93 protein-coding genes and 1 pseudogene (2 of these 94 cut by a window edge) are annotated in these 115,343 nt (G+C 57.5%); 67 read left to right on the top strand and 27 right to left on the bottom strand.

The window, feature by feature from the left end; genetic code table 11:
• The 9 genes from HOP44_RS18725 to HOP44_RS23055 form a co-directional block, all read left to right on the top strand.
• Positions 1–229, top strand: the end of a protein-coding gene (locus tag HOP44_RS18725; RefSeq protein ID WP_172256188.1) for a carbohydrate ABC transporter permease. Its footprint begins 599 nt before the window's first position; only the last 229 of its 828 coding nucleotides appear in the window; the start codon falls outside the window, past its left edge; it ends in the stop codon at positions 227–229.
• Between the two features lie 224 nt (positions 230–453).
• Positions 454–1,620, top strand: a complete 1,167-nt coding sequence (locus HOP44_RS18720; protein ID WP_172256186.1) for a winged helix-turn-helix domain-containing protein — start codon at positions 454–456, stop codon at positions 1,618–1,620.
• A gap of 156 nt (positions 1,621–1,776) precedes the next feature.
• Positions 1,777–3,147 (top strand): MFS transporter, encoded by a 1,371-nt coding sequence (locus tag HOP44_RS18715; RefSeq protein ID WP_172256184.1) that lies wholly within the window; start codon positions 1,777–1,779, stop codon positions 3,145–3,147.
• 347 nt (positions 3,148–3,494) lie between these two features.
• Complete coding sequence (locus HOP44_RS18710) at positions 3,495–4,340, top strand: hypothetical protein (protein ID WP_172256182.1); 846 nt, start codon at positions 3,495–3,497, stop codon at positions 4,338–4,340.
• A gap of 107 nt (positions 4,341–4,447) precedes the next feature.
• Positions 4,448–5,263 carry an ABC transporter ATP-binding protein gene (locus HOP44_RS18705; protein ID WP_172256180.1) on the top strand — a complete coding sequence of 272 codons (816 nt, stop codon included), beginning with the start codon at positions 4,448–4,450 and terminating at the stop codon, positions 5,261–5,263.
• 3 nt (positions 5,264–5,266) lie between these two features.
• Positions 5,267–6,970 (top strand): hypothetical protein, encoded by a 1,704-nt coding sequence (locus tag HOP44_RS18700; protein ID WP_172256178.1) that lies wholly within the window; start codon positions 5,267–5,269, stop codon positions 6,968–6,970.
• Positions 6,971–7,120: 150 nt separating this feature from the next.
• On the top strand, positions 7,121–8,566 hold the full coding sequence (locus HOP44_RS18695; RefSeq protein WP_172256176.1) for an ATPase domain-containing protein: 1,446 nt from the start codon (positions 7,121–7,123) through the stop codon (positions 8,564–8,566).
• A gap of 16 nt (positions 8,567–8,582) precedes the next feature.
• Entirely contained in the window at positions 8,583–8,828 is a 246-nt protein-coding gene (locus HOP44_RS18690; protein ID WP_172194679.1) for a hypothetical protein, read from the top strand.
• A 1-nt stretch (position 8,829) separates the two neighbouring features.
• Positions 8,830–11,016, top strand: a complete 2,187-nt coding sequence (locus HOP44_RS23055; RefSeq protein ID WP_281367814.1) for a LuxR C-terminal-related transcriptional regulator — start codon at positions 8,830–8,832, stop codon at positions 11,014–11,016.
• Positions 11,017–11,120: 104 nt separating this feature from the next.
• Here the strand turns inward: HOP44_RS23055 and HOP44_RS18680 are convergent, their stop codons facing one another.
• Positions 11,121–11,804 (bottom strand): CidB/LrgB family autolysis modulator, encoded by a 684-nt coding sequence (locus tag HOP44_RS18680; protein ID WP_172256174.1) that lies wholly within the window; start codon positions 11,802–11,804, stop codon positions 11,121–11,123.
• Positions 11,801–12,172, bottom strand: coding sequence for a CidA/LrgA family protein (locus tag HOP44_RS18675; protein ID WP_172256172.1), 372 nt, complete (start codon positions 12,170–12,172; stop codon positions 11,801–11,803). Before HOP44_RS18675 ends, HOP44_RS18680 begins: the two co-directional genes overlap by 4 nt.
• A 126-nt stretch (positions 12,173–12,298) precedes the next feature.
• Between HOP44_RS18675 and cidR the strand changes: the two genes are divergently transcribed.
• The gene (gene cidR / locus HOP44_RS18670; RefSeq protein WP_172256170.1) at positions 12,299–13,207 is read left to right on the top strand and encodes a cidABC operon transcriptional activator CidR; all 909 of its coding nucleotides are present in this window, start codon (positions 12,299–12,301) and stop codon (positions 13,205–13,207) included.
• 127 nt (positions 13,208–13,334) lie between these two features.
• On the opposite strand, the gene HOP44_RS18665 is transcribed toward cidR, so the two are convergent.
• Complete coding sequence (locus HOP44_RS18665) at positions 13,335–14,234, bottom strand: helix-turn-helix domain-containing protein (RefSeq protein ID WP_172256168.1); 900 nt, start codon at positions 14,232–14,234, stop codon at positions 13,335–13,337.
• Positions 14,235–14,369: 135 nt separating this feature from the next.
• On the opposite strand from HOP44_RS18665, the gene HOP44_RS18660 reads away from it, so the two are divergent.
• From HOP44_RS18660 to HOP44_RS18640, 5 genes are all read left to right on the top strand, one after another.
• On the top strand, positions 14,370–15,149 hold the full coding sequence (locus HOP44_RS18660) for an ABC transporter ATP-binding protein (RefSeq protein ID WP_172256166.1): 780 nt from the start codon (positions 14,370–14,372) through the stop codon (positions 15,147–15,149).
• Positions 15,146–16,018, top strand: coding sequence for an ABC transporter permease (locus HOP44_RS18655; RefSeq protein WP_172256164.1), 873 nt, complete (start codon positions 15,146–15,148; stop codon positions 16,016–16,018). The genes HOP44_RS18660 and HOP44_RS18655 overlap by 4 nt, the downstream gene beginning before the upstream one ends.
• Positions 16,011–16,808: an ABC transporter permease gene (locus HOP44_RS18650; RefSeq protein ID WP_172256162.1), complete on the top strand. Its 798-nt coding sequence runs from the start codon at positions 16,011–16,013 to the stop codon at positions 16,806–16,808. The genes HOP44_RS18655 and HOP44_RS18650 overlap by 8 nt, the downstream gene beginning before the upstream one ends.
• A 54-nt stretch (positions 16,809–16,862) precedes the next feature.
• Positions 16,863–17,543 carry a response regulator transcription factor gene (locus HOP44_RS18645; RefSeq protein WP_172256160.1) on the top strand — a complete coding sequence of 227 codons (681 nt, stop codon included), beginning with the start codon at positions 16,863–16,865 and terminating at the stop codon, positions 17,541–17,543.
• Between the two features lie 83 nt (positions 17,544–17,626).
• Entirely contained in the window at positions 17,627–19,072 is a 1,446-nt protein-coding gene (locus tag HOP44_RS18640) for a sensor histidine kinase (RefSeq protein ID WP_172256158.1), read from the top strand.
• Positions 19,073–19,429: 357 nt separating this feature from the next.
• Here the strand turns inward: HOP44_RS18640 and HOP44_RS18635 are convergent, their stop codons facing one another.
• Positions 19,430–21,307: a sulfatase-like hydrolase/transferase gene (locus HOP44_RS18635; protein ID WP_172256156.1), complete on the bottom strand. Its 1,878-nt coding sequence runs from the start codon at positions 21,305–21,307 to the stop codon at positions 19,430–19,432.
• A 365-nt stretch (positions 21,308–21,672) separates the two neighbouring features.
• On the opposite strand from HOP44_RS18635, the gene HOP44_RS18630 reads away from it, so the two are divergent.
• The 13 genes from HOP44_RS18630 to HOP44_RS18570 all read left to right on the top strand — a co-directional run bounded on the left by HOP44_RS18630 (position 21,673) and on the right by HOP44_RS18570 (position 40,802).
• A complete protein-coding gene (locus HOP44_RS18630) occupies positions 21,673–22,833 on the top strand; it encodes an SH3 domain-containing C40 family peptidase (protein WP_172256154.1) in 1,161 nt (386 codons plus the stop codon).
• Between the two features lie 244 nt (positions 22,834–23,077).
• Positions 23,078–25,372 (top strand): helicase C-terminal domain-containing protein, encoded by a 2,295-nt coding sequence (locus HOP44_RS18625; RefSeq protein ID WP_172256152.1) that lies wholly within the window; start codon positions 23,078–23,080, stop codon positions 25,370–25,372.
• Between the two features lie 124 nt (positions 25,373–25,496).
• Complete coding sequence (locus HOP44_RS18620; protein WP_172256150.1) at positions 25,497–26,255, top strand: Hsp33 family molecular chaperone HslO; 759 nt, start codon at positions 25,497–25,499, stop codon at positions 26,253–26,255.
• A 44-nt stretch (positions 26,256–26,299) separates the two neighbouring features.
• On the top strand, positions 26,300–27,019 hold the full coding sequence (locus HOP44_RS18615) for a MerR family transcriptional regulator (RefSeq protein WP_172256148.1): 720 nt from the start codon (positions 26,300–26,302) through the stop codon (positions 27,017–27,019).
• Positions 27,020–27,171: 152 nt separating this feature from the next.
• On the top strand, positions 27,172–27,687 hold the full coding sequence (locus tag HOP44_RS18610) for a MarR family winged helix-turn-helix transcriptional regulator (RefSeq protein WP_246369923.1): 516 nt from the start codon (positions 27,172–27,174) through the stop codon (positions 27,685–27,687).
• Entirely contained in the window at positions 27,684–29,411 is a 1,728-nt protein-coding gene (locus HOP44_RS18605) for an ABC transporter ATP-binding protein (RefSeq protein WP_172256146.1), read from the top strand. Before HOP44_RS18610 ends, HOP44_RS18605 begins: the two co-directional genes overlap by 4 nt.
• A gap of 63 nt (positions 29,412–29,474) precedes the next feature.
• Positions 29,475–31,340: an ABC transporter ATP-binding protein gene (locus HOP44_RS18600; protein WP_172256144.1), complete on the top strand. Its 1,866-nt coding sequence runs from the start codon at positions 29,475–29,477 to the stop codon at positions 31,338–31,340.
• A gap of 316 nt (positions 31,341–31,656) precedes the next feature.
• Positions 31,657–33,660: an EAL domain-containing protein gene (locus HOP44_RS18595; protein WP_172256142.1), complete on the top strand. Its 2,004-nt coding sequence runs from the start codon at positions 31,657–31,659 to the stop codon at positions 33,658–33,660.
• 129 nt (positions 33,661–33,789) lie between these two features.
• Complete coding sequence (locus tag HOP44_RS18590; protein ID WP_172256140.1) at positions 33,790–34,746, top strand: diacylglycerol/lipid kinase family protein; 957 nt, start codon at positions 33,790–33,792, stop codon at positions 34,744–34,746.
• A gap of 289 nt (positions 34,747–35,035) precedes the next feature.
• Positions 35,036–37,270 carry an MMPL family transporter gene (locus HOP44_RS18585; protein ID WP_172256138.1) on the top strand — a complete coding sequence of 745 codons (2,235 nt, stop codon included), beginning with the start codon at positions 35,036–35,038 and terminating at the stop codon, positions 37,268–37,270.
• Positions 37,271–37,395: 125 nt separating this feature from the next.
• Positions 37,396–38,370 (top strand): nucleoside hydrolase, encoded by a 975-nt coding sequence (locus HOP44_RS18580; RefSeq protein ID WP_172256136.1) that lies wholly within the window; start codon positions 37,396–37,398, stop codon positions 38,368–38,370.
• Positions 38,371–38,800: 430 nt separating this feature from the next.
• Positions 38,801–39,274, top strand: a complete 474-nt coding sequence (locus HOP44_RS18575; protein WP_172256134.1) for a Dps family protein — start codon at positions 38,801–38,803, stop codon at positions 39,272–39,274.
• Between the two features lie 259 nt (positions 39,275–39,533).
• Entirely contained in the window at positions 39,534–40,802 is a 1,269-nt protein-coding gene (locus tag HOP44_RS18570; protein WP_172256132.1) for a nitric oxide synthase oxygenase, read from the top strand.
• A 120-nt stretch (positions 40,803–40,922) separates the two neighbouring features.
• On the opposite strand, the gene HOP44_RS18565 is transcribed toward HOP44_RS18570, so the two are convergent.
• Entirely contained in the window at positions 40,923–41,642 is a 720-nt protein-coding gene (locus HOP44_RS18565; protein ID WP_172256304.1) for a 3-ketoacyl-ACP reductase, read from the bottom strand.
• 288 nt (positions 41,643–41,930) lie between these two features.
• Between HOP44_RS18565 and HOP44_RS18560 the strand changes: the two genes are divergently transcribed.
• The 3 genes from HOP44_RS18560 to HOP44_RS23190 all read left to right on the top strand — a co-directional run bounded on the left by HOP44_RS18560 (position 41,931) and on the right by HOP44_RS23190 (position 44,355).
• Positions 41,931–42,407, top strand: coding sequence for a hypothetical protein (locus HOP44_RS18560; protein WP_172256130.1), 477 nt, complete (start codon positions 41,931–41,933; stop codon positions 42,405–42,407).
• Between the two features lie 153 nt (positions 42,408–42,560).
• The gene (locus tag HOP44_RS18555) at positions 42,561–43,043 is read left to right on the top strand and encodes a sigma-70 family RNA polymerase sigma factor (RefSeq protein ID WP_281367817.1); all 483 of its coding nucleotides are present in this window, start codon (positions 42,561–42,563) and stop codon (positions 43,041–43,043) included.
• Complete coding sequence (locus HOP44_RS23190) at positions 43,036–44,355, top strand: anti sigma factor C-terminal domain-containing protein (RefSeq protein WP_172256126.1); 1,320 nt, start codon at positions 43,036–43,038, stop codon at positions 44,353–44,355. Before HOP44_RS18555 ends, HOP44_RS23190 begins: the two co-directional genes overlap by 8 nt.
• A 119-nt stretch (positions 44,356–44,474) precedes the next feature.
• Here HOP44_RS23190 and HOP44_RS22900 read toward each other — a convergent pair whose 3' ends face one another.
• Positions 44,475–44,660, bottom strand: coding sequence for a hypothetical protein (locus HOP44_RS22900; RefSeq protein WP_246369922.1), 186 nt, complete (start codon positions 44,658–44,660; stop codon positions 44,475–44,477).
• Between the two features lie 142 nt (positions 44,661–44,802).
• Positions 44,803–45,009: pseudogene (locus tag HOP44_RS23305) on the bottom strand (hypothetical protein); the annotation flags it as partial.
• Between HOP44_RS23305 and HOP44_RS23300 the strand changes: the two are divergent.
• Entirely contained in the window at positions 45,004–45,456 is a 453-nt protein-coding gene (locus tag HOP44_RS23300; protein ID WP_172256122.1) for an FCD domain-containing protein, read from the top strand. The pseudogene HOP44_RS23305 and the gene HOP44_RS23300 sit on opposite strands and share 6 nt — an antisense overlap.
• 33 nt (positions 45,457–45,489) lie before the next feature.
• Here HOP44_RS23300 and HOP44_RS18535 read toward each other — a convergent pair whose 3' ends face one another.
• Positions 45,490–47,790 carry a hypothetical protein gene (locus HOP44_RS18535; RefSeq protein ID WP_172256120.1) on the bottom strand — a complete coding sequence of 767 codons (2,301 nt, stop codon included), beginning with the start codon at positions 47,788–47,790 and terminating at the stop codon, positions 45,490–45,492.
• A gap of 165 nt (positions 47,791–47,955) precedes the next feature.
• Positions 47,956–49,494, bottom strand: coding sequence for an FAD-dependent oxidoreductase (locus HOP44_RS18530; protein ID WP_172256119.1), 1,539 nt, complete (start codon positions 49,492–49,494; stop codon positions 47,956–47,958).
• A gap of 227 nt (positions 49,495–49,721) precedes the next feature.
• Here HOP44_RS18530 and HOP44_RS18525 point away from each other — a divergent pair, with 227 nt between their 5' ends.
• Positions 49,722–49,973, top strand: a complete 252-nt coding sequence (locus HOP44_RS18525; RefSeq protein WP_172256117.1) for a hypothetical protein — start codon at positions 49,722–49,724, stop codon at positions 49,971–49,973.
• A gap of 302 nt (positions 49,974–50,275) precedes the next feature.
• Positions 50,276–52,342 (top strand): ribosomal protection-like ABC-F family protein, encoded by a 2,067-nt coding sequence (abc-f, locus tag HOP44_RS18520; protein WP_216667651.1) that lies wholly within the window; start codon positions 50,276–50,278, stop codon positions 52,340–52,342.
• 396 nt (positions 52,343–52,738) lie between these two features.
• Here abc-f and HOP44_RS18515 read toward each other — a convergent pair whose 3' ends face one another.
• Positions 52,739–53,605 carry a manganese catalase gene (locus tag HOP44_RS18515; protein ID WP_172256113.1) on the bottom strand — a complete coding sequence of 289 codons (867 nt, stop codon included), beginning with the start codon at positions 53,603–53,605 and terminating at the stop codon, positions 52,739–52,741.
• Between the two features lie 268 nt (positions 53,606–53,873).
• On the opposite strand from HOP44_RS18515, the gene HOP44_RS18510 reads away from it, so the two are divergent.
• From HOP44_RS18510 to HOP44_RS18500, 3 genes are all read left to right on the top strand, one after another.
• Entirely contained in the window at positions 53,874–54,869 is a 996-nt protein-coding gene (locus tag HOP44_RS18510) for a phosphotransferase family protein (protein ID WP_172256111.1), read from the top strand.
• Between the two features lie 197 nt (positions 54,870–55,066).
• The gene (locus tag HOP44_RS18505) at positions 55,067–56,461 is read left to right on the top strand and encodes an MBOAT family O-acyltransferase (RefSeq protein WP_172194718.1); all 1,395 of its coding nucleotides are present in this window, start codon (positions 55,067–55,069) and stop codon (positions 56,459–56,461) included.
• A 31-nt stretch (positions 56,462–56,492) separates the two neighbouring features.
• Complete coding sequence (locus HOP44_RS18500) at positions 56,493–57,944, top strand: stalk domain-containing protein (RefSeq protein ID WP_172256109.1); 1,452 nt, start codon at positions 56,493–56,495, stop codon at positions 57,942–57,944.
• 62 nt (positions 57,945–58,006) lie between these two features.
• Here HOP44_RS18500 and HOP44_RS18495 read toward each other — a convergent pair whose 3' ends face one another.
• The 3 genes from HOP44_RS18495 to HOP44_RS18485 form a co-directional block, all read right to left on the bottom strand.
• Positions 58,007–59,365: a helix-turn-helix domain-containing protein gene (locus HOP44_RS18495; RefSeq protein ID WP_172256107.1), complete on the bottom strand. Its 1,359-nt coding sequence runs from the start codon at positions 59,363–59,365 to the stop codon at positions 58,007–58,009.
• A 10-nt stretch (positions 59,366–59,375) separates the two neighbouring features.
• Positions 59,376–60,713: a hypothetical protein gene (locus tag HOP44_RS18490; RefSeq protein ID WP_172256105.1), complete on the bottom strand. Its 1,338-nt coding sequence runs from the start codon at positions 60,711–60,713 to the stop codon at positions 59,376–59,378.
• Between the two features lie 378 nt (positions 60,714–61,091).
• On the bottom strand, positions 61,092–62,474 hold the full coding sequence (locus HOP44_RS18485) for a DNA-binding protein (RefSeq protein WP_172256103.1): 1,383 nt from the start codon (positions 62,472–62,474) through the stop codon (positions 61,092–61,094).
• Positions 62,475–62,918: 444 nt separating this feature from the next.
• On the opposite strand from HOP44_RS18485, the gene HOP44_RS18480 reads away from it, so the two are divergent.
• The 5 genes from HOP44_RS18480 to HOP44_RS18460 all read left to right on the top strand — a co-directional run bounded on the left by HOP44_RS18480 (position 62,919) and on the right by HOP44_RS18460 (position 69,492).
• The gene (locus HOP44_RS18480; RefSeq protein WP_172256101.1) at positions 62,919–63,776 is read left to right on the top strand and encodes a uroporphyrinogen-III synthase; all 858 of its coding nucleotides are present in this window, start codon (positions 62,919–62,921) and stop codon (positions 63,774–63,776) included.
• A 72-nt stretch (positions 63,777–63,848) separates the two neighbouring features.
• A complete protein-coding gene (locus HOP44_RS18475) occupies positions 63,849–64,235 on the top strand; it encodes a phasin family protein (protein WP_172256099.1) in 387 nt (128 codons plus the stop codon).
• On the top strand, positions 64,236–65,909 hold the full coding sequence (locus tag HOP44_RS18470) for an ABC1 kinase family protein (RefSeq protein WP_172256097.1): 1,674 nt from the start codon (positions 64,236–64,238) through the stop codon (positions 65,907–65,909).
• 403 nt (positions 65,910–66,312) lie between these two features.
• Positions 66,313–67,755 (top strand): SulP family inorganic anion transporter, encoded by a 1,443-nt coding sequence (locus tag HOP44_RS18465; protein WP_172256095.1) that lies wholly within the window; start codon positions 66,313–66,315, stop codon positions 67,753–67,755.
• Between the two features lie 105 nt (positions 67,756–67,860).
• On the top strand, positions 67,861–69,492 hold the full coding sequence (locus HOP44_RS18460) for a DEAD/DEAH box helicase (protein ID WP_172256093.1): 1,632 nt from the start codon (positions 67,861–67,863) through the stop codon (positions 69,490–69,492).
• A 39-nt stretch (positions 69,493–69,531) separates the two neighbouring features.
• Here HOP44_RS18460 and HOP44_RS18455 read toward each other — a convergent pair whose 3' ends face one another.
• Positions 69,532–69,987, bottom strand: coding sequence for a MarR family transcriptional regulator (locus HOP44_RS18455; protein ID WP_172256091.1), 456 nt, complete (start codon positions 69,985–69,987; stop codon positions 69,532–69,534).
• A 240-nt stretch (positions 69,988–70,227) separates the two neighbouring features.
• Here HOP44_RS18455 and HOP44_RS18450 point away from each other — a divergent pair, with 240 nt between their 5' ends.
• From HOP44_RS18450 to HOP44_RS18435, 4 genes are all read left to right on the top strand, one after another.
• A complete protein-coding gene (locus tag HOP44_RS18450) occupies positions 70,228–70,431 on the top strand; it encodes an aspartyl-phosphate phosphatase Spo0E family protein (RefSeq protein ID WP_246369919.1) in 204 nt (67 codons plus the stop codon).
• A gap of 506 nt (positions 70,432–70,937) precedes the next feature.
• Positions 70,938–71,384: an AbrB/MazE/SpoVT family DNA-binding domain-containing protein gene (locus HOP44_RS18445; RefSeq protein ID WP_172196309.1), complete on the top strand. Its 447-nt coding sequence runs from the start codon at positions 70,938–70,940 to the stop codon at positions 71,382–71,384.
• A gap of 303 nt (positions 71,385–71,687) precedes the next feature.
• Entirely contained in the window at positions 71,688–72,557 is an 870-nt protein-coding gene (locus HOP44_RS18440; RefSeq protein WP_172256089.1) for an ABC transporter ATP-binding protein, read from the top strand.
• 399 nt (positions 72,558–72,956) lie between these two features.
• Positions 72,957–74,351 carry an FAD-dependent oxidoreductase gene (locus tag HOP44_RS18435; protein WP_172256087.1) on the top strand — a complete coding sequence of 465 codons (1,395 nt, stop codon included), beginning with the start codon at positions 72,957–72,959 and terminating at the stop codon, positions 74,349–74,351.
• Between the two features lie 113 nt (positions 74,352–74,464).
• Here HOP44_RS18435 and HOP44_RS18430 read toward each other — a convergent pair whose 3' ends face one another.
• The gene (locus HOP44_RS18430; RefSeq protein ID WP_172256085.1) at positions 74,465–75,436 is read right to left on the bottom strand and encodes a phosphotransferase; all 972 of its coding nucleotides are present in this window, start codon (positions 75,434–75,436) and stop codon (positions 74,465–74,467) included.
• A 205-nt stretch (positions 75,437–75,641) separates the two neighbouring features.
• Here HOP44_RS18430 and HOP44_RS18425 point away from each other — a divergent pair, with 205 nt between their 5' ends.
• Positions 75,642–76,478, top strand: a complete 837-nt coding sequence (locus tag HOP44_RS18425; RefSeq protein WP_172256083.1) for a formate/nitrite transporter family protein — start codon at positions 75,642–75,644, stop codon at positions 76,476–76,478.
• Between the two features lie 158 nt (positions 76,479–76,636).
• Here the strand turns inward: HOP44_RS18425 and HOP44_RS18420 are convergent, their stop codons facing one another.
• Both HOP44_RS18420 and HOP44_RS18415 read right to left on the bottom strand, forming a co-directional pair.
• Positions 76,637–77,221, bottom strand: a complete 585-nt coding sequence (locus HOP44_RS18420; RefSeq protein ID WP_172256081.1) for an LOG family protein — start codon at positions 77,219–77,221, stop codon at positions 76,637–76,639.
• Between the two features lie 171 nt (positions 77,222–77,392).
• Positions 77,393–78,205, bottom strand: coding sequence for a hypothetical protein (locus HOP44_RS18415; protein ID WP_172256079.1), 813 nt, complete (start codon positions 78,203–78,205; stop codon positions 77,393–77,395).
• Between the two features lie 278 nt (positions 78,206–78,483).
• Between HOP44_RS18415 and HOP44_RS18410 the strand changes: the two genes are divergently transcribed.
• The 3 genes from HOP44_RS18410 (at position 78,484) to HOP44_RS18400 (ending at position 82,491) form a co-directional block, all read left to right on the top strand.
• Positions 78,484–80,673, top strand: a complete 2,190-nt coding sequence (locus HOP44_RS18410) for a molybdopterin-dependent oxidoreductase (RefSeq protein WP_172256300.1) — start codon at positions 78,484–78,486, stop codon at positions 80,671–80,673.
• An 85-nt stretch (positions 80,674–80,758) separates the two neighbouring features.
• Positions 80,759–81,973 (top strand): MFS transporter, encoded by a 1,215-nt coding sequence (locus HOP44_RS18405; RefSeq protein ID WP_172256077.1) that lies wholly within the window; start codon positions 80,759–80,761, stop codon positions 81,971–81,973.
• A 17-nt stretch (positions 81,974–81,990) separates the two neighbouring features.
• Positions 81,991–82,491, top strand: a complete 501-nt coding sequence (locus HOP44_RS18400) for a GNAT family N-acetyltransferase (RefSeq protein ID WP_172256075.1) — start codon at positions 81,991–81,993, stop codon at positions 82,489–82,491.
• Between the two features lie 13 nt (positions 82,492–82,504).
• Here HOP44_RS18400 and HOP44_RS18395 read toward each other — a convergent pair whose 3' ends face one another.
• Positions 82,505–83,062, bottom strand: a complete 558-nt coding sequence (locus tag HOP44_RS18395) for a GNAT family N-acetyltransferase (protein WP_172256073.1) — start codon at positions 83,060–83,062, stop codon at positions 82,505–82,507.
• A 218-nt stretch (positions 83,063–83,280) separates the two neighbouring features.
• Between HOP44_RS18395 and HOP44_RS18390 the strand changes: the two genes are divergently transcribed.
• A complete protein-coding gene (locus HOP44_RS18390) occupies positions 83,281–84,984 on the top strand; it encodes a glutamine--tRNA ligase/YqeY domain fusion protein (RefSeq protein ID WP_172256071.1) in 1,704 nt (567 codons plus the stop codon).
• A 411-nt stretch (positions 84,985–85,395) separates the two neighbouring features.
• Complete coding sequence (locus tag HOP44_RS18385) at positions 85,396–85,617, top strand: KGG domain-containing protein (protein ID WP_172256069.1); 222 nt, start codon at positions 85,396–85,398, stop codon at positions 85,615–85,617.
• Positions 85,618–85,726: 109 nt separating this feature from the next.
• Here the strand turns inward: HOP44_RS18385 and HOP44_RS18380 are convergent, their stop codons facing one another.
• Positions 85,727–86,968 (bottom strand): MFS transporter, encoded by a 1,242-nt coding sequence (locus HOP44_RS18380; protein WP_172256067.1) that lies wholly within the window; start codon positions 86,966–86,968, stop codon positions 85,727–85,729.
• Positions 86,969–87,355: 387 nt separating this feature from the next.
• Between HOP44_RS18380 and HOP44_RS18375 the strand changes: the two genes are divergently transcribed.
• Positions 87,356–88,024 carry a TorD/DmsD family molecular chaperone gene (locus tag HOP44_RS18375; RefSeq protein WP_172256065.1) on the top strand — a complete coding sequence of 223 codons (669 nt, stop codon included), beginning with the start codon at positions 87,356–87,358 and terminating at the stop codon, positions 88,022–88,024.
• Between the two features lie 260 nt (positions 88,025–88,284).
• Positions 88,285–89,874, top strand: a complete 1,590-nt coding sequence (locus tag HOP44_RS18370; protein ID WP_172256063.1) for a gluconokinase — start codon at positions 88,285–88,287, stop codon at positions 89,872–89,874.
• A 153-nt stretch (positions 89,875–90,027) separates the two neighbouring features.
• On the opposite strand, the gene HOP44_RS18365 is transcribed toward HOP44_RS18370, so the two are convergent.
• The 5 genes from HOP44_RS18365 to HOP44_RS18345 all read right to left on the bottom strand — a co-directional run bounded on the left by HOP44_RS18365 (position 90,028) and on the right by HOP44_RS18345 (position 95,816).
• Entirely contained in the window at positions 90,028–93,315 is a 3,288-nt protein-coding gene (locus HOP44_RS18365) for an efflux RND transporter permease subunit (RefSeq protein WP_172256061.1), read from the bottom strand.
• 103 nt (positions 93,316–93,418) lie between these two features.
• Positions 93,419–94,366, bottom strand: coding sequence for a TetR/AcrR family transcriptional regulator (locus HOP44_RS18360; protein WP_172256059.1), 948 nt, complete (start codon positions 94,364–94,366; stop codon positions 93,419–93,421).
• A gap of 133 nt (positions 94,367–94,499) precedes the next feature.
• On the bottom strand, positions 94,500–94,814 hold the full coding sequence (locus HOP44_RS18355; RefSeq protein WP_172256057.1) for a DMT family transporter: 315 nt from the start codon (positions 94,812–94,814) through the stop codon (positions 94,500–94,502).
• Between the two features lies 1 nt (position 94,815).
• The gene (locus tag HOP44_RS18350) at positions 94,816–95,187 is read right to left on the bottom strand and encodes a DMT family transporter (RefSeq protein ID WP_172256055.1); all 372 of its coding nucleotides are present in this window, start codon (positions 95,185–95,187) and stop codon (positions 94,816–94,818) included.
• 47 nt (positions 95,188–95,234) lie between these two features.
• Positions 95,235–95,816: a TetR/AcrR family transcriptional regulator gene (locus tag HOP44_RS18345; protein WP_172256053.1), complete on the bottom strand. Its 582-nt coding sequence runs from the start codon at positions 95,814–95,816 to the stop codon at positions 95,235–95,237.
• 240 nt (positions 95,817–96,056) lie between these two features.
• On the opposite strand from HOP44_RS18345, the gene cls reads away from it, so the two are divergent.
• From cls to ychF, 8 genes are all read left to right on the top strand, one after another.
• Complete coding sequence (cls, locus tag HOP44_RS18340) at positions 96,057–97,568, top strand: cardiolipin synthase (protein WP_172256051.1); 1,512 nt, start codon at positions 96,057–96,059, stop codon at positions 97,566–97,568.
• Positions 97,569–97,877: 309 nt separating this feature from the next.
• The gene (locus HOP44_RS18335; RefSeq protein ID WP_172256049.1) at positions 97,878–99,431 is read left to right on the top strand and encodes a phytoene desaturase family protein; all 1,554 of its coding nucleotides are present in this window, start codon (positions 97,878–97,880) and stop codon (positions 99,429–99,431) included.
• Positions 99,428–100,903, top strand: coding sequence for a phytoene desaturase family protein (locus tag HOP44_RS18330; protein ID WP_172256047.1), 1,476 nt, complete (start codon positions 99,428–99,430; stop codon positions 100,901–100,903). Before HOP44_RS18335 ends, HOP44_RS18330 begins: the two co-directional genes overlap by 4 nt.
• Positions 100,900–101,772: a phytoene/squalene synthase family protein gene (locus HOP44_RS18325; RefSeq protein ID WP_172256045.1), complete on the top strand. Its 873-nt coding sequence runs from the start codon at positions 100,900–100,902 to the stop codon at positions 101,770–101,772. Before HOP44_RS18330 ends, HOP44_RS18325 begins: the two co-directional genes overlap by 4 nt.
• A 129-nt stretch (positions 101,773–101,901) precedes the next feature.
• Entirely contained in the window at positions 101,902–103,041 is a 1,140-nt protein-coding gene (locus tag HOP44_RS18320) for a glycosyltransferase family 2 protein (protein ID WP_172256043.1), read from the top strand.
• A 133-nt stretch (positions 103,042–103,174) separates the two neighbouring features.
• On the top strand, positions 103,175–103,429 hold the full coding sequence (locus tag HOP44_RS18315) for a hypothetical protein (protein WP_172256041.1): 255 nt from the start codon (positions 103,175–103,177) through the stop codon (positions 103,427–103,429).
• A 200-nt stretch (positions 103,430–103,629) separates the two neighbouring features.
• Positions 103,630–104,679, top strand: a complete 1,050-nt coding sequence (gene fni, locus HOP44_RS18310; protein ID WP_172256039.1) for a type 2 isopentenyl-diphosphate Delta-isomerase — start codon at positions 103,630–103,632, stop codon at positions 104,677–104,679.
• 247 nt (positions 104,680–104,926) lie between these two features.
• Positions 104,927–106,027 carry a redox-regulated ATPase YchF gene (gene ychF, locus HOP44_RS18305; RefSeq protein WP_172196335.1) on the top strand — a complete coding sequence of 367 codons (1,101 nt, stop codon included), beginning with the start codon at positions 104,927–104,929 and terminating at the stop codon, positions 106,025–106,027.
• A gap of 199 nt (positions 106,028–106,226) precedes the next feature.
• Here the strand turns inward: ychF and HOP44_RS18300 are convergent, their stop codons facing one another.
• The 3 genes from HOP44_RS18300 to HOP44_RS18290 form a co-directional block, all read right to left on the bottom strand.
• The gene (locus tag HOP44_RS18300) at positions 106,227–107,390 is read right to left on the bottom strand and encodes a DUF2087 domain-containing protein (RefSeq protein ID WP_172256037.1); all 1,164 of its coding nucleotides are present in this window, start codon (positions 107,388–107,390) and stop codon (positions 106,227–106,229) included.
• Between the two features lie 182 nt (positions 107,391–107,572).
• Positions 107,573–108,034, bottom strand: coding sequence for a chemotaxis protein CheX (locus HOP44_RS18295; protein WP_172256035.1), 462 nt, complete (start codon positions 108,032–108,034; stop codon positions 107,573–107,575).
• The gene (locus HOP44_RS18290) at positions 108,025–108,888 is read right to left on the bottom strand and encodes a response regulator (protein ID WP_172256033.1); all 864 of its coding nucleotides are present in this window, start codon (positions 108,886–108,888) and stop codon (positions 108,025–108,027) included. Before HOP44_RS18290 ends, HOP44_RS18295 begins: the two co-directional genes overlap by 10 nt.
• Before the next feature lie 389 nt (positions 108,889–109,277).
• Between HOP44_RS18290 and prfA the strand changes: the two genes are divergently transcribed.
• The 5 genes from prfA to HOP44_RS18265 form a co-directional block, all read left to right on the top strand.
• Complete coding sequence (gene prfA, locus HOP44_RS18285) at positions 109,278–110,348, top strand: peptide chain release factor 1 (protein WP_172256031.1); 1,071 nt, start codon at positions 109,278–109,280, stop codon at positions 110,346–110,348.
• A 5-nt stretch (positions 110,349–110,353) separates the two neighbouring features.
• Positions 110,354–111,250: a peptide chain release factor N(5)-glutamine methyltransferase gene (gene prmC, locus HOP44_RS18280; RefSeq protein ID WP_172256029.1), complete on the top strand. Its 897-nt coding sequence runs from the start codon at positions 110,354–110,356 to the stop codon at positions 111,248–111,250.
• Positions 111,251–111,618: 368 nt separating this feature from the next.
• A complete protein-coding gene (locus HOP44_RS18275; protein ID WP_172256027.1) occupies positions 111,619–112,860 on the top strand; it encodes an FtsW/RodA/SpoVE family cell cycle protein in 1,242 nt (413 codons plus the stop codon).
• A gap of 102 nt (positions 112,861–112,962) precedes the next feature.
• Complete coding sequence (locus HOP44_RS18270; protein WP_172256025.1) at positions 112,963–114,219, top strand: FtsW/RodA/SpoVE family cell cycle protein; 1,257 nt, start codon at positions 112,963–112,965, stop codon at positions 114,217–114,219.
• Between the two features lie 353 nt (positions 114,220–114,572).
• A protein-coding gene (locus HOP44_RS18265; RefSeq protein ID WP_172256298.1) for an L-threonylcarbamoyladenylate synthase crosses the window boundary here: on the top strand, positions 114,573–115,343 show its 5' portion. The gene runs 426 nt beyond the window's last position; 771 of the gene's 1,197 nt are visible here — the first part of the coding sequence; it begins with the start codon at positions 114,573–114,575; its stop codon lies off the right edge, out of view.

The raw sequence follows: 115,343 nt of genomic DNA, 5'->3' as shown, positions 1-115,343 counted from the left end.
CCTGATCTGCCTGTCGACGTACAACGACTTCCTGCTGCCGCTCGTCATCTTGAGCGATCAGAACCAATACACGCTGCCGCTCGTGCAGTACGTGTTCCAGGGACAGTTCAATACGGAATTCAATCTGGCGTTCGCGTCGTACCTGCTGGCGATGCTGCCGATGATCGTGATTTACCTGTTCGCGCAGAAGTGGATCATCAACGGCGTTACGCAGGGCGCGGTGAAGTAACGCTTGGCTTGAGGCCCGGCGGTTCGGTTGAAAAGCGTCCGGAAACGGCCTTCGGGCGTTCCGGACGCTTTTTGCGCTGCGCAGGCCAAGGATCTTCACGATCCCGCGCGCATGGAGCCAAGAGCGGACTGTGCGGTATAATGGCGAAACGAGAAAGCTATCCGAATCCGGCCGGCCTCACAACGGAGGCAAACCGGCGGATTCGGGTCGAAGGAGGAGTAGCCATGCCTTCGCTCCGATTTGACGATGGGCGGATGGAAGCCGAATACGGCGAAGCAAAGATCACGCTGCTGGCCAAAGAGTACGCGCTGCTGCGTTTTCTGCATGCCAATGCCAACCGGGTATTCAGCCGCGAGCAGCTGCTCGACCGGCTGTGGCCCGGCGAATACCCGACCGACCGTACGGTAGACGATCATATTTACCGGCTGCGCAAGAAGCTCAAAGCCGTGGGCGGACCGCCGATCGAGACGATTCGCGGCGTCGGATACTGCCTGGCACCGCGTCCGTCGGCGGAAGAAGACGAGGTGCCTTCCCTGCACGATCCGGCGGTCCAGGAAGCCGTAAACGGCATATTTTCGCGGTATCACCGGCTGGGCCAGGGGCGCGCCATGCTGGCTTTGGCGGCGCAGCACCGCGCGCTGGGATTTCGGTTGGATTCCTTTTACGGACTGTACCTGCATTTTGTGGAAGGCGATCTGCGCTGGTTTCTGGAAAATGAACAGACGCCGATGAGCGAACGCATCTACTGGCTGCTGCTGTTCGAACTGTTCGTGGATACGCCGGGCCGCAAGTCGGAGATCTGCGAGCGGGCGCTCCGCCTCGGAGCGCTGCCGCCGGACGGACACCGCGAGATGGAGATTCTCAATATCGCCGATCTGTATGCGGCCGAAGATCGGATCGACGAAGCGCTGGCCGTGCTGGACCGTGCACGGCGGGTCGCCGAAGAGCAGCGGCTGGACGGCTTTGTCGTGCCGATCGAGATCAGTGCCTTGTACGTCCGGCTGATGCAGGGCGGCACCGAACTTGCGGCCGAACAATCCGCCCTTGCTGCCGGGCTGCTCGAACGTGAACCGTATCTGCGGGAGCTCGCGGGCTACCGGATACTGGAAGGCGCGAGATTGGAGCTGATCGGTCGGAGCGAAGAAGGCGAAGCGCTGATCCGCGAAGGACTGGACACATTCGAGCGTTCGGGATTCGTGCCGCATCGTCTTGTGGCGCTGCATCGGCTCTGCGGCGTGCTGCGCCGGCATGCGCCGGGCGGAGCCGCCGAACGTCTCTATTCCGCCCGGCTGCAGGCGGAATACGGACGATTCGGGCTGAACGGGCTCCAGCGGGAACTGGGCGAACGCATCCGGGACTATCTCGACCGATTGGAGAAGTCCGGCCGGTAGGCGGCAGTCTTCGGGTTGTACACGGCGTTGAACAGCGACAACCATGCCGCCGGATTTCTTCCCCTCTGATAAACCTCTGACATTTCCCGGATAAGCTGAATCCGTGCTTGATTACGGAAGCGGTTCGATCGGATCGCCGGGGGAGGAAGAACACAGATGATCGAGAAACAAGCCGGGAACGGCAGTCGGAAGCGTCCGGGCTTTACAAGCAAAAAAAGTAAGAGAGGAGCGGAAGCAGCAGGCGGCAGGCCTTCGCTGCTCCGGCACCCGGTCTTCGGCCGTACCTTCGCCGCGTACGGAATCGCCGTGTTCGGCGATTGGTTCGACGCCATTGCGATTCAGGTGCTGATCGGCTACCGATGGCAGGCCAGTCCGCTGGAGATGGCGATGGTGCCCGTATGTATGGCCCTGCCGGGCATTTTGCTCGGTTCGGCCGCGGGCGCGGCAGCCGATCGATTGAACCGGCTCAAGCTGATGCGGCTGTGCGATCTGCTGACCGTATTCGCCACGATCGGTATCCTGCTGGTGCCGAACATTTACAGCCTGCTGCCTCTGATTGCGCTGCGCGCCGCGCTCGGGGTCTTCAATGTGCCTGCCCAGCAGGCGCTCACGCGGCGCGTAGTCGACGAGGAACAGTTGGTCGATGCTTCTTCGCTCAACGGCCTGGCCGGCCAGCTGTCGCGGATAGCGGGGCCGCTGGCCGGAGCGGGCGTGCTTGCGCTGCTGTCGCCCCAGGCGTGCATTCTGGTCAATGCGGGGGCCCGTCTGCTGTCCTACGGGATTCTGAAGACGGTTCCTCCGGAAGCCGATCCGCAAACGGACCCCGCGGCGAAATCGTACTCGGGTGCCGATTCCGCCGAGCAGTCCGGCAGCGCACCGGGTAAACGGAGAACCTTGTGGGGCGAACTGCTCGAAGGCTGGTCGTTCGTGCGCCGGACGCGTATCCTGCTTCATCTGCTGGCGTTCGCGCTGTGCGGCATGCTGGTGATCCAGATGATCGATTTCCAATTCATCAGCCTGTTTCGGACGATCGCCCCGAGCAGCGAGACGGCGATCGGCTGGCTGCTCGCCGCTTCGGGAGCTTCGGCCGCGCTGACCGCCGCCGCCAATCTTCGCTTCGCCCCGCTGCGCCGGCAGGGATACGCGGTCAAGCTGGGAGGAAGCTACATCCTGATCGGACTGTCGGTGCTGCTGCTGGGCCTGCTTGCGCCGGGCGCATCGATCGCCGCCATTCTCGGGATCGGTCTGCTGCTCGGAGCGGGCAACGGATTGTTCATGATTACGTTCAACTACGCCCTGCAAAAAGAAACCCCGGCTGCCATGACCGGGCGCGTCTTCGGCATTCAACATACCCTGCTCAGCCTTGTCATGATCGCCGCTCCGCCGCTGGGCGGCTTGTCGGTCCAGCACTTCGGCGCAGGTTCGGTGTTCGAAGCCGCGGGCTGGACAATTCTGCTGCTTGGAACGGCCGGATTTGTGTTCGGCCGCTCGATCTGGAAGCCCGCGGCCGGGATTTCGAGAAATTAACCTTCTTTTTGCCCCTTTCCGGAAGGATTGGGGCTTTTGTCATGGAACTGTAATATAGGGTTACAACTTTTTTTCTGGAAAAATCGCCAGGATGTCTTAAGCTAGAAGAAGAGGGTTTTCCCGATGGACAAGCCCTTTTTTCCCTAGAATGGGAAACCGACACCGAATGAACTCCGTATCGCCGGACGAAAATCCCGGCCGAAAAGCCCAACCTATCTTCGGACCGCCCGGTTTTGTACCGCCCGGATCCGAACTGCCGTATGAATTCCCCTGAACCTTTTCGGCGCTTCGAGACAAGCGCCTTCCATTTCATATATCCTTCGGGAACGAAAAGAGGACATCCAAACATGAAAAACACACGCCGCCTTGCCGTCTCCGTCCTGGTCTGTCTTTCGGTTGCCGCCGCCGCGCTGACGGCTTCCGCCGCAGCTCCGATCAAAGTCTACCGGGAAGGTACCGAGGTCGTGACCGAAGCTTCGCCGCGCTTTGTCGACGGACAAGTGATGCTTCCCCTCGGCCTTGCCGGAGAGCTGTTCGATCAACATATGAGCTACGACACCAAAAACCGCATTCTGAAAGTCGAGAACCGGACCGGCCAAATCGCCGCATCGGCGGACGGAACGCTGTCCATCACCGGCATGGAAAGCCTGAACGGCATGTGGGACGATCTTCGTCTGCACAGCGGCAGCCGCACGGCGGCTCTGCCCGGTAAAACGCTGGGTCCAAACAGCCCCTATCCGCCCGAGTTCGTATCGGCCAATCTGACGGCGGGAGCCGCTCCCGATACGGTCGTTCTGCTGACCCAGGGTTACGGGACGGGCGTCTATGCCAATGAAGCGGTCGTCTATACGGCGGATCTGGAGCAGATTCCTCTCGAAGACGGAGCCATCGCCATGCTCAAGCAGTTCCGCGCCGGATTCGCCGCGGACGGAAGCGTCGGGATCGAAGCGGGCGGCGTGACCACGCAAATCGCCGCGGACCGGATCTTGACGGAGCGGGCGCAGCGCGGAGAGCGTCCGTCTTTCGGCCAGGTCATCCGCTACGGAATCGAAGACGGCCGTTTGACCGCGACGGCGGGCGTACAGGTCGGCATGTCCGAATTTATCGGAGACCTTACGCTTGGCTATACGTATAAGAACGGTGTGCTGCAGGTCGGGACGGCCGTGTTTACCCCTTATGACGAGTACCGCTGATCGGGCATCTTTGCCCAAGCGGGCGTCCCTTTCTGACGATAACGACAAGCCGGATTCCGCCAAGGGAGGTGGATTCGGCCTCTCGAATGCGAGGAGACGAGAACCACATGGAGCAAGCCATTCCCCCGAAAGGCCGCGAAACGCAGGCGGAAGCGGTGCTGTCCATCCGCGAACTGCGTATGAAGTACGGAGACCGTTACGTGCTGAACGGAATCGATCTGGAGGCACGTCAGGGACAAATTATCGGTTACATAGGGCCCAACGGAGCGGGCAAGAGTACAACGATCAAAATCATGCTGGGACTGGTCAAAGGTTATTCGGGCGAAGTCAAGCTGTTCGGCCGCGACCTTGCGGAAGCCGGCAGCGAGTACAAACGCCGAATCGGCTATGTGCCGGAGACGGCGGAACTATACGATAACCTGACGGCTCGCGAATATCTGACTTTTACGGGAGAGCTGTACGGCTTGGCGCCGGAGCTTGCCGAACGCAAAGCGCGGATGCTGATGGAGGCCTTCGGCTTGTCCGAAGCGATCGATTCGAGAATCGCCGCGTATTCCAAAGGGATGAAGCAGAAGGTCCTGCTGTCTTCGTGCCTGCTGCACGATCCCGACCTGATCTTCCTCGACGAGCCGCTGAGCGGTCTTGACGCGAACAGCGTCATGGTGGTCAAGGAACTGCTGGAATTGTTGGCTGCCCGGGGCAAGACCGTGTTCTACTCTTCCCACATCATGGATGTGGTCGAGAAAATCAGCAGCCGGATCGTGCTGCTGAGCGGAGGACGGGTAGCCGCCGACGGCAGCTTCGAAGAGCTGCGTGCGCGGGGCGGGGAGAAATCGCTGGAAGAGCTGTTCAACCAGCTCACGGATTTTCACGAACACCGTCAAATTGCGGAGCGGCTGGTCGGCGTATTGGAGGAGCGATAGGCGATGGAGGATTATCGGATGCTGCGGGTGCTCGACCGGATCCGGTTCCTGTTTGAACGGATAGGAATCGATTATCCGGCCATGCGCCTTATTCTGGGGCTCAAGCTTACGCTCGACCGGAGGCGGACTACGGGAGCCGCGGCTTTGTTTGGCGGAGCCAAAGCCCGTTCGGGAGGGTTCAGGGCGGGATTTGGCCGCGGGAGCTTCCTGAAGCCCAAAGAGCAGCCGGACGCAGCGGGCGGAATGGGGAAAACGCTGTTCTTCTACGGCCTGTACGGCGCCGTGTCTTCGTTCTTTCTGGTAGCCGGCGGCAGCTACATGCTGCAGGCGGGGATTGTGATCGCGGTGCTGCTGTTCGTCATGATGACAGCCATGCTGTCGGACTTCTCGTCCGTAATGCTCGATGTGCGGGACAAAGCGATTCTGCATACGAAGCCGGTGGACGGCCGGACACTGGGGATGGCGAAGGCGCTGCATATCCTGATTTATTTCACGCAGTTCGCTCTGGCGCTCGGCGCGGTCCCGATTGTCGTCGGCGTTGTACGCTACGGGGCACCTTTCGGACTTCTGCTGTTGGCTTCGCTGGCATTCGGCGGGCTGCTGGTCGCCGTTTTCACCGCTTTTGTATATCTGCTCGTCCTGAAGCTGTTCGACGGGGAAACGCTGAAGGACATGGTCAACTACGTACAGATTGCGATGACGATCTTTATGCTGGTGGGCTATCAGGTCGCGATCCGCGCGTTGGACTTCACCCGGCTGTCGGCCGACTTCGTACCGGGTTGGTGGGAACTTGCGCTGCCTCCGCTGTGGTATGCCGCCGGCTTCGAGTGGCTGCTGAACGGACGAAGCGAATGGCTGTATATGCTGCCGGCGCTGTTGGGAGCGGGGGTTCCCCTGCTGGGGGCGGCGGTATTCTTCCGCCTGATGCCCGTGTTCGAACGCAGCCTGGAGAAACTGGGAGGAGCCGATCCGCGCGGACGCACCGCGCCGGCGCGCCGCTGGAACCGGATGCTGTCGAAGCTGCTCTGCCGGAGCGGTCAGGAACAGGCTTTCTATGTATTCGCCGCTTCGATGCTTGCCGGAGAACGGGAATTCAAGCTTAAGGTCTATCCTTCGCTCGGGTTCTCCCTCGCGATTCCGTTTATCTTCCTGTTTACGTTCGCCACCAGCGGCGGCGGAGTGTCCGCGATCGATTACGAAGGCGGAGCCGGGTATTTGAACCTGTACGCGTGTTCCATTATGATCCCGACCCTGGTGCTCATGGTCAAGTATTCGGGAAGTTTCAAAGGCAGCTGGATTTACGGCAGCGCGCCGATCGCCCGGCTGGACGACGCGGTCCGGGGAACGCTCAAAGCGCTGTTCGTCCGGTTGTTCCTGCCGCTGTTCCTGGTCGAATCGGCGGTGTTCGCGTTCTTGTTCGGCATCCGCATCGTGCCCGATCTGCTCGTGATGCTTGCCGTCTCGGCACTGCTGCTTCCCCTTACGCTGCGTATGACCGGAATGGAGCTGCCCTTCTCGCTGCCTTTTCCGTCGTCCGATCCGAACGGACTCAAGACCATCGGGGTCATGCTGCTGCTGGGAGCGATTGCCGGTGCGCATTACGCGGTAAAGGCCTATACGCCGGACTGGGGAATCTGGGTGCTGCTCGCCGCCGTACTTGCCGCCAACCTGTGGGGATGGAGAGGTACCCTTTTCAATACCGGGTGAAACGCTTTTTACAGCACTATGTAAAAAATGGAAAAGCTATTTCAAACTTTAATGTAATCGGGTAAGATCAACATAAGAGGAATTTCCTATTCCCATAGATAGAGGGTCACGGTCAACAATCACTTCGATTTAAGGGGGGCGGCGGAACTTATGCAAGAGACGGGGCTGGGTCAGGATATCGTACACACGGGGGTTCCGGGGCTTGATGTGCTGCTGGGCGGAGGAGTCCCTCGCGGGACGACGATCATACTCGAGGGGAATCCGGGTACGGGCAAAACGACGCTGGGCATCCAGTATTTGCTCGAAGGCGCCCGGCAGTATGACGAAGCGGGCATCTATATTACCTTTGAAGAACTGCCGGAGCAGATTTATCGGGACATGGCGGGGTTCGGGTGGGACCTGCGCGAGCTCGAACGGCAGAATAAACTCCGGATCATCTGTCTGGAGCCGGACGTTCTGCTCGATCAGATGATGCGTACCGACGGATTGTTCGAACAGTTGATCCGCGAGATCGACTGCAAGCGCGTCGTGATCGACAGCATCAGCTTGTTCCGCAAGCTGGGAGGTCTGGAGACGGACGGCCGCGAGCAGATTTATTCGATTCGCAACATTATGCGCAAGTTCGACCTGACCGCTTTTTTTCTTAGAGAATACGGGGAAACGGAAGGGCGTTCGACGCCGTTCGAGAACTATGTCTGTGACGGAATTATCCGACTGTCGCTGCGCGAGCATCTGGAGAAATACCGCAAGCGCACGATCGAAATTCTCAAAATGCGCGGTACGTGCATTGTCGAAGGCGAGCATCACTACCGGTTTATGAGCGACGGGATCTGCATCCTTCCCGCCTTGTCGATGGTCGAGGACAAAATCCTGAACGACGGCGTCGACCGGTTGAGTACGGGGATCAAATCGCTGGACGAGCTTCTTGTCGGCGGGCTTCCGCAGGGGAGCGCGTTCATGTTGGACAGCAACAGCAAAGCCAATTACAATTATCTGATGAATTCGATCCATGCCGAACGGCTCAGACAGGGAGACTGCGTGCTGTTCATGCTGTCGGGCTTGAGTTCCATCGATACGCTGGAGCAGACGCTCGCTCTGTTCGACGTATCGTTAAAAGAAGCGGCAGCCGAGGAAAGAGTCTTTTTCATCGACCACTATCACCGCAAAGTTGCACCCGAGTACGAGAAGCTGGTTATCTACGTCGACCGTCTCTCGAACGAGGAGTATCAGAAGAAGGTCTACGAAGCGATCAACCCGTATTTCCGCGAAACCAGGGTACAGGGCAAACGCTGGTTTATCCATTACGACCTCAATACGATCATATCCGAACGCGGGCGCGAATTTGTCAAACGGAATTTCGCCGACGAGATGGCCCGATGCAGGGCGGCCGGCATTACGGTACTCTGCCAAAGCAACTTTACGGAAATCGGACTGGAGACGTCTTCCTTCCTCGAACGGGCCTCGAACGGGGTCATCCGTACCTGGGTGGACGGAAGCTATCAGTATCTCCAGATCACGAAATCCCCGGGCGGCCGCATGTCGGCTCCCCATATCGTCGACAATATCAGGGACAGACCGTATGTTAGGCTGATATAGGGGGCACACGAGAAAGATGACGATTTCGGATCAGGAGTTGTTAAAGCTGCAGATGGAGTGCACGATGTTTTTTGAAAACAACCCTTACGCCTATGAAACCGCTAAAGGGCTAGCCAAGAAGCTGGGACGCGGGATCGAACCGCTGCAAATCGTATTGAACCGCTTGGCCGCAATCTCCATCCTGGATAAAAGAGGTGAAGGGAACATGGCTATTTATTCGTACAAAACCCCTTATACTCAAAGTGAAGTGGAGATCCATTAATATGATCGAGAAGAGCTGGGCAATGGACGTCAAGAAAACCGTCGAAGAAATTCAACATACCTATGCGGAATTTACGCGCCTCTCCATTCTGATTGTGGATGGCGAAGGCCGTCCGCTTGTCAAACCTTCCTCGTATCACCCGTTCTTTCAGAAACTCACGGAAGCAGACGGGGAAACGCGCAAACGCTTTTGGCAGGAAGTAAGCCATTACGCGGGGCTGACGCGCCCGGCCATCTGCGATCTTTGGCTGCCGGGCGTCAAATTTATCATTGCGCCTTTCAAGTCTCCGGCCGGAGATGCGGTCTATTATGTGGTAGCGGGCGTGCTGATCGAATCGGGCACGAAGGAAATGCTGGAAGAAGAAGTCGGCAGGGCCGGACTGTACGAGGAAGGGCAGAAGCTGCTGCTCGATCTCGTACTGGAAGCCGAAGAGTTGTCCGGCGAAGAAGCCGATGTATGGCGCGAGAAGATCGGCAAGCTGGCCGAAACGGCCGAGCGTATTCTGCGTTCGGCTTATCGGGAAACGTATGTGCGCGAACGGCTGGTCGAGCTGCGCGGCGTACTGGCGACTTCCCGCCGCGAACGCTCCTCGGTCGAGGGTGCTTTCGAACAGTTCGTCAATGTCAGCGGAGGCGCCGACCTCATCGGATATGCCGAGAAGATCGGGCAGGGCGAATACCGGATCGGACGCGCAGCCGGCGAAGGAGCCGAAGGGCTGCAGGATGCCGAATTCCGTGAAGGCGAAGGCTTTCTCGGACAGGCCGCGCTCAGCGACGGGCCGATGCAGTGGACCGATATCCAGCGGGATCCGCGTGCGCTGTTCCTCAAACAGCGCGGAATCGGCGACTTCTACGGCCTTCGCTGCTTTCCGGTTCGCGTAGGCGGCGAGCAGTTGGGTATTCTGTTTATCATCGGCAAAAGAAAAGTTCAGATCGATCCGCTGCTGCGCGATTTCGAAGATCTGCTGATCGCGCTCGTCAGCGAATATATCGCAAGCGGTGCGGTCGAAGCGCGTATGGAACGCCAGATCCAGCGTCTGCGTCCGCTGATGGAAGTCACCCGCTTCATGATCTCCGCCCAGAATACGCAGCGGATCATGTTCATGCTCGTCGATATGAGTCTCAGCCTGGTCTGGAATCCTTCTTCCGCGATTATCGTGCATGAAAGTTCCAACGGGCAGAAAGTGCAGATCGTATCGCGCGGGATCGCCAACGATTTCGCCGAGCAGTATGCACGCGACGTCGCCAAGCGCGTCATGCGCGAAAATCCGGTACATTCGCCGGGCTTCGAATTGTCGCAGACCGAAGAAGGACAGCTGATGATCGAGTATCCGATCGTGTATGCGGGCAAAACCCGCGGCGTTCTGGCCGTATCGCTGAGCAGCGAACAAGAAGCCGAAGAATGCCGCGAAGTACTGCTGGCGCTGGCTACCATGGGAAGTATCATCCTCCAGTCCGTGCATGACCAGCAGCAGCTCGGCCTCCAGAACGAGCGTTTCCTTCGTCTGATGTATACTTCGGCCAAGCTGGGAACGGCCGATCAGGGCAAAAATTCCGATCTCTCGCTCCGGTTGCTGGACGAATATGCACGCTACGGGGGAACCACTCCGGAAGAAGCGGCTTTGCTTCAGCGGACAAGCATGCTGTCGGTCTTGGACGATGCCGCGCGCCGCGAACTGCATGAAGCGTTCGCGGGCGAGCTGGTTGTACTCAAAGAACATCAGACGATGGTCGACTCCGAAGGAAAAACAGGAAATTTTTCCTATTCGCGGCCTGCGCAGCTTCTTAGAACGGCGCTGTACTTTGCGGCCCTTGATGAAGAGACGGCAGGCCGTCTGCATCTGACCGGCGTGTCGCCGGAATTGTTCAATCATTTCCGCAAGTTTATGGCCGTCCGTCACACGGTGCAGAGCGAAGTGGTTCTGTCGGACGGAGCCGCCGCTTCCTTCAATCCCGCCGAAGCCGAAGAACGGGGAATTGACGCGATCGTCAAAGAATTCGGACTGTCGAAGCGCGAGAAAGAAGTGCTGGAGCTGGTCGTGCGCGCTTCGAGCAACAAAGATATCGCCGCCAAGCTGTTTATCAGCGAACATACGGTCAAGAACCATCTGACCAACATTTTCAACAAGATGAGCGTAAGCGACCGGGCCCAGGCGATTGCCCGAGTCTTCAACCGGGGAATCGGTTGAAGACGCAGCCTGCGGCTTGACGCAAGAACCCCCTGGGTCTCTGTATGACAGAGATCCGGGGGGTTCTTTGGTCATTCCGGTAAAAGGCTGCAGACAAGCCGGAATCAACCCAATAAACCAAGCAGCATAGGAGCTCCGAGCAAGGTGAACAGTGCGGCCAGAATCATGGAGATGCTGGAGACGGTGCCGGTGAGAGCATTGAGCTCGAACGCTTTCGAAGTGCCGGTGCCGTGAGCGCTTGTTCCGAACAGGATCCCGCGGGCGATATCGCCGTCAATCCGCAGCACCTTGACGACCGAAGGACCCATCATGGCTCCCAGCAGGCCGGTCATGATGACGAATACGGCCGTGATCGTCGGTACGCCGCCAATCATCTGCGATACGTTCATGGCAATCGGCGTCGTCACCGAACGCGGAACGAGACTGCTGGCCAGCTCCCCGTTCAGATGCATCATACGCGCGAGCAGGGCGGAAGAAAGCATCGCCATGATCGAACCGAACAAGACGCTTGCGAAGATTTCCCCGGCATGCTTTTTGAGCGTTTGCAGATTCTTGTACAGCGGAACGGCAAAGGCGACCGTAGCCGGCTGGAGCAGCTTCGACAACCAGATACCTCCTTCGTTGTAGCTCGAATAAGAAGCATGGGTGGTCAGCAGAACGACAACCAGAATCGCCGGGGTGATGAGCAGCGGCGAGAGGTAGACCCGGGGATATTTGCGATACACCCACTTGGCGGCATAATAAATGACGAGTGTCGCGGTCAGATACGTAACGGCTTGGTTGATCATGACAGGCGGCTCTCCTTTCTTTTGGATAAGACTCCGGCCAACAGGCCCGAACTGGTCATAACGATAAGGGTACTCAAGATCACGACGGCGAAGATGCGGATTCCGTCCTGTTCAAGCAGCGGGATATAATTCATGACGCCGACAGCGGCGGGAATGAAGAACAGCAGAAGCTCGGCGAGCAGCCAGGTGGCGCCCAGTTCGATCCATTCCAACTTGACGATGCGGAACTGGAGCAGCAGGAACAACACCAGGATGCCGAGGATGCTGCCGGGCAGCGGAAAGTGCGTCCAGACCGCCAGCCGGTTCATCAGCTCGGAGAAACCCATCAGAATCGCGATTTGAATCGCGGCAAGGCCTACTTTTTTCATAAGGACGCTCCTTTCTGTAATCTCTCTTCTATAATGAAAATTTTACATCTATTCTTTTCATGAGTAAAATGAATAAAAGGAATCAAAATCATTCTTTATAGTTATGGATAGAAAAGGAGCGAGCGCATGGAGATCCGGCACCTGACTTACTTTCTCGAAACGGCGAGGCTCAAAAGCTTCACGAAAGCGGCCGAGTCGCTGTATCTGAGCCAGCCGGCGATCAGCAAGGCAATCCGTCAGCTTGAAGAAGAACTGGGCGCGACTTTGTTCGACCGGATCGGCAAGCGCATCGAATTGACCGATGCCGGGCGCGTGGTGGTGGAGCAGGCCCAGGCCATTACCCAGTCGTTCTCGAATCTGTCGGCGCAGCTTGGAGATCTGGCGGAGCTGAAGCGCGGACATATCCGGATCGGCCTGCCGCCTATGGTGGGATCGAGCTTTTTCCCCAAAGTCATCGGCGCTTTCCACGACCGTTATCCCGATGTGACGCTTCAGGTGTTCGAAGACGGGGCCAAAACGGTCGAATCCGACGTTGCGGAAGGACTGCTGGATATCGGGGTGGTGGTGCTGCCGCTGTCGTTCGACGTCTTCGATTCGTTCCAGTTTGCCGAAGAGCGGCTGAACCTGATCGTGCCGGCGGCGCATGCCTTGGCAGGAGCGCCGAGCGCGAAGTTGAGCGAACTGGCCCAGGAGAACTTTGTCTTTTTCCGGGAAGACTTTACGCTGCATGACCGGATCATCAGCGAATGTCTGCAGGCCGGTTTCCGTCCGAAGATCGTCTATGAGAGCTCGCAGTGGGATTTGATCAGCGAAATGGTGGCGGCCGGATTGGGCGTCGCCCTGCTGCCGGAAACGATCTGCCGACAGGCCTCGGGCAAAGCCGTGTGTATTGTCCCGCTGCAGGAACCGGCAATCTGGTGGCGGCTTGGCGTGATCTGGCGCAAAGACCGCTATCAGTCCTATGCGGCGCGCGAGTGGATCTCGTTTACACGCAGCTGGCTGGGCGGAACTCCGGTAGAGGAGCGGGAAGACTGACCGGGAGGATGGGCGCGGGGCCTGAACGCCAAGTTTCGATCTGACCGACTCGACATACGAAAAAGGCTTTCTCCTTATAGGGGAGAAAGCCTTTTTGCCGTTCTTGGGCGGGCGGGACGTCTCGAGCCTATTCTTCTTCGAAAGACAGATTCACCGGTTCGTGGTTCAGCGCGGCGGATGTCTCGAGATTGGTGGTCGGCACGGTGTGCGGGACTTCTTCGAATACGAAGCCGTCGACCCAGACCTGCCCGGACCCGCTGAGCAGAACGCCGAACGAGATCTGGTCGCTCCGGTCCGGGACGTCCAGCACGATCGCGTAGTGGTTCCAGTCCCGTGTGCCGGTCAGCGTGCGGTTCGCCATGTTGTCGAACTGCAGCGATTCGCCGTCGTCGGCGTCCACGCGCATCCAGAGAGCGGCGAATCCGCGCTTGACCGCTTCCGTTTTGACGAAGGCGGACAGCCGGATTCGTTTGCCTTTGTAGGCATCGGCGCGGAAAGCCTGCATCATCGTGCCGAACTGCCCGGGCGAATCGGCCGAGACCGATTTGAGATAACCGGATCCGGTTCCGCGGTGAACGGTTTTGCGATGGACCCCCATTTCATAATGGAAAGGATGGCTGCCGCTCATAAACCATCCTTTAATCGGGGAAGCGGTTTGATCCTGATTCGTTTGCATGGAAAGTTCCTCCCGGTTCAGTATGCCGCCGATCCATCGTCGATAGCGTGCCGGCGGCAGACCGTAGATTTTTTTGAATGCCCGTCCAAAAGCTTCCTGTGATTCGAATCCGAACCGAAGGGCAAGTTCGAGCACCCGCTCGTCCGTATGCAGCAGGGCGGAAGCCGCACCGGCCAGTCTTCTTGCGCGGATATACTCCGACATCGTCATGCCGATTTCTTTTAGGAAAATGCGGTGGAAATGATAGAACGAGAACCCGGCCTGAGCCGCGATGTCTTCTCCCGTCAGCTCCTGTTCCAGATTGCGTTCGATATAGTCGATCGTATGTTGTACAGCAGGATGATAGCTCACGTGAACGCCTCCTTGTACCCAGAGTAACAGATGGGACGGACCGGCTTTTTGACTTTTTTTGCGGCTTTTATTCTTTCTTTAGAATTGCCTTCTACACTGGGGTCAACGAAAGCACAAGAAAGAGGCGATGAGAAGATGAACACAGCGGAAAGGGACACGAACCCAAGAATCGTAATTCCCCAGGCGGAGCCCGTGCTGGTCGAGACCGGGAATGTCACCAAAAAAGTACGGCGCCGCGCGCTGCTGCAAAATGTGTCATTCACGGTGGAACGCGGCGAAATCTGCGGGCTGCTCGGACCCAACGGTGCCGGCAAAACGACGCTGATCCGGGCGATGACCGGATTGATCCGGCCCGATTCGGGCGATATCCGGATCGGCGGACGAAGTGTCGTGCGGGAGAGGGAAGCGGCGGTGCTGCATGTGGGAGCGATCGTGGAATCCCCGATTTTCTTCCCCTATATGACCGGGCGCGACAACCTGGACAATCTGGCGCTGCTGCATCCGAATTTGCCTACCCGCAAAGAGCGGGAGCAGCGGGTGCGCGAGGTGCTGGAAATTGTGCGAATGGACAAACGGGCCGACGAGCGCGTCAAAACGTATTCGCTGGGCATGAAGCAGCGGCTCGGCATCGCGCAGGCGCTGCTGGGCGATCCCGAACTGCTGATCCTCGACGAACCGGCCAACGGCCTCGATCCGATGGGGATTCGCGAACTGCGGGAGCTGATCCTGAGACTCAAACACGAACTGGGCAAAACGGTGCTGGTCTCCAGCCATCTGCTGGACGAGCTGCAGAAGATCTGCGACCGGATCGTCGTGATTCGAGAAGGCGAGCAGGTCTTTGCGGGCAGCCGGGAAGAGATGATCGGCCGTCATTCGAGTCTGGAAGAAGCTTTCGTGGAGATGATGACCTCATGAGCCTGCTGCTGTACGAGACGGAAAACTCGGGCGGAGTCCCCTTCGGCAGACTGCTGCAGGCGGAGTGGCGCAGGCTGTGGAAAAGGCGTACCGTTCGCCTCATGGCGCTGGCCGCTCCGCTGATGGCACTGGTCTCGGCCAAGTATCTGCTGTCGCAAAACGGCATGCTTCATCCGGGACTGCCGGAATACGCGACGGCGGGCAGCATGCCGGTGCTGGCGCTGGCCGAGATGCTGGTCACCGCGTTCAGCGGCATGATGCTGGTGCTGGCCGGCCTGACGGTGACGGAAGAATACCGCAGCGGACAGCTGCGGATGGGCATGCTGCGCGCCGCTTCGCTGACGCGGATCATGTCGGCCAAGTGGCTGGTCTGTCTGGCGTTTATGTGGATTCAGCTGGCCGCGTACTTTGTCTGTTCGGCGGTGGTCGGGAGGATCTGGTTCCCGAACCCCGACACTTACCCCCTGTTCTATGAAGCGGGGCAGGCCGCTTACGCCGAAGGGCTGCTGTACGATTTGGGGTATTACGCTCTGGCCGCCCTGGTCCTGGCCGCGCTGCTCGCCGTGTTTTTCTGGATTGCCGCAATCGGACGTTCGTCCACGGTAACACTGGGACTGGGCATCGGATTTCTGCTGCTGTCCTACCTGCTGCCGACGGTGCTGACGTATTTCCGGCCCTTGTTCGAGACGCAGGAATATGTACGCCTTTATTTTCTGTCCCTGTTGATGGTCGAGTGGGAAGGCCTTGCGGCGATGCTTGCGAATCTGCACGGACTGCGGCTGTGGAATCTGGGGGTCATAGGGGGATACGGACTGCTGTTTGGCGCAATGACGATGTGGGTCTGGAAAAGGAGGGATTCTTTTGAATAACAAACAAACGGTCGGAATAGGCAATCTGATCCGAAGCGAAGCGCAGCGGGTGTTCAAGCGCGGACGGACCTGGGCGGTGATCGCCGTCTATCTGATCTTCGTACCGCTGGAATGCCTGTTTTTGACGATGATGAATACGAGTTTCTACGATCCGGATCACAGCGTGCCGCTGAATTCGCTTAACACGGCGCCTTTTCTGCTGCGTGAGCTGTCGATTCTGATGAACTTTGTCGTGATTCCGATGTTGGCGGCGGACAGTTTCAACGGGGATGTCTCTTCGGGGGCGCTGCGCCTGGCTTTGATTCGTCCGGTCTCGCGGGTCAAAATGTTTCTGGCCAAATGGGCCGTGCTGGGCGCTGCGGTCGGCGCGATGACCTTGTTCACCTGGGCGGCAGGTACCGTGTTCGGACGGATCTTTATGCCTGCGGCCGCCGAGACGACGCTGATGGGCGCAGGGACGGTAGGCGGGTTGGGCGCGATCGGTTTCGGCCTCGGATTCTACGGGATGGCTTTCTGCATTTTTCTGGCCCTGATCGGGGTCGGAGGGATCGTATCGCGCCTTGCGCCAAATCCGGTCCTGGCCTATATCGGGATGCTGGCGGTGATCGTGGGCGGCATTTACGTCTCCGACGGCATGGCTTTTCTGCTGTCGGTATCCGACTCCATCTTTCATTTCCTCGGGCATACGGGCGGAAGCGACGCTTATCTCGGCTGGATCCTCTGTGCGCTGCTTGCGGGCTGCGTTATAATGGGGGCATGGAGCTGGGGCCGGAGAGAGTGGATGCAGTAGAGGCGAACGATCGAACGGACATTGGTGCAAAGAGCGGAAAAAGGAGGGTGTGCGATGGCGGAGACGGTGCTGCTGGTCGACGACGAGCGCGATATCGTGGCGTTTATGCGCGACGCGCTGGAAGACGAAGGGTACAAGGTGCTGTGCGCATACGGCGGCGAAGAAGCGCTGGCGCTGCTGCCCCATAAACCCGATGTGGTCGTGCTCGACGTGATGATGCCCGGCATGGACGGGTACGAACTCTGCGGAGCGATCCGCGGGAGCGCTGCATGTCCGATTCTGTTCGTCAGCGCCCGGCGTTCGGAGGAAGACCGCGTGCGCGGTCTGATGGCCGGAGGCGACGATTATCTGGTGAAGCCGTTTGGCCTGCGCGAGTTCAAGACAAGAATTTACGCGCATCTGCGCCGGGAAAAAAGGGACCGCAGCGCCGCGGACCGTTATCTGCGCTTCGGCGATCTGGCGATCGATGCGCAGGGGCGCGAGGTGCAGGCCGGCGGGACTCCGCTTGCACTGACCGGACGCGAATTCGATATCGTGCTGCTGCTGGCGCTGCATCCGTCCCAGGTGTTTGCGCGGGAGGACATGTATGAACGGATCTGGGGACTGGAAGCGGACGGCGACTCGGCGACGGTAACGGAACATGTCAAAAAGATCCGGGCCAAGCTTGCAGCGGCCGCTCCGGGCCTGAATCCGATCGCGACGGTCTGGGGCGTGGGCTACAAATGGCAGATGTGAAAAAAGAAGCCCGGCAGAGTGGGCCTATCGAATCTGCAGGTTCGATAGGCCCGGAGGCCGGCAAAGCACCCAAGGAAAGACTCTTGAAAAGCCTGATCCAGCGCAGTTTCCACCGGACCTTTCTGCTCAGCGTGCTGGCTGCGCTGCTGACCTGGGCGGTCGGGCTCTCCGCGCTGCTGGTCTGGGGAAATTCGCTGCGGCCCGCCAACTACTACGAGAGCCGAATTCCGCAGATCGTCTCGCAGATCCGGCAGCTGGACCATCCGGTATCTCCGGTATCGCGCGGCGAAGTGGAGCGGATCGTGCCCGCCGAAGGGATGGGTTACGAGATGTTCGACGCTTCGGGAAAGCGGATGTACGGATCGTACACGGGCGAAAGCGCGATTCGCAGCACAGCGGATCTGCTGGAACGCTTGAACGATCCTTCGGCTTCCGGCGGTTATTTCGTGCAGTACGAGCCGCTGACCGGGACCGGCGGAGAATTCGCCGGAGCGATCGCGCTGCGCTACAAGCTGACGATGGCTTCGTCCAATCCGTCCGAAGCTGTGCCGCTTCTGCTCGGCGGGCTGCTGATGGCGGCGGCCCCGTTCGCTTATCTGTACGGCTTCACCTTATGGAGCGGCCGCCGGCTGAGCCGCAGGCTTGAAGAGCCGTTCCGGCACCTGATCGAAGGGGCGGAGAAGATCCGCGAGCACGATCTGGATTTCTCGCTGGAGCGGGGCGGAACCGGCGTGCGCGAACTGAACCAGCTGCTGGCCGCGTTCGAGCAGATGCGCGAAGCGCTGCGCGAATCGCTGAGGCGCGAATGGCAGTCGGAGCGCGACCGCCGCGATATGATCGCCGCCGTCGCGCACGACCTCGGCACGCCGCTCAGCGTGATCCGCGGACATGCGGAAGTGCTGCTGGACGATGCGGGGCGGCGTCCGGAACGCGCCGTGCGCTACGCGGAGACGATTCTCGACGCGGCGGAACGTTCGATCCGATTGACCGCGGATCTGTCGGAAGCCGCGCGGGTAGAACGTCCGGACTTTGCGCTCGGTCCGGAGCCGGTCGATCTGGAGACGGCCGTCCGCGCCAAAGGGCGGGAGTATGCTTTTCTCTGCCGGGAACGCGGCGTGGGCTTCGCGCTTGCGGTGCGGGACCTGCGCGCCGAAGACCGGCGCGGCCCGCAGCGATTGGATCAGCACCGGATCAACCGGGTGCTGGACAATCTGGTCAGTAATGCCCTCCGCTATGCGCCGGAGGGCGGTCTCGTCGCGCTCGAGCTTCGAATCCGGCTCGGCGGGGCCGAATTCGAAGTGCGCGACGACGGCCCCGGCTTCGCGGAAGCCGGGGGCGGCCGCATCTTCGAGAAGTTCTATCGCGAAGATGCGGCAAGGTCTGACGCCGCCGATCCGGGCGGCGGGCACTCCGGTCTCGGGCTGTTCATCGCCCGGACCGTCGTGCGCCGGCACGGCGGCGAGATCGCCGCGCAGAACCGCCCGGAGGGCGGCGCGTGCGTGACCTTCTCCGTCGCGGAACTTGACTGAAGGCGGCGGGCTTCGGCTTGGCCGCGGCAGGGAAGGGCCGCGATCAAGCCCGCCGGGAGCTGCCGCTGCCGCGCAGCAGCGCAGTGCGCCGAAATAACGGCTTCTGTGCAGTTATTTGGATCCAGGCATTGAAGAATGGAGAAGTCGGTTGAAGATTCCTTATTATCTGCGCACCAAAAAGCCCGCCGGGCGGATCCTGCGATCCTCGGCGGGCTTTTCCGTATTCATGTCAATCCTGGATCAGAGTCATGCTGTAACCCGTACGGAGCTTCTGTCCGGTATGCGGAAACCAGGATAGCTCCCGTATGGCCTACGGCCGCTCGGCCGTACCCATGCGATTCGCTTCGCCTTCCGCGCCTATTCTTCTTCCGAAGCTTCCGGGCGGTCCGGCTGCTGACGGACGTAGCTGCTCGACAGCTCGAACAGCTGCAGCATGCGGTTGTACTGGTCTTCCGTCACGCCGGAAGAGGCGGTACCGCCTTTCTTGAGCGGATAATACGTGCCATCCGCGTAGGCCGTACCGGGGATGAACAGCGTATCGCCGGTAATCAGCGAACCCGACGGCCAGTAATAGCGTTCGGGGACCATATTCTCGTTCTGGTTCAGCAGATCCTGTCCGAAATGGATATGGTCTTGGAGAGAAATGCCGAGCAGGTTCGCCGCCGTCGGCATAATGTCCACCTGGGCGCCGAGTTGGGGCTGCTCGTTCGAAGCCTTCGCGCCCGATCCGAGAATCATGAACGGAATATTCGGCATGTCGCTGTACGTGTAATCGTGGCCGAAGATGTCCCGGGCCAGTGCCAGGTCTTCTTCGCTCATCGAATGCAGCGGCAGACCCAGGTGATCGCCGTACAGCATCAGCAGGCTGTCTTCCCAGAGCCCTTTTTCCTTAAGTTCGTCGATCAGCAGACCCAGACAGTAATCCGCGTAGTTCTGGGCACGGATATAATCGCCGACCAGCGTATCTTCGTAGCGGGCCGGAAGGGTCATCTTGTATTTTTCTTCCGGAATCGTGAACGGGTGATGCGAGCTCATCGAAATGATCTGCGCATAGAACGGCTGATCCGATTCGTCCATCTTTTGAAGCTGCTCGGTCGTCTTCCGGTACAGCACTTCGTCGGAAGCGCCAAAAAAGACCGTATCGTCCGTGCCGAAAAATTCCTGATCGTAATAGCGGTCGAAACCGAGAGCGGCGTACAGCTGATTCCGGTTCCAGAACGAGACCTGGTTGGTATGGAACGTAGCCGTCTGGTAGCCGTTTTCTTTCAGCAGTTTGGGCAGACTCGGCAGTTCTTTCTCGCCATAGGCGATAACGGCCGCTTTGCGCGGCGGGATATAGAACGAGGTATTCACCGTGAATTCGGCATCCGAGGTGTTCCCCTGCCCCGCGCTCTGGTAAAAGTTCGGGAAATACAGCCCCTCGCCTGCGAGCTTGTTCAGATTCGGCGTGACTTCCTGTCCGTCGACCTTGAGACCGACCATGAAGTTCTGCAGCGATTCCATCTGCAGGATAATCAGGTTCTTGCCTTTGGCCGAGCCGTAATAGGCCGGCGTCTCCGGTGGGGTGACGCCTTTGAGTCCGTCGATTCGGGCCTGGCTGATTTCGTCCAGCGGAACGGGTTCTTCATCGCGGTCCGTCAGCAGGGTGAATGCTTCGTAGTTGAGAATTCCCATCTTTTCCGCTTTGACGACTTCGTTCATGCTTGCGCGGTTGGGCCAGATATTCATCGTGCACAGAACGAGCGAGAGAATCAGCACGCTGCCGAGCATCCGGCGGCTCATCCGGTGACGCACGACGCTTTGACGCCAGCTGCGCGCTTTTTTGCTCGCGAAGAACCAGACGGTCAAGATGATGATATCGGTGAAGATCAGCAGATACTGCGGCGCGAGCAGAGAGAATACGCTGTCGCTGACTTCGACAGCCTGGCGGCTCTGGTCAAGCGCATGGTAGCTGACGACGACGCCGTAATACTTGAAATAAATGATCGCGGTAAAGAACAGAGCCGTTACGAGCAGGTTGGTCACCATATACCACAGCAGTTTGCGTTTGGTGGCCAGCCACTCGAACAGGCAGAAGATGATCCAGAGGAACGGGATCTCCGTCAGCAGAGGACCCCAGAGCGGCGTATCCTCGAAGATCGGTCCCCAGGCGATATAGCCTTTAACCAACAGAATCAGCGTGAACAAAATGAAAGGTTGGATGAGTAAAGAACGTACATTTTTGATCGGCTCCACAGGGCAAAGCTCCTTTTCTATAGAGGAAAATGTTAGGGATGCCGCAGAGGTAATCCTGTGCCGGCAGGCCTTTTGTATAGGGATAAACCGTTTGGCGCGTTTTGTCCCACCTTGGCGAAAACGCCGCAAATCCTTAGCTATTATGCTCCCGGCCGCAAAAGATGTCAAAACCGTTTCCGATTTGCCGTTAATTTGCTCAAAAAGCTGGTAGTTCGGGCCGATAGAAGATAAAATATCGGTAGAATGCAAACCGATCCGTTATTCCCGACTGTACGCCGTTCTCCGTTCTTTTGCGGAAGCGCTCTCGACCCCATGACGCGTGCGCCGGTCTGCCGCCTGCGCATGTCCCGTATAAGGAGGCACTCATGAAAAGAAAGTTCTTCAGCTTGCTCGCAGCATCCGCTCTTCTAGTGACCGTACCCGTCGCCGCGGAAGCATCGAGCGGCAAAGTCGATCGACCCGTCAATCTTCGTTCCGCGCCTTCGGCTTCCGAAGGCAGCGTATACCGCACGCTCCAGCCCGGCACCAAGCTTGAAGTGCTGAGCGAACTGAACGCTTCCTGGCTCAAAGTCGAAGTGTCGGGCAAGACGGGTTACGTATCGTCTTCCTACATTACGTACAACAAGGCGCCGGCTGCCGCCGCCGTCAAGCCCGCCGCTTCCGCTTCGACCTTCAAGCCCGCTTCTTCCCCGGTCAAGACGCCTGCACCGCCCGTCAAGCAGGCTTCGGCGCCCGCTCCGGCCGCCGGTTCGGTTAAGACGTCGGCGGAAACAGTTGTCCCTGCGCCGATCCCGGCTGCAGCAGGCAGCGGAGTCGTCGTGAAGAACGTGAATTTCCGCGCCGAACCCGTTACGGGCAGCGACGTGTACCGCGTACTGTCGGCAGGCGAGACCTTCGCCGCCGTCGAACTCGCGAACTCCGCCTGGCTCCGGATCACGGATACCAGCGGTGTAACCGGCTACGTCTCCACCAGTTACGTGACCTATACGCTGCCGGGCTTGGGCACGGTTTCCCCGGCTCCGTCCGCTCCGGCTCCGTCCATTCAGGCTCCGCCTGCGCCCGCTCCGGCGGTCGAGATGCCGGCCGCACTGCCTCTGCCGGTTCTCCCTTCCGCGGACATCCTGCCTGGCGGAACGGTCGCTTCGGGATCGGCGGACCGGGTGATCCAGGATGCGCTGGCGCTGCAGGGGATTACCCATTACGGCTTTGGCCGCAACGAAGCGCCGGTGCTGTTCGACTGTTCGTCTTTCACGCGGTACGTATTCGGCTTGCAGGGCGTCAATCTTCCGTTCGGAACCGCCTACCAGAAAGACATCGGCATTCCGGTGGAGAAAGACCAATGGCAAAAAGGCGATCTGCTGTTTTTCTGGAGCAGTATTCCCGGCTTGATCGGGCATGTGGGCATCTATGACGGCAAAGGCCATCTGGTGCACAACAGCGCCAGCAAAGACGGCGTGGCGATCGCCGATCTCGATCTGAAATACTGGCAGGATCATTACGTGTCGGCAAGACGCGTTCTGCAGTAAACGGCACGGCACCGGGAAGCGGATTCTCGCGCCCGGATGCCCCAAGCGGTTTCCTTCACGAAATCGGCGGTTTTCGCTTTTTGCGAAAGCCGCTTTTTTGCGCCATCGAGGACCGGCTGAACTTGCGCAGCCGTTCGTCTATAATGGATAGACGCGCGCAGCCGCTGTTTCGTCTGCCCCATTGTCCAAAAAAAAAGAAAGTCGTCCCAACCGGCGATTTGTTTCACGGAAAGGAGGAATCCGGATGGCTTATCAGGTCAAAACATCGGTTCGTCCGCTGGTCGAGTACGTGTTCCGCAGCGGCAGTCTGGAATCCGGCACCCGCTTCGGCGGCAGTGCGCTGCAGGAAGGAACCCGTATTCACCGCGAAGTCCAGGAAAATTATGGAGAGAACGACCGCAAGGAAGTGTTTTTGAAAACGGAACTGACCTGCGCCGAAGGCGAACTGATCGTCCAGGTGGAAGGCCGCTGCGACGGTCTGCTGCAGAACAAGGACGGTTCGTATACGATCGACGAGATCAAATCGACGTCGGAAACGGCGGACCAGATCGAATCCGGACACGAGGTCCATTGGGCGCAGGCCAAATTCTATGCCTATATGCTGATGCTGGATCTGAAGCTGGACCGGGTCGGCGTGCGGCTGACCTATGTGCACAAACCGGGCGGCGAGCGCAGCGTACGGGAAGTTGTGCAGACGGCCGAAGAACTGACCGCATTCGTGCAGGAGGTGGCGGAACGTTACGCGCCGTATGCGCTGCTGCTCAAGAAGCGCGAAGAAAAGCGGAACGCCGCGGCCTCGGCACTCCCCTTCCCGTTCGGCCGCTACCGGGAAGGACAGCGTCTGTTCGCCGGAGCGGTATTCAAAACCGTACGCGAAGGGAAAAACCTGCTCGCGCGGGCACCGACCGGCACGGGCAAGACGATCTCGACCCTGTTTCCCGCAATCAAAGCGATCGGAGAGGGACTGGTCGGCCGCATCTATTACCTGACCGCCAAGACGACTACGCGGGCCGGGGCGGAGGAAGCGTTGGGCCTGCTGGAACGCAGCGGCGCCTATCTCAGTTCCATCACGATTACCGCCAAAGACAAAGTCTGTTTCAAGGAAGAAGAAGACTGCGCGGGCGGCCAGTGCCGGTTCGCAATCGGCTATTACGACCGGGTGAACGATGCCCTCATGGATCTGTTCGAACACGAAACGAGAATAACCCGCGAGGTCCTGGAACAGTACGCGCGCAAACATACGGTCTGTCCGTTCGAGTTCTCGCTTGATGCCGCCTACGCGGCGGACGTCGTGGTCTGCGATTACAATTACGTCTTCGATCCGCGTATCGCGTTCAAGCGGCTGTCCGACGAACAGCGCGGCAAATCGATGCTGCTCGTCGACGAAGCGCACAACCTGGTCGAACGCGGCCGCGAAATGTTCTCCGCCGAACTGCTGAAGTCGGCTTTTCTCGCGATCAAGCGGGGCTACAAAGAGGTGCATGAAGGCGTGCGCGGCGCGGCCGACCGCGTCAACGCGTATTTGATTCTGCTGCGCAAACAGGCCGGAGAAGCGGGACGTTTCGTCGGCAGCGAGGCGCCGGAGGTCATGTTCAAGCTGCTGGAGCCGTTTGTGGAACAGGCGGAGCACGCACTTGTGACCGTACATGGCAGCGAATCCGAAGAAGAACTGCTGGAAGCCTATTTCTCCGCGCAGGCTTTTCTGCGGGTCGGGCGGCTGTACGGCGATCAATACGTGACTTACGTGGAGACGGACGGCAGCGAAGTACGGATGAAGATGTTCTGTCTCGATCCGTCGCAGCAGCTGCTGCAGTCATCCAAAAACTACCGCTCCGCCGTCTATTTCTCGGCGACTCTAACCCCCCTCGGTTTTTACCGGGAGATGCTTGGCTCTGCCGAAGACGATTATACGCTGTCGATTCCGTCGCCGTTCAGTCCCGAGCAGCTCGACGTCACGGTGCTGCCGTTCTCTACGCGCTTTCGCGACCGCGAGCGGACACGGGATGCGCTGGCGGGGGCGCTGGCCGACACGGTGAACAAGCGCCCGGGCAACTACCTGTTCTTTTTCCCGTCGTACGCTTATTTGCAGGAGATCCGTCAGGCGTTCGAGACGCGGATCGACCCCGGAAAGATCGAGATTCTCGGACAGGATGCGGGCATGTCCGAACTTGCGCGCACGGGGTTCCTCGACGCGTTCTCGGCGGATCGGGAGAAGACGCTGGTCGGTTTCGCCGTCATGGGCGGCGTTTTCTCCGAAGGGATCGACCTGGCCGGCGACCGGCTGACAGGCGTGGCCGTGATCGGGGTAGGCCTGCCGCAGATCGGGCTGGAGCGCGATATCATTCGGGATTACTACAACGATCGGGGCCGCAACGGCTTCAACTACGCTTACGTCTACCCCGGCATGAACAAAGTCCAGCAGGCGGGAGGCCGTCTGATCCGAACCGAGGAAGACCGGGGCGTGCTGATTCTGGCGGACGACCGCTTTTTGCAGGAACCTTACCGCTCGCTGCTGCCGGAAGAATGGGGAACGAAATAACGCGGCCCGACGAAAAAAGAAACCTTCGCCAATCCGGTGAAGGTTTTTTTGGCGTACGAAAATTCGGGGTTGAACCTGACGTAACGTCATGTTTTATAGTAGGGGTAAGGAAGGGGAGAGGGTCATGCAGCCATTCGGGTTTGAACATTCGGAGGAAGATCGGCTTGTACAGGGAATCGACGCAGACAATCGAGTGCGCATCTTCCATATCGACAATACGAAGCTGGTACGCCGACTGTTGGTCCGCAGCGGGCAGAAGACACCGTTTCTTGCCGCGGCATTGGCGCAAAGTTTCTCGACGCTTTGCTTACTGACGGGCACTCTCAAAGATACACAGCGGCTCACGTTCAAAATGGTTTCGAAAGAACTTCGCAGCCGGATCTTTGTCGATGCGGATGCCGAAGGGAACGTGAGGGCGTATCTCTCGGAAGAATCTGCCGCGGTTTCCGAAGGGAGTATTCGCTGCATCCGGGCTTCGGGAACCCGCCAATTTACGGGCATTACGGATCTGCCCTATGACAGAATGGATCTGAATCTGGAACACTATTTCCGGCAGAGCGAGCAGATCGATACCTGCCTGCGTACCCGGACCGATATAAGGGACGGCGTCTGCGTATCGTCGGAAGCCCTATTCGTCCAACCTCTGCCGGGAGCGCCTGCAAGCTTGATGGCGCAGCTGCGCCGCAGTCTGCGCAGTGAAGAATCCTGGCATGATCACGAGTGGGTATCCGGCATGCGGCGATTGGGAGAACGTCCGGTTCGCCTGCATTGTTACTGTTCGCGCGAGATGCTTGCGGGAATGGCTGCGTGGACCGGCGGCCAGTCCGGCGATTCGCCGTCGGAAGCGATATGCCGCGTGTGCGGCAGACGTTACGAAGTTTGAACGGCCGCGGTATGCACCAAGCCGATTCGGAGGAGGAACAGCCTATGCAGAACTATTGGAAGACCGGAGAGCTGTCCGCATTGACCGGGTTGACGCTCAGAACGCTGCGCTATTATGACGGGATCGGGTTGTTTTCTCCGTCGGCGCATACGGCTTCGGGGCACCGATTGTACACGCCGGAAGACCTCTCCCGGCTTCAACGCATCTTGTCGCTCAAGTCGGCGGGGCTTGCGCTCGAAGATATTCGCCGGATCCTGGGCGGAGAACAGGATCGGACGGCGGAGGCGATCGGCATGCAGATTGCGCGGCTCAGAGAAGAGCTGAAATCCAAAAACCGTCTGCTTCGGGAGTTGGAAGAAGCGCTGCGGACCGTCCAATCCCGGCAGGCGATGAGCGTCGAAGAATTGACCGTGCTGCTGGGAGCGATGAAAGCGGGGCGGGATGAATATTTTACGAAAAGTCAGCTTCGGGGCATGCGCAGCTATTACAAAAGCAGCGATTCCGCTTCACTCGATTCGGCTGCGGAACGTTTTGCCCATATCGTGCGCATGCTGCGGGTCGAAATGGAGAAAGGGACTCCTGCGGATTCCGCAGCGGTGCGGCAGCTGGCAGCGCAGTGGCGCGAAATTGCGTTTGCTTTTGGCGGGGACGATCCCCATATGCGAGAAAATGCCGAACGTTTCCATTCCGAGAATCCGGAATTTTCGCTTCAATTCGGACTGGACGCCGATCTGTACGCCTACATCACCGAGGCCCTCGTATGAGGGTCTTTCGATCAAAGTTGACATTCGCCTTTTCCGGGCATACAATTAGTTGGCTAATAAATAGGCAGGCTAAATATTAGCCGACCTAAGTAGATTTTCTTTTTCAGAACGTATCCCTATTCCGATAACGGAAAACAGAAAGGAGCAGCGAAATGGAATCCCGTATAAGCCCCCTGGCCCGCGAACTGATGATTACGATCCGCAAGTTCCAGCACAGGGGCAAGAAAAAGCATTCCGGACCGATGGCCGGCCGCAAACAGAGCGAAGGTATGCTGCTGATGGTTCTGCGCAGCCGCGTCGATCATGGCGAGCCGGGCATCATGGTATCGGAAATCAGCCGTATTCTGGATGTGGCGTCGCCGACCGTAACGCAGCTGATCAAGGGTCTGGAAGCGGACGGCCTTGTGCTGCGCGGTTCCGATCCGTCGGACCGGCGGGCCGTGCGGATTTCGCTGACGGACGAAGGCGTGCGGGTTACCGATTCCTTTATCTGCGAGATGGAATCGATGGTCGGCGGATTGACGGATTATCTGGGAGAAAAAGATACCCGGCTTCTGGTTCAGCTGCTGAACCGGACTCACGATTATTTCGCCGAGCGCGAGAACGAAGAACCCGGGCAAGAGAAGGGCGCTTGTGCGTCCGACGATAAAGGAGAGAGACCGTTATGATGAAATTGTTTCGCATGCTGAAGCCTTACCGGGTCGGCGTCGTTCTGGTCCTGTTCATGGTTCTCGTGCAGGCCCTGTCGGAACTGTATCTGCCGACGCTGATGGCGGATATCGTCGACAAAGGCATTTCGAACGGCGATATTCCGTACATCTGGAAAATCGGCGGGTTGATGCTCGGAGTGGCGATGATCGGGATGGTCTGTTCGATCGCGGCGAGTTATCTGTCCGCCAAAGTCTCGCTGGGCTTCGGCCGCGATCTGCGCAGCCGGGTATTCTCGCACGCGCAGCGCTTTACGCTCAAAGAGTTCGACCAGTTCGGTACGGCGTCGCTGATCACGCGTACGACCAACGATATTACGCAGATTCAGCAGGTCCTGACCATGATGCTGCGCATGATGGCTATGGCTCCGATGATGATGATCGGCGGCATTATCATGGCCGTCTCCAAAGACGCCAAGCTTTCTCTCGTCCTGGTAGTCGTCATTCCGGTGCTGGCCCTGCTGATTCTGCTGATCGGCCGCAGCGCGCTGCCGCTGTTCAAAGCGATGCAGAAGAAGATCGACCGACTCAACCTCGTGCTGCGCGAGAATCTGACGGGTATCCGGGTCATCCGGGCGTTCGGCCGCGAGAACAGCGAGCGCGAACGCTTCGACGACGCAAGCGGCGATCTGAGAGATACCGCGATTCGCGTCAATAAGATCATGGCATTTATGATGCCGGCCATGATGCTGATCCTGAACTTTTCGACGATCGCGATCATCTGGTTCGGCAGTATTCGGATCGACGCGGGCCAGATGCAGCTCGGCAACCTGATGGCCTTCGTCCAGTACGCGATGCAGATCCTGTTCTCCCTGATCATGGTCTCGATCATCTTCGTCATGGTTCCGCGGGCTTCGGTATCGGCCGGACGGGTCAACGAAGTGCTGGAAGCAATTCCCGACATTACGGATCCCGCTTCCCCAACCGCTTCACGGCAAAAAGGCTGGCTTGAATTCCGCGATGTAACGTTCAGCTACGACGGAGCGGAAGAACCGGCGCTCTCAAATATTTCGTTCGAAGCCGGCCCCGGCGAAGTCACGGCGATCATCGGAGGAACCGGCTCCGGCAAATCGACGCTGGTCAGTCTGATTCCGCGTTTCTACGAAGCGTCGGAAGGTTCCGTGCGGGTAGACGGAGTCGATATCCGCGAGATGAAGCAGGACGAACTTCGCCTGAAGCTCGGGTATGTGCCGCAGAAGGCGCTGCTCTTTACGGGAACCGTAGCCGAGAATATCCGCTACGGCCACGCTTCGGCGAGCGATGAAGAAGTACGCCGGGCGGCACGGACGGCCCAGGCGGCGGAATTCATCGAAACGCTGGAAGAAGGTTACGATTCGCCGATTTCCCAGGGCGGATCGAACTTGTCGGGCGGACAGAAGCAGCGTCTTTCGATCGCCAGAGCCTTGGTACGCCGGCCGGAGATTTATATCTTCGACGACAGTTTCTCGGCACTCGATTTCAAGACGGATGCAAAGCTTCGGGCCGCGCTCAAGCAGGAGACGCAGGATTCGACCGTTCTGATGGTCGCGCAGCGGGTCAGCACCGTCATGGACGCGGACCGCATCATTGTGCTGGATCAGGGACGGATTGCCGGGATCGGCACGCATGCGGAATTGATGGAGAGCAGCGAAGTGTATCGGGAGATCGTCTCTTCGCAGCTGTCGGCGGAGGAGATTGCGGGATGATGAAACGCAGCTTTGCAGCCCCAGCGCCGGTCCTCCAATCGCTTCGGGAAGGGGAAGCCTATTATGAGTGAACAGAAAAAAACGCCGCACCGGGGACCCGGTGGAGGCCCGCCGGGAATGGGTCCCGGAGGCATGGGAATGCCTGTTGTCAAACCGAAAAATTTCAAGGGGACGCTCAAGCGTCTTGCACGTTATCTCTCCCCTTACAAGTTCCATTTGCTGGTCGTGCTGATCACGGCCATTCTCAGTACCGTATTCAATATTTTGGGACCGAAAGTGATGGCCAAAGCGGTTAACCGGCTGAGCGAAGGCGTGATCGCCAAAGCGCAGGGAATTCCCGGAGCCGCGGTCGACTTCACCTACATCTGGCAGATCATCATGATTCTTGCCGGCCTGTACGTGTTCAGCGCCCTGTTCGGCTATATCCAGCAGTACGTGATGGCCGGCGTCGCCCAGCGCACGTCCTATAGCCTGCGCAAAGAGGTCAAGGAAAAGCTGGACCGGCTGCCGCTCAAATACTACGACAAGCATCCTTACGGCGATGTACTGAGCCGGGTCACGAACGACATGGACAATATCAGCAATACGCTTCAGCAGAGCATGACGCAGATCATTACGTCGCTTGTGACCATCATCGGCGTCATTATTATGATGCTGACGATCAGTCCGATCATGACGCTGATTACGGTGCTGACCATTCCGCTCAGTCTGGTCGTGACCATTGTGATCGCCAAACGTTCGCAGAAATATTTTGCGAGCCAGCAGCGTTCGCTCGGCGACTTGAACGGACACGTCGAAGAGATGTACAACGGCCAGCGGGTCGTCAAGGCTTACGGACGCGAAGAAGCTTCTCTCAAAGAGTTCGACCGTCATAATGCGGAACTGTACGAATCGGGCTGGAAAGCCCAGTTTATCTCAGGCATGATTATGCCGCTGATGTCTTTCATCGGCAATATCGGTTATGTCTTGATCTGTGTGGTCGGCGGGATTTTCGTGACCAACGGGCGTATCAACATCGGGGATATTCTGGCGTTTATCCAGTATGCCCGGCAGTTTACGCAGCCGATTGCGCAGACCGCGAACATCGCGAACATCATCCAATCGGCGATCGCTTCGGCGGAGCGGGTATTCGAGGTGTTGGACGAGGAAGAACAAACGCCGGACCGCAAGCTGGAACGCCACTTGACCGGCAAAGGCGAAGTGAAGTTCGAGCATGTGCGTTTCGGTTACACGGAAGAGAAGATGCTGATCAACGACATGAATATCCAGGCCGCTCCGGGACAGACCGTCGCCATCGTCGGACCGACCGGTGCAGGCAAAACGACGCTGATCAACCTCTTGATGCGCTTCTATGAATTGAACGGCGGAGCGATCAAGATCGACGGCGTGGATACTTCCGAAATGGACCGCAAACAGCTGAGAGGCCTGTTCGGTATGGTGCTTCAGGATACCTGGTTGTTCGGCGGCACGATTCGCGAGAATATCGCGTATGGACGCGAAGGCGCCACGGAAGACGAAATTGTGCGCGCGGCGGAAGCGGCGAGAGCCGATCACTTTATCCGTACGCTGCCGGAAGGCTACGACACGGTGCTGAATGAAGAAGCCTCGAACATTTCGCAGGGACAGAAGCAGCTGCTCACGATTGCGCGCGCCGTACTGGCCGATCCCCGCATCCTGATCCTGGACGAGGCGACCAGCAGTGTCGATACCCGGACGGAGATCTTTATCCAGCAGGCCATGGGCGAGCTGATGAAGGGCCGGACAAGCTTCGTGATTGCGCACCGCCTCTCTACGATTAAGGGAGCCGATTTGATTCTTGTCATGAATCAGGGCGAAGTGATCGAGCAGGGCACGCACGAAGAACTGTTGGCCGCAGGCGGATTTTATGCGGATCTTTACAACAGCCAATTCTCGGAAGAAGCCGTATAATTCGGCGTCGGACCTCTCGGATTCGAAGCTTTTGGGCCCGCAAACATGTAAATCCGACCGTTCGATATTCCGAACCAGCAGGAACCGGCAGCCGCTGCCGGTTCTTTTTTTGCTTTCGGCTGCGGAATTTGCATTTTTTTGACCATAAATCCATCGATTTAATGAATTCCGCATATTTATTCGATATAATGAAGGAAGGTTTTACTTGCCTGAAGCAAGAGCCTTACATACCGTCCGCACAACTATCATAACGCAAAGTGGGTACCGATTTATGATCTCTGTCCTTGTCTCAGGTTTAACGGAGAATTGGAACGGCGTGCTTGTCGTTCTGTCGCTGTCGGTCGCGCTGCTCTCCGCTTATTTGGCTTTTGGCCTGGCCACGGGAAAACGCCGGACGGGAAAAGGCAAGAAGCGGCTTGTTACCGCCGCCGCTGCCATCGTTCTCGGAATGGGAACCTGGTGGGTCCATGTTATGAGTCTGCTGTCTTACCATCATCGCATTGCGCCGTATTACGAGCCTAAGCTTGCCGTCTCGGCGGTAGCGGTTTCCAGTTTGTCCGCATACATAATGCTTCTGCTGTTCGGCAGACAGAAGCCTCTGACCAGCCGTCTTGCGGGCGGCGTGTTCGGCTTAGGCGTGACCGTCATGTCCGCTATGGGCTTGTTCGCGCTGAGACCCGCCCTTGTGGTCGCCATCGATCCGGTCGCCGGTTTTTTCTCGGTGGCGATTATGTTTATTGCTTGCTACTTTGCTTTGTACGTGCTCGGCAACTTTCGCCATTCGGCTTCGTCCGCGTTGTCGAAGCCGGTGGCCGCTCTGATTCTCGGTTCGGGCATATTCGCCATGCAGTATGCGCTTCTGGGCGCGCTGCGGATCGACGGTCTGCATTCTCCCGCGGCCATACTTGGCTATACCGAATTGCCTTCCTCCTATGTGGTGGCCGGCGTATCGGTGTTGGTCTCGCTTATTTTGTGCATCACCTGGATCTTTATGGTGTTCGAACGCCGTACGCTCAAGCAGATCGCATTCCTCGATCCGCTGACCGGTCTGCGCAATCGTTATGCGCTTCCGGAAGAATCGGAACGACGCCTGGTAGAGAACCGGCTGGGTTCGATGGTCTTGATCAATCTGGACCGTTTCAAGGTGATCAACGATACGCTGGGCCGAGATCTCGGCGATATGCTGCTGGCGCATGCCGCGCGGCGTATCGATACCCGGATCCACGAGAGCGAATCGCTGTTTCGGATGGACGGGGATGAGTTTCTGCTGGTCGGAACCGAAAAAGATCCGGCGCGGCTGCTTCAGCGGGTAAACGCCCTGCTCGAAGAAATCAGTCGGCCATACATGATCGAAGGCAACGAGCTGTATGTGACGGCCAGTGCCGGCCTCAGTTTGTTTCCGATTCACGGAAAAGACCGTCCGGCCCTGCTGAAAGCGGCGGATGCGGCTCTGTACCAGGCCAAAACCTCCGGCAAAGACAAAACCGTTTTCTTCAACGCCGGAATCGGCGGACAGCTCAGCCGCAAGATGGAGCTGGAGAAAGATCTCCGGTTGGCGCTCGAACACCGGCAGTTCTTTATCGTGTACCAGCCCAAGTGGGATGCCCGTCTGGGCAGCGAAGCCGGCTTCGAAGCCCTGCTTCGCTGGCAGCATCCGGAAAAAGGAGTCGTTTCGCCGGGCGAATTCATTCCGATCGCCGAAGAAACGGGTCTGATCGTGCCCATGACCCGTTGGATGCTGGGCGAAGTGTGCCGGCAGAACAAAGCCTGGCATGACGCGAAGAGTTTTCAAGTCTGCGTTTCGATCAATATGTCTTACCGGGTATTCGAGAGTATGACCCTGTTCGATATGGTCGACGAAGCGCTGCGCTCAAGCGGGCTGCCGGGTCCTATGCTCGAGCTGGAAATTACCGAGTCGATCGCCATGAAAAACATGGAGATCACGCTCTCGCAGCTTCAACAAGTGCGCAATCTGGGAGTCAAAGTCTCCATGGACGATTTCGGAACCGGCCATTCTTCGCTGGGCAGACTGGACGAGATCCCGGTAGATACGCTCAAGATCGACCAGTCTTTCGTCAAGAGCAGCGATCTGGTCTCCAAGCAGGCCTTGATCGTCGGCATTATCGGAATCGCGCGTCTGCTTGACCTGGAAGTGGTGGCGGAAGGCGTGGAGACGAGAGAGCAGGCCGATTTCCTGTTGTCCCGCGGCTGCATCTTGATGCAGGGTTACTACTACGGGCGTCCGATGCTTCCGCAGGAAGTCGAGGCCGGCGCCTGGAAGATCACGGCGGCTCCGCAGCAGGCCTATACAGCCGATTAAAGATCCCGGCAGAGCCCTCACCGGGGTTTTCCCGGTGTGTGCGATCTTTCGATTCGTCTTCTGGGTAATAACTAGGGAAGAAGGCCGGACAGCGTCCGACCCGCGATCAAGCGAACGGGAGATGAGCCTATGCGTTGGGAAAAAGCGATGCTGGTATACAATAGCAAAGCCGGCAAGGAAAAAGCGGGACAGCTGGGAGATGCGGTGGAAGCACTGGCCGGGGAAATCGGCGAACTTACGCTGGTGCAGACGCAAAATCCGGGCGACGGAGAGAAGATTTGCCGCGAGCGCGGCGGCCAGTTCGATCTGCTGCTGCTGCTGGGCGGAGACGGTACGGTACACGAATGCATCAACGGTGCGGCCGCCGCGGAACCCGCGCCGGAAATCGCGATTCTGCCCGGAGGCACCTGCAACGACTTTGCGCGTACGCTGCGGCTGCCTCTGCAGATCGGCCGAGCTGCGGAAGAAGTGCTGGCCGGCCGGCTTCTGGATACCGATGTCGGAACGGTCAATGGCCGGATTTTTACGAATTTTGTCGGTATCGGACTGATTACGGATACTTCGGAAAATATCGACTCCGATCAAAAAGAACGGATGGGCAAGCTGAGTTATTTCCTCAGTACGCTGCGTACGCTGCGCCAGGCCGAGCCTTTCCGCTTCCGCCTTACGCACGACGAAGGCACCGTGGACAGCGAAGCCGTAATGATTCTGGCCGCCAACGGCCGGTCGCTGGGCACGGCGAAGCTGCCGTTTGCCGGAGAAGGCATACATGATGGGCAGCTGGACGTGCTGATCGTGAGGGAGGCGGGTTTGTCGCTGGCCTGGCAGGTAATTAACGGAGGGGATCTGACGGATTATCGGGAAAGCGGAGGCGTGATCGAGTATATCCGGACTTCGGCGCTGCGGATCGAGACCGACGAGCCCAAGCGGATCGACAGCGACGGCGAAATCTATCTCGAGACGCCGGCCGATATCGCGGTTCTGCCGTCCAAGCTCCGGTTCTTTTACGGACCCGAAGCCGCCGCCGGCAGTTTGATCGGCGGTACTCCCGCGGCCGAACCGGAATCATCCGGCCCCCGGCCGTAAACTCCGGTTCGGCCGGTAGACGGTACGGAGCAGAGCGTTCAAGAAGCGGGAATCGCCGAATCACGTGCGATTCCCGCTTCTTAAGCGAATATGCCAAGTTCACGGGGGAACCAGGCGGCATTTCAGCCTTTGGCGCAGAAAAATATTAAATGTTGACCAAAAATGACTCATGAGTCATAATGTTGTTCAATGACTGTACGCTTAAGAAAAGTCGCATTTCTGCGGAAAAACGATGACCTATTACGGATCTACCACGAGGCAGAGTCGATATGCCCTGAAGGAGGCAGACATGGAAAACGCAAAAGGAAAAGGACTAGCGGGCGCTTTGGCCGGCAGGGTCGGCAGATGGGTCGTTCTGGCCGTCTGGATTGCCGCGGCGGTGCTGCTCAATCTGGTCTGGCCGGGAATCGGCGAACGCGAAAATAACGGGGCGGCGGATCTGGGCAGCGATTATCCGTCCGTTCAGGCCGCCCAAATCGCGGAACGGGAATTCCCCGGCGGCGGCGGTCAGGCGGCACTGCTGGTCTGGAATCGCAGCGGGGGGTTAAGCGAAGCGGATCTGGGCAGTCTGGCGAAGCTGACGGAATCGCTGGAAACCGATCCGCTGCCGGATCAGACGGGTGTGCTGCCGCTGCACAAGCTGCCGGAGCCGGCCCGTGAGGGCCTGCTGTCGGAAGACGGAGGCACGATCGTCCTGCCGGTGACGTTCGGCGAAGAGGCCGATACCGAAGCGCTCAAGGAAAACGCGGAGCAGCTTGAAGAAAGGGCGGAGTCGGTATTGGGAGGCAATCCGTTTGCGGTGAAGACCGGGACGGAGGAGCTGTCGGCCCGGGTTACCGGGCCTGTCGGTATCGCGATCGATGCCGGCGCGCTGTTCCAGAACGCCGACGTCTCGCTGCTGATCGGCACCGTGGTTCTGGTTCTGGTCATCCTGCTGCTGATCTACCGTTCGCCGATTCTGGCCTTGATTCCGATCGTGGCTGTCGGCTTCGCTTATCTCGTCATCAGTCCGGTTCTGGGAACCATGGCCGACCGGGGCTGGATCGTGGCGGATTCGCAGGGCATTTCGATCATGACGGTGCTGCTGTTCGGGGCGGGAACGGATTACTGTCTGTTCCTGATTACGCGCTTCCGGCAGTGCCTGACGGAGACGACCGATAAACGGAGCGCTCTCAAAGCGGCATTGATGGAGTCGTCCGGCGCGATTGCCATGAGCGGGCTGACCGTTGTACTCTCGCTGTTCACGCTGCTGCTGGCGCAGTATGGAGCGTACCACCGGTTCGCGGTTCCGTTCGGCGTTGCGATTCTGATCATGGGGATTGCGAGCCTGACGCTTGTACCCGCCATGCTGGCGATCATCGGCAGGGCTTCGTTCTTCCCGTTCGTGCCCCGCACGCCGGAGATGGAAGAAGAGCGCGCACGCCGCAGGAACAAGCCTACAGGCCATCGCAAAAAGAAAGAGAGCCGAATCGGCCGGGTGGTCACGACACGCCCTTGGACGGTCGTCGTCGCATCGCTGATCGTGCTCGGAGGACTGGCGGCCGCGTCGTCGCAGGTTCGCTTCACCTATGATCTGCTGTCTTCGTTCCCGTCGGATATGCCTTCGGTTGAAGGGTTCAACGCGATTGCGGACGGATTCTCGCCCGGCGAGCTGGCTCCGGTACAAGTCATGGTCGACTCCGAAGGCAAGGATACCGGACTTGCCGGCAAACTTGCCGATCTCGGCTTTGTCGATGCGGTGGCGGAAGCGGAAAAAGGAGCGGAGAATGCGGATATCCAGCTGTACAGCGTGAAGTTGAATGTGAATCCGTACGCCAACGAAGCGATGGACGATGTCGCGCAGCTGCGTTCCGTTACCGAATCGGCACTGACGGAAGCGGGGATCGATTCGGCGGCGGACAAAGTCTGGATCGGCGGTCAAACGGCGACCCAGGCCGATACCCGCGCGGCAACGGAACGGGACACCGACATCGTGATCCCGGTCGTGATCGGTCTGATTGCGATCCTGCTGCTCGCGTATCTGCGTTCGGTCGTTGCGACGGTCTATCTGATCGCCACCGTCGTTCTGTCATACTTTTCCGCGCTGGGCCTGGGTTGGCTCATTCTGCATTACGCGATGGGACAAGACGCGATCCAGGGAGCGATTCCGCTGTACGCGTTCGTATTCCTCGTGGCGCTCGGCGAAGACTATAACATATTCATGATCTCGAGCATCTGGAAAAAAAGCCGTACGCTGCCGTTAAGACAAGCGATCCGCGAAGGCGTCGGCGAGACCGGCACCGTCATCACTTCGGCCGGCGTTATTCTGGCGGGTACGTTCGCGGTGCTGGCGACGCTGCCGATTCAGGTTCTGGTACAGTTCGGCGTCGTGGCTGCGCTTGGCGTTCTGCTCGACACGTTTATTGTCCGTCCTTTCCTCGTACCCGCGATTACGATGCTGCTCGGCCGCGCCGCGTTCTGGCCGGGCCGGGCTTCGCAGAAGGCGAAGGAAACGACGCGGGAAGCCCCTTCTTCCGGCGTCTGATCTTCTGCTGCCGGCCGGGATTCCACTCGCTGTATCGGCTGTCCGTCTTTACTCGATTAGCCTTACGCGTCATAATGTACAGTGCTGCGGCGAGCAGGCAAGTGCAAGGATGAACGGACGCCATTATGAAGATTAGAGGAGTGGAAGTTTTGAAAACACCGGTATATTTCAATCATGACGGCGGAGTAGACGATCTGGTCTCGCTGTTTCTGCTGCTGCAAATGGACGACGTGGATGTAACGGGCGTGTCGGTGATTCCCGCCGACGGTTACCTGGAACCCGCAACCGATGCCAGCCGCAAGATCATCGACCGTTTCGGCAGAGGCAGATCCATCGAAGTGGCCAAATCCAACTCGCGCGGCAAAAATCCGTTTCCGGCGGAGTGGCGCATGCATTCGTTCTACGTGGACGCTCTGCCGATTCTCAATGAATCCGGCAAAATGGACGCGCCGCTGTCGCCTCTTCCGGCACATCGCCATCTGATCGAGACGCTCAAGCGTACCGAAGGGCAGACGACCCTCCTGTTCACAGGGCCGCTGACGGATCTGGCTCGCGCTCTGGACGAAGCGCCGGAGATCGAAGGGAAGATTGCGCGTCTGTTCTGGATGGGAGGCACATTCCAGGCGGGCAACGTGCAGGAACCGGAACACGACGGCACGGCCGAATGGAATGTATTCTGGGATCCGGAATCGGCCGACCGCGTATTCCGCAGCGGAATCGAGATCGATCTGGTCGCGCTGGAGAGCACGAACAAAGTTCCGCTGACGCCGGCGGTCCGCAGCCGTTGGGCTTCGGAGCGCCGCTTCGAAGGGGTCGATTTCCTCGGCCAGTGCTACGCCTTTTGTCCGGCGCTTGTGTATATGGAGACGAACTCCACCTATTATCTGTGGGATGTGCTGACCACCGCTTCGCTGGGCAAGCCGGAGCTGGTCGAGCGCCGGACCGTGAACGCGATCGTTATCCCCGACGGACCAAGCCAGGGCTGCACGGTCGAGACGGCCGACGGCCGTCCCGTGCAGCTCGTGTACGATGTCGACGGAGCCGGCTTCTTCGACTACATCACGGAGCTGGCGAAAGAGTCCGCACCCGAGCGTAGATAGTACGCTCAGGGTTTCGCGCTTTGCTGCGCAAACCGATACCCGAGCGTAGATAGTACGCTCAGGGTTTTGCGCTTTGCTGCGCAAACCGATACCCGAGCGTAGATAGTACGCTCAGGGTTTCGCGCTTTGCTGCGCAAATCGATACCCGAGCGTAGATAGTACGCTCAGGGTTTTGCGCTTTGCTGCGCAAACCGATACCCGAGCGTAGATAGTACGCTNNNNAGTACGCTCAGGGTTTCGCGCTTTGCTGCGCAGGCCGCTCAAAACCCCGTCCGCCGCTTCGGCAGTGGACGGGGTTTTTGGGTTTCTTCTGCGCGCGGCACGAGGCGAAATATTTTTGAATACCCCTCGCTTTTTTCGGGCGGCAGTGTTATAATTTAAACAAGGATTTAGAACAAGTCTAAATTTAAAATAAAGGAGCGAATATAAAATGGAAACTGTAAAAACAAACGCGAATATGGATACCGCCGCCGAGCTGCACCGCGCGCTGAACAAACAGGTTGCCGACTGGTCGGTGCTGTACACCAAGCTGCACAATTATCACTGGTACGTCAAAGGCACCCACTTCTTCACCCTGCACGCCAAGTTCGAGGAATTGTATGATGCCGCGACACTGCGTATGGACGAAGTGGCCGAGCGCCTGCTCACGATCGGCGGAGCTCCTGCGGCTACGCTGCGCGAGTATCTGGAACTGACAAGCGTATCCGAAGCCCGGGGCGGCGAGACGGCGGAAGAAATGGTCGATACGCTCGTTCGCGATTTCCGCGCCGAAGCGGCGGAACTCCAGGAAGCGATCGAAATGGCCGGAGCGATTGAAGACAAGGTGACGGAAGATATGCTGATCGGCATGAAGAGTGCCATCGAGAAAGACGCCTGGATGCTGGAAGCCTACATGGGCCGCTAAGCGCGTCGACACCTGCAAGTGCAGTGGAAGCATGCAGGTAACGGAAGTTTCCCCCAGAAAAACCGGATTCGGTACGCCTGTACAACAGGGCGGCCGGCCCGGTTTTTTGATGCATGCGGGACTTTCTGAAGGATCGGCAGAGCCGAGTTTTGTTTTTTGACACCAAATCTTCGTGAAAGGAGTCTTTGCTTTCTACCCTACTGCCGTATGATACAAATAGATGTGATTCAGATCATTTACAAAGACGGGGTGAGCTTGGATGAATGCACGTACGGCTCTGCTTGCAGAAGCGGAACTTTTTATACGGAAGTGTTATGCGGAGCTGGAACGTACCGGGGAAGAGGCGGATCGGCGGATCGGGGAGATTGCCGAGGAGATCGAAGAGAGCGGGACGTATGTGCATACGTACGAAGAGCTGCGGCACGGGGCAAGAATGGCTTGGCGCAGCAGCAACCGCTGCATCGGCCGTCTGCCTTGGGACAGTCTGCATGTGATCGACCGGCGCGAGCTCTCGTCCGAGGAAGAGATTGCCCAGGCGCTGATCGAGCATCTCGACTATGCGACGAACCGGGGAAAGATCCGGCCGACGATCACGGTCTTCAAGCCGGATCGCGGCGAACGGCCCGGTGTTCGGCTCTGGAACGAGCAGTTGATCCGCTACGCGGGCTATCGGTCCGGCAAGGGCGCCCACGTAGGCGATCCGGCTTCGCTGGAATTCACGCGGGTCTGCGAACGGCTCGGCTGGAGCGGCGCGCGAACCGACTTCGACGTGCTGCCGCTGGTCGTCCAGCTGGATGGCGGCGCACCCAAATGGTTCGAGCTGCCGCAGGAAAAAGTGCTGGAGGTCGAGATCCGGCATCCGGACATCCCGGGTTTTGAGCAGTTGGGACTCAAATGGTATGCGGTACCGGCCGTCTCGGGCATGAGGCTGGAAATCGGAGGACTCTCTTACGGCGGCGCGCCGTTTAACGGCTGGTATATGGGGACGGAGATCGGAGCGAGAAACTTCGCGGACGAAGGACGTTATAACAAGCTGCCCGCCGTCGCCGATCTGATGGGCCTCGATCGCAGCCGCCGCAGTACGCTCTGGCAGGATCGGGCTCTGGTCGAGCTGAACGTCGCGGTGCTGGAGTCTTACCGGGCCGCCGGAGTCAGTATGATCGACCACCATACGGCAGCCGCGCAGTTCGAGACGTTCGAGAAGCGGGAACGGGAAGCGGGGCGTGCGGTGACGGGCAATTGGACCTGGCTGATTCCGCCGATGTCGCCCGCGACCACGCATGTTTTTCATAAACGGTACGACAATACGGTCGAGAAGCCGAATTTCTTCTACGGGAAAAAGCCTTACAACCTACCTTCGGAAAGCCGTACCGAAGCATCGGGACAATCGGAGAGTATGCCGGCCAGCGTTTGTCCGATCACCGGGGCGGGTTCCGCATCACGTACAAAAGCTCCTGCGCCGCCCCCGGATGCGACGATCGTTTCGCTTCAGCCGGAAAGGCCCGGCAGCCGTTGTCCCTTTCACTAAATAAATGCGTGGCTCGATCGAATATTTTCAAAAGTGAAAAAACCTTTGCCCGCGCGGGGCAAAGGTTTTTTTGGAGTCGATTCCTCGGCAGGTTCGGACCTGTCAAAGCCCGAGCGGAGTCTACTGCGGGTTCGTCGTCCAGATGCTGGCCGATTTCACGAATACGCGTGCCGGCAGTTTGAGGGTGGCGACAGCCAGATCGGCTACGTCTTCCGGCTGCATCATCCGGTCTTCGTCGCCCACAGGCAGATTGTTCTGAATGGACAGCTCCGTGTTGACGGTGCTCGGATTCAGTGTGACGACGCGGATATTCGACTTGCGGACTTCCTGCATGACGGCTTCGCCCATGGCGATCAGGCCCGCTTTGGATGCGCAGTAGGCGGAGCCGGTCGCAAATCCGCGTTCGCCCGCCGTGGAAGCGACATTCAGGATGCTGCCGCTGTTCTGCTCGATCATGAACGGAAGGGCGGCGCGCGTCGTGTAATAAGCACCCATCAAGTTGACGCGGATGATGCGCTCCCACTCGTCCGGATCCATCTCGACCAGTTTGCCGAACGAACCGATGCCGGCGTTGTTGATCAGGATATCGATGGCGCCGAGCTTTTCGTGCAGGGCCTGCACCGCGTTTTCGATCTCTGTGCGGATCGAGACGTCGGCCGCATGGACGAATACATTTACGCCGTATTTGTCCGACAATTCGGTGCGCAGCGTCTCCAGATCGGAAGCGGTACGTGCAATCAGACCCAGATGTACGCCTTCAGCGGCGAGCGCTTCGGCGATAGAGCGGCCAATGCCTTTGCCGGCCCCGGTAATGACGGCCGTTTGGTTCTTGAGTTCAATCATGGTCACGGTTAACTGCCTCCTCGATAGAAAAAGTCCCACCTTAAAAGTGTAACGGACCGGCCTCCATTTTCCAAGCGAACATCGTGTAAAGATCGTTGCAGAATAAAAAATAGAAACCTTTTATGTGACTGTTCTTAGTAAGTTGTTTCAAAAAGTTAGGAAGCGGGTAAAATTATTATTTGTTTCCATTTTTCAGCTAATAGCGGTATACTATTCTCCGGCTTCCCTTTATAAAAAGCGGCAGCATGCCGATATGAATGGTAAAAAAGGAACGGGAGAAACCGTATGAACAGAATCCTTATCGAAGATACCGTGACCGACGTCTTGACCCGTTCGAACAGCGAGATCGAAGTGGTGCTGGAACATCTGTTTCCCGGCAAACGATTGATCGGCGGCAAGTATAATCTCGACGACAATCGAATCACCCTTTATCTTGGCGTGCTCGAAGAACAATGCAGGCTTTTGTTCGGTTCGCTTGAACCGTTCGAGGACTATGTGCGCGTTGTATTGGCCCACGAACTCGGCCATGCCCACGATCCCGAACTCGAATATCTGTCCGACCGCCTTGTACGGATTCGCGGCAAGCTCTCGCGCACCCGCGTCTCGCTGCGCCTGGAGCAAAATGCCTGGCGTTATGCGGACGACCTTCTGCGCCGGGAGAATCCGGCCGTATTTGACACGATCATGGGGTACTCGCTGAGCGGCTATTACGATCTGCTGCCCGAATATGCCGATTACTCGGAATCCGCAACGACGGCATAAGCGGAACGTACGCAGAGTAGACAAAACTTCCGGTTTGCTTTCCCGCGGGGGAAAGCGAACCGGAAGTTTTTTTGCGTGCGTGTAACTTTTGCAGGATTCGAACGTGGTTAGAGTGTTCCGAAAGGGGGGAGAACGATCTGATCGCTCGATGAGCTGTACCGCCGTTACATGCAAGACGTCTATCGCTATCTGCTGTTTCTCAGCAGGGACCATCATACGGCGGAAGACTTGACGCAGGAGACCTTTACCCGGGCTTACCTGCATATCGAAAGTCTCGGCGACGGTGAAAAAGTCAAGCGCTGGCTGTTCCGGGTAGCGCATAACGCGTTTATCGACCGAACCCGCCGCGCCCGAAAAACGCAGGTACGCGAAGCGGAGTTTTTCGAACGGCTGCGTGATGCGGAGACGCCGGAATCCCTCCTGCTCGGCAAAGAAGCGGGCGAAGAAGCGCTCGGACTGCTAAGCGAACTGCCGAATGCGCAAAGACAAGCTTTTCTGCTGTATCATCACTACGAATTTTCTTATGCTGACGCGGCGGAGATCATGGGCATCGGGCTGCCCCTATACAAGTCCACCCTATTTCGCGCCCGGCAAAAATTGAGAGCTTATACCGAAGGGAGAATGCGGCGTGACTGAATCGTTCAAACGCAAATTGCAGGCCTATCAGAACGGAACGCTGCCCGGCGAAGAGCGGGCGGAGCTGGAAGCGGAGCTTGAGAAGCTGGAAGCCTATCAGGCGTATCTGGACGAGCTGATGGAAGACGGCAGCGAGCCGGACCGCCGGGCGGATCGCGCAGAGGAAGACGGGAACGGAGGCCGGGAAACGGAAGATGGGCCAAAACGCGGCTTTGACGAAAACGAGCGGCTGCGGCGGAAAAAGGAACGGCGGATCATTCGGCGCGCCAAATGGAAATCCAGAGGCATCACGGCGCTTGTAACGCTGATCGTGCTCGGCCTCGTCTTCGGAGGTTCGGGGCTGTTCACGCATTATTACTATACACAGAGAGAAGTCGGACCTAAGGCCCAGGCGCTGCGCGAAGTGAACGAACAGGCGCTCGGCCTGATCGTGGAAACGACGATGCCAAACCGCCACCTGATGCCAAACGGCGGAGATCCGGGTCTCTTGTTCGACCTGACAATCTCCGGTGTGGTGCAGCATGTATGGGGAAACAAAGGGGTATCGGAAAAGGAAATCAGTCAGAATTATCGGTTCGGCCGAATCCGGGATACGCGCATCACAAGCTTGAACGGCGCGTCCGATCTGTATTCGACCCAGTTTGCAGCAGCGGATGAAGGGCGGTTATGGCTGCCCGGCGGCAGCGACCGCAAGCAGGAAGAAGCCCGGAACGCCGACGTTTGGCAGACCTTGTCCGACCTGCCGAAGCTGACGGTGTCGGAACTGTACGTTTCTCTGGATCGCGAATACGGCCAAAGAGAGCTGGACAAGAAGTTTTTGGGGCTTCGGGTTGCGCCTCGCTGGTTCGCCGCACGCAGCGGACAGGAATGGGCCGGAATGGGCACTTATACGGTCATGGACGCGCAGGGGAACGTTAAGCCGGCGCAGCCGGAAGATTACCTGAATCTCTACGTGCAAAATCCGGTCGGCGCGCGTGGAGGCATGGGGGATAACTATATTCCGGTTCGAAACGAGACGAACAGGGAATATCTCAAGCACGGAGCCCTTTCCTGGAAAAGCGGGCTGGTCGAAGCGCTGAAACGCATCGCCCAAAGCCCGGAAGTCGCGGCATCGGTCAGTCCGATCGATTTTGCTTCAGCTGCGGCGGAAGTCGAGGCGAACGGATCGAAAGTCTACGGCGTCGTCGTGACGGGCCGAAGCGAAGAATTGGCGAAGCTGCAAAGCGAGCCGTGGATGAAAGGGGCGATCGTGCGTATGGGCGACAGCGCACTGGATACGATTCAACTCGATCCGTACGTGTCGTACCGCTAATGCGGCAAAGGAAGAGAAGAGAGTCGGGAGGGTACACGGAACAGACAAATAAGGCCCCGGGAAAGCCGGCCGACGCTCCTTGATCGGAGGGTCGGGCCGCTTCGGGGCCTTTTTGGCGTTCATTTATCCTTGCCGGGCTGATCGCTCTCGGCGTGGCCGAGAACGATAAAGGCCGTGACGATGCCGGTCACCGGCATATCGCGGCTGCCGTGCAGCAGCTTGTCGACGGTCGGCTCCGGCATGGAATCCGCCGGCGCGAGAAGCGCATCGATCACCGTCTGCACGGTAGGTTTTCTGGTGGTCATCCGCGATCCCTTCCCGGAGATTCAAGACCGGACTGGCGTCAAGCCGTTCTCTCCGGCGATCAGCCCGAACCGGTGCGGCGTCCGGCCGGGACAATTTGATCTCCGCCGAGGCGCCGGCTTCCAGGCGGACTTTGCGGAATGCTTTGAGCTGGGCACTCGGCGTGTGTTCCCGTTCGGCTTTGACATACGCCTGGATCACTTCGGAGACTTCGCGGTCTCCGCGGTTGGCGAGGCGAAGCTTCACCTGGACGTTCCGGCCTGCGGAATCCGTATCAAGCGAAGCCGATTCGATATCGATGCCGCCGCAGGTCAGGCCGAAACCGAACGGATACAGCGCTTCGTTTTGCATATAGCGGTAGGTTCGCCCTTCCATCTCTGGGATCTGATCCAGCAGTCGAACGTGCATTATGCGCGCTACCGGAGACTGCATCTGCTTCAAAAAGAAAAGCTGAAAGAAACCATCGGCGAACATCGCCTGATCTTCGATATGTTGGAGAACCGGGATACGGGACAGATCGACGAGATCGTCCGGCATCATCCGCGCGAAGATATCCGTGCGGCCGACCTGCGCGGGAATTTTGCCGAGTATCTGAATCTGCCGCGTCTGGGCGAGAGCGAAGCCCCGGGCATCCGCCCGGTGCGGAGGAGAGCGGCGGGCAGGGCTGAACCGGTAAACGGAGCGGGCTTATACACAAAAAGGGACAACGCCGGAAATGACCGGAGTTGTCCCTTTTTGTATAGACCGTGCCGGACTGCTGCAAAGTCGTCGTCATACGGGCCGGGCAGGCTCGCATGACGACGCCCGACCTGCCGCGCCCGGGTCCGTATGTTACGGACGGGTCGAGCCCGAAACTTTTTTGTCGTATTCGGCGAAGGTGTCTTTGAGGATATCGAAACTTTTCTTCGGCCGTTCGTGATAGCTCGGAAGGTCCCAGGCATCCCACACATAGGCGCGGGAAGCCGGCGCTGCGGACATTTTGGATCCCGCCTGCGACAGAACCGCCGATACGGCTAACCCGTCCGTGTCGATCGCGGTCACGGATTCCGTTTGGTACGGATATTTCCAGACCTGAAGCCGGCTTGGATCCGTAAATCCGAGCAGCATCCAGGGGATCCGCAGTTCCAGCGTATCGCCGTCCAGATACCAATCCGACAGATTGTTGAACTTGTCGCTGCCCGGATCATTGGTCCCCCAGTGCAGCCGGCCGACATCGTACGCTTCAAACGGCGCGTTGACTTTGGTCTGGGGCAGATAGAGTTCGCGGTTGAGCGCCAGTTTCCACGGGAGGAAAATGCCCGCTTCGTCATCCGCATACATGGCTTTGTAAGGGACCGACTTCAGCTTGTAGCCGTACAGCCAAGTGAACGGGTCGTAACCGCTGTTCACGTACAAGCGGCCGCCTTTTCCGGCTTTGAACCGGGCAAGGAATTCCTGTCCGCCGTCGAAGGTGATGCCGGGCGCAAGTTTCGCGCTTGTGCTGCCGCCTGGCGTCGTATCGAACCCGAGCGTCAATTCGTCCTTGTCGAAGTCCCAGTTTCCTTTTTCTTTTTGCAGCAGCACGTACAGGTCCGAAGAGTCGCTGGTGATCGCCATTTTTAGACCGTTTCCGGCATCTTCGGCAGTCAGTCCGCGGCTCTTCCAATCGTCCGTTTTGCCGTCGATGACCATTCGGTCTTCGGCCTTCTCTTCCGGTTCGATCGCAACCACTCCGAAATGCTCCTCGTTGGTAAGGCGGTTGCGCCACATGGCCCGGCGTTCGCCGGGAACTTCCAGTTCGATCGTGTTCCAGGTGAACTTGAACCATTCGTCCTGCCATTCGAACAGCAGGGCTCCGTCGTAATCTTCGTTGTAGATCTGCTTCATCATGCCCGCGTTCAGTTCGCCCTGCTGCTGTTCCTGGTGCATGCCCTGGCTGCGGCCGAGCAGGCCGTAATGGGCAATCCCCCGGGAGCTTGGCATCCCGAACTCGGCAATAATCAGCGGAATGCCTTTGTGATGGGCTCTCAATTCGTTGAGATAACCGGCATACGGATCTTTTTTGCCTTCGGAGTTGACGTAATCGAGATATTTCTGGTCGCGCCGCAGCGAGTCCGGATAATACGGATACACGTGGTAAGCCGCGAAATAACCGGCGGTCCAGGCTTGGGTCGGCTCCAGATTCATCGGGTCCACCGGAACGAGATCTTCCTGTTCCAGAGGTTCGTTCGGATGGTCGAGCGGATCGGTCGTTACCCAGTTGGTAAAGGAAACGGGATGCTGCCAGCCGTATTTCATCTCTTCTTTGGCCAGCGTATCGAGCATCCGGGCCAGCCAGCTCTCGAACGGCGAAGCTTCGGCTTTGGCCCGGAAGTATTGACCGACATACGGCTTCATGCCTTTATTGGCTTCGTTGGTCGTCTGCACGGCGTACGGATACCATTCCGTGCCGACGATCCAGCCGAGCAGGTAAGGCGAGACATCCGCCGCATAGGTGCCGGCGGCATGTCCGGGACTCTCTTTCAGATCGGCTTTGCCGTGCACCACGGCCGCGGCATCGCGGATTTCCTGCTCAAAGCTGTCCGTGATTTCTGCGGAGAACGCGTTCCGGCCGTTCGCGTCTTCGCCGATCAGTTCTTCTTCCGGCGACCAGATCCCCTGCATCAGCATCAGAGGTTCTTCCTGCGAGGCGTTGAACTCCGCCAGCGCCTGGTAGAAATCGGGCGGCAGGATCGTGTAGATCCGCACCGCTTTGATATTCATTTCCTGCATCTGCGGGAACCAGCGCATATAGTCTTCTTTGGTCGGCGAGAGCTGTCCCGGATAATGTCCGGGTGTCGTGGCGCCGAAGTTGATTCCGGGCCAGAAAGACTTTTTCCAGTCCGTTCCGTCGTATATCGCAAGCTGGCCGTCGACGACGGAAGCCGTCCGTTTGATCCCGCCTTCTTCAAAAATCGGCAGAGTGACCGGTGGAATCGAAGCGACGGGCGAAGTTTCGGTTCCGGGTTCGTCCGAAGCTGTCTGTGTATCTTCGGCCGGACCTGCAAGCTGCCAGACCAGTACGCCGGCCAGCAGAAGGACGATTAGAGAGAGGAAGCTGAGAAACACGTACGGAATCTGTCGGGGCCTGCGGAAATTTTTGCGAGAACTCATGGTTCACCTCGGTGTGCGCAAATTTCGTTATTGGAACGATTTTACTGTTATTGTACAGGAAGCCGGATCGGGATGCATCGAAAAACATTGAAAAGAACCCCGCTTCCCTGATGGGAAGCGGGGCGGTAAGGGAAAGGCTCTGCGCTTGGAAGCCGCAGGCTCCCTTTATTCGGGCAGACGTTCCAGCGGATCCGTTGCCGGACCTTCGAGGACGTCGCCGGTATAAGAGAAGCGCGAACCGTGGCACGGGCAGTCCCATGAACGTTCGGCTTCGTTCCAGGCCGTCTCGCAGCCCATATGCGTGCAGGTGGTGTCGACCAGGAACAGTTCGCCTTTCGGATCGCGGTAAGCGCCGACCTTTTTGCCGTTGTGGCGGACCATGGCTCCCTGATCCGGTTCGAGATTGCTGATCTTCTCGTCGGCGCCGCCGAATTTGCCTTTGATCATTTCTTTGGCCATCTTCAAGCCGGTCACCACGGTCTGATTCAGACTCTTGTCGTTGAAGCGTCCCGGATTGAACGTATTCATATGCGGGTTGGAGCGGCGGATGACGTTATCGCGCAGCAGCAGTCCCGCAAACGTTCCGTTCGTCATGCCCCATTTGTTGAAGCCGGTCGCGATGAACGTGAACGGATAGTCGGAAGACAAAGGCCCGATATAAGGGATTTTGTCCAGCGTCGTAATATCCTGGGCCGACCAGCGGAACGGAATTTCGCGCGAGCCGAACGTTTCGCCGGCGAATTTTTCCAGAGCCAGATAATGGTCGAACGTGTTATCGTCTTTGCCTGTCGGATGGTTCTCGCCGCCCACGATCAGCACTTCCTCGCCTTCGAACACGGCGGAACGGATCGAACGCTTCGGATCGTCGATGCTCAGATACATGCCGCCGTGGAACGACGTTTCCGGTTTGACGGCCAGCGCATAGGAGCGTTCGACGGACAGGCGGGTGAAATAGCCGGCCGGAACGTTCCAGAACGGATAATGGGTAGTGACCACCATCTCGTTGCAGTAAATCCGGTGTTCGCCGTCAATGGTATAGGCTTCGATCGGTTTGCCGTATACGGCGCCTTCGATCGTCGTGTTTTCGTAGATCAATCCGCCGTTCTCGATGATTTTCTCCACGAGGAACTTGAGATATTTGAGCGGGTTGAACTGGGCCTGCCCGGGCATGGAGATAGCGCCTTTGGCTTCTACCGGGATCGGCAGGGCATCATGCCATTGACCCGGAATGCCCAGCTCCTGATACGCTTCGAATTCTTTGCGCAGATCGTCGAGTTTGTCGTCCTGGTTCGTATACAGGTAGGCGGTTTCTTCCTTGAAATCGCAGTTGATGCCGTTCTTCTTGACCATGTCGCGAATGAAATTCAGGCCTTCCATGTTCGCTTCATAGTAAGAACGGGCAATCTCGGGGCGGAAATTGGTCAGGAATTCGCTGTAGATCAGGCCGTGCTGGGCCGAAATCTTCGCTGTCGTATAGCCGGTCGTGCCATCCAGAATCTGTCCCGCGTCGACCAAGGCCACCTTGTAACCCTCAAGCGAGAGCAGGTAGGCGGTGGTAACACCCGCTATGCCCGCGCCGATTACAGCGGCATCGACCTTGATATCTTCGTGCATCTCGGGGAAGGTCGGCAGCGTGGTAACCGTTCTCCACATGGACCGTGGGTACCTTGGAAGTTCGGATGGAACGTTGAATTTTTCGCTCATGCTGGGGGTCCTCCTCGTTTCGCTCGGAATTGGTTGAACTCTACCTTTCTTATTTACCACCGCGGCGGATTAAGAAACGAAACGGCAGGCATTGAAGTCCGGCGAACACGATCAAACCTCGCTGCGAAGGTCGTATGGCAGGGGCAGACCGCCGCAAAAAAAGCTTGCCTTCCGCTGAAACGTCCGGTTAATATGGAGGCATACGACGACAAGGAGGTGAGACAAGGATGCGTAAAGAAATTTCGCTGACCGATTTATTTGTACAGCTCAATCAGCTGCCTCTGGCACTGAGCGGCATTGTTCATGTTCAAAACCGCAACGGGATCAGTCTGTCCAAATTTGAGCCTTCAACGCTGAAATTCGGTCAAGGCACCCGTCTGTCCGGAATTGAAAATGACCAGCGAAATGCCGCTCCTGTCTCGCGTCTGCGGATCGGGCCAGCGCTTTTCGCGCGGCCGACCTGCTATCCGCAGCCTTGACCGACGGGGAATATTCCGTCCGGTCGCACGGTTCCGGCTTGCCGGACCGCGCGTATTAGCGTCTGAGTCTTTATCCGAATACGAATTTCGAGGCCGCAGGGGGACATTTCCCCTGCGGCCTTTTTGCATACCCAAAATTCACCGATCCGTGCCCGCCTCCTCCCAAGGGAAGAAGCGGCGCAGCGAATCGGTGAAGATCCCGGTCTGCCTTCACGAAGCGGGGAAATGCGCCCTCCGGCCCGCGATGCGGACGGACGAAGCCAACCCATTACGGAAAAAGCGAAAGGATGAGCCTTGTGTTAATGATCAACTGCTATCAGGTAAAAAAGTTCTACGGAGCCGAGGAAGTGCTGAGCGAGGTTTCACTCGATATTTACGAAGGAGAAAAAGTCGGTCTGCTGGGCGGCAACGGGGCGGGCAAATCGACGCTGTTCCGTCTGCTGTCCGGTGCGGAGAAGCCCGACGAAGGCACGGTTTCCCTGCGCAGGGGCGCCGGAGTAGGCGTGCTGGACCAGATCCCGGACTACGGAGACCGCAGTGTCGAAGAAGTGCTGCTGGGCGTATTCGAACGGACCCTGGATCTTCAGACCCGGCTTCGGGAACTGGAAATGCAGATGAGCGATGCCGACGCCGGAAGACTCGAGCGGCTGCTGCGCGAATACGGGGAGGCCCAGGAAACGTTCGAGCGGGCGGGGGGCTACGAAATTCCGTCCAAAATCGATGCGGTAGCCTCGGGCCTCGGTATCCCCGGATCGCAGCGGCGGCGGCCGTTCTCGGAGCTGTCGGGCGGAGAAAAAACAAAAGTCGCGCTCGCGGCGCTGCTGCTGGGCGAAGCGGATCTGCTGCTGCTCGACGAGCCGACCAACCATCTCGATATGGAAGCGTCGGCTTGGCTGGAAAGTTTTATCCGGGATTCCGCGGCCACGATCGTCGTGGTCTCGCACGACCGGTATTTTCTGACGCAGACCGTGGAGAAAGTAATCGAGCTGGAGGACGGCGAAGCGACGGTGTATCCGTGCGGGTACACCAAATACCGGGAAGAAAAAGAAGCGCGTCTTCTACGTCAATTTGCCGAGTACAAAGAGCAGCAGAAGGTGATCAAGCAGATGAAAGAAGCGATCAAACGCTTGATCGAATGGGGCAAACAGGGCGACAATCCGAAGTTTTTCCGCAAAGCCGCCTCCATGCAAAAAGTGCTCGACCGCATGGAAAAGGTCAAGCGCCCCGTGCTGGAGAAGACTGCGATCGGATTGGCCCTGGAAACGGACGGGCGCACGGGGGAAGAAGTGCTGGTGCTCGAAGGCGTATCCAAGTCGTTCGGCAGCCGGGCCGTACTGGAGCAGGCGGACGCGCTGCTGCGGTATGGGGAGCAAACGGTGCTTGTCGGAGGCAACGGAGCGGGCAAAACGACGCTTATGCGCATGGTGCTGGGTCTGGAGAGTCCGGACGCGGGCGAACTTCGCCTCGGTTCCCGGGTTCGGATCGGCTATTTGGCCCAGGAAGAAGCGCCGCCGGCTGACCGCACCAGCGTGCTCGATTATTACAAAGAGCAGGCGGCCATGGAAGAAGGCGAAGCCCGCGGCCGGCTGGCCAAATTCCTGTTCTACGGCAAAGACGTATTCAAACCGGTGGCCGGCTTGTCGGGCGGCGAATGGAGCCGTCTGAGGCTTGCGGTGCTGATGCGGCAGAAACCGAATCTGCTGCTGCTCGACGAGCCGACCAACCATCTCGACATCGCGTCAAGAGAAGCGCTCGAGGAAGCGCTGGAAGAATACGACGGTACGATTCTGGCCGTGTCGCACGACCGGTTCTTCATCAACCGGATTGCGCGGCGCGTCTGGGCGCTGGAGGGAGGCGCACTTGGCAGCACGCTCGGCGGGTATGACGATTACCGCGCGGAGCGGCAGAAGGCGGAGCGCAGAAGCGCCGGGGACATGGATGCAGGGAACGTGAAGCAGGCCGCAGGCTCGCGGAGCGGACAGGGGGCGTCGGCCGTACCTGCCGGGCCGAAAGGCAGTGCCGGCGCAGCCGATGCGTCCGGCGAAGCGGGGCGGGGCGGCGAGCGGGTACACGGGAGCGGGGCGGCAGAGACGCACGGGCCGCCGCGGGCCGGCGCGAAGCCCGGCCGGGAAGCCGCGTCTTCGGGCGGCGGCCGGACACGCGCCGCGGCTCCGCGCCGCGATCCCGCGAAGCTGGAGCGGGAAATTGCCGAACTGGAAGTTCGCGCAGCGGAGCTTGGCGAAGCGCTGGCCGATCCGGCGCATGCGCTGGATGCGCAGCGCCTAAGCGAATGGCTGGCGGAGAAAGAAGCTTTGGACGCGCAGATCGACGCGCTGACGGAAGCTTGGATGGCCCTTGCGGACGTGTAGCCGGACGTCCCAAGCGGATCTGCAGCGGGCCGATGCGGAATAACTGCAGGACAGCAGTTATTCCGTGGCTTGTGCAAGATAAACGAGAAATAGCTGCACCCGGACCGCTATTTGGCGCAGTAAAGCCTGTAGAGGTCGAGATAGCTTCAAATAACGGCTTTCCTGCAGCTATTTGAACTTTAACGGACAAATTAAGCGAAATAGATGCCTATACGCAGTTATTTCGCCTGCAGCAGGGAAGCGCGCCGCAGCCCCGGTTCCCATGGCGCCGAAAAGGCCGTCCCTCAAGGGACGGCCTTTTCGAATGAGGACACCTTTCAAGCTGCGGGGTGTCCGATATGGATTCCGGTATCGGAGAGCGATTCCGTCCACCCGGTACAAGTACCGTACGGGGGATTAGAACAGTCCTTTGCCGGATGTGGTTCCTTCGTTTGTCAAGTTCGGCAGTGCGCCCGGGCGGGAGAACATGAAGTCCGGAGCCGGCTTGAGCATCGGTTTTTCGCCCATAGCCTGAGGCTTGGCCACGTATTCGAAGCTGCCTTCGTTGTCCGGAGCCGGTCCGCTGGCCCAAGGACCTTCGGCGCTTTCTTCTCCTTCGGAGAAGTTCATGTACTGATGCGAAACTTCCTGCAGCTCCAGTTCGCGAGGGAACGAAGCCGGTACGATTTTGCCTTCCATGGCTTCCAGCTCGGCGATAGCCGCCATCCACTGGTTCTGGTGCATCGTATCGCGTGCCAGCATGAAACTCATCATTTTGCGTACGCCGGGATCGGTCGTCATTTCGTACAGACGGGCGACCTGCAGGCGTCCTTGGGACTCGGCGTTAAGGTTCGCGCGGAAATCGGCAAGCAGGTTGCCGCTGGCTACGATGTAGCGCGAATTCCAAGGGAAGCCTACGCTGTCCGTCGGCGTTGCGCCGAGGCCGGACACGATCAGGTGCTGCGGGTTCATGCCGCCCAAAGCCGCTTCGATCAGCGGGTCTTTGGCCGCTTTTTCGAGCTGGTCGACCGGTGCGCCATCCAGCAGCTGCGCGATCATGGTGGTCAGCATCTCGACGTGGCCGATTTCTTCCGTACCGATATCCAGGAGCATATCGCGGTATTTCTGATCGGCGCGACAGTTCCAACCCTGGAACAGGTACTGCATCATTACCGACATTTCGCCGTATTGGCCGCCGAGCACTTCCTGAAGCTTTTTGGCGAAGATCGGGTCCGGCTTTTCCGGTCTGGCATGGTACTGGAGTTCTTTCATGTGAATAAACATTGCAATTCCTCCTCGCGATTGTAAAATCGATTTCTGGCTGACAGATTCGGTGACGATCGACTGTGCCGACGGAGATGCAAAAAGTTGAAAATATGGATTAAGAGTTCCTTTTTCCTGCTTCCGCTATTGTTTTACCCACCTCCGCGAGATTTAATCTTTTGCAGATCCAAAAAAGGGTTGCCGGGTGATTTGGAGAAATGAATAACAGGCAGGAACAGGAAAAAGAAAGAATACTCGCGGCTCGCGATAAAACGGCGGAGGCGAACAAATGGAAAGCGTAACGAAACGAAAATTGACGGCGGCAGAGATTGGGCGGATCAGCGAAAAAGCATTCGGCTGCGGCTGCGCACAATTTGAAGAATTGAACGAAGGCTGGGCGAACTCCGCCTACAAGCTGGAACTGGCCGACGGCCGTTTGGCCGTGCTCAAGGTTGCGGCGGAGTCCGAAGAAGGCCGGATGCGCTGCGAGCGGGGATTGATGCGAACCGAAGTCGAAGCGATGCGCCGCATCCAAGCATTGGGTACGGTTCCCCTGCCGGACATTTACAGCTACGATGACTCGAGAACGATTGTGCCCTGCGAATATTTTTTGATGGAAAACCTGACGGGAACCACCTACGACAAAGCGCGCGAAGAATTGTCCGAAGAAATCCGGGTTTCAATCGATACGCGGCTCGGCGGGTATTTCCGGCAGATCCACGGGATCGAAGGCCGGGAGTTCGGTTATTATCTGCCGAATGCTTCGAATGGCCCGGCATGGGACGGCGTGTTTATCGCGCTGATGCACGATGTCATGCAGGACGGCCGGGATGCGGGAGTCGAGCTTCCGATGGCGTACGAAGAGCTTGGCGTGCAGCTTGAACTCTGCCGGGACGCCCTGCGCGAAGTGAAGACGCCCCGCTTGATTCATTGGGATTCATGGCCGGGGAACGTATTCGTCCGAGACGGACAGGCACAGAGCCTGATCGACTTCGAACGGGCTTTATGGGCCGATCCGCTGATGGAATACGGCTTCGGCAAATTCGGTTATTCCCCGGCTTTTGAAGCGGGGTACAAAGCGGCCGACGCCGCGTTCGCTCCTAGGCTTCCGGAAGGAAGCGAACGCTCGCAGGCGGTACGCCGGGCGCTTTATCCGATGTATCTGGACCTCGTCATGCGTGTGGAATGCGATTATCGGGGGTTCGGCTCGGACCATACGCAGTGGGCCCACGACAATCTTCGGGACGGCTGGGAACGCTTCTTGCAAGCGGAGAAAAGCGTTTAAGCGGAATAAACGTTTAATTTTGTCCGACTGCGTTGCTTCGGCGGGCGTCCAATAGGTATAATGGGCGTTGTGCCGAAGCGGCGTTTTCGTTCGTTTTTGCCTGTTCTTTTTAATTTGCTTAATGGGTAAGTCTCGCAATCGCAGCGCTCCGCGTCCGCCCTTTGAAGGAACGCGGAGCGAAGAGAGGAAGGGAAGACGTGCTTTTCAATTCTTACGAGTTTATTTTTGCGTATCTGCCGGTCGTCTTTATCGGCTATTTCGCGCTGAACCGGTTCAAGCTCTACAACATGGCCAAGATCTGGATGGCGCTGGCTTCATTGTTCTTTTACGCCTATGAAGATGCCCGGTACCTGCCGCTGATTCTGGGCTCGATCGCGTTCAACTATATCGTCGGACGGGGTCTCAGCCATATCAACGCGGACGGAGTGAACCACAAAGGCCGCTGGCTGCTGATTCTTGGCGTAGTCGGTGACGTGGGACTGCTCGGCTATTACAAATACGCCGACTTCTTTATCGACAATTACAACGGACTGCTCGGACAGGACGCTTCGCTGCTGCATATCGTGCTGCCGCTCGGCATCAGTTTCTTCACGTTCACCCAGCTCGCCTACCTCGTCGACGCGTATCGCGGCAAGGTCAAAGAGTACAACATCGCCAACTACATTTTGTTTGTTACGTTTTTCCCGCATTTGATTGCCGGTCCGATTCTTCACCACAAAGAAATGATGCCGCAGTTCGACGACCCGGAAGGCAAACGGATCCGGGCCGACAATATTTCGCGCGGGATTTTCATTTTCTGTATCGGTTTGTTCAAAAAGGTCATTATTGCGGATCTGCTGGCCCCGATCGCAACCGCGGGTTTCGACAGCGGCCAGCCGCTGCATTTGGTGGAAGCCTGGACGACGTCGCTTGCCTACACCGGCCAGCTGTACTTCGACTTCAGCGCCTATTCCGATATGGCGATCGGCCTTGGCCTGATCTTCAACATCAAGCTGCCGGTCAACTTCAATTCGCCGTACAAAGGCACAAGCATCAAGGACTTCTGGGCGAGATGGCATATGACGCTCAGCCGCTTCCTGAAGGATTACATTTATATCCCGCTCGGAGGCAACCGCAAAGGCACGACGCGGACCTATATCAACTTGTTCCTGACCTTCCTGATCGGCGGATTCTGGCACGGAGCAGGCTGGACCTTTATCATCTGGGGAGCGATGCACGGAGCCGCGCAGGTCGTCCAGCGTCTGTGGCAGCTGACGGGCATCAAGATGAACAAGTATGTCGGCTGGTTTATTACGTTCAACTTCGTCAATATCGCCTGGGTCTTCTTCCGGGCGCAGCATTGGTCCGACGGTGTACGTATTCTCAAAGGCATGTTCGGAATGAGCGGCGTGATCCTGCCTCCGGATCTGCTGACCGCCGGCCTGCCGCTTGTCGCGGCTGCGCTGCTGATCGCTCTCTTCGCGCGCAACTCGATCGAATTGACGGAACGTTTCAAACCGACGTTCGGCCGGGCCGTATTCGCAGCTGCCCTCTTCATCGTCTCGCTTCTTTATTTCAACCAAATCAGCGAATTCCTCTACTTCAATTTCTGAATAAGGATTCGGTTCGTCATGGGGGAAGGTTATGGATAACAAAGGTTACCGCAAGTTTTTAATCAAATTCGCCGCCGCCACGCTGGTGTTCGCGCTGCTGGTCGGTTCGTTCATGTATATCGTCGATCCGCTTCAGATGTACCGGAAAGCGTCTTTTTACCCGGTGCTGTTCTCGTCGCAGGAACGTTATCAAAATGCCGGTCTTGCCCGCAGCTACGATTACGATACGATCGTTCTCGGCAGCTCGATGACGCAGAATTTCGTACCTTCGGATGTGGAGAGCGTGATCGGCGGGGAAGTGATGAAGCTGTCGATCGAAGGTTCGACCGCCATGGAACAAAGCACGGTCGGAAAGCTGGCCCTCGATACCGGAAAAGTAAAACGCGTCCTCTGGGGACTGGATTACTTTGCGATGCGTCAGGACCTGGATGCCGAGCCGGTCAATATGCCGATGTATATGTACGATAACAATCCGTTGAACGACTATGAGTATCTGTTCAATATTTCGAACGTCAAGCAGGCCGTCGGAGCGCTCACCCTGCCGGCCGACGATTACAAAGCGTACCGGAATCTCGATACGCTGCGCAACTGGGACAAGTCGGCCAAATACAGCCAGCAGGCCGTTTTGCAGACTTGGGAGAAAGCCCGGATCAAAGAGGTCGGATACGGCAAAAACGAGTTTTCCCTCGACAATGTGAAATCCGTGTTCGACAAGTATGTGCTGAGCCTAATCAAAGCCCATCCGGACGTCGAATTCACGTTTTATTATCCGCCGTACACGATTTTGCGTCAGCAGGTATGGGCGGAGACAAATCCGGTACGGGCCGAGAACCAATATGCGATGAAAAAGTATATGTTCGAGCAGTTCAGCCAGTATCCGAACGTCAAAGTGTACGATTTTCAGGAAGATACTTCGATCACCTACGATTTAAGCCAGTACAAAGACCTGTCCCACCACAGTCAGGCCGTCAATGAACGGATTATCCGCGAAATCGCCGAAGGCAAACATCTGGTGACGGCCGAAAACGTGGACAAGTTCAACGAAGAACTCGAAAGCCAGCTTGCGCATCTGGCCGTGGACATGGAGAGCGGCGCATTCAGCCTGTTCGTGTACGTCGACGGCAAGGAAGTGGAATTCGGCGTTCCGGCGCAGGTACGCGAAGGACGGATCCTGGTGCCGGTCAAAGAGCTGGCCGCAGCGCTTGGCGTGGAATTCGGCTTCGACGGTACAAGCGTCGTCAAGCTGCGCAAAGGCGAAGTTACGGCTACGCTGAACAAAGGCAGCGCCGAGATGGTCGTGCAAACCGGCGAGGACGCAGCCGGCGCCCGGACGATCGATCTCGGTTACGAGATGCAGAATCTCGGCGGCAGCATGATGGTGGCCGCTGAACCGACCGCCGAAGTGTTTGCAAAATCGCTCGAGGTGACCGAACCCGGGGATTACTTGAAAGAACTTCGGATCGAAACGAAATCTGCCGAATAGCAAAAGCGCCGTCAAACGGAATCTCTCCGTTTGACGGCGCTTTTTGTTTGTTTTTCCGCTGCTTATTCGGCTTCCTGCCTGCCGCCGGGCTCGGTCCCCGGCATAAACATCGGAGGCAGGGAGAGCAGCGAAGCGAGCTGGCGAAAGTGCTGTTGGTTGTTCAGCTCCTGCGACAGCTGCCAGCATTCGCGGACATGCGCCGCCGATTCGGCGGGGCGTCCCCGGCGGCGGTGGTAAATCGCCAGATGGTAATGCAGACTGGCGAAAGTGCTGCGGACGATCGGCTCCGGGTAATAATTGTCCGGCCTTTGCGCCAGATAAGTGTCGAGCGGGACGTAACGTTCTTCCAGCAGCCCGTCGATATCCGCTTCGTACCGGTTCGCGGCTTCCACCAGATTGACGAGGCCAAGCAGTGATTCGTTCGGATAGAGGTCCATGTATTCGGCGTACTGCGGCAGGATCGAGAAGTTGCCGAGCAGCAGTTCCAGATCGAGAGCATTCCCTGCCGCGAACACTTTGAATCGGGCGACTTCGGTCCGCCCGTCGTCGTCCATAATCTCGAAATTCTCCAGATTGCCGTAACGTTCCCCGTAAGGCCGGGCTTCCTCGTAGCGCCCTTGTCCGATGAGCGCCAGCTGTTTGTGGAGCAGAGCGCTGCCGTAATAGAACACGAGCGACTTGTTCGGCAGCGTCGGAGGGTCGTCCGGAAGAGACTGCATACCGGTTCGGCGCATCTCCTCGTACTGCTTCGAAGCGGCTTCGAACAGCTCGTCGGCCGCTGCTTCCATCTCGGGATATTTGCCCAGCTCGTAATATAGATTGCTCAGGCGGATCAGTGCATCGAGCTTCAGGCGGCCCGGCAGCAGAGAGCGGAAAGGCTCGAATTGTACGGCCGCTTTGAGATTCTCTTCGCCGTCGTCGCCGAGTCTGGCCCGCAGCAGGCGATAATGGCTGACCGACAGCCGCGCCGAACGCTGGTGTTTTTCATGCTCGATCACACTTTCGTAGAACGGCGCGGACTGAACGGATTTGCCGGCCATGAACAGTTCTTCGCCTTTTTCAAACACAAACGGGACATATTTCAGATCTTCAAGCAGCCGTTTGAGCACGCTGCGCACCAGATCGGTCCGGCCCAGCTCCGAACACGCAAGCAGAAAAGGTTCGATCCGCCGTCTGTTCGGTTTGCCTTCGTAAAAACATTCGCCGACATACTCGTCGAACAGCCAACCCGGCGGCATCCCAAGAGCTGTAGTGAGCGTTTCAAGCTGGTGAAAAGATACGGGTTTGGGAGGCGTGTTATTCAAAATGGCACTGAATACGCCTCGGTTGAGCCCCGATTTTTCGCTTAGTGTCGAGAAGTTATAGCCCTGTTTGGCCATTTCCTTTTCGATCGCCAAACGCAATTTGAACGATTTTTCCATGGTGCACCTCTTAGTGATCCGGTAGTTCCGACTGCCCGCTGTACATCAGCGTAAGCGAGGCCAGCAGCCGGAACATGCGATGATTGTTCAATTGATGCGATAGTTCCCAGCTTTGCAGCGCGGCACAAAGAGACTCCTCGGTCCGTCCCCGGTTGAAATGGTAGATCGAGAGTTGGACCAGCAGGCGGGCATACCGGTTGCGGACAAGCTGTTTGTGATACGGATTGTCCTGAAGTTTAAGGTTTTTCTGGAGATCGAGCGGAACCTGCCGCAGCCATTCGTCGACCGAAAAACCGAAGCGGTTGGCCGACTTCAAGATGACGATCACGCCGGCGAATACTTCTTTGGGGTGAAGGTCGAGCAGTCCGATGTACTCGGTCAGCACTTCGGTTTCTCCGCCTAGCAGTCTGCAGCCCAGGCGGTTGACATAGGCAAACGCGGCCAATTTGCCGGCGGCCTGCCGGGATCGGCTGTCCGTGCCGGCCAGCCAGCCGAGGGCTTCGTAATCCTGTGAACACGCGGCGGCGGCCTCGAAATCTTTTTTCTCGCAGAGCGCGATCTGTTTCATGATATAACCGTAGCCGTAAAACACGATCGGCGGCCGGCTCAGCGGTTCTTCGGGCCGGAACGGCGAGTGGGGGAGATGCCCGGGAGTGCCGAATAGGCGCAGACAAAGCGAGATTAATTCGTCCGCGGATTTTTCCAATTCCTCCGCGTCTATCCGGCTGCAGTAAAGGCTGCCCATAACCGTCAAAGCCTCCAATTTAAGCTCATCCGGCAGGTTGTCGCGGTAAGGCGTGAAAGCGTTAAGTTCTTTCGAATTGTTCTCTTCGTCCTCGCCGAGCCTGAGCAGGAAGAGACGGTAATGGCAGATCGCTTTTTCGATCGAGTGACGGTCTTCGTGGTGAATAAGCAGATACTCATACAGACGTTCGACGAGCGGTTTTGGTTCGGAATTTTTGCTGCATTCTTCGGCGATACCGAACAGCAGCGGAAGATAACGGGCTTCGCCCTTCAATCGGTGAAGGACTTTCTCCAGGCATTCCGAGTGTCCGAGCTCGATACAGCGTTTCAGGAACGGTTCGATCCGGCTTCGGCCCGGCCGTCCGCTTAGGAAGCATTCGTCGACATAAAGGTCGAAATAGGTATCTTCCTTAAGTCCCAAAGCTTCGGTGATTTTCGTTAGATGCTGAAAAGGCATAGGATTGCGCCGGGAGGAGCCGCCGACAAAAATCAGGCTGAGCGATCCCCGAAGGATCCCCGTTTTTTCCGACAGGACGGAAAAGTTGTATCCCCGCTGCCGCATATCCTGTTTGATCGCCGAGCGGAGTGAGTGGGAAGTCTGCATGGATGGCACCTCGGTCAGAAATATGAAAAAGCCAACCCGGCGTATGGCATGCGGAAAGTTTGTGCACCGGCAAAGAGGAAAAGCGCGGAAAAGGCTAATTCAACCATTATAAGCTCCGATAGTGAAACGTTTATATGGTGTGTTTAATATCTGGATTAATGAAAATAGATTGGGGCTATTCAATCAAGTTATTAAAAATCACAATAAAAAATGCCACTATGCGCTTAGAGGCGCATAGTGGCATTCCGGGTGAATCAGCTTCCCATGCCATGACCCATTGTGCTGAACGCAGGGGTTTGATCGGCAGATACCGTAGATACTGGAGAAGTGACAAGCAAGAAAGTAGCGGACAAGATTAGAACCATACTTGCGATTGATTTACGCATTACGATACATCTCCTTCATAAGCGCCTCATATTTTTGTTTCTGCGCTGTTGTTGAGAAATTCCTAAACTCTTCGAAGAAAGGAATACACTTCATGAAAATGTTCTTATTACGTATTTTAATAGAAACTTGAAGAGATTGTAAAGAGTAATCAATCGCTGTCACATAATTTTCTTTTCGAATGTAGTATTCGGCAAGGTGATAGAAAATATTTGACATGGTATGGGTAATCGTAGCTTGATCGTAATAGCTCTCTTTAACTTGGAATACTTGATCTGTATCGATCAGATAAGTGGAAAATTTAAGAATGATAGAGTCGATGAAAAACCCGTATTGATTCGAGGATTTTATGATTGTCAATAAACCGGAAAGAACTTCTTGAGGATTTTTCTCCAGAAACTCGGAATATTCATTCAAGTATTCTGTGTTGCCCATTAAAATTTCAAGATTCAATCGATTGGCTTTGGCAAAAAGTTTGAACTTTTCGACTTCTTTTTCTGCTTGGTCGTCCAAGATTTCAAACCAGCTTAAATCCGCATATTTTTCAATATACAATTTGGCTTGTTCGTATTCGCCTTGAGCTTCAAACATAATTCCTTTGGCCAAGTATCCCTGACCGTAATATTTGACAAGAGGCCGTTCCGTAAGCAAAGGTTCATACTTCTTGTATTTGATTCTCTTCATATTTTCGTTTTCGTATACGTTTGCAGAGAATGCGATCAATTCATCTGCATAATGCCCGGCAATCTTCCATCGTTCGAGGGAGTAATAGACTGTAGTTAACTGCAGCAGCCCATCCAAACGGTGATGATCGGGAAGCTTTCCGCAGAATGGTTCGAATCGCAGTGCCGCCCTAAGATTCTGCTCATTGTCTGCACCGATCATGGCTCGGAAAATCCGATAATGGCTGACCGCCAACCGCTCCGAATGATGGTATTTCTCGTTCTCCACCACGCACTCATAAAAAATAAGCGACTCCTGGACTTTTCCCGCCGTGAAAAGCGTCTCCGCAATGTCGAAGATCATCGAGACATGCTTGAGGTCTTCGAGCAGGCGAGACAGCACTTCGCGAATACAATCCTTGCGGCCGAGTTCGGCACAGCGGATCAGGAACGGTTCGACGCGGCGGCGATTCGGCTTGCCGTCGTAGAAGCATTCTTCAATATACAGGTCGAACATCCAGCCTTCCGGTTTGCCGAATGCCCGGGTGATCGTTTCCATCTGGTTCAATGAGATCGGTTTCGGCGGGCTTCCGTTAAGAATGGCGCTGAAAATCCCGCGGTTAATGCCGGATAATTCGCCGAAACTGGAAAAATTCATCCCAAGTTCCGCAATCCCGTTTTCAATTTCCGAACGGAGAGTCATTGTCGTTTCCATCTCTGCACCTCGCTCACGCTGCTAAAGTCCGTTTGGCATTCAGCTTCTCATATAATTCTTTTAATACTAGTAATTTACAATATACAGGACGGAAGGAATACAGGTCAATCGCTTTTCTCGCAGGGAAATACCGAATGGCATAGCGGCGGAAAAAACTCTGTCCTCCGGGCCTTCGGAAGACGGAAATGGGTTTGCCATACGCGGTGAAATGAAGCTTTGAGTTATATATCGGAAGGAAGCAGGCGTACGTGATAGTAATTTTGGTCTATAACGAATATAAGTATTTTTGACGCAAAAGAAAAGAATAGGAATTGTGGGACCGGATTGCGGGTCTTTCCGCGGCGCGCGGTTGCAATTTTGCGTCCGGGAAGCGAAAATAGGTGGAAAGCGGCACAGCCGCACGGAACAGCCTTCTACACGAATAAGGAAGGGGCAAATCGGCCGATGAAAAGACTTGAAGGAAAGCGCGTGGCGATCACCGGTCCGCGCAAATCCGAAGAATTGAGCAAAATCGTGCAGAATATGGGCGGAATCGCGCTGGTTCGTCCGGCGCAGGGAACGGTCTTTCTGGACGAACCGGAACTGGGCGGCGGGATCTCGGAATGGATTCGCCTCAAGCCCGAATGGTCGATCCTGACGACCGGCATGGGACTTGAAGCGCTGATCAACACCGCGCAGGAAATGGAATTGTCGGAGGCTTTTATGGAAGCGATCGCCCGTTCGAACATTGCGGCGCGCGGGTACAAGACGGTAAACGCCCTGAAGAAACGCGGACTCGCCCCGCTTGTGCGCGACGATGACGGCAGTACCGAAGGTCTGATACGCCAGTTGGAAGAACATGATTTTGCAGGCAAGAACGTCATCGTGCAGCTGCACGGCGATCCGGCGCCCCGACTGGTTTCCTGGCTGGAAGGGCGCGGCGCCTCGGTCCGTACGATTCTGCCCTACAAGCATATCGCGCCGCCGGAAGAACAGTTGGAGCAGCTGCTAGGCGATATTCTGGAACGCCGTGTCGATGCCGTAACGTTTACCAGCGGGCCGCAGGTCAGGTTTCTGATTCGGCATGCGGCCGAAGGCGGTAAGGAAGAAGCGCTGCGTGCTTCGTTCGAACACGAAGTGGTGGCGGTTGCGGTCGGCAAAGTCACGGCCCAATCGATTCACGAAGAAGGAATCGCACGCGTCGTGGCTCCAAAAGAAGAACGCATGGGCAGCATGATGGTAGAGCTGGCGAAGTATTATGCGGCTTCCCGAAGCGAAAACGAGCCGGGTATCGAAGACGGAGAGCAAAAAGCCCCTTTGTAACCGGACTCTCGCTTCTGTGAAGGCGGAACCGGGCAAGCGAACGTATCCTATTTGAAAACGGAGGAATCATTGATGAGCGATCTGTTGAAAAAGGCGTTGTCTCTGGGAATCGGCCTGACGGTGGCAAGCAAGGAAAAGGTAGAAAAAGTGGTGGACGATCTGGTGAAAAAAGGCGAGATTGCTCCTTCGGAATCGAAAGCGGTCGTCAGCAAGCTGATCGAGCGGGGAGAAGAAGAACGTTCGGCGATCAAAAACATGGTACAAGAACAAGTGCGCCGCGTATTGAAAGAAATCGACGTTCCGGCGGGAAGCGAAGTGGACAGCCTGGAGCAGCGGATCGCGGTACTGGAGCAGCGCGTGGTCCAGCTTGAGAGCGGCAAGCCTGCGGTAACGGCAGACCCGGCTGCGGAAACGAACAACTACCGGACGCATGCTCCGGGAGAAACGACGGCCGAGTAAATGGCTGTCCATATCCGGCATGCCGGCCGCTACCGGGAAATCGCGGTCGCATTGATCCGGCACGGCTTCGGCTATATGGTCGAAGAAATGGGCCTGACGCGCGTACTGCGCCTCCCGATCAGCTGGATTCGGCGCGAAGCGCCGGAAACGAAAACGCTGGGCGAACGCATCCGGCTGGTTATGGAAGCGCTGGGCCCTACGTTTATCAAGCTGGGGCAGCTCGCAAGTACGCGTGCGGACCTGCTGCCGGCTTCCGTTGTGCAGGAATTGTCGAAGCTGCAGGACGAAGTGCCGCCGTTCGAAGCGGCGGAAGCGCGGAGGATCGTGGAACTGGAACTCGGCGGCCCGATCGAAGATTTCATGAGCGAATTTTCGGAAGAGCCGATCGCGGCCGCTTCCATCGGACAGGTGCACAGCGCCCGCATGGTCGACGGCGGTCAGCGGGTAGCGGTCAAGGTGCAGCGTCCGGGCGTCAAACGTCAGGTGATGCGCGATCTCGAAATTTTGCACGATCTGGTCGGACTGGGCGAGAAACGCTGGGAGTGGGTGAACCGCTATCAGGTAACCCAGCTCGTCGAGGAATTTTCCCGATCGATGGAAGCGGAACTCGATTATACGTCGGAAGCCCGCAACATGGAGCGGATCTCCGCGCAGTTCGAACAGGACAAACACATTCATGTGCCTGCGGTGTTCTGGGATTGCACTTCCGAACGCGTGCTGACGATGGCTTTTGTCGAAGGCGTCAAGCCGACGGACCGGGTGTACCTGGAGCACCGCGGCTACGATGTCAAAGAAATTGCGTCGCGGATCGTCAATGCCGTGCTGAACCAGATTTTTATCGCCGGGTTTTTCCATGCGGATCCCCATCCCGGCAATATGCTGATCATGAAAGACGGTTCGATCACGTTTCTGGATTTCGGCATGGTCGGCCGGCTCAGTCCGGATATGCGGGAGTATCTTTCTTCGCTGGTCATTGCGCTGATGCGGCAGGATACGCCGGCAATGGTCCGGGCGATCGAGCGGATGGGCATGATCCACGAAGATACCGACGTCAGCGCGTTGAAGCGCGATCTGGAACGCTTGAGAGAGCGTTATTACGACGTCGCTTTTTCCGATGTCAATCTGGGCCAGGTCATCAACGACTTTTTCTCGACCGCGCGCCAGCACGGGATCGGGATTCCGCCGGACCTGCTGATGCTGGGCAAAGCGCTGGTGACGACGGAAGGCATGGTGGAGCAGCTTGACCCTACGCTGAGCATCGTGACGTTGGCGGAGCCGTTCGGCCGCAAGCTGGCCAGAGAAAAATTCGGACCCGAACGGCTGCGCCGCAAAACGATAAACGGAGCGCTCGGTTTGGCCGATTCGCTTGCGGGGCTGCCGGACCGGCTGCGTCACCTGACCTCTTTTATCAGCGGCGGGCGCGTCAAAGTCGAGCTCGAAATGCCGGAACTGCGCAAAGCGTCGAGAGGGGTGGACCGGCTGGTCAACCGCCTCGCGTTCAGTATCGTGCTGCTGGCTTTCAGTATCGTGATGGCGGGGCTTGTGGTCGGAGCCTCGCTGTCCCAGAAAGAAACCGTGATCTGGAACTATCCGATTATCGAAATGGGTCTGGGCGTCGCGGTTCTGATGGTTCTGCTGCTGCTCTTCTCGATTTTCAAATCAGGGCGATTCTAGCGAAAAAACATAGGTATAACCTGCGAATTTGCTGAAAATGCGGGATTAAACGGGTCAGAAGGCGGAAATGTTCGAAAATCGCCTTCTGGCTTCATTTTTTGCCGCCCTGCTTCTGTAGCCGTAGCTGTTCGAATTGGGTATAATGAGGGTCTTGACTACAACGGACCCGGGTTTTTCTGAAAGGGGAAAACGCACATTTTATACCGCGGGTTTGTTCCAAACGCGAACAAGGCAAGTTTCGGTGAAACCTGTTAAGCCGCGCGTTTGCTGCAAACGCGAATCGGGCAAGTTTCGATGAAACCTGCTAAATCGCGCGTTTGCTGCAAACGCGAATCGGACAAGTTTCGATGAAACCTGCTAAATCGCGCGTTTGTTCCAAACGCGAATAGAATAGAGGTTGGTTATGGAGCTAAGACAGCAGTGGTTAGGAAATGTGCGCGGCGATATTCTCTCCGGAATCACGGTGGCGCTCGCACTCATTCCGGAAGCGATCGGATTCTCGATCGTGGCGGGTGTCGATCCGATCGTGGGTCTGCACGCGTCGATCGTCATTGCGATCGTGATCGCTTTCGTCGGCGGCCGCGCGGGCATGATCTCGGCGGCAACCGGCGCGATGGCCGTACTGATGGGCGGATTATACCGCGAGTACGGGATGGAGTATTTGCTCGCTGCGGGCATATTGGCCGGTATTATTCAGGTTCTGCTCGGAGCTTTCGGTATCGGACGGTTTATCACGTTTATCCCGAAGCCCGTCATGACGGGTTTCGTCAATGCGCTGGCGATCATTATCTTTATGGCGCAGATTCCGCAGTTTGTCGGAGCGGGACCGGCGATGTATATCGTGGTCGCGGGAACGCTGGCCATTATCTATATCCTGCCCCGATTTACCAAAGCCGTTCCGGCGCCTCTTGTCGCGATTATCGTCATGTCGCTGATTGCCGTATGGCTGAAACTGGACGTCAAGACGGTCGGGGAAATGGGCGAACTAGGCAATACCCCGCCGCTTTTCCATATCCCGCAGATCGATTTGTCCTGGGAGATGTTCAGCGTCATCCTGCCGGTGTCGATTTCCCTGGCATTGGTCGGCCTGCTGGAATCGCTGCTGACGGCGACGATCGTGGACGATATGACGGACAGCAAGAGCAGCAAGAACGTCGAAGCGCGCGGTCAGGGGATCGCCAATATCGTCAACGGATTTTTCGGCGGTATGGCGGGGTGCGCGATGATCGGACAGTCGGTCATCAATATCAAGTCGGGCGGCCGCGGGCGGCTGTCGACGTTTACGGCCGGCGCATTCCTGCTGGTATTGTTGGTCCTGCTCGGAAATGTGGTCAGTCAGATTCCGCTTGCGGCGCTGGTCGGTGTCATGATCATGGTGTCGATCGGGACGTTCGACTGGAGCTCGCTTTACCGGGCGAACAAGATTCCGATTGCCGATACGATCGTGATGCTCATCGTGGTCGGGATCGTCGTGGTCACGGATAATCTGTCGATCGGCGTAGGCGTGGGCGTCGTGCTGTGCACGCTGCATTTCGGCTGGAAGATCGCGAAGCTGAAAGTGACGGCAGGCACGGAAGACGGGGTAAAAGTATACGAAGTGCGCGGCCAAATGTTTTTCGGAACGGCGTCGCATTTTGTGGATCATTTTACGCCGGCAGGCGATCCGGACAAGGTGGTTATCGACTTTTCGCATTCGCAGGTATGGGATCACTCGGCCGCTTCGGCGGTATCCCGGGTCAAATTCGAGTATTACAAGTTGGGCAAGCAGGCAGAGATCCGCGGACTGAACGACGAGAGCCGCAAAGCAGTTGAAAAAACGGGACTTTCCGCGCCTTCGGGCCATTGATTTCGGAAAAGGGGTATCCGCTTGGACGGATGCCCCTTCTTTTGGAATTCGCACAAGCGAATGCCAGCATCGCGGAAGAAGTCCCCACACGGAGGAATGAACAGAATGAAGACATTTAAAGATTTGGGGATCGCTCCCGAGGTGCTGGACCGTTTGCAGGCACAGGGCATTACCGTACCGACTCCGGTACAGCAGGCATCGCTTCCATTGGCACTGGCCGGACGCGACCTGATGGTTCAGGCGCAGACGGGCACAGGCAAGACGCTGGCCTTTATCCTGCCGATTCTGGACAAGATCGCGGCCGGACGGGAATGGAACGACGGCGGACGCTCGGAAGGCATGGGCCTTCCGCCCGCTCTGGTCGTGGCGCCGACGCGCGAACTGGCTCTGCAGATTACGGTCGAAGCCCGCAAGATGGCCGGGCCGGAAATGCGGATTCTGTCCGTTTACGGCGGTCAGGACGTCGAAGCGCAGCTGCACAAGCTCAAAAGCGGCTGCGACCTCGTCATCGGTACGCCGGGACGTCTGCTGGACCATATTCGCCGCGAGACGCTGAAGCTGGGTAAAGTCAAGACGCTGGTGCTGGACGAAGCGGATCAAATGCTGCATATGGGCTTCCTGAAAGAAGTCCAGGCGATCATCGAAGCGACGCCTCCGTCCCGCCAGACGATGCTGTTCTCGGCGACACTGCCGGACACGGTCCGCCATCTGGCCGGCGCGTATACCAAAGACGCCGAGCAGATCAGCATTACGCCAACCGAGAAGATTCCGGCGCGCAATATTCGCCAGATCGCGCTTGAATGTACGGATCGCAACAAGTACGATGCGCTCAAATTCCTGATCAACCGCGACAATCCTTATTTGGCGGTTGTGTTCTGCCGCACGAAGCGCCGCGCTTCCAAGCTGAACGAAGAGCTGCAGATGGAAGGGTACAATTCCGCGGAACTGCACGGCGACTTGTCGCAAAACAAACGCGAACAGGTCATGCGCGCGTTCCGTGACGCGCGTCTGCAGATCCTGATCGCGACGGATGTCGCGGCACGCGGTCTCGATGTCGAAGGCGTCTCGCACGTCTTCAACTTCGATATCCCGCAGGATACGGACAGCTATATCCACCGGATCGGCCGTACCGGCCGCGCCGGGGACAAAGGCTTGGCTTATACGTTCGTTACGCAGCGCGAGCAGAGTACGCTTGATCTGATCGAAGACGCGACGAAGCAGCGTCCGGAACGCGTCGCCTTCCAGAACGGCGGCATTATCCGGGTTGCCGACGCGACGCGCCGTCCAAGCGAAGGACGGGAAGAACGTGCGGGCCGCGAAGGTTCCGTCAAGGGCGGTGCGCGGCGCGGCTCCGGCGGAGGGCGCAGCAATCAGGAAGGCGGCCGCGGACGCCGCGGCGAAGGCGGCGAAGGTTCGCGGAGCGGCACGCGCCGCGTAGCCGGCGGCGAAGACCGTGCCGGACGCGACGGCGCGGGCGCCAATCGCCGGGGCGGCAGTTCGCGCGGCGACAGCGCGGGCCGTGGCGGAGCCGCGCGCAGCGAGAGCGGCTCCGCAGGAGCCGGACGCACGGGCCGCGGCAGCGAGCCGAGCCGAAGCGGCGGGTACTCGCGCGGCGGCGACTCGGAGCGCAGCAGCGGATCCGCACGCGGAGGCCAGGGGCAGGGGCAGGGCCGCGGCGGCAAGAGCGGATCCGGCCGCGGTTCCGATTCCGGCAGCCGCGGCAGTCGGCGCCGCTAAGCGACCGGCCATGCAGGGATAAGGTAGGGCAAAAGGGCCTCAGGAATTTTCCTGAGGCCCTTTTTTTAAATTTCCGTACATCTTGTTCATCAGTTCCCGGAACTGCTCTCGTTCTTCGGGCGAGAAATTGCCAAACGTCAGGCCGTCGATCTCTTCGACGGCCTGACGGACGCGGCGGGAAATTTCATGGCCTTCCCGGGTGAGCCGAACCCGCCATACCCGCTGATCGGAAGGGTCCGAGAACCGTTCGATAAAACCTCCCTGTTCCAAACGGGTCAGCATGACGGTGAGGGTCGCCGGCTTGATATGCATGCGCTCGGCCAGCTCTTTCTGGTTCAATCCTTCCTGGCTGGACAGGATAAAAAAGACCGGCGCTTGGCCGGGATGGATATCGATCGATTGATGCGCTTCGTGCATACGGCCGTGATGCGCGCGAAGCGTCCGGATAAACAGATGCGTCAATTCGGCAGAATCTTCGGTGGGTTCGTTCGGCACAAATATTCTTCCTTTCGGCTGCAGGGTATCGGAGAGATTGTTCACTGGACCGCTCTCAAAACGTACGTTCAGATATAACAGACCGAAGAAGCCTTCGTCAATACATCCGGCTGTTTCCTTCTCTTGGGGAGGTAAGGGCAGCTTTGTAAAAAGTATGCTTTTATGTGAATTTAGCAAAATTTGTTTTTTACTATCAGCACCTATGATTAAAAAGTAAGCACGAGAAAGAAGGTGACCGCATTGGCTTACTATTCATATCGCAACGAAGAACCGCTGTATACCATGATCGAGCATCTGCGACATGAACTGCTGAAGATCACGGAACATAAAAGTTTTTGTGACCGGGACGTTGTCGAATTGAGCCAGCGGTTGGACGCTTATATTGTACTCGCGCAGCGGCAGAAGTCGCAGCCTCCGACCGTGCGGGCAAGAAAGCTTCAGTAAGCCGCCTGCGGGAAGTCGAACGGTGTCTGCCGTCTTTCCGTTTATAGGACTTTCTCGTCATGAATGACGCCGAAGCCTTACCATTAAGTCTCGTGAAAAACCGTTTTGTCAAAACGTATGGATTCCGGCCCCACCGATCCGTCTTTTGACCAAAGCGGTTTTTTCTGTACGCAAATATGAAAAAAGCAACCCGCCGATGAAAAGCCAGCTGGTGTTTACATTTTTTATTTTTTTATTTTTTTGTTATCTTGATGTACGAACTCTTTGCAGTTACAATGAATTTAAAGTGGTCTTGCTTATAAAACCGGCTCTGTCCGGAGCTCCGACCGTTTGTAATCTTACATTAATGAGCATACAGAATGAACAAAAGATAGAGCTTATTACGTAATTTATCTAGTATTTTATATATTTTCGAACAAAAAGTAGCAATTCATCCGAAATATGTTATACTGCGTATTAAATAAACCTTTTGCTAAACTCTAACTTCACATAGAGAGGAATTCAAAATGAAGGATACCGGAATGATTCGTAGTTTGGACAGTCTCGGAAGAATTGTAATTCCCAGCGAGATTCGGGGAACGCGAAATATTGAGATCGGCGATTCGTTGGAATTTTTCGTAACGGACGACGGCATGCTCGTGATGCGCAAGTATAAGTCCACCGAGTGTGCGTTCTGCCGTACGCTTGACAGCGTGATTTACTACAAGGATCAATTCGTATGCGCTTCGTGCCTGCAGCAGCTGAAGCATGCTCCGGCAGTGCCGGTGCAGCAGTCGCCGGCCATCGAAGAATCCTCTTCCAAAAAGCGGATCCGCGTGTCGGATATGCTGCCGCGTCTGGAGCAGGCTTTGATCGACCACCCGGAAGCCAGCCAGAGCGAGATTGCCCAGATGTTGGGCATCAGCCAGAGTCGGGTCAGCCAGCTCAAGAAGCAGCTAAAGTACAAAGCCTGATTCACGCCGTACTCTCGTTTGAACGTATCCCGGAATGCCGCCGGAGTACGGGAAAGGTCCGAAAGCCAAGGGGGCTTTCGGGCCTTTTTTGTATACTCATCGACCGAAGCCGCGGCAAATTTAACTTGACATTTGATAATGATTATCAGTATCTTAGACAGTAATGAAGAAACCGTGAAGATCCGATGATCTTTATATCCGATATTTAATTCCAACCGACACTGCTGTTGTTATTCGTATAGAAGTTCGTGAATTTGCTTGCCGTCACGGCCCCAGATTTTCCGGAAAGGAATGATTCAAGCGATGTTCCGTTTAAGTACAACGAATCTCGATATTGCCTATGAGGACCGTCTGATCGTCAAAGATCTTAATATTGAAATCCCGCAGGGCAAAATCACTGCGCTCGTCGGAGCTAACGGCTCGGGCAAATCGACCATTCTCAAAACGATGGCCCGTTTGATGCGCCCCAAGAGCGGAAGCGTACTGCTCGACGGCAAATCGATCCACAAGCAATCGACCCGAGACGTGGCCAAACAGCTGGCCATCCTGCCGCAAACCCCGACCGCTCCGGAAGGATTAACCGTGACCGAACTGGTATCTTACGGTCGTTTCCCCCATCAGAAAGGGTTCGGTTCGCTGAAAGCCGAAGACAAAAAAATCGTGGAATGGGCGCTTGACGTTACCGGTATGCGCGAATTCCATGACCGTCCGATCGATCAGCTCTCCGGAGGCCAGCGCCAGCGGGCCTGGATCGCGATGGCTCTGGCTCAGGAAACGGATATTCTGTTCCTGGACGAACCGACCACGTATCTCGACATGGCGCATCAGCTTGAAGTGCTTCAGCTGCTGCACGACCTGAACAAGACGGAAGGACGTACGATTGTCATGGTCGTGCACGATTTGAACCATGCGTCCCGTTTCGCCCAGCATATGATCGCGATCAAGAACGGCGAAGCGCTGGCCGCAGGTACGCCGCTTGAAGTCATGTGTCCGCTTGTTATGCACGAAGTCTTCGGCATCGAAGCCGATATCGTGACCGATCCGCGCACCGGCGTGCCGCTGTGTCTGCCTTATGCGCTTTACGCGCTCTCCGAAGAACGCAAGCGCGGAACCGGCATAACTCCCGCTGCGATTGCTCCGGGCGAAGATACGCTTCGTACCGCTTTGCAGTAATCGCAAACGGCGGCGGGCCGCTGACGAAGACCGAAGCTTCTTTTTCGTTGTATCCACCAACCGCGCTTGGGCAGGCTTTTGCCGGGCGCGGTTTTTGGGTTTTTGGAAAACAGTGACAAAAGGCATGATACAGCGTCTCTAAAGACTTTGTTACCGCACTCATTGTGTCAGAACGGTGAAATCGAGAAGAAACATGTATTTCGGGCTTGCAATGTGAAATATATCACACTATAATAGAGATATCAGGTGAACGAATTCACAATCACTTGAACGGGAACGGACTTTCCGGCCAAGCTTATCCCGCTTTTTTTTAACTCGATATGTACCTATTTTCACAAAAGAAAAGTTGTCTTTATTCGCTTCACTCACATAAAACTATCCTATTGGAGGAATTCACTCATGAAGATCGCAGTTATCGGTTGTACACACGCAGGAACCGCCGCTATCGTCCGTACCGCCAAGCTTTATCCGGATGCCGAAATCACGGTATACGAGCGCAACGACAATATCTCGTTCCTGTCGTGCGGAATCGCGCTGTACGTCGGAGGAGTGGTCAAAGATCCGAACGGACTCTTCTATTCTTCCCCTGAACACCTGATGACGCTGGGCGTTCAAACCCGGATGCGGCACGAAGTGCTGAACGTGGACGCTTCCGGCAAAACGCTGACGGTCCGCAACCTGGAAACGGGCGAAGAGTTCGGCGATACGTTTGACAAGCTGATCGTGACTACCGGATCGTGGCCGATCGTGCCGAAATTCGAAGGCATCGAGCTCGAGAACATTATTCTTTCGAAAAACTTCAACCATTCCAATACCATTATCGAAAAATCGAAAACGGCGAAAAAAGTCGTCGTCATCGGTGCCGGCTACATCGGGGTCGAGCTGGTCGAAGCTTTTGAAATGAACGGCAAAGAAGTGACGCTGATCGATGCCGAGTCGCGTATCCTGAGCAAATACCTGGATGCCGAATTCACGGACCGTATCGAAGAATCGCTGACCGAACAAGGCATTCAACTGGCTCTGGACGAAAAAGTGGTGCGTTTTGAAGGCCAGGCGGGCAGCGTACAAAAAGTCGTCACGACCAAAGGCGAACACGAAGCGGATCTGGTGATTCTGTGCATCGGTTTCCGTCCGAACACGGAACTGCTCAAAGGACAGGTCGACATGCTGCCGAACGGCGCCATCCTGGTCGACAACTATATGGAAACCAGCGTCAAGGACGTCTATGCGGCCGGAGACAGCTGCGCGATCCGTTACAACCCGACCGGCAAAGCCGCCTATATCCCGCTTGCAACCAACGCGGTACGTATGGGTACGCTCGTCGCGCTGAACCTGGTCGAGAAGAAAATCGCTTATATGGGCACCCAGGGTACGAGCGGCATCAAGATTTACGAAGACAATATTGCGGCTACCGGCATGACCGAAGCGGCTGCATTGGAAGCGGGACTTGATGTGGCAACGGCCATGTTCGAAGACAACTATCGTCCGGAGTTCATGCCGGAATACGAGAAAGCGACATTCAAGATCGTATTCGAAAAAGACAGCCGCCGCATCGTCGGAGCGCAGCTGATGTCCAAAGTGGATCTGACCCAGTCGATCAATACGCTGTCGGTCTGCATCCAGAACAAGATGACCGTCGAAGAATTGGCCTTTGTCGACTTCTTCTTCCAACCGCATTACAACAAGCCTTGGAACTACCTGAACTCCCTCGGTTTTGCCGCGATGGAAGCCCAGCCGACTGCCGAGATCGAAGAGAAAGCGGCCCGTTCCGTCAAAGAACAAACCAACGTATAATCGTCAAACTGTGTACAGGAGGGTTGTTTGCGAACGCGCCTTCCGGAATATAGAAGAAAAGCCCGCCTACCCGGCGGGCTTTTTCGCGTTAGGCTGCATCCGGGAGCGAAGACTCAGGCCTTGTCCGCCCATAGCGGAACATCCTGCTCAAAGCCCGAGAAATCGGTCCAGATCCGCTCCGAGCGTTCCAGAGTGTCGGTGATCTCCGGTTCGCCGAACGGAACAGCCCAGAGGATCGCAAACATGCATTCCATGGCGCAGTACAGCGATATTCTCCGCCAAAAATCGGGATCATGCGGTCCGCTCTCCCGGTAGCCGTCGAGCTGACCTTGGGCAAAAGGTAGGCTGATCCGGCTGGTGAACGTTTCCAGTCGGTTAAAGTCCCGGTACGGATCGCCGCCGCCCGAGCGGTTGAAGTCGATAATGTTCAACTGCCCGTCGGGTCCGATAATCATATTGCCGGGATGGTAATCGCCCTGCCGGAAAGACGGCAGAGCTCTATCGAGAATCGGCAGCCGCGCTTCGATCTGCGACAGCAGACGCTGCCTTGCAGGAAGGCGGTATCCGCATTCCTCGTAAGCGGCACGTTTGCGTTCCAGCTCGCGGCGCAGCGTAACGGCGGGAGGTTCGGTACGGACCGGAGCCGGCAGTCCGTGCATACGGCGCAGCCATATCCCCGCCGAGTGTCCATGTCCATAGGCTTCTTCGGCGGGCAGATCCGGCAGAAGATCCTGGGCATCTTCGCCTTCGATCCAGCTTAGCAGCGAATAGACGAACGGAGCGCTGCCGGGATCGTTGGTCTCGGTCGAGTCCGCGCGGCAGATGCCGAAATCGATCGGTCTCGAACTGGGAATGCCCAGAGAAGCAGCCTGACCGACCCGGATATATTCGGCACGTTTGGATTCGGCAAGCGAAGCTTCGGATACCCGCAGCAGCATGGAGGCACCGCCCGTCGCGCCAATCCGGTATTTACGGTCGGCCGACCAGCCTTTGTCGATCAGCTCGGCGCTGATCCAGGTGTCGGAACCGGGAATGGCTTCCATCCAGCGAGGGATCGGGGTTTGCTTGGAAAAGCTGCCGTTCACGGCGGTCGCCACCTTTCGTAGGAGTTTGTCCACCTTCTATTTTAGTATACCGAAGCAGCAGAAAAGAGAGGAAAGAAAATTAAGTGAAAGTTTTCACTTTATTTCGGATTTTATGACGTTTATCACGTACCTGCCCGATCTTCTGGGCTAAAATGGGTTACGACAAGGGAATGTTCAAATTTTAGCTATAAAGGGGACATCAACAATGGCTTACAACAAACCGCCGCAAATCGCGGAAGTCACGGTTGAGAACGGCGTCAAAAAGGCGCATAATCCGCTCTCTTCCGTGCTGATTCTCGGATTCCTGGCCGGGGCGTTTATTGCACTTGGATTTCTGCTCGATATCCGGGTAATCGCGAACACGCCGGAAGAATGGGGCAGCATGGCCAACTTTATCGGGGCAGCCGTATTCCCGGTGGGGCTGGTTCTGGTTCTGCTGGCCGGCGGAGAACTGCTGACCGGCAATATGATGGCCGTGCCGCTTGCCCGTATGGCGCGGCGCATCACGACAGGCGAAATGATGAAGAATCTGGTTCTGATTACGATCGCCAATTTCGCCGGCGCTCTCTTCGTCGCCTATTTCTTCGGACATATCGTAGGCCTTACCGCTTCGGGTCCTTACCTGGACAAGTTGGTCGACATGGCCGGGCATAAGATCGACAGTACCTTCCTGCAGTCGTTTATCTCCGGGATCGGCTGCAACTGGCTGGTGGCTCTGGCCGTGTGGCTCAGCTACGGAGCGGACAATATGAGCGGCAAGATTCTCGGCATCTGGTTCCCGACCATGGCGTTTGTCGCGATCGGCTTCCAGCACGTTGTCGCCAACATGTTCCTGATTCCGGCCGCCATCTTCGAAGGCCATTTCACCTGGGGACAATATTTCGTGAACTTTGTACCGGTATGGCTCGGCAATCTGGCCGGAGGTGCCATCTTTGTCGGCGCCGCCTATTGGGGCACTTATCTGCGCAAACCCGCCGAAGCCAAGGCAGAGGCGGCCAAATTACCCGGTTACACGGCTCCCGAGCTGCAGAAGCACGCTTGAGAACGAACCGAACAAAAGCCGAACCGATCCAAAAAAGAACCCGCTCCTTGCCGTTTTAACGGCTTGGTCGGGTCTTTTGGCAGGTTGGAAAGCAGGGGGAGCACCCCATTATTGTTCGAGTCGTTCTTTTGCGGTTGTGTCCAAAAGAACCGGCCCGATCAGGTGCGTTCTTCGGTCAGCACCTGAGGATTCTCCGGTGCCCGGTAAGCTTCCATACGGTCCAGCAGGTCGGCGGGGCCTTCGGCCGTCAGCATCATCGCCCGATGATGAGGCATGACGAACCCTTCGCCGGTCATCCGGTCGAACAAAGCGATCAGCGGGTCGTAATAGCCGGCCGAATTCAGCACGCCGGTCGGCTTCGTATGCAGGCCGAGCTGTGCCCAGGTGAAAATCTCGAAGTATTCTTCCATCGTACCGGAGCCGCCGGGCAGCGTAATGAAGCCTTCGGCCAGCTCCGCCATCTTGGCTTTGCGTTCGTGCATGGATTTGACCATGATCAGCTCGGTCAGGCCCGTGTGGGCAATCTCCCGGCCCTGCATGAAGTCCGGAAGCACGCCTACAGCCTGGCCGCCGTTTTCCAACACCGCGTTGGCGACTGCGCCCATCAGACCCATGCGCGAACCGCCATAGACCAATTTGATTTCTCTGCGAGCCATCTCGCGGCCCAAAGCTCTGGCACTGTCCATATACGCGGGAGAAGCGCCTTCTCTCGAGCCGCAGAATACCGCTATGCTGTTTGGCATGATGCAAGTCTCCTTTTTGTTGAAAGTCTATGAGGTCGCGAAAAAGACGTATGCTCTCAATATAGCATGGCGGTAAAAAAGCGCACAGTCCGAACGTCGGGTAAAGGGATTGTAAAAATGCGTTGAAAAGACTAAAAATCCCGAGGCCTCCGCCTCTCGAGGTTCTTTTTATCAATACTGCCACGTATATACGGTTCTGCCTTCTTGGTCGAGTCCTTCGATGTATTGAAGATTCCGATCGCTTTCGCCATTTTCGCCCCGTTCGTCGTTAATCAGATAGGTAAGCTGATCGTCTTCGATCGGGATGACTTCGCTGGCGTTATCGAAATGCAGGACGATCTGTTTGATCCGTTCGTCGTTGACGGTGCCTTCGAAATAAGAGAAGCTGTATCCTTCGGTGCTTCCTATGCTCGAGGAACCGTTGCCCGGAACAAACGGAAGCATTTTGCCTTCTTGATCCAGATTGGGGGAGAAGCTCAGGTTTTTGTAAATGTACGTATTGCCTTTGTGCTTGGCAATTATCGTTCCGGTATAAGACGCACCTTTGTACCGATAAGGAAACGACGCCATCACCCAGTCGTTTTGTGTAATCTCGGAATCGATACGCACGCCGCTCACTTTATGCTTATATTCGTAGGCGGCCGCCTGCTCCACGAGTTCTTCAAGCGATTTGCCGGAAATCGTTTTGAGCTCGACCATCCATCCGTTATTGCTTTTAGCCAGATCCACTTCTTCCGGATCACCCGTCGACTGCGCTTCCGGCACGTTCTCCCACGCTTTCCGGAGCTGCGTCTCGCCGCCTTTTTTCCATACAACCCCTTTGAATCCCGAGGAGTAGCCAACGTACGGCTTCTGCTGATCGGGATAGCGTTTGACTTGAATGACGCGGTCTTCGATCACATTATTGGCCCATTCGTTCGGCGAGCAGGCGGTGAGTGCCAGCATGCAGGCCGCTGCGGGGATCCATAGCTTTTTTCTTGGCAAAGTCCTCTCCTCCTCGGTCTAACGTTCAAATAGAATCGCGGTTATGTAGTAGACGTTTGAATGCGCAAGGAAGTTGGATACAAAAAAGCCGGACAAAACAAATTAGCCTTCACAAGTCCGGGGGAAGGATCTTGTGAAGGCTAATTTCGGGAGTGGTCCATGATATGGCAGCAGGAACAGCTTATGAAGGGGACATCATTTACTGCCTATTTGCCAATGCTTTTTAATACCCCGGAGCCCTCCGGATTGAAACAGTCCTCTCTAGGATTCGGGAAAATATTTCGCGAAGAAATTATGCTACAATAAAGGCCGGAAAGATATTACGAGTCGACAAGGGAAAGGAGCCGTCCGTCATGAACATGACCGAACGGCCGAGCGGCGTATTTCCGGCAGTCTGCCCTCTCGACTGCCCGGATACGTGCGGCCTGCTGCTGCATAAGGAAAACGGCAAAATAGTCAAAGTCACAGGCAATCCCGATCATCCCGAGACCAAGGGAGCGATCTGCAATAAAGTCAGAAATATGGCGGAGCGGGTGAACCATCCGCAGCGCTTGTTGTATCCGCTGAGACGGTCGGGCCCGAAAGGTTCCGGGGAATTCGTCCGCATCTCCTGGCCGGAAGCGATTGCGGAAATCGCGGACCGCTTGAAGCGTCTGTCGGAGGAACATGGGAGCGAGAGCATTCTGCCTTACAGCTTCTACGGCAATATGGGCGTGCTCAACGCCGAAGGCATGGACCGCAGATTCTTCGGCCGTCTGGGGGCTTCCAAACTCGACTACACGATCTGCAACTCGGCGGGCAACGCCGGTTGGAAATATACGATGGGCTTCGGCGGAGGTTCGAGCCCGCGGGACACGCTGAACGCCAAGCTGTTCATCGTCTGGGGCGGCAATATCGTCAGTACGAGCATGCACCAGGCCGTTCTGATGGAGCAGGCCCGCAAGAACGGCGCGACCGTCGTCGTGATCGACGTGCACAAGAATCTGACCGGACGCCGCGCGGATTGGTTTATTCCGCTGTATCCGGGCACGGATACGGCGCTTGCGCTCGGCTTGATGCACGTGCTGTTCGAACGCGGAATGACGGACGAGGCTTTCCTGCGGGAGCATACGCTCGGACACGAGGAGCTGCGCGAGCATGTGCAGGCGTATACGCCGGAGCGGGTCTCGCGCATCACCGGTGTGCCGGCCGAAGATATCGTCCGCCTCGCCCTGATGTACGGCGAGACTTCTCCGAGCCATATTCATATCGGCAACGGGCTTCAGCATCACGACAACGGCGGCATGGCCGTGCGGACCGTGTCCTGTCTGCCGGCGCTGACCGGCCAGTGGAAGCGGGGCGGCGGGGCGTTCAAGTCCAACGGCGCGTATGCGTCGCTGAACGACGGGGCGCTGCAGCGCCCCGAACTGCGCCCCAACCCGGGCGTACGCACGATCAATATGAACAAACTGGCCGACGCGCTGCTGACCCTGCAGCCCAAGGTGCATGGGCTGTTCGTATTCGGCAGCAATCCGGCCGTCGTGGCGCCGGAATCGGAGCGAGTACGAGAAGGACTGGAGCGGGAAGATCTGTTCACGGTCGTACACGAGCTGTTCCTGACCGATACGGCCAAGTACGCCGATATCGTGCTGCCGGCCACGTCCAGCTTCGAAAATACCGATCTGTATACGTCGTACTGGCATCATTATGTCCAGCTTCAGCAGCCGGTCATCGAACCGGCCGGCGAGAGCAAAAGCAATTTCGAACTGTTCAAGCTGCTCGCCCAAGCGATGGGCTTCGAAGAAGAAGCTTTCCAAGAAAGCGAGGAGACGGTGATCGCCGCCGCACTCGACAATCCGGACAATCCGTATCTGAACGGGGTGACGCTTGCGAGGCTCAAGGAAGAACGGTTCGTCGAACTCGATCTGGCGCCCAAAGCCGATTACCTGAATCGCTTGGCGACGCCTTCGGGGAAGATCGAACTGTATTCGCGGCAGCTCGAAGCGCTGGGTCTGCCGCCGCTGCCGACCTATCTGCCGCTTGAGGAAGGCTTTGACGGCGAGAACCGGGCAGAGCGGCAGGGCCGTTATCCGCTGATGTTTATCAGTCCGCCCAACCATAACTTCCTCAACTCGACGTTCGCGAACGTCGGCAAGCATCAATCGATGGAAAAAGAACCGCTGCTCCAGATCCATCCGCTGGATGCGGAATCCCGAGGGCTAGAAGACGGACATTTCGTCGAAGCCTACAACGATCGCGGCTCTTACCGACTCAAGGCTTCCGTCACCGACCTCATGCTGCCCGGTACGGTGGTCAGCCAGGGATTATGGTGGTCCGGCGGATCGGAAGACGGCCCCCGGGCTTCGAAGCGTCTTGCCAATGCACTGACGTCTTCCCGGATTGCCGACCTTGGCGGCGGCGCGACATTCTTCTCGACGACCGTCGAGATCCGCCCGGCGGACCCGGATTCTGCGGACTCGGCATCCTGACCGGATCCGTACGCTGTCAGACCATCCGATCATCATGCCGGGACATCCGGCATGAACGAAGGACGAAAGAAGGGCAAGAACGCTCATGAACTGGCTTCAGCGATATCCCAAAGAAATTCAGGCGCTGCTGCTGGCGAGTCTTATCAACTCGACCGGCAGCGCGCTGATGTGGCCGCTGACGACGATGTACGTCTTCGGCGAGCTTGGCCGCAGCATGCAGGATGCCGGCCTGGTCATCCTGCTGCAGTCGCTCGGCGGTATCGGCGGACAGCTGGTCGGCGGAGCGATGTATCACCGGATCGGCGTCAAGAAACTGCTGGTCGGCTCGCTGCTGATCAACGCGCTGTCGCTGTTCGCGCTGCCGGTCGTCAGCTCGCACTGGCAGGTATACATGCTGACGATGCTGATCGTCGGCTTCAGCAATGCCATGACACTGCCGGCGATCCAAGCATTCGTCGGTTTCCGCTTCGCATCCCGGCGCGGCGAGATCTTCAATACGATCTACGTCGGCAACAATATCGGCGTAGCGCTCGGGACGGCGATCAGCGGACCGCTGGCGGACCTGTCGTTTCCGCTGACATTCGTGCTGAACGGCGTGACCTGCCTGCTGTTCGCCGGATACTTTTTCGTCTATCTGAATCGGGTAGACCGCTCCGGCGGTCTGCATATCGAAGCGAAGACGTCGAAGAGGGAGCAAAAGGCACTGCCGCTGCTCCTGAACACGCGTGTGTATCTGTATATGGGGATCGGCGCTTTGTTTCTGTGGCTGGGCAACTGTATCTGGAACGGCGGCGTGTCGCCGTCCATCTTGTCCGAAGGCCAACCGGCTTCGCATTACAGCATCTTGTGGACGATGAACGGTGTCTTGATCTTCGCGCTCCAACCGCTTATTTCGTGGATGAAGCGGACGTTCGCCCGCAAGCCGGAGACGCAGATGACGGCGGGCAGTCTGTTCTACCTGGCGGGCTATACGGTGATCCTGCTGTTTCCGCAGTACGGGGCCATGGTTGCGGCGATGTTCCTGGCCACGATCGGGGAGATTTTGTTCCAGCCGGCAATGCCAGCTTTTATCTCCGAACGCACCAGCGTCAACGCGCCGTTCTATCTCGGGATATCGGGCGGGATCGGACAGGCGGGCAGGGTAATCGGGCCTTACATTATGGGGGTTCTGTACGACCGCGGCGGTCTCGAACCGGTCGCCTGGCTGGCCGTGGCGGCCGCCGTCCTGTCCTTCGGATTCTTCGTATTGAATCATAGGCTCCAGGTCTCCGGCAGGGCGATCACTATAGAAAGACAATAGGCCGAGGAGGAGCGGGGATGAAGCGGGTGATTGAAAATGAAGTGACGATTCGGGAATCTCAGATCAAGGATGCCAAGCCGCTTATGAAAATCGACAAGCTGGTCTGGAATTCGCGCAATTCGCCGCAAATTCCGGTCTGGAAGTCGCGTACGCATTACCTGCGCAGCTGTCCGCCGGAAAATCAGCTTGTCGCCGAATGCGACGGCTTTGTGATCGGCTGTGTCGGCTGGCGGCCGCCTACGATGATGTTCACCAACTCGCATGTCGCGGAAATTTATATTGCGGTGCATCCGGCTTATCAAGGGCTGGGCGTCGGCCGCAAATTGATGGAATCCGTCAAACTGCACACGCTCCGCCGGGGCGTCAAAAAGCTGCGTCTGCGCGTGCTGTCGACCAATGAAGATGCGATCCGCTTCTACAAACGCTGCGGCTTTCGGGAAGAAGGACGGCTTGCGCGGGAATATGTGATCGAAGGACAGTATGTGGACGATGTGTTGATGGGCTGCTGGCTGCTGTAGCTGCCGGGGCGGGTTACAAAAGAGGCCGTTTCGCGCTCCATTCTTCGGCCAGCATGCCGTAAACGGCATGATCCATATACCCGTCGTCCAGTTTCTCGGCTTGTCTCAGTATGCCTTCGAGCAGAAACCCGAGCCGCTCCGGAACGGCCCGGCTGCGCCGGTTCGAGGTGGCGCAGCGAATCTCGATCCGGTTGAGGCCCAGCTCGATGAACGAATAATCGATCAAAGCGCGGGCGGCGAGCGACATCAGGCCCCTGCCTTCGAACGAACCGCCGAGCCAATAACCGATCTGTGCGGAGCGGCTGCGCCAGTTGATCTCATGAAAACCGATCACTCCCGCAAGGCGCCCGTCTTCCCAGAGGCCGGCCGTGACCGCATCGTTATCGGCATAGAGCCGAGCGGCCGCCGCGATAAATTCCTCGGCATCCGCAAGGCTCTGCATCTGCCCGGTCCAGGGCATCCAGGGGCGCAGGGTGTGGCGGGATTCTTCGACGAGTGCGAGCAGTTCGCGGGCATGCCCGCCGCGCAGCGGCTTGAGCATCAGGGATTCTTTTAACGGAAAAACGAACATACGGCCTTTCGCTCCTTTTGGGTCGGGATGATAACCTTCATGCTACCCGATCGTGCAGAGGCCGTCAAAAGAAACGAAAGGCGCCGACGCGCCAAGCGGACCCGGGCGTTTCGATTGAACGCTTTTGCCGGTTGCGTTATATTTAGAAGCAGCAAGCTGGAGAAGGAACGAGGCTTATTTGTATCAAAGAATCTGGGAATAACGAAAGGTTGATATCCGTGGAGAATGCCAAGACCCCACCGAACTTTATTAAAAGCATTATTGAAGAAGACCTCAAGAGCGGCAAAGTGAAAGAGGTCGTCACCCGCTTCCCTCCGGAACCGAACGGTTACATGCATATCGGACACGTACGCGCGATCTTTATCGACTTTGCGCTGGCGGACGAATTCGGCGGTCGCACCAACCTGCGTTTCGACGATACGAACCCGGTCAAGGAAGACGTCGAATACGTCAACTCGATCAAGGAAGACATTAAGTGGCTCGGCTTCGAGTGGGACAACCAATATTACGCTTCGGATTATTTTGACGAAATGTACAACCGTGCCGTGCTGCTCATCAACAAAGGCCTCGCGTACGTCGACGACCAATCGGCCGACGAGATTCGCGAGAACCGCGGCACGCTGACGGAACCCGGCCACAACAGCCCGTACCGCGACCGCTCCGTCGAAGAGAATCTCGATCTGTTCACGCGGATGAGAAACGGCGAGTTCAAGAACGGCGAACGCGTCCTGCGCGCGAAGATCGACATGGCTTCGCCGAACATCAACCTGCGCGATCCGGTCATCTACCGCATTTCGCATACGACGCACCACAACACGGGCGACAAATGGTGCATCTATCCGATGTACACGTTCGCGCATCCGCTCGAAGACGCCATCGAAGGCGTGACGCATTCCCTTTGCTCGCTCGAGTTCGAAGATCAGCGTCCGTTCTACGACTGGGTCGTCAGCCAGTGCGAGATGGAGGCGCAGCCGCGCCAGTACGAATTCGGCCGCCTGAACGTCTCGACGATGGTGACGAGCAAGCGCAAACTGCGCAAGCTGGTCGAAGAGAATCTGGTCGACGGCTGGGACGACCCCCGCATGCCGACCATTTCCGGTCTGCGCCGCCGCGGCTATACGCCGGACGCGATCAAGAATTTCATTTACGAGACGGGGATTTCAAGAAGCCAAGGCCTGGTCGATATCCAGACGCTGGAGCACTTCGTCCGCGAAGATCTGAAGATGAAAGCGATGAGAACGATGGCCGTGCTGCGTCCGCTCAAAGTCGTCATCACGAACTACCCGGAAGGCGAAAGCGAGCTGCTGCCGGCCGAAAACAATACGGAGAACGAAGAAATGGGCATCCGCCAAATTCCGTTCTCGCGCGAGATCTATATCGAACGGGACGACTTTATGGAAGAGCCGGTCAGCAAATATTTCCGTCTGTTCCCGGGCAACGAAGTGCGCCTGAAGCATGCGTATTTCATCAAGTGCCATGACTTTATCAAGGATGACAGCGGCGAAGTGGTCGAGATCCACTGCACGTACGATCCGGAGACGAAGAGCGGCAGCGATTTCAACGCCCGCAAAGTCAAAGGCACCATCCATTGGGTGGACGCTTCAGCAGCCGTGCCGGCCGAGTTCCGTTTGTACGAGCCGCTGCTCGGCGAAGACGAGGAGTCGGAAGAACCGGCGACCGACGAGACGAACGACGTTTCCGCGGACGAAGTGGACGATTTCCTCAAGAAGGTCAACAAAGATTCGCTGGAGATCGTACAGGGCTTTGTGGAACCGCAGATGAAAGACGCCGCGCCGCAGGACAAGTTCCAATTTTTCCGTCACGGCTACTTCAACGTCGATCCGCAGCTGTCGGAACCGGGCAAGCCGGTGTTCGGCCGGATCGTATCGATGAAGAGTTCGTTCAAAATGCCGAAAAAATAAAAAAAGAAATTTTAGCCGCAATAGAGCTGCCAAAAAACCGCTTCGGTCGAAGCGGTTTTTTGCTGGCTTTAAACCTTATGACTGAAGGATTCAGGCGAGTGACAGACAGAGACTTACCGCAGCGAAAACGGTGTGCAGGACAGAAAGCAGGGAAGGTTTTTTGCGTGTTTAAAACCAAAAATAAGGGTTAAAAATAAATCGTGGACGGCGGCGGACCTGACGCAGCGTATCCGACATCCGGTCAGTCAAAATTGTCAGAGTCCGGCCTATCGTCCGACTCAACGGCTGTTTTACCCTGCAATCAGATGGATTTAAATTACTTTTTGTGCATTTTGTAACTTCGTTTGCATCGGGTAAAATAAGGATATAGATTACAAAATTCCCTAAAAATTTTTCGAGGAGTGATTAATCATGGCAAGCAATGACAACCAGAACAACGGCAAGATGTCCCGCGAAGAAGCAGGACGGCTGGGCGGCGAAGCTACATCGAACAATCACGACAAAGAATTTTACCAGGAAATCGGGCAAAAAGGCGGCGAAGCGCGCGGCGCTTCGGATTCCGATGATAATGCCGGCAAGATGAGCCGCGAGGAAGCCGGACGCAAAGGCGGACAAGCCCGCAAGAACGACTGACGGGTCGCACCCCGAATCAAATAGCACCTAAAGCAGGGCCCCCGGTTCTCCGCCGCCGACGGAGAACCGGGGGTCTTTGACGAATTCGGCCCAACCCAACATTCCTGCCCTACTGTTTGCCCGGGGCCGCGACCGGAACCTGCCGGCCGCTGCGGTAAAGCGTATATCCCATCGCGGCGAAGCCGGCGGCTCCGATTACCGAGAGCACGGTGCCGCTCTGATACATCATCGGCGCGCCGAAATTGTCGAACATCCAGCCGCCGATAATGCCGGCTGCGACACCCGAGATCCCGCTCCAGGACAGTGTGAACAGCGCCTGGCCGGTGCCGCGGTACGAATCGGGTACGAACATGCTGGTCATATGCGTGCCGACATAGAAATAACCGGCATACGTTACGCTGTGCAGCATTTGAATATAGATGATCGACATCGGGTCGCTTACGACCGACATGAGATACCAGCGCAGCGCAAACAGCACGCTTACGGCCGTCAGGCAGAGCATCATAAAGCCAAGCCGGCGGCGGAAGAACCGGTCGAAGATCAGGAAGAATACGGCTTCCAGTGCGGAGGCCGAGAATACCGCCCAGCCTACCATTTCGCGCGAACCGCCCAGGTCGGTGATATACAAGGTCATAAATGTTCCGTTCATGGCGTTCGGAATCGAGACGAGCACGCCAAGCAGCAGGAACGCGGCGAAGGTCGGATTGGTGAGCACTTTGCGGAATCCGCCCGGCGCCACGGTCGACGTGGCGGCCGGACGGCGCAGCGAAGGCAGGGCAACCGCGCAGAGCAGCGTCAGCGAAAGCAGTCCCGTGAACAACCAAGGCATGCCCGGAGACGTTCCGGTGCGATCAATGACAAAGCCCGCAGCAGCAGCAGTCAGTGCCCAGCCGAGCGAGCCCCACAGACGAAAACCGCCGAATTTGCGGCCGCTTCCGTCGATATAGCCGAGAATCATCGTATTGCTCTGGGCAAACATCGGACTCTGGAAAAAGAAGAAGGCAATCATGGCCAGATAAATCATTGCATACGAATGCACATGGAAAACGAACTGTGCCAGCACCAGGGTGCCGACCAGCATCAGAATCAGCATGCGCCTCATGTTCTCCATCCGATCGCCCAAGTAACCCCAGAACGGATTGGCGATCAGCGAAACGAACGGCCCGATGGCCATCAGCGTTCCGATCTCGAGCTTGCTCATGCCCGCATCTTGAAGATAGAGCGGAAAAAAGCTGGCAAAGACCGCGATTGCACCGTAAAGGAAAAAGTTGAAGGCTTTGAGCGGAAGGAAAGCGGCGTGATTCGTATGGGAGGATGTCGGTTGAGGATTGTTCGGTTGTCGTTCTAACACGTCGCGCACACCCCTTGCGGAAAATCCGTTTCTTTTAAGTAAGGGCTTACATCTCAAGTCATATATAAGCCGGGAACCAAGTCGGACGGCAGACCCTTAATCGACAATATAGTCCTTCCTCAGACAGATTACAACAAAATAATGCACAGCGTTAACGAAAGGAAGAAGGAAGAGGGCCCGAAAAGCCGTCTACACGGCGCTTCCGCAAATTGCAACCGTTTTGTCACATCATGCAGGACTATCTGTTTCAAACTGCGGGTATACTTGACTTGTAAGCGCGCACAAACCGAACGCTCCACGGTACGCACGAATTTATATTTCAGGCGGCGGGCCTCCTTCACTTGGTTAGGGACTTCCGGACGCCCATCCATAAGGAGGTTCACGCTGATGACGACCGCAATGATGGAAAGACCCGAATCGGCCGCCCACGGAGACGAACACTGGACATATACCCGATTGACGCTGTATCAGCTGCTGAGCGATTTTATCATTTATAAACCGAGTATCCATCTGCTGATGAAATGGCGCCGCCATCTCGAACGGATCAACTGGGACAATGAAGCTTTCGGAAGATTCCGGGTACTGGTCGCCGATCGGGATACTTCTTCGCTGCCTGCCTTTTGTGCAGCGGAGTCGCATGAATACGAACGGCTGGTCGGACGGCGGCAGTCCGGCGGCATCCCTCTGCGGGAGTCGTTCTATGCCGGCGGCACCGCCGAAGTGACGGCCTGCCGGGCCAGTGCGGAATACGACCGTGCGGGCGTAATCCTGAACAAAACGGCCGGGGAAAAAGACGACGAACTGAGCGTGGAACTGGAATTCATTGCGGTATTGGCCGAGCGCATGACCGAAGGGGTACGTTCCCGTGAAGAACGCGAGCGGTTGGCCCGGATCCAATTGGGATTCGTGAAGCGCCATCTGCTGACCTGGGTGCCTTCATTCTGCGCCGAGCTTCGCAGCCATACCGAAAGCGCGCTGTATCTGGAACTCTGCGGCATGCTGGAAGCGTTGATCACCCGCGATTACCGGTGGCTCAGCGCCCGGATCGACGACTGACCGCATCCATGACCGATAATTCAACCCGGCCGCCTGTAGGCTTCTCCGAACGGAGAAGCATGCAGGCGGCTTTTGTCATGGATGTTTCGTTTGCCTGCCGGGTGTCCAAATGGGCCATAGACCAATACCTTGACCAAGTTAAAGGTAAGGGTACGCCCCCTTCAAACGCACCTAAAGCGTGTGTGCTTGAAGGGAACGTAAACCTTGGATTAGGGTTGGTCAAGGTACCATTTGGGCCGAAAGCGAAGGAGGATTCCGTCATGGGACTGTATATCGGACTTGATATCGGAACGACAAGCACCAAAGCCTTTTTATATGATGAAAAAGGCGGGATTCGCGGAGGCTCGCAGCAGGCTTATCCGCTGCTGGTACCGGAAGCGGGACGCGCCGAGCAGCGCCCGGACGAGCTGCTGGATGCCGTAATCGAAGCGATCAGGGGCGCGATGCAGGATGCGGGAGCCCGGGCGGACGAGATTTCGGCCGTCGGCATCAGCGCGGCCATGCACAGTGTCATGGCCGTGGACAGCGAAGGGAAACCGCTGACGCCGCTGATTACGTGGGCGGACAACCGAAGCCTCGGACAGGCGAACGATCTGCGCCGAAACGGCGAAGCCGGAAGGCTGTACCGGGCGACGGGGACTCCCGTCCATCCGATGTCGCCGCTGACCAAGCTGCTTTGGCTGCGCAGCCGCGAACCGGAACTATTCAAGCGGGCGGCCAAATTCATCTCGTTCAAGGAGTATCTGCTCTATCGGCTGTTCGGCCGTTATGCGATCGATGTCTCGCTCGCTTCGGCGACAGGCATGCTCGATCTGAATACGCTGGACTGGAACGAATCGGCACTGCGTCTGACCGGTCTTTCACCGGAACGGCTCGGTGAGATCGTGCCGATCACGGAACGGTTCAGCGGCATGGACCGGACCCTCGCCGGGCGAATGGGCCTGCGTCCGGAGACGCCGTGGATTGCCGGCGCAAGCGACGGAGCGCTTGCCAATGTAGGCGTAGGCGCTCTTGAACGGGGAGAAACGGCGGTGACGATCGGAACGAGCGGGGCCGTGCGCTCGTTTGCCGAACATCCGAGTACGGATATCGGCGGCCGGACCTTCTGCTACGCGTTCGAACCGGACCGCTGGCTGATCGGCGGTCCGACCAACAACGGAGGCATCGCGCTGCGCTGGTATCTGGAGAAATTCGTGATCGGCGAAGGCGAGAGTGCCGACCTCAAGGAGAAAGAAGCTTTGAACCGGATCATGCAGCTGGCGGATTCCGTGCCGCCCGGTTCCGAAGGGCTGCTGTTCCTGCCTTATTTAAGCGGAGAACGTGCGCCTTATTGGAATGCGGATGCCCGGGGGACTTATTTTGGTGCGACCCTGCATCACGGCCGCGCCCATTTCGGCCGCGCCACCATGGAAGGCGTCCTGTTCGCCGTACGCACGGTCTACGATGCCTTGACGCAGCATGACGTATCCAATCGGTCGCTGCTGGCCTCCGGAGGGTTCGCCAAAAGCGAAACCTGGACGCAGATGCTGGCGGATCTGTCGGGCACTCGGGTCATTGTGCCGGATACGTACGAAGCCTCGGCTTTTGGCGCAGCCTCCGTCGCCATGCTGGCAGACGGCGCGATCGGCGATCTAAGCGAAGTGAAGGAGCGGATCGGCATCCTGCGCACGCATGAGCCGGACCCGCAGCGCTTCGGAACGTACGAACGTTATTATTCGCTGTTCAAGCGGGTGTACGATCAGCTGGAACCGGTATTCCCGGAGATTGCCCAGCTTCAACGGGGAACGGGCGTGAACCACGAAGACGAGAGCGAAGAAGGCGAAGCGAAGCATACTGTACCGGAGAAATAGGGCTGCTTCGCGCAAAAGGGAATACGCGGCAGCTCTGCAGTTCCCTGCCCGATTTCGTCGACCCCTCGTTTCACGACAAAAAAAGAACCCTTCATCCCGCGAGGTTCGCGGGGTGAAAGGTTCTTTTGTTTTGGAAGTTTTCGGAGCCTCCGTTTAATTCAGGGGAGTCTCCAGCTTTTCCATTTCGGCGCGTCTGGCGCGCGATTTGGAGCTGATCTTCATCAGGAATTCGTAGACGACCGGCACGATCACGAGCGTCAGCAGCGTAGAGCTGATCAGACCGCCGATAACCGTGATGCCGAGACCTTTGGAGATGATGCCCGCGCCGCCTTCCCAGCCGGCGACCAGAGGGATCAGGGCGCCTATCGTGGCAAGCGCCGTCATCAGGATCGGACGCAGACGCGTCGAACCGGCTTCCAGCAGCGCTTCGCGGGTAGACAGCCCTTCACGCTCCTTGTGAATAACGCGGTCGATCAGGACGATGGCATTGGTGACCACGATCCCGATCAGCATCAGTACCCCCATAAGCGCCGATACGCTGAGCGATTCGCCGCCGATCAGCAGGCCGATCAAGGCGCCGATCGCGATAAACGGCAGGGAGAACAGGATGGCGAACGGAGCCAGGCCGCCGCCGAACGTGACCACGAGGACGAAGTAGACGATGGCGATCGCGGCCAGCATGGCAAGTCCAAGCTGCGAGAACGTATCGTTGATCTGCTCGGTTACGCCGCCGAATTCGACGGTGATCCCGTCCGGCAGATCCAGGGCGTTGATCTTGTCTTCAAGCGCCGTCGAAGCGCCGCCGACGTCGGACGAGACGATATTGGCCGACAGTTGGGCGACGGTCTTGCCGTCCGAACGGGAGATAGTGTCGGGCGCAATGCCTTTCCGCACTTCCGTTACGTCCGAGATCGGAACCTGGATGCCGAGCGGAGAAGTGAGCTCGGTTTTTTCGATGTCCGACAGGGTTTTGAACGTTTTGCTTTCCGTTTCGATATAGACGTTGTGGTTTTGGCCGTCCAGGTCGACTTCCGTCAATACCGGACGCTGGGTGACCGGAGCGAGCGTCATGGCAATCTGCCCGGCGGTCAGGCCGTAGGAACTGAGCTTCTGCTGGTCGGCTACCAGCGTGTATTGGCTGTAACCTTCCGCTAGATTGCTCTCGGCTTCTTCGAAGTTGGAATCTTCCTGAATCAGCTTGAGAATATCGTCGGCAACCGGTTTGAGATCATCCGTGCTGTCGCCGTATACGCTGACGCTGAGCTGGCTGCCTCCCAGGCCGCCGCCGATATCCATCTGGCTCCATTCTCCTTCCGGCACGCGCTCTTGAAGACCTGCGAGCAGCTCTTCTTTGACCGTGTCGAAGTTCTTCGTATCGCTGTTGAACTCGGTGTAGAACAAGGCGGAATTGGCCGAACCGAAGCCCAGCGGGTTCGATCCGCCGATCGAATACTGCATGCTGGTGAGATTCGGCTGCTCGCGTACGAATTTTTCCGCTTCAAGCATGCGCTGCTGCGCCTGCTCGTCGGTCGCGCCCGCTTCCGGGGCATACGTGAACGTGAACGTCTTGTCTTCCTGCTCGGGCAGGAAGCTGGTTCCGACGTAAGGCAGGGTGAACAAGCTGCCGATCAGCAGGAACACGGCGATCAGGAATGTGATCAGCTTGTGCGACAGCGACCAGTTCAAGATACGCTTGTATCCTTCGGCCATGCGTCCCGGCTTGTCATGCGACGTTTTCTTTTTGAGGCCGCCGCGGAACAGGCTGTGCGCCAGCATCGGAACGATCGTAATCGCGATCAGCAGCGAAGCCAGCAGCGCGAATACCATTGTGAGCGCGAACGGCATAAACAGTTCGCCGACCATTCCGCTGACAAAAGCAAGCGGAACGAACACGGCGAGCGTGACGATCGTCGAGGACATGATCGGCAGGAACATCTCGCGCGTTGCGGCGCTGATCAGCTGGCGTCCGCGCAGCTTCTCGGTATCCAGCGACATGCGCCGGTAGATATTCTCGATTACGACAATCGAGTCGTCGACAACCCGGCCGATCGCCACGGTCATGGCGCCGAGCGTCATCATGTTCAAGGTGACGTCCATCTGCTTGAGCAGCAGCACCGCGATCAGCAGCGACAGCGGAATCGAGATGATCGAGATGATCGTCGAGCGGAAGTCGCGCAGGAACAACAGGATGATCAGGACGGCGAACAGCGCGCCGAAGATCGCTTTCTCCAGCATGGTCCGGACCGAATCTTCGATCGGCTTGCCCTGATCGAGCATAACGGTCAGGTTCAGGCCGGAATATTGGCTTTCCAGATCGGCGATACGGTCTTTGACCGCATTCACGACGTCGACGGTATTGGCATCATTAGTCTTGACGATCTGGATGCCGATCGATTCCAGGCCGTTCGTACGGGAGACGGACTCGGAACTGCCGACGACTTCGATCTTGGCGATCTCGCTCAGTTTGACGGTCGGCAGACCGGCTGCAGCCGCAGCCGCTCCGGCCGCGGGAGCGGCTTCCTCGCCCTGAACCGGTGCGACCGGCGCGGCGGCGTTATCCGTGCCGGTTGGCGTACCCGCCGCCGCGGCGCCCTGGCCTTCGGTTGGAAGAGCGGGTTCGGCGCCGCCGGTAGCCTGTCCCTGCGTGCCGGAAGCGTTCGGAGCCGCTTCTGCGGCAGCCCCGCTCTGCGATGGGGTGACCGGAATCTCCAGCGCTTTGAGGTCTTCAAGCGTGGTGACGTTGCCGTCCACCACTACCGCGGACTGGGAATCGTCCAGCGTAAACAGGCCGAGCGGAGCCCGGACGGACGAAGCGTTCACGATATTTTGTACCGTGTCCTGGGTCAAGCCCAATTCGGCCATCTTCTCGGCATTGAAAGTCAGCTGAACTTCGCGGACATACTGGCCCGAGACCTGAACGGAGGCAATGCCTTCAATCTTCTCAAGCTCCGGCAGCACTTGTTCCTGCGCGATCCGCGACAGTTCTTCCAGATCGTCGGTACCTTTGTCCGCCGATGCGCTCAGCGAGACCACGGGGAAGGAGTTCAGGCTGAAGCGGGTGATTGTCGGGCGTTCCACGCCTTCCGGCAGCGTGATCTGGTTGAGGCCTTCGCGGATCTGCGCGGTGGCTTCGTCGAGATTGGCGCCGAAGTTGAATTCGACGGCGACCGACGCAACGTTTTCCATCGAGGAAGAAGTCACGTTCTGGACGCCGTTGACATTGCGGAGCATCTGCTCCAGCGGAATGGAGACTTCGTTCATGACGGTTTCCGGAGCGGCGCCCGGATCGACGGCCGTGATACTCAGAAACGGGACGGTAATATCGGGAATCGTTTCCTGCTTCATGGTCAAGCCTGCATAGATGCCGGCAGCCGTGATCACAATCGTCAGAAACCAAATGGCGAGTTTGTTCCTCAGGGAAAAGCCGATAATACTTTTCATAAAAAGATTCTCCACTCCTCTAATAAATGGGCTGTGCCCGTGTACCGGGCTTCTTTGTCTCGATCCGGATGAGGCAGGGGCGGGGCGGCAGCATGGTTTTGGCTCAACGGGAACGCATCTCGTCCAAACGGTAGAGCACGAGCGGGGACAGCTGTTCGAGCGCTCCGTGCAGGGCATGAACGTCTTTCAGATTGGCGAGCATTCCCCGGACGACGGAGCGGCGGGGCATTTCGGCAGACAATTCTTCCTCCAGAACGTCCAGCGTTTCCAGGGCCTCTTCGCGCTCGCCCCGGCCGATCGGACTCCAGGCCAGCGTGTCGCGCATTTGGCGGATCAGGATAAACGGGCGTTTGGAAACGGAAGGATCTTCGGGGGCGTCTTCCACCCAGGTGGCCCACAGCGCGGGAGAAATAAGCGGCTCCGGCTTCGTGCCCAGTACGCGTTCGGCTGCGGCATCAAGCGTCAATTCCAGATGGCGAAGCACTTCGGCAATCGGAATTTCAGGCATGCCCCAGTCGGTCAGCTGCAGGTACGAGAAGACGAGACCGCCGACGACGATAGCGAAGTCCCCGGAATACGGATCGATCTCGGGTCCGTAGATCCCGATCAGGCTTCGGCGAATCTGGACGAACGCGGAAGCCAGCAGGGGATGATGGGCGGCAGGCCCGCAGACTTTGGAACCCGTATCCGAAGCGAGGTCTTCGCCGATCCCGCTGAATTCGCGTTCGCGGATCTGCATCAGGATGAATTCCTTGAATTCGATCAGCGAATGCAGGAGGACTTCGATCTGGGCGTAAAACGCTTCGCGGGGCGGCAGATTGGCGGAAGCCGCTTTTTCCAGCTTTTCGTGCAGCATGCCCAGCGCGTACTGGTGGATGGCGCCAATCAGTTCTTCTTTGGAGCGGAAATGCTGGTAAAGCGTTCCTTTGGAGAAACCGCAGCGTTCCGCGATATCCTGCATGGAGGTTTCCTGGATTCCCCGTTCCGAAAACAAACCGAGTGCCACCGTAAAAATGGTTTGTCTGCGTTCCGCGGATTTATCGGTAAGCAAAAGCAGTCCCCTTTCTTTTGACTGACGAGTTCCATAATCGACTATTGGGTCAACAGTAGTATAAACCAAAAAAACGGCCGCCTCAACTTTGCCGGAAAACCGGGGTCGAAAGCGGTCGTTCGATAGAGGTTTTTTACGAAATCAGCTTTAATCCGACGGCGGCAGACAGAATCATGGAAATGAACAAGATTCGCCGCGCTTCCTTCGGTTCGCCGTACATGAACATGCCGACCAGGGCGCCGCCTACGGTGCCGATTCCGGTCCAGATCGCGTAAGCCGTGCCCATGGCGATATGCTGCATGGCATAGGTGAGCAGCGAGAAACTGCTGGTAAAAGCGGCAATCAGCAGCACGTAGGCAGGCAGTCCCTTGCGCAGGGAAACCTGCTTCAGTCCGATAACGCCGAATATTTCACAGCAGCCTGCGAGAACAAGAGCGAGCCAAGGCATCTCAGACCGCCTCCTTTCCTTGAGCCGAAGACCCATTCTCCGCCGGTTCCGCGGCGGTGACAAGTTTGAGCCCGATTACGCCGGACAGCAGCAGCAGGATCAGCAGCGTCTTGGCCAGGCTGAACGGTTCGCCGAACAGCAGCGTCTCGGCAACGACGGTTCCCGCCGTGCCGAGTCCCGTGAATACGGCATATACGCTGCCGATCGGCAGCACTTTGGAAGCGCCGATCATCAGCCAGAAACTGGCGGCGATCCCGATGATGGTCAGCAGCCATTCCCAAATATTCGAGGAGTGCTTCAGCCCGGATACCCAGGCGACTTCAAATACTCCTCCAATCAAAACATAGGTCCATCCGCGGTTTGTGCGGCTCATAATGATGACAGCTCCTTCATTCAATGACTGGATGATTCACAAAAGGTTTAACGGATCAAGATACCCCGGCAGTAGACCGGCCAGACCGCAGCAAGGCGGCGGGCGGCAGTGGCGCGGCTGCCGTAGATGGCTTCGGCCATGATGCCGTCGAGTAGGGTCACGTAGGCCAGCGCCGCTTCTTCGGCTCCGCCGGGATGCAGGCGCGCTGCATTCTCCGGGCGTTTGAGCATACGGGTCAGCGCGCGTTCCGCCTGCCTGAAGAACGGATTGACCAGGGACATGACTTCATCGTGCAGCGCACTTGGAGGGAAGTAGCACATTCGCAGCAAAAAGCGGGTCTCCGTGTCCGACTCGTAATCGTCGAGCAGCCGCTCCGCCAGCCGGTACATCGCTTCTTCCGGCGGGCCGTCCGACTTTTCCAGTACATACCGGAACAGCGTCAGACGCTTGCGCCGAAGCGCCCGGGTGAACACGGACAGGAACAGATCTTCCTTGCTGCGAAAATGCGCATAAATTGAAGGTTTGCGAATCCCTACGACTTCGGCGATCCGTCCCAGGGAAGCTCCTTCAAATCCCTCCGAGGCAAACAGGCTCAGCGCGGTATCTTCTATAAAAGGCTTGCGGGTCATTCGAACGCCTCCTTGGCCGGAGAATACAAAACAAACTAACGGTCGTTAGTTTTAAAATAGCACGCCGGATACCCGAAGTCAAAGAAAAAGGCAAAAAAAGGCCCGGCGGCGAATGGGGGTCAGAGGTTAAATCGCAGACTTGGCTGCCTGAAGAATGAAACCGATAGGGCAGCGGAACGTAATGACCGGAATACACAGACCGGAATGACCGAGACCGTGCCGCAGGAGGGGGAGTTAGACATGAGACGTGGACTGATTGTGTTCCTGCTCGCCGCTTTATTGTTCGTCTTCTATTACTTCGGCGTCGATTTGTTCGGAACGACCGCCGCTGCCGTTATGAGCATTTTTTCCACCCTGACCGTCGTCTCGATCGCGTTCGTCATCTTCATGGACAACCGCAATCCGTCGAGTACGCTGTCCTGGATCCTGGTGCTCGGCCTGCTGCCGGTCGTCGGACTGATCTTCTATTTCCTGTTCGGACAGAATTATTTCCGCCGCCGCAAGTACGACAAGAAAGCCGAATGGGACCGCCGCATTTATGAATGGAGCGAAAAAGACACGCTGGCCGGCATTGAAAACACGCTGGATTTCAGCGACGAACAGCAGCGGATTCTGCGTTTGTCGCGCCGTTTGTCGCTGACTCCGGTCTCCTACTCGAGCCCGACGGCGGTCCTGACCAACGGGGGCAGCACTTTTTCCGAACTGCTTGCCGCTCTGCGCGGTGCCCGTCACCATATCCATATGGAATATTACATTTATCGGGCGGACGATATCGGCACCCAGATTCAAAAGCTGCTGATCGAAAAAGCGAAAGCGGGCGTGGAAGTCCGGTTTATGGTCGACGCGGTCGGCAGTATCCAGCTTCCGCGCCGCTTTCTGGACGAGATGCGGGCAGCCGGGATCAAGGTGGCGCTGTTCGGCGCAACCAAGTTCCTGCTGGCGACGAGCCGGGTCAATTACCGCAATCACCGCAAGATCGTCGTGATCGACAAAAGTATCGGGTTTATCGGCGGATTGAACGTGGGCGACGAATACCTCAGCCGGAGCAAGACGTACGGATTCTGGCGCGATACGCATATGCGGATCGAAGGGGACGCGGTCAGCACGCTGCAGCGTATTTTCCTTCGGGATTGGCGGCATATGACGAACGAACAGCCGACCGGACCGGGTTATTTTCAGTCCAAAAGCAAACCGGACCCCGCGCTCGGCGCCGTGCAGATCATCGCAAGCGGACCCGACAACGACCGGCGGACGCTCAAACATATCTTTTTCACCATGATTACGACGGCCAAGCGTTCGGTCTGGATCGCAACGCCGTATTTTATTCCCGACGAAGACATTCTGACTGCCCTGCGCACCGCCGCTTTGTCGGGACTGGATGTACGTCTGCTGTTCCCCGCGAAACCAGACAAGAAACTGCCGTTCTGGGCCTCGCACTCGTATTTCCCGATTCTGCTCGATGCGGGCGTGAAGATTTACGAATACGAAAAAGGATTTCTGCATTCCAAGCTGCTGATCGTGGACGGGGAAACGGCGAGCATAGGTACGGCCAACATGGACATGCGCAGTTTCCATCTCAACTTCGAAGTCAACGCGCTGCTCATGAACAATGCCAGCGTAAAGCGGATCGCGGCCGACTTCGAGCGCGACCTGCTGAACACGACGATGATCGATCCGGCTGCATTCGGCAGCAAACGCATGGCTTTGCGATTTATGGAATCCGCCGCAAGACTGCTGTCGCCGCTGCTTTGATGACCAGCCCGGAAAATCGGAAATCCGCGCGGATCGCGCTCCAAAAGGAAAGGAATCCTCCGGGGAGGCGTTTCCTTTCCTTTTTGGCGTGCGGACGTTGAATGCCCCGAATAAAAGACGTTTGTGGGATCAAGGTTGCTATGGTACGCTGAAGGAGATCTCTGGAGCTTCGGAAGCTAAAATTTCATACAAAAAGATCGTGTTCGCACCGATTTTACACAATTCTTCATCCGCAAAACGAGCCGAAAGGCCGGTTGTTGGGTAATAAAAGACGATGGGGCAACTCTGAATCAAGAAAGGTGAATCGGCATGGGGCGAAATGAAAAAAGCAAAACCGCGGTCATCGTAGGAGCAGGACCCGGCGGACTGGCGGCGGCGATGCTGCTTGGCGCGAAGGGATACGAGGTCGATGTTTATGAAAAGCAGTCCGTTCCGGGTGGACGCTCGGGCAGGCTTAAACTTGGCGAATATACGTTTGACCGGGGCGCGACGTTTCTGATGATGCCGCAGCTGCTCGAAGAGCTGTTTGAGCAGGCCGGACGTTCCGTACACGATTATGTGGAACTCCACAAGTTGGACCCTCTCTACGGGTTGTATTTCGACCGGGGCCGCACCGTGCTGATGCCTTCGAGCGACAATGAAGAGACGGCCAGACGGATCAAAGCCCTTTTCCCCGGAGAAGAAGCCGGATTCTATCGTTTTATGACCGATGAGTCAGTCAAGTACGAACATGTGGAACCGCTGCTGCGCCGTCCTTTCGGCGGATTCGGCGATTATATGAAAGCCGATGCGATCAAAGCGCTGCCTTATCTCAAAATCACCGACACGGTTTATGGTCAGCTCTCGCGTTATTTCAAAGACGAGCGGCTTAAATATGCTTTTACCTTCCAATCCAAATATCTTGGCATGTCCGCCTGGAATTGTCCGGGTACTTTTACCATTTTGTCGTTTATGGAACACCGCTACGGTCTGCTGCATCCCAAAGGCGGCATCTCCGCGCTGTGGGACGCCATGGTCAAGGTGGCGGAAGAACACGGCGTGCGCTTCCATCTGGGAACGCCGGTCGAACGCATCGTGACGGACAAGGGACGCGCCACGGGCGTACGCCTGCGAGGCGGCGAGACCCGCTTGGCCGACCACGTGGTGATCGGAGCGGACTTCGCTTCGGCGATGAACCATCTGTTCGAACCCGGCGTACTCAAGAAATATACCCCGCAGAAGCTGGGAGCGAAAAAGTATTCCTGCTCGACCGCCATGCTGTATCTGGGCATCGACGGCGAGATCGACCTTCCGCACCACTCGATCCATTTTGCGGACGATTACGCGAAGAACGTCGAAGAGATCACGGGCAGCCAGAAGCTGTCGGAAGACCCTTCTATCTATGTGCATAATCCTTCCAAACTCGATCCGACGCTGGCACCGGCCGGAAAGTCCGCGCTGTATGTACTGATGCCGGTACCGAATCTCAAAGGCAACGCCGACTGGAGCGGCCGCCGCGAGGCACTCAAAGAGTGGATGTTGGACCGGGTGGAGGCGATCGACCAGCTGAAAGGACTCCGCGGACGCATCGAAGAAGAAGCGTTCTTCACGCCGCAGGACTGGCAGGATTCGCTTGACGTATACCGGGGGGCCACCTTCAATTTGTCCCACAATCTGGGGCAGATGATGGCTTTCCGCCCGCATAACAAGTTCGAGGAAGTCGACCGCGTCTGGCTGGTAGGCGGCGGCACGCATCCGGGCAGCGGACTGCCGACCATCTTCGAATCGGCGCGGATCAGCGTCGACCTGATCGAGAAAGCCGACGGCGGCAGCCGCGCCCATGCGGCTCCCCAGCCGCTCGGCGCGGCCGGAGGAACCGAATGACCCGCGGACCGAAAGTCGCTATCGTAGGCGGCGGCATCGGCGGCCTGACGGCTGCCCTGCTGCTCAGCCGGCAGGGCGCGGAAGTCACGCTGCTCGAAGGCCGCGACCGTCTGGGCGGCCGAATCGCTTTTGAACAAGGCGGAGAACCGGCCGCGCAGATCGACCAGGGTCCGACGATCGTGCTGCTGCCGGAGATGCTGCTGTCGATTCTCGAAGAAGGCGGCGTCGAACGGGAACGGATCAAATTGATCGAAGCGGACCCTCTCTACCGCATTCATTATTCGGACGGCCGAATGATGACTAAACGCCGCAGGCCGGAAGATCAGGCCAAAGAAATCGAACGGCTGTTTCCCGGAGAGTCGGAAGGGTATATCCGGTATATGAACCAAATGCGGGATATGTACCCGGGCGCCAAAGCTTCGGTGCTGGAACGGACGTTTCCCCGCAAGCGCGATTTCTTCGCGCCGCGCCAGGTGCGTATGCTCGGCAGGCTGCAGGCGCACCGCAGCGTAAGGGCCGCGGCCGCCCGATACTTCAAACACAAAGATCTGATCGATGCCTATTCGCTGCAGTCGCTCTATATCGGCGGACAGCCTGCCGGAACGCCGGGCGTATATTCGATTCTGCCGTACGCGGAGCACGATTTCGGCATCTGGATGATCGAAGGCGGCTATGCGCGCCTGCCGGTCATTCTGGAAGAAGAGCTGCGTGCGCGGAATGTCGAGATCCGTCTGAATACCCGCGTGGAGCGGCTTTCCGTCGAAACGGGCCGCTGCCGGGGGATTGTGGTGGACGGCGTCCGCGAAGGGTACGACGCCGTTTTGTTTAACGGGGATTTCCCGAATCTGCTGCCGCTGCTTGAAGGGCAGCCCGAAGCCAACCGCAAAAAGCCTTACCGTCCGTCCTCGGGCTGCGTAATGGTTTATATGGGAACTTCCAAGCGTTGGGAAGATACGGCGGCGCACCAATTCTTCCTCCCGGAAAGCCTCGGCGACAGTCTGCAGGCGGTGTTCGAACGGGGGATGATTCCCGCCAATCCGTCGTTCTATGTCTTTAATCCGATCGAACTGGATCCGGAGGCCGCTCCGGAAGGAGAAAGTCTGCTGTATTTCCTGATTCCGGCTCCGGACGCTTCGCGCATTTCCTGGGCGAAGGAAGGGCGGCGTCTTGCGCGCAAAGTACTTCAATCCGCGGAGCGCAGGGGCTTCCCGGGGCTGCGGGACTCGATCAAATGGATCAAGCTCCGGACGCCGGAGGATTCGCGCAAAGACGGCAACTATGTCGGCGGGAGCTTCGGCATCGCCCCGATTCTGACCCAATCCGGTCCTTACCGGCCGCAGCCCAAGCCTTTTCAGACGATAGACGGATTGTATGCGGCGGGCGCTTCGGTGCATCCCGGCGGCGGCGTGCCAATCGTGATGCAGGGGGCGAGAATGGCCGTAAATCAGCTTTTGAAGGAGTGGAATCCATGAACGAACACATCTTGCAGCAGTGCGAGGATTCGATGAGGCAGGGCTCGTCCTCGTTTTACCACGCCTTCCGGGATCTGCCGGAGAAGAGGCGTCACGCGGTCTACGTCATCTATGCGTTCTGCCGCCTGATCGACGACAGCGTCGACGAGCCGGAGACTTCGCCTTTTACCATTCATGAACTGCGCGAGCGGTTTCTTGACCTGGACCGGGCAAACGACCATTTTATCTGGCCGGCGCTGCGCTGGCTGTTCGCCGGGTTTCCGAACCTGGGACGCCAGCCGTTCCTGAATCAGATGGAAGGGCAAGTGTCGGATCTGACCCTGCTGCGCTACGAGACCATGGAGCAGTTGGAACGCTACTGCTACCTGGTGGCCGGCACGGTAGGGGAAATGCTGCTGCCGGTGCTCCGCGACGATCTGCATGCCGAGGCGGCCGAAGCGGGCATCGCTCTCGGCAAGGGGATGCAGATCGTCAATATCATTCGCGATGTCGGCGAAGATCTGGGCCGGGGACGCCGTTATATTCCGGCGGATCTGATGCGCCGACACGGCTATACCGAAGAGGATTTGTCCCGCGGGGTGATCGATGGGCGGTTTACCGCCATGATCGATGAACTGCACGGCCAGGCGGCCATCTGGCTGGAGCAGGGGCTGTCCAACCTGGACAGCTATCCGAAGCGCAGCGGCTTGTCGGTAGCTCTGGCTGCCGCTTTCTACGGAGCGATCTTCGATCAGGTAAGGCGCAACGGCTATGACGTCTTTGACCGGCGGGCAATCGTGCCGGATGAAGAGAAGGGCGTGCTGCTGCTGCGCGTTATGTCAAGCTTCGGCGCGGTCGACGATTCCGCGGACAGCGCAGCCGTGTCGTAATGGACGGATCGCAGACCCGTCTACGCCTGCCGGCAGCCGGAAGCCGTCTGGAGCGGACGGCTGTTATCTCCGGCATCGTATTCTATGTCTGGATGGCGATCGGCACAGGCGAAAGGAGAGGACGAAACGTTGATTCTGACTTGGGTTCTGACAGCCGTCTGCTTACTTCTCGCCGCGCAGCTGGTCTTCGCGCTGATTAACAGCCGCGCCCTGCCGGTGCCCGGCAAGCGTACGCGTACGATCGAGAACCGTCCGCTGGTGTCGGTACTGATTCCGGCCCGCGACGAAGAACGCAATATCGAAGAGTGTCTGAACCATGTGCTGGATTCCGACGATTCGGAATACCGGATCGAGGTGATCGTCTACGACGACGATTCGAGCGACGATACCGGGGGCATCGTGCGGCGGATGGCGATGGAAGATCACCGGATCCGGCTGATGAAAGGGGACGAACTGCCCGAAGGCTGGAAAGGCAAATGTTATGCCTGCCATCGTCTGGCCGAACAGGCATCCGGCAGTTGGTATCTGATGCTCGATGCCGATGTCAGAGTCGGCAGACTGGCGATCCGGGATACGCTGCGTTCCGCCATGAAGAAGAAAGTCGGCCTGCTGAGCGGATTTCCCAAGCAGATCACGGGGACCTGGATGGAACGGCTGGTTGTCCCGATGATGGAATTCGTCATCTTGTGCCATCTGCCGATGCCGATGGTAGCCCGTTCGAGCAGCCGCCTGTTTTCCGCGGCGCACGGCGCTTATATGCTGATCAAACGTTCCGCCTACGAATCGGTAGGCGGATACGAAGCGCTCAAGAACGAGATGGTGGACGATATGGCCATGGCCCGAGCAGTCAAACAAGCGGGCTACAAAATGATGCTGGCCGATATGAGCAAACACGCCCAGATGCGGATGTACCACGGGGCGCGCGAAGTCTGGGAAGGCTTCAGCAAAAATATGTTTGCCGGAATGGGGCGCAATTATGTGCTCATGGCCGGGATGCTGCTCTGGTACACGGCACTGTATATCCTGCCGCCGATCGCGCTGCTCATCGGGCTGTTCTCGGGCAATCTTCATCTGGCGGCGTTCAGCGGCCTGGCCATGCTGCTCGGGATGACGGTCAAATCGGTGTGCGATATACGCAGCGGTCTGCCGGCCTGGCGCGGCGTCTTCATGGCTGCAACCGTCTGCTGCACCCTGGCGATCGCCCTGGCAAGCGTTGCCGGCGGTTTGAACGGCAAAGGCCATACCTGGAAAGGCCGCCGATACGGATAAAAAAGTCCCATGCCGGCCCATGTCGAAGCCGATCTGGGCCTATACGGCATCCGCGGAGGAACGTACGGTTTGGTCGAAGGCATGAGGCGGCTGGCCCCGCGAGCTGGGCGTAGAGATCCGCACGGGTACGGAAGTGCTGTCGATCAAGGTGCGGGCGGGACGCGTCTACGGTGTCGAGACGACGGAAGGCATGATCGAAGCGGGCGAAATCGTCTGCAACGGCGATCTGCTGACGCCGGAGCGGCTCGAAAGCGAGTTCGACGGTATTTTCAAGCGCAAAGTTGCGCCGGACGATCCCGCTCTGTACATTTGCAATAGCGGGTATTCGGAGCCGGGCTCCGCACCCCCGGGAGCCATTTACGGCATTTCTTCCAATACGATGAGGTAGACGCTTTTCCGGCCGGGCAACCGGGATCCGGATGTGTCCGGACTCTGGTACGTGGGAGGAACGAACCGTACGGGCGGCGGTACGCCGTTTGTGACCTTGTCGGGTCAGCTGGTCGCGGAACGCATTGCCGGCAGGTAAGTCCGGACCTCGACCGGGGTTCGTCCATAACCGGCAGGATGAAAAGAAAGAGGGGACAGGCCATGACGAGAGAAAAGAACGATTCCGTATCGACCGGAGACCGCAAAAGCGAGCATGTTCGTCTGTGCCTGGAAGAAGAAGTAGGCGGTGTCGGCGTAACGACCGGATTCGAACGTTACGCCTTCCGGCACAATGCGCTGCCGGAAACGGATTTTGACCAGATCGATTTGACGGCTTCGTTTCTCGGACGCGAGCTGCGTGCGCCGATGCTGATCAGTTCGATGACCGGCGGAAGCGCCGGAACGGGACGGATCAACGAGCGTCTGGCCGAAGCGGCGCAGATGCGCGGCTGGGCGATGGGGCTCGGTTCTGTTCGCGCCGCCGTCGAACGCGGCGAACTGGCGGAGACGTTCAAGGTCCGGCATAAAGCGCCGGACATTCCGGTGATCGCCAATCTGGGGGCGGTTCAGTTGAATTACGGCTTCGGGGCGGACGAATGCCGGCGCGCGGTGGATATCGCGGAAGCGGACGCGCTGGTGCTGCATCTGAACAGCCTGCAGGAAGTGTTCCAGCCCGAAGGCAATACGAACTTTGCCGGGCTGCTGCCGAAGATCGCGAAGCTGTGCCGCGATCTGGACGTGCCGGTCGGCGTGAAGGAAGTCGGCTGGGGCATCGACGGCGAGACGGCTCTGCGCCTGGCGGAAGCCGGCGTCGCGTTTATCGACGCGGCCGGCGCGGGCGGCACCTCATGGAGCCAGGTGGAGAAGTTCCGCAGCTCCGACGCCATGCGCCGGGCCGCGGCGGAAGCGTTCGCCGGCTGGGGCACGGGGACGGCGGAGTGCATCGCGGAGATCCGCGGCGAACTGCCGCATCTGCCGCTGATCGGAAGCGGCGGTCTTCGCGGCGGTGTGGATGCGGCGAAGGCGATCGCGCTCGGCGCCGATCTTGCGGGCTTCGGCCGGGCGCTGCTCGGCCCGGCCGTGGATTCCGCCGAGAGTGCGGCGAAGGCCATGGAGCAGGCCGAATTCGAACTGCGCACGGTCATGTTCGGGATCGGCGCGGGATGTGTAGCGAAGCTTCAAGGCACCAAGCGGCTGCAGCGCAAAAACTGAAAGCAGGCTTACGGCAGTCCGAAGATTCTTTGAACGGACAAAAAAGAAAGCGGTACCCGAAACGCAGCGAAGCGCGACAAGCGGACGGAACCCAACCGTCCGCTTTTTTTGCCGCGAAATCTTCTCGGCTGCCGGGGCCGCTTCCGTATCTCTTCACCCGAAATCCTGTTATAATATACGCTGATGCTTTTTGCAGGAATATCTTAATGGGCATTTACGATCAAACTCAGAGGAGTTGTGTATTCATATGGCATTGAAAGCCGGTATCGTAGGTTTGCCGAACGTCGGCAAATCCACATTGTTCAACGCAATCACGCAGGCAGGCGCAGAGTCCGCCAACTATCCGTTCTGCACCATCGACCCGAATGTCGGGATCGTCGAAGTACCCGACGAGCGTCTCGACAAACTGACGGAGATGGTTACGCCCAAGAAAACGGTGCCGACGGCATTCGAATTCGTAGACATCGCGGGTCTTGTGCGCGGCGCGAGCAAGGGCGAAGGCCTGGGCAACAAATTCCTGGCCCATATCCGCGAAGTGGACGCGATCGTACACGTCGTTCGCTGCTTTGTGGATGAGAACATCACCCACGTGGACGGCAAGATCGATCCGATCAGCGATATCCAAACGATCAACCTGGAGCTGATTCTCGCCGATATCGAGAGTGTCGACAAAAGAATCGAGCGTTCCAAAAAGAACCTCAAAGGCGGCAACAAACAGTCCGCGCAGGAAGTCGAAGTACTGGAGAAAGTCAAGGAAGCCCTGTACAACGACCAGCCTGCACGCAGCCTCGATCTGACGGAAGACGAACTCCAGATCATCCGCGAACTGCACCTGCTGACGCTTAAGCCGGTTCTGTATGCGGCGAATGTGGCCGAAGACGAAATCGCCGATGTGGCAAACAACGCCTACGTCCAGAAGGTACGCGAGTTTGCGGCGGCCGAGAATGCGGAAGTCGTGCCGATCAGCGCCAAAGTGGAAGAAGAGATCGCGGAACTCGAAGGCGAAGACAAGCAGATGTTCCTCGAAGAACTGGGCATCGAAGAGTCGGGCCTCAATCTGCTGATCAAAGCGGCCTACAAGCTGCTGGGTCTGTATACGTACTTCACGGCCGGCGTTCAGGAAGTTCGCGCCTGGACGATCCGCAGAGGAACCAAAGCACCGGGCGCGGCGGGCGTGATCCACTCCGACTTCGAACGCGGCTTTATCCGCGCCGAAGTGGTGGGCTACGACGATCTGGTCAACGCGGGTTCCATGAACGGTGCCAAAGAACGCGGCCAGCTGCGCCTCGAAGGCAAAGAATATATCGTGCAGGACGGCGACGTTATGCATTTCCGTTTCAACGTTTAACCGTTGACAAACCAGTCAAAAAGCCGCTTTTTCCCTCAAGGGAAAAGCGGCTTTTTGCCGTGGAAAAGGACGGGTCATGCCGCGGAGAAACCTCGGCGGCGTCCGTAGGCATCCTGCGGCGCGGTGCTCCGGCGAGAGCGGTGTTCACGCCGCCGGACGAGGCGGCCGGAGCCTTCTTCGATACCCGTCCGCCGGCCTTCTACTCGGCCGGCGGACGGTGATAGCCTTGGTCGCCGTACGGCCGGAGCCGGTTCATCCATTTGGCTTCCATCTCTCCAAGCTGGTCGCGTACGGGAATATAGGTGTTGTCCGACGGTTTCAGCACTTCCAGCACTTCGAATTCGAACGCTTCTTCGCCGTACGTCTTCCAATCCTGCTGCAGCGCTCTATTTTTGAAGCTGCCGTTGTTCAATTCGAATCGTCGGCCTTCCATCGATTTGAGATTCGGCAGCGAAGCGATAAACGAGCGTCCGCTTTCTTTGTGGACAATCCGGTATACGCCGGATTCCTGCTTGATCTCTTTGTAGATTTCCTGAAGTTCTTTTCTGCGGTTCATGGGAAGTTCCTCCTTCTGGGTAGGGGACGGGCCGGCTTCGGGCCTTCCGCCCCGGGTTGTCCAATAAGCGCTGCCGTCCGGTTCGCGGTCCAGAAATCCGTATTCGATCAGGAAGCGGCGCAAAATGGCATAATCGGCATAAACCGGTTCAAGCGCCGCGTTGATTTCTTTTTCCGTATACAGGCGCTTGTCGTCGAGCCGCGCAGCCGTATGCCGAAGCACGGCCAAGCGCTGCTTCTCCTTCAGATCGAAAGTGCGCAGCGGTTTGTCCGGACCGTCCGGAAAAGCACTGCCGAGAATCTGCCGCTCTTCCTCTTCGGTCAGATTGTAACGGTCGTCTCTTGTTCTCGCCTGGGGATGCGGTTCGATAAAGACCGGCTCCCCGCTATCGCCCCGCTGCTTGAGCATTTCCATCAGCGCGAGGAAGATGCGCGCCTGCCGCTCTTTCTCTTTCAGCGCGAACCGGTGGTTGCGGATCGTCGAAGCGCTGCCGATTCCAAGTTCCTTTTTGATCTCGTCGTCGCTGCGTCCGCTGTAGAACAGCCGAAGCAGGGCGTTCTGATGGTCGGTCAGGCCCGTCGCTTTCTTGCCTTGTCCGATGAGCGCTTCAAAAGCCGAGCCATGCTGCGACGCGATATGCCGCCGCATAAACTTCTCCGCTTCGTAAAAGAAGCCGTTTTCCGCATAGATCACTCCCTGCTCCGCCGAATGGCCGCAGAACAGACAGACGAACAGTTCCCCGCTCCGGGCATAGCCTTTTTTTAGGTCTTCGATCGGGGCGTTCCACAGCGTATCCGTCATATTCATGGAGACAATTCCTCTCTTTGTTTGGGATAAGATAGGCATAAATGCGATTTGTCTATATAAATATAAACATTCATTCATGTTGTTTGTCAAATGGAAGACGGATTCCGTTTTTGTTTGCCCGACAAAAAGCCGCTTTCGTCTCGAGCGACGAAAGCGGCTTTGGGTACGGCAGGAAAGCCGGTTTATTTTTCGAACGAGATCAGCACTTCGACCGGAATATCGTTGGCCAGTACTTCCAGGCTCAATACTTGTTTAGAACTCATTTTGACCGAGATATTTTCGCCGGAGAGCAGGGTCGGAGTAGAAATGTCGATGGCGATGCCGTTGTTGGCAAAACCGGTTGCGGCCGTAGCGGTCAGCATGTTGGACAGCTCGGACAACGCGCTCCGGGCCATCTCGTCCAGCTGTTCAACGGCCATCCCCATCATCATGGTGGAGGCGATTTTCTTGGCGCTTTCCGTATCGATCCGATACACGACATTCCCTTTGAGCGTCCCTACGATACCTACGAGGATGATAACGCCGGAACAGACAAGCTCCTGCCCTTTGACGCTGAGGCCGCCTTTTCGCACTTCGGCGAATCCAAGCTGCGGCATAACATTCATAAACGAATCGATAAAGGGATTAACGTGCGCTACATCCATTTGTCCTCACCTCTTCTAAAGCCGATATTCAGCAGCATTTCTCCAAAGTTGGTATCCGCGGTCGCGCTCATGGTTTTGAACGCCGCTTGGGAGATCAGCATGCGTTCGCCATGCATTACCGATGGAGGGGCAAGCCGCAAACCAAACGCTTTATTTTTCTTGTTCAGGATCGAGCAGGCGTTGCCGGCTACGATGTTCGTGTATTCGGCGATAGCGGCGGTAATCTCGCTAGTGCTGGCCGGTTCTTTTTTCATCATGGCCGCGACCAGCGCATGGGCCGTGTCTTTGCTGAGGTCGATCATCAGTCTGCCCGAGAATTTTCCGATAATGCCTACGATCACGGCAATTCCCCGGGATTCGAAATCTTCGTGCAGTTCATGTTCGCTTTTGTACGTGAGAAGGGTCTTTGTCATACGGTTCAGTCCGTCTTTGAACGTTTCCTTGAACACTTCCAAGTAAACTTCTTCCAGTTCCTGGAATATTTCATTGAAAGCCGTGACCCGCTGGATCTCGCCAAGCAGTTCATCGGCGTCTACAGGTTTCTGGATGTAGCCGGATACATGGTTTTCTTTGGCTTGCTTGAGGATTTCGTCGTCCATCATGGAACTGATCACGATCACTTTGATATTCGGATTGATGGCATGTACGGCGCGCGTGCATTCCAATCCGTCCGTTCCGGGCAGGGTCATATCCATCGTGACCAGCGCGGGCTGCGTGGCTGCGACGACTTCTTTGACTTCTTCCAGGGATCCGGCCTCCCCTACGACTTCGAATCCATTCTCTTCAAGGATGTTACGAATGACGGCTATCGAAAAGGGTGAATCATCTACGATCACGACTCTTACAGCTGACATATGACCCTTCCTTTCTCTCTGTTGTGCGTTTTACCTGAGTGAAGTGAGTTTACGCCGTTCGTCCAGTGTCCAACAGTCATAACAAACGAAACTAGGCCAGGTTCAGCGTATGTAGTATAATATCGACAGATGCAGGGGAGAATATAAGTAGAAAATGAAGAGATTTAAGAGGAAGTTTCAATAGGCAATCTTGGAGGCCCGTGTTATAATAAAGAGTCGTTGCACACCGATGCAAACGGCTCTTTTTCTACCTTTTTCTTCTTTGCAGGTCCGGAAGACGAAGACAAGGTGATGAAATTCATGGGCGTGTACGTACAAGCGGGAATAAAACAGAAACACGATAGACTTAAATCCGGAATTTCCAATCTAATACAAAGAGGTGATCCACCTTGTTGGATAAATTGCAGGCATTGGTTGACCGTTACGATAAATTGAGCGAACTGCTGTGCGACCCGGACGTGGCCAGCGATTCCAAAAAGCTGCGCGACTACTCCAAAGAGCAGTCCGATCTTCAGCCGTCGTACGAAGCCTATTCGGAATATAAACTCGTCGTCGAAGGTCTCGAAGCCGCCAAAGAAATGCAGGGCGAGAAGCTGGACGACGAGATGCGTGAAATGGTCAAAATGGAGATCGACGAACTGTCGACACGCAAAAAAGAGCTGGAAGAAAAAATCCGCGTGCTGCTGCTGCCGAAAGATCCGAACGACGAGAAGAATGTGATCGTCGAGATCCGCGGCGCGGCCGGCGGCGACGAAGCGGCGCTGTTCGCGGCGGATCTGTACCGCATGTACAGCCGCTACGCGGACGCGCAGGGCTGGAAAGTCGAGCTGATGGACGTGAACGAAAGCGATCTGGGCGGCTTCAAGGAAGTCATCTTCATGATCAACGGCCGCGGCGCCTACAGCAAAATGAAATACGAAAGCGGCGCACACCGCGTGCAGCGGATCCCGGCCACCGAGTCGGGCGGGCGGATCCATACGTCGACCTCGACGGTAGCCGTGCTGCCGGAAGTCGAAGAAGTCGATATCATCATCAGCGACAAAGATATCCGCGTCGATACGTTCTGTTCCAGCGGAGCGGGCGGGCAGTCCGTCAACACGACCAAGTCGGCCGTGCGCGTCACGCATATTCCGACCGGAATCATGGCAACCTGCCAGGACGGCAAATCGCAGAACTCGAACAAGGAAAAAGCGCTCCAGGTGCTTCGTTCCCGGATTTACGACGTGATGCGCCAGGAAGAAGAAGCCAAATACGCCGGCGAACGCAAAAGCAAAGTGGGCACGGGCGACCGCAGCGAACGGATCCGGACCTACAACTTCCCGCAAAGCCGCGTCACCGACCACCGTATCGGCCTGACCATGCACAAGCTGGACCAGATCATGAACGGTGATATCCAGGAGATCGTATCCGCGCTGACGATCGCCGAACAGACCGACCTGATCGACGAAAAGGGAGTTTGAATCTGTTGAACAGAGTACGTTCGGGCCGGGGCGGCTTTCATTTGCGCGAAGGCTTGACGCTCCGGGAAGCCTTTGCGGAGGCTTCTTCTTTTTTGCGGGCACGGGGCGTGGAAGAAGCCGACGAGAATACGCGGCTGCTGCTTAAGGAAATCCTGGGGATGTCGGGAGCGCAGTACGTGATGGCGCTGCGCGAGCCTTTCCCGTACGAGTTCGGGGAGCGCTGCGAGAACGCGGTCACCCGCAAAGGCGACGGCGAACCGGCGCAGTACATTTTGGGCGACCAGGAGTTTTACGGGTTTACGTTCGAAGTTACCCCGGAAGTGCTGATTCCGCGTCCGGAAACGGAACTGCTTGTCGAAGCGGTGCTGACCCGGGCGAAGACGCTGTGGCCGGAAGGTTCGCCTTCCGTGCTCGATGTCGGAACCGGGAGCGGCGCGATCGCCGTCAGCTTGAAGCTGCTGCGGCACGAATTCGTCGTCACGGCGAGCGATATCTCCGAAGGGGCGCTGGGCGTAGCCCAGCGCAACGCCCAGCGGCTCGGCGCGGACGTCGAATTCCGCGAAGGCAGTCTGCTGGAGCCGTTCGCAGGCCGGACTTTTGATATCCTGGTCTCGAATCCGCCGTATATCCCGGCCGCCGATATCGAAGAACTTCAGCCGGAAGTGCGTGATTTCGAGCCGAGAGGGGCGCTGGACGGCGGACCGGACGGACTGTGGCCGTACCGCGAAATGATGAAGCAGCTCGATCTGCTGCAGCAAGATCCGAAGCTGATCGCGTTCGAGCTCGGCATGGGGCAGGCGGAAGCCGTGGAGAGCATGCTGCGTGCGCGCGGCAGCTGGACTTCCGTCGAGACCGTGTTCGATCTGGCCGGGATCGGCCGGCATGTGATCGGGATCGCTTGACGCAGGATCGGACCCGCTGAAATACCGGGCAGCCGCAGGTTGAAATCGGTCGATCAAGGAGGCGAGGAACGGAAGCGGGGAGCCGCCGATGCTTCTCGCCTTCTTGACGCGTTCGCAGGGATGGATGCGCCGCTTGTCGTCGACATGACAAGGGGCTTATTATGCCCTACAATATATAGACGAAGCCCGCTGCCGGAACCGCCGTTATCCGGCCATGTTCGGCAGGGGGGAGCAGGGCCCGTTCGACGGGCAACCCGGAGAAAAGCCGACGGAGCTGCGCTGCGGCCCGCGGAGCGGCGCGTGTGCAAGCATACGCGGCAAGAGGGAATAACCGGCCTTGAACAGGCTTCTCGGAGGAAACGTACAGCATGCTGACGAAATGGAAACACACCGACTGGACCCTGATTACGATTCTTCTGATGATGATGGGCATCTGCATTCCCGTCGTGCACAGCGCGGTCGCCAACAGCGACAAGTTCAGGGGTCTGGATACGCAGATGATCTTTTACTACATTCTCGGGTTTGGCGTGGTCTTCTTGATGACGCTGGTCGATTACAGGCTCTACACCAAGTATTTCTGGGTTGTGTACGGAGGAGGCCTGCTGCTGCTCCTGCTGACCCTGACCCCGCTCGGACAGACGCAAAACGGCGCACAAGGCTGGCTGAAGCTCGGTCCGATCGGCATGCAGCCGGCGGAGCTGTTCAAGCTGGCGCTCGTGATTACGATCGCTTCGCTGCTGGCCCGCAAAAATAAAAACAAACTGGGGTTTTTCGCGGATGTCATCCCGATCGGAATCGTCGCTTTTGTACCGTTTGCCCTTGTGATGATGCAGAACGACTTGGGGAATGCGCTCAGTTATGTGCTGATTCTGCTGGGTCTGCTCTGGATCGGCAACCTGAAGTTTCTGCATGCGTTTCTTATCTTCGTATTGGGTGCGGGACTGCTGTTCGGCGGAATCAAAGCTTATGTGACTTACCACGACCAGGTGTCGGACTTTATGAAGAATACGCTGGATCGGGGACACTGGCTGGACCGGATCGATCCGTGGCTGATGCCGGAAGAGGCGAGCCGCGACGCTTCGTGGCAGACCAAGAACGGCAAGTACGCGATCGCGGGCGGCGGGATGATCGGCCAGGGCTTCAAACAGGGAGAAATGGTGCAGAATCCGACCGGTTCGCTGATTCCGTATACGTACTCGGATTCGATCATTGTCGTGATCGGCGAGGAGTTCGGATTCGTCGGCATCTCGCTGCTGCTCGTGCTGTATTTTATCATGATCCACCGGATGATCGTGATTGCGCTGGAATGCAGGGACAGGGCAGGCTCTTATATCATTGTGGGCATCGTGGCGATGTTCATGTACCAGATCTTCGAGAATATCGGTATGTTTATCGGTTTGATGCCGCTGACCGGGATTACGCTGCCCTTTATCAGCTACGGCGGCACATCGCTGCTGATCAATATGGCGAGTATCGGCGTCGTGATGAGCATCCGGGCCTGTACCAAAGAAGATGTCGTCAAAGAGGAATTTGCCGATGTCAAAGGCGCGAGCAATGACGGAGGCATCGGAGCGGCACTGTCGCGCATGGGCCGTTCGGGCAAAGCGTAACGCGAAAGCGCGGGGAACATCTCCGATAGGCGGAACGCTGATCGATTTGGAAATCTACCGATACGCGGCGGCACTGCGCGTATTACCGGGGAGGCTGCGGCGATGCTGGGCAAGATCAAAAATATCGACTGGACGATTATCACCATTTTGCTGATGTTCGCGGGAATTTCGGTCGCGGTCATACACAGCGCAGTGGTCGATTCGTCGGATACGAAAATTGTGAATTCGGCCATGAAAATGATTCCTTACTACGTGCTCGGATTCATTCTGGTCGTAGGGATGACTTTTTTCAATTACCGGCTGCTGGTCAAATACGCTTTGTATTTGTATATCGTCGGAATCGGGATGCTGATGCTGGTCTGGTCGCCGCTTGGCGTCGTGATCAACGGAGCAAGAGGCTGGATCAATGTCGGGGTAAGCGTACAGCCCGCCGAGGTGTTCAAACTGATCCTCATTATCGGCATCGGCGCGTTCCTGGTTCGCAAACAGCGCGATAAACTGCGGTTTTGGAAAGACGTTGTGCCTGTCGGTCTCGTAGTGCTGCTGCCGTTCCTGATCGTTATTGCGCAGAACGACCTGGGCAACGCGCTCTGCTACGCGATTATCGTAGCTGCGCTGCTGTGGATCGGGAACGTAAAATATACGCATGCGCTGATCTTTATTGTGCTGGCCGGCGGACTGCTCTACGGAGGAGTGACCGCTTATCGAACCTTCCATGCGGATATCGTGAGCTTCATGAAGGATAATATGCCGGAACAAAGGCACTATTTGACCCGATTGGATCCGATCCTGCTGCCGGGCGCGGCCAAAGACGATTATCACGCTAAAAACGCGCTCGAAGCGATCGCCAGCGGAGGCATGTTGGGCAAAGGTTATATGAACGGCGAATTGTCGCAAAAAGTGCCGTATACCTACGCCGATTCCATCATTACCGTCGTGGGCGAGGAATTCGGGTTTATCGGGATGGCTTTTCTGCTGCTGCTGTATTTCATTCTCATCCACCGGATGATCGTGATCGCGCTGGAATGCCGGGACCGTGCGGGACCTTTTATCATCGTCGGGATCGTCGCCATGTTCCTGTACCAGATTTTCGAGAACGTGGGGATGAATATCGGCTTGATGCCGATCACGGGTATAACGCTGCCGTTTATCAGCTACGGAGGGACATCCCTGCTGATCAATATGGCTTGTATGGGTATCGTCATGAGTATCCATGTCCACAATCAGGAAACGATCCGATTGGACAATACGCTGCGAACCGACCATCTGGACGAAGCCGACAAAAAAAGCGGAGGCCCATTCAAGCTTCCGCCTCTTGGGTTCGGACGTACGGGTACCGCCCGCGGCGAAAAAGAATAATTCCGGCCAAGATTCCGGAGTATGCGAAGGCCGTCTCCGAAAGGTGCCGGTCTTCTGCCGCTTCCGGGAAAGTGATTCAAGCGGAGGAAAGAGGTTAAAACATGAACGCAGGTCTTGAAGGACAAGGACGAACCCGAATCTGGACCGTCGGGCCGCAGGGTTCCACGGGGAACAATCGGATAGAAGAACAGGGCTCGGAATCCGGCTGGGCCCGTCTGCAGGGCGGCGGAGAGCCGGCCGGATCGCCGCCTTCCGCGCCGTCGGCCGTACAGATCGGCCTGTCCGGAGGCGGGGATACGGCTCGCGGGGAGAGTCTTTGCGGGGAGGACTCTCAGGCCGCTTCGCTGCTGTGGATGGGGGACGAATCGATTCGCGAAGCCGCTGCACTGTTGGCCGGGGGCGCGCAGGTCGCGTTTCCGACCGAAACGGTGTACGGGCTCGGGGCGGATGCCCGCAGTACGTCTGCGGTCGAAGGCATCTTCGCCGCCAAAGGCCGCCCGTCGGACAATCCGCTGATCGTGCATATTGCCGATCGCGTCGAGCTTGATGCCCTGGTGCTCGAAGTGACCGAAGCGGACCGGAAGCTGATGGATGCGTTCTGGCCGGGAGCGCTGACGCTGGTTCTGCCGGTTCGGCCTGGGGCTTTGTCGCCGAAAGTAACGGCGGGACTCGACACGGTTGCGGTTCGGATGCCGGATCACGGCATTGCCCTGGCGCTGATCCGCGCGTCGGGCTGTCCGCTCGCGGCGCCGAGCGCGAATCGTTCGGGACGCCCGAGTCCCACTCTCGCCGGCCACGTGCGGGAGGATCTGGACGGCCGCATCGACGGGATTGTCGATGGAGGGCCGTCCGGCGTGGGCGTCGAGTCGACCGTCGTGCGGACGAACGCCGCAGGCGGTGCGACCGTGCTGCGCCCGGGCGGCATTCCGGCCGAGGATATCGGCCGGGTGCTCGGCGCGGAAGTTCGCGCCGTATCCGCGGATGACACCGCGGATATAAATCCCGCGGCGGCTGCGGCCGCGGGGCAGGTCTTGGCGGCCCGCGGCGAAGCCGGGCCGCGGGGAGAAGCGCCGGACGCCGCGCGGTCCGGTGCCGCCGCGCCGCCCGCTGCGCTTGGCGGCACT

This window comes from Saccharibacillus deserti (genome assembly GCF_013618475.1).
GTDB classification, from domain to species: Bacteria; Bacillota; Bacilli; order Paenibacillales; family Paenibacillaceae; genus Saccharibacillus; species Saccharibacillus deserti.
This window is presented reverse-complemented; position numbering and strand designations above follow the sequence as displayed.

What these genes read in the sequence shown, in the direction of transcription:
- HOP44_RS23055 (WP_281367814.1), top strand. Translation starts at nt 8,830, where the DNA reads ATGATCGAGAAGAGCTGGGCAATGGACGTCAAGAAAACCGTCGAAGAA.
- HOP44_RS18700 (WP_172256178.1), top strand. Translation starts at nt 5,267, where the DNA reads ATGGAGGATTATCGGATGCTGCGGGTGCTCGACCGGATCCGGTTCCTG.
- HOP44_RS18615 (WP_172256148.1), top strand. Translation starts at nt 26,300, where the DNA reads ATGCAGAACTATTGGAAGACCGGAGAGCTGTCCGCATTGACCGGGTTG.
- HOP44_RS18605 (WP_172256146.1), top strand. Translation starts at nt 27,684, where the DNA reads ATGATGAAATTGTTTCGCATGCTGAAGCCTTACCGGGTCGGCGTCGTT.
- HOP44_RS18530 (WP_172256119.1), bottom strand. Translation starts at nt 49,494, where the DNA reads ATGAGCGAAAAATTCAACGTTCCATCCGAACTTCCAAGGTACCCACGG.
- HOP44_RS18405 (WP_172256077.1), top strand. Translation starts at nt 80,759, where the DNA reads ATGAACTGGCTTCAGCGATATCCCAAAGAAATTCAGGCGCTGCTGCTG.
- cls (WP_172256051.1), top strand. Translation starts at nt 96,057, where the DNA reads ATGAGACGTGGACTGATTGTGTTCCTGCTCGCCGCTTTATTGTTCGTC.
- HOP44_RS18695 (WP_172256176.1), top strand. Translation starts at nt 7,121, where the DNA reads ATGCAAGAGACGGGGCTGGGTCAGGATATCGTACACACGGGGGTTCCG.
- HOP44_RS18715 (WP_172256184.1), top strand. Translation starts at nt 1,777, where the DNA reads ATGATCGAGAAACAAGCCGGGAACGGCAGTCGGAAGCGTCCGGGCTTT.
- HOP44_RS18475 (WP_172256099.1), top strand. Translation starts at nt 63,849, where the DNA reads ATGAGCGATCTGTTGAAAAAGGCGTTGTCTCTGGGAATCGGCCTGACG.
- HOP44_RS18445 (WP_172196309.1), top strand. Translation starts at nt 70,938, where the DNA reads ATGAAGGATACCGGAATGATTCGTAGTTTGGACAGTCTCGGAAGAATT.
- HOP44_RS18560 (WP_172256130.1), top strand. Translation starts at nt 41,931, where the DNA reads ATGAACAGAATCCTTATCGAAGATACCGTGACCGACGTCTTGACCCGT.
- HOP44_RS18515 (WP_172256113.1), bottom strand. Translation starts at nt 53,605, where the DNA reads ATGTTTATTCACATGAAAGAACTCCAGTACCATGCCAGACCGGAAAAG.
- HOP44_RS18350 (WP_172256055.1), bottom strand. Translation starts at nt 95,187, where the DNA reads ATGAGCCGCACAAACCGCGGATGGACCTATGTTTTGATTGGAGGAGTA.
- cidR (WP_172256170.1), top strand. Translation starts at nt 12,299, where the DNA reads ATGGAGATCCGGCACCTGACTTACTTTCTCGAAACGGCGAGGCTCAAA.
- HOP44_RS18495 (WP_172256107.1), bottom strand. Translation starts at nt 59,365, where the DNA reads ATGGAAAAATCGTTCAAATTGCGTTTGGCGATCGAAAAGGAAATGGCC.
- HOP44_RS18610 (WP_246369923.1), top strand. Translation starts at nt 27,172, where the DNA reads ATGGAATCCCGTATAAGCCCCCTGGCCCGCGAACTGATGATTACGATC.
- HOP44_RS18630 (WP_172256154.1), top strand. Translation starts at nt 21,673, where the DNA reads ATGAAAAGAAAGTTCTTCAGCTTGCTCGCAGCATCCGCTCTTCTAGTG.
- HOP44_RS18480 (WP_172256101.1), top strand. Translation starts at nt 62,919, where the DNA reads ATGAAAAGACTTGAAGGAAAGCGCGTGGCGATCACCGGTCCGCGCAAA.
- HOP44_RS18425 (WP_172256083.1), top strand. Translation starts at nt 75,642, where the DNA reads ATGGCTTACAACAAACCGCCGCAAATCGCGGAAGTCACGGTTGAGAAC.
- HOP44_RS18590 (WP_172256140.1), top strand. Translation starts at nt 33,790, where the DNA reads ATGCGTTGGGAAAAAGCGATGCTGGTATACAATAGCAAAGCCGGCAAG.
- HOP44_RS18370 (WP_172256063.1), top strand. Translation starts at nt 88,285, where the DNA reads ATGGGACTGTATATCGGACTTGATATCGGAACGACAAGCACCAAAGCC.
- HOP44_RS18270 (WP_172256025.1), top strand. Translation starts at nt 112,963, where the DNA reads ATGCTGGGCAAGATCAAAAATATCGACTGGACGATTATCACCATTTTG.
- HOP44_RS18355 (WP_172256057.1), bottom strand. Translation starts at nt 94,814, where the DNA reads ATGCCTTGGCTCGCTCTTGTTCTCGCAGGCTGCTGTGAAATATTCGGC.
- HOP44_RS18460 (WP_172256093.1), top strand. Translation starts at nt 67,861, where the DNA reads ATGAAGACATTTAAAGATTTGGGGATCGCTCCCGAGGTGCTGGACCGT.
- HOP44_RS18395 (WP_172256073.1), bottom strand. Translation starts at nt 83,062, where the DNA reads ATGTTCGTTTTTCCGTTAAAAGAATCCCTGATGCTCAAGCCGCTGCGC.
- HOP44_RS18710 (WP_172256182.1), top strand. Translation starts at nt 3,495, where the DNA reads ATGAAAAACACACGCCGCCTTGCCGTCTCCGTCCTGGTCTGTCTTTCG.
- HOP44_RS18345 (WP_172256053.1), bottom strand. Translation starts at nt 95,816, where the DNA reads ATGACCCGCAAGCCTTTTATAGAAGATACCGCGCTGAGCCTGTTTGCC.
- HOP44_RS18720 (WP_172256186.1), top strand. Translation starts at nt 454, where the DNA reads ATGCCTTCGCTCCGATTTGACGATGGGCGGATGGAAGCCGAATACGGC.
- HOP44_RS18690 (WP_172194679.1), top strand. Translation starts at nt 8,583, where the DNA reads ATGACGATTTCGGATCAGGAGTTGTTAAAGCTGCAGATGGAGTGCACG.
- HOP44_RS18585 (WP_172256138.1), top strand. Translation starts at nt 35,036, where the DNA reads ATGGAAAACGCAAAAGGAAAAGGACTAGCGGGCGCTTTGGCCGGCAGG.
- HOP44_RS18625 (WP_172256152.1), top strand. Translation starts at nt 23,078, where the DNA reads ATGGCTTATCAGGTCAAAACATCGGTTCGTCCGCTGGTCGAGTACGTG.
- HOP44_RS18465 (WP_172256095.1), top strand. Translation starts at nt 66,313, where the DNA reads ATGGAGCTAAGACAGCAGTGGTTAGGAAATGTGCGCGGCGATATTCTC.
- HOP44_RS18325 (WP_172256045.1), top strand. Translation starts at nt 100,900, where the DNA reads ATGAACGAACACATCTTGCAGCAGTGCGAGGATTCGATGAGGCAGGGC.
- HOP44_RS18570 (WP_172256132.1), top strand. Translation starts at nt 39,534, where the DNA reads ATGAATGCACGTACGGCTCTGCTTGCAGAAGCGGAACTTTTTATACGG.
- HOP44_RS18420 (WP_172256081.1), bottom strand. Translation starts at nt 77,221, where the DNA reads ATGCCAAACAGCATAGCGGTATTCTGCGGCTCGAGAGAAGGCGCTTCT.
- HOP44_RS18300 (WP_172256037.1), bottom strand. Translation starts at nt 107,390, where the DNA reads ATGAATATGACGGATACGCTGTGGAACGCCCCGATCGAAGACCTAAAA.
- abc-f (WP_216667651.1), top strand. Translation starts at nt 50,276, where the DNA reads ATGATCAACTGCTATCAGGTAAAAAAGTTCTACGGAGCCGAGGAAGTG.
- HOP44_RS18385 (WP_172256069.1), top strand. Translation starts at nt 85,396, where the DNA reads ATGGCAAGCAATGACAACCAGAACAACGGCAAGATGTCCCGCGAAGAA.
- HOP44_RS18680 (WP_172256174.1), bottom strand. Translation starts at nt 11,804, where the DNA reads ATGATCAACCAAGCCGTTACGTATCTGACCGCGACACTCGTCATTTAT.
- HOP44_RS18435 (WP_172256087.1), top strand. Translation starts at nt 72,957, where the DNA reads ATGAAGATCGCAGTTATCGGTTGTACACACGCAGGAACCGCCGCTATC.
- HOP44_RS18290 (WP_172256033.1), bottom strand. Translation starts at nt 108,888, where the DNA reads ATGTCAGCTGTAAGAGTCGTGATCGTAGATGATTCACCCTTTTCGATA.
- HOP44_RS18705 (WP_172256180.1), top strand. Translation starts at nt 4,448, where the DNA reads ATGGAGCAAGCCATTCCCCCGAAAGGCCGCGAAACGCAGGCGGAAGCG.
- HOP44_RS18490 (WP_172256105.1), bottom strand. Translation starts at nt 60,713, where the DNA reads ATGCAGACTTCCCACTCACTCCGCTCGGCGATCAAACAGGATATGCGG.
- HOP44_RS18365 (WP_172256061.1), bottom strand. Translation starts at nt 93,315, where the DNA reads ATGAAAAGTATTATCGGCTTTTCCCTGAGGAACAAACTCGCCATTTGG.
- HOP44_RS18510 (WP_172256111.1), top strand. Translation starts at nt 53,874, where the DNA reads ATGGAAAGCGTAACGAAACGAAAATTGACGGCGGCAGAGATTGGGCGG.
- HOP44_RS18580 (WP_172256136.1), top strand. Translation starts at nt 37,396, where the DNA reads ATGAAGATTAGAGGAGTGGAAGTTTTGAAAACACCGGTATATTTCAAT.
- HOP44_RS18675 (WP_172256172.1), bottom strand. Translation starts at nt 12,172, where the DNA reads ATGAAAAAAGTAGGCCTTGCCGCGATTCAAATCGCGATTCTGATGGGT.
- HOP44_RS18375 (WP_172256065.1), top strand. Translation starts at nt 87,356, where the DNA reads ATGACGACCGCAATGATGGAAAGACCCGAATCGGCCGCCCACGGAGAC.
- HOP44_RS18275 (WP_172256027.1), top strand. Translation starts at nt 111,619, where the DNA reads ATGCTGACGAAATGGAAACACACCGACTGGACCCTGATTACGATTCTT.
- HOP44_RS18620 (WP_172256150.1), top strand. Translation starts at nt 25,497, where the DNA reads ATGCAGCCATTCGGGTTTGAACATTCGGAGGAAGATCGGCTTGTACAG.
- HOP44_RS18535 (WP_172256120.1), bottom strand. Translation starts at nt 47,790, where the DNA reads ATGAGTTCTCGCAAAAATTTCCGCAGGCCCCGACAGATTCCGTACGTG.
- HOP44_RS18660 (WP_172256166.1), top strand. Translation starts at nt 14,370, where the DNA reads ATGAACACAGCGGAAAGGGACACGAACCCAAGAATCGTAATTCCCCAG.
- HOP44_RS18335 (WP_172256049.1), top strand. Translation starts at nt 97,878, where the DNA reads ATGGGGCGAAATGAAAAAAGCAAAACCGCGGTCATCGTAGGAGCAGGA.
- HOP44_RS18645 (WP_172256160.1), top strand. Translation starts at nt 16,863, where the DNA reads ATGGCGGAGACGGTGCTGCTGGTCGACGACGAGCGCGATATCGTGGCG.
- HOP44_RS18295 (WP_172256035.1), bottom strand. Translation starts at nt 108,034, where the DNA reads ATGGATGTAGCGCACGTTAATCCCTTTATCGATTCGTTTATGAATGTT.
- HOP44_RS18440 (WP_172256089.1), top strand. Translation starts at nt 71,688, where the DNA reads ATGTTCCGTTTAAGTACAACGAATCTCGATATTGCCTATGAGGACCGT.
- ychF (WP_172196335.1), top strand. Translation starts at nt 104,927, where the DNA reads ATGGCATTGAAAGCCGGTATCGTAGGTTTGCCGAACGTCGGCAAATCC.
- HOP44_RS18655 (WP_172256164.1), top strand. Translation starts at nt 15,146, where the DNA reads ATGAGCCTGCTGCTGTACGAGACGGAAAACTCGGGCGGAGTCCCCTTC.
- HOP44_RS18330 (WP_172256047.1), top strand. Translation starts at nt 99,428, where the DNA reads ATGACCCGCGGACCGAAAGTCGCTATCGTAGGCGGCGGCATCGGCGGC.
- HOP44_RS18600 (WP_172256144.1), top strand. Translation starts at nt 29,475, where the DNA reads ATGAGTGAACAGAAAAAAACGCCGCACCGGGGACCCGGTGGAGGCCCG.
- HOP44_RS18470 (WP_172256097.1), top strand. Translation starts at nt 64,236, where the DNA reads ATGGCTGTCCATATCCGGCATGCCGGCCGCTACCGGGAAATCGCGGTC.
- HOP44_RS18500 (WP_172256109.1), top strand. Translation starts at nt 56,493, where the DNA reads ATGGATAACAAAGGTTACCGCAAGTTTTTAATCAAATTCGCCGCCGCC.
- fni (WP_172256039.1), top strand. Translation starts at nt 103,630, where the DNA reads ATGACGAGAGAAAAGAACGATTCCGTATCGACCGGAGACCGCAAAAGC.
- HOP44_RS18525 (WP_172256117.1), top strand. Translation starts at nt 49,722, where the DNA reads ATGCGTAAAGAAATTTCGCTGACCGATTTATTTGTACAGCTCAATCAG.
- HOP44_RS18400 (WP_172256075.1), top strand. Translation starts at nt 81,991, where the DNA reads ATGAAGCGGGTGATTGAAAATGAAGTGACGATTCGGGAATCTCAGATC.
- HOP44_RS22900 (WP_246369922.1), bottom strand. Translation starts at nt 44,660, where the DNA reads ATGACCACCAGAAAACCTACCGTGCAGACGGTGATCGATGCGCTTCTC.
- HOP44_RS18575 (WP_172256134.1), top strand. Translation starts at nt 38,801, where the DNA reads ATGGAAACTGTAAAAACAAACGCGAATATGGATACCGCCGCCGAGCTG.
- HOP44_RS18485 (WP_172256103.1), bottom strand. Translation starts at nt 62,474, where the DNA reads ATGGAAACGACAATGACTCTCCGTTCGGAAATTGAAAACGGGATTGCG.